The sequence below is a fragment of the Rheinheimera texasensis genome, assembly GCF_964031785.1.
Taxonomy (GTDB): domain Bacteria; phylum Pseudomonadota; class Gammaproteobacteria; order Enterobacterales; family Alteromonadaceae; genus Pararheinheimera; species Pararheinheimera texasensis_A.
The window spans coordinates 57672-169292 of the sequence record NZ_CAXIRE010000008.1 but is presented as its reverse complement, the minus strand read 5'-3'; the positions used below and the strand labels follow the sequence as shown (position 1 = coordinate 169292).

Sequence of the window (111621 nt, the reverse complement as noted above, 5' to 3'; positions counted from 1 at the left end):
TGCGTGAGCGCATTTCCTGTGCGGCTTTGTTGGTGAACGTCACGGCGAGCAGCGAATAGGGCGCGACCCGTTCGACCTGCATCAGCCAGGCCATCCGGTGCACCAGCACCCGGGTTTTGCCCGAACCGGCACCGGCCAGCACCAGCATATGCTGAGGTTGCGCCGCAACCGCTTCACGTTGTTTATCGTTTAAACCATCCAGTAACAGCGAAACGTCCATCAACTCAAACCTATGGATAAATTTACAGGCATTATATACCCAAGCACACACGAGATGCGAGTTTCCGGCCCGCCGGGCATAGACCGCATAGCCCGTTTAACCCCGCTGCAATAACAATAATTGTGCTAAATCACTGAGTTCCAAATGTGGCAGCACCAGCGGGGGGTTCGCCGTCTGCGGCTGTGGGCTATTGGCCGGATTCAGCCAGGCCGCCTGACAACCGGCATTCAGCGCACCCAGTACATCGGAACGGACATGATCGCCGATATGCAGGATTTGTCCGGGTTCAAGTTCAAGTCGCTTAGCCGCGTGCTGAAACAAATCGGGATAAGGCTTCATCCGCCCATCCGGGCCCGCGCGTAAAGCAAACTGAAAATAAGATGCGATACCCATGCGCTGAATATCAGCATTGCCGTTGGTAATGGCGACCAATGGAAAACGACTGGCGAGTGTTGCCAATAACTGTTTAACCTCAGCGCTGACACTGATCTTGGTGCGCTCCTGTAAAAATGCGCCAAGCGCCAATTCTGCCACTTCACCAGCTTCACAGGTAGAAAGCCCCTGAGCGACCAAGCCTTGTTCCACGGCCAGTAAACGCCAGCGGCTGACATCGTGGCGGATCTCCGCATCCTGCGCCGCTAACAGCTTGCGTTGTTGCCACCAGTACTGGGGATCATTATGTGCTAAATCCGGTTTCAGCTGAGTTAAACGCTGCTGCATTGCCAGTTCGGCCGCGGTTATCACCTGGCTGTTGGCGTATAAAGTGTCATCGAGGTCAAACGACAATGCGTGAATCGGCGAGAGGTTTTTATACAGACGCATGGAAAAATCCGTCAGTTCGGGTTAAAGCTTATTATGCATGGCTCTGTTGGCCTTGTCTGGCTCAGTAAGGGTGTTGTGCTGAAACACTTGTCTGCGCCACAAGACAACGCCGCTATGCATCGCTTATGCTGGCTGGCATTTTCAGCCGCTATTTGTTTTACCGGCCTTTTCCCGGTCCGGTTTGGGAGTCAAAGTGAACCTGATTTGTCGTGGTAGTCTTGTTGGGTTCGGGCTGCTCGCACTGCTGGGCAGTGTGAATGCCGCCGCCGCACCGCTGCTGGAATTGCCGTGCCAACGCACTGTGATTAGCCGCTCCGCTACCAACATGCCGCCTTATTCTTTCCTGGATGAAAAACAACAGCTCACCGGCTACCGCGTTGAATTTATGCAGCAATTGTTTGGCCGATTAGGCTGCAAACTGGAGATCCTGACTGATTCACCGTGGAAGCGGTCTTTGATGCTGCTGGAAAGCGGTGAGATTGATGTGCTGATGAATGCATCAAAATCGGCCGATCGGGAAGCTTACGCCTGGTTTTCTAAACCTTATGAAGATGAAAAAGTCGCGGTATTTGTCGCGGCGGCGCAGCGCGACCAGCTAAAACTCAAACAGCTGGCTGACATATCGGAACGGGGCTATAGCGTCGGGCTGATCCGCGGCAATTTTTATGGCTCGCAAGTGAGCGCTTTGCTGGAGCAGCCATCTTTTCGCAAATTCGTCGTAGAAGCCATAGATAAACCTGCGCTTTATCAATTTGCGCTACGGGGACGGGTGCAGCTCTATTTGGATTATTTCCCCAATGGTTTGCTGGCGCTGCGCGATGAGAAGCTGGAACAGCAAATAGTGCGATACCCAATCCCTCCCATCACTATTGGCCAGGTGCATTTTATGCTGAGTAAAAAAAGTGTCAGCGCGGAATTTGTCCGGCAGCTGGATCTGGCGCTGGCTGACATGCTGCGCGACGGTTCAGTGCGTAAATTGCAGTATAAATATGGTGTGATGCCGGAATAACTCAGCGTGGCGATTTCTTGGCGCGCGGATGCGCCGCATCGTAGACCTTGGCCAGATGCTGAAAATCCAGGTGGGTATAGACTTGGGTCGTGCTCAGGTTGGCGTGGCCCAGCAGTTCTTGCACCGCACGTAAATCACCGCTCGATTCCAGTAGATGGCTGGCAAAAGAATGGCGCAGCATATGCGGGTGCACATGTTGCGACAACCCCTGACGTCGCGCCCATAGCTCGACGCGCTGCCGGACATGCCGGGCGGAAATGCGGCGTTTTTGTTTGCTCAGAAACAGCGCATCCGGCTCATCACCGACAAAAGCCGGTCGACGTTGCAGCCAGCGTTGCAGTGCTTTCTGTGCCAGCGAGCCAATCGGCAGCACGCGGGTTTTATTGCCTTTACCGCGTACGCGGATTTGTTGTTCACTCCAGTGGATATCGGCGAGATTGGCACTGACCAGTTCGTCGAGGCGCAGGCCGGAGGAATAAAATAGCTCCAAAATGGCTGCGTCACGCACCGCCAGATCATCGTCTGGTTCGTCAATATCGAGCAGCCGCGCCATTTCATCGACATCGAGATTTTTCGGCAACGGTTTGGCGGTTTTCGGCACTTTCAGATACAAAGTCGGGTTGTCAGCTCTGTGGCCTTGTTGCTGCAGATAACGATAAAAACTGCGCAGCGCCGCCAGCCGTAACGCCAGGCTTTTTGGCTTCAGGCTTTGCCGGCAGCTCAGAATATGTTGTTGTAATTGCCGCTCGGTTAGTTGTAACCAGTCCGGATTGGATTGGCTCAGCCATACCGCCTGTAACTGTTGCTGATAAGTGGTCAGGGTTTGCACACTGTAGGCGCGTTCAAATTGCAGATAAGCCAGAAACTTCAGTAGCAGCGGGTCTGGCGCCAAAGCAGCGGCTTGCTGCTCCGGCTCAGCACCGGTTAGCGGCTCAGACTGCCGGGCGCTAGCGGCCTTGCTGGCCATAACGTGGCAACACTAAGGCCAGCACTTTGGCGATGTGATCGATAAACAGCGTGTCCATGCTGGGCTGGAAGTGATCATCGAGCTGCGAACCAAACGCCAGTAAGGCAAGCGGCTGGTCGGCGTGGCTGATAAGCAAGAGCGCCACCGAATGAATACTGGGCGGGAACAAAGTCGCCATTTCATCGCGGTTCAGCCGGCCAAAATAATAGTGCCGGCCTTGTAAGCGGTGTTCCAGCACCAGTTGCAGTGCAGTGAAATGATCGCCCATAGCCTCGTGATTAAACTCAATCAGATTGCAGGCATGCACCTGCGGCATTTTGTTAGCGAAAGCGCTGAGTGCGAGGCGAATGTCGGTTTTTTGCCGCGCCGCCAATAAATCGAGGTGTAACTGGTTCAGTGCAAAGAAAATATGTTCGTTCTGCCGGGCTATGGTCATCAGCCGGGTGATGTCTTCTTCCAGACCGCGTACCCGTTCGCGTTGTAGTTCCATCTGGCGTTCGACCAAAGACACAGCGCCGCGCTGGGCATGCGGCAACCGCAGCCGCGACAGTAATTCCGGGTGATGCTGGAAAAACGCCGGATGTTCCAGCAGGTACTGATATACCAGCTGGTCGTGTAAATAAGCCTGATTCAGTTCTTTTACGTCTGTGACGTCCGTCATAACACCATTTGTCCGTCAAACACATGTTCAGCCGGTCCGGTCATTTTGACCGGCTGGCCTGGGCCGTTCCAACGAATTTGCAGGCTTCCGCCCGGTAAGTCAACCCGGACCTGCGTCTGCAAAGTTTTTTGCATCTGCCCGACCACTGCGGCGGCACAGGCGCCAGTGCCACAGGCCAGCGTTTCACCAGCGCCGCGTTCCCACACCCGTAGTTTGATATGACCAGGATTGATGACCTGCATAAAACCGATATTGGCACGTTCCGGGAAACGTTCGTGATTTTCAAAAATCGGCCCCCACAACTTCACCGGCGCGTTTTGAATGTCGTCGACGGTGATCACCGCATGTGGATTGCCCATCGACACCACGCCACACAAAGCGGTGGCGCTATCGGTGCCATCGTCGCCATGCAGAATGTAATTGAGTTCCTGTTTTTGTGCTTTAAACGGTACTTTGGCCGGTTCAAATTGCGGAATACCCATATTGACGGTGACCTGGCCGTCCTGCTCAACATACAACACAATTTTGCCGGACTTGGTGCTGACGGCAATTTTGTATTTATTGGTCAGGCCTTTGTTGCGGACAAATTTGGCAAAACAACGGGCACCGTTGCCACATTGTTCCACTTCAGAGCCGTCTGCGTTAAAAATGCGGTAATGGAAATCCAGATCCGGGTCATAGGGCGGTTCCACCATCAGCAGCTGGTCAAAACCAATACCGAAGTTACGGTCGGCCAGCTGTTTGATTTGTTCTTTGGTCAGGAACACATTCTGGCTGACGGCATCCACCACCATAAAATCGTTGCCCAGACCATGCATTTTTGAGAACTGTAATAACATGCCGTTAGGTACCGCCTTGTATCAGGTTGGTAGCAGCTGCTCGCCGCGCCATAAATCTGCCCACTGTTCGCGTTGGCGCACCAGATGGACCTGATCGCCGTCGACCAGGATTTCAGCGGCCCGTGGCCTGCTGTTGTAGTTTGAACTCATGGTAAAACCATAAGCGCCGGCCGAGCGCACCACCAGATAATCACCCGGAGCTATCGCCAGCGCGCGGTCTTTACCAAGGAAATCGCCGGTTTCACAAACCGGACCTACGACGTCATAAGTCTGGGCTTTTAGTTCCGGTTTCAACTGTACCGGAATAATGTTCATCCAGGCACTGTACAACGCCGGCCGGATCAGGTCATTCATTGCCGCATCGACAATGGCAAAATTCTTTTCCTGGCCCGGTTTTAAAAATTCAACTTTGGTGAGTAGCACGCCGGCGTTGGCCATAATGGCGCGGCCCGGCTCAAATACCAGCGTCAAATCCGGATAGGCTTCAAGGCGTTTTAATACCTCGGCGGCGTATTCGCTTGGGTGTGGTGGGGTTTCGTCGAGATAGGTCACGCCCAAGCCACCACCGATATCCAGATGCGACAGTTTTATGCCCGCGGCGGCGAGTGTATCCACCAGCGCCAACAGTTTATCCAGCGCATCCAAAAACGGCTGGGTTTCAGTCAGCTGTGAACCGATATGGCAATCCACACCGCAGACTTTCAGGCGGCTGAGGCTGGCGGCATATTGATACATCTGCGGTGCGCGTAAGATGTCGATGCCGAATTTGTTGGCTTTAAGGCCGGTCGAAATATAAGGATGGGTTTTGGCGTCAATGTCCGGATTGACCCGAATGGAGATTGGCGCGACTTTGCCAAGCCGGGCTGCCACACTTTGAATGCGGTCGAGTTCAGGTTCGGATTCGACGTTAAAGCATTTGATGCCGGTGTTGAGCGCAAACTCAATTTCGGCTTCGGTTTTACCAACGCCGGAAAACACTACTTTGGCCGGGTCGCCGCCGGCCTGTAACACGCGGCGCAGCTCGCCTTCTGACACGATGTCAAAACCACTGCCAAGCCGCGCCAGAATATTTAACAGTGCAATATTACTGTTGGCTTTGACGGCATAACATACCAGATGAGCGCGGTTGCCGGCTGCATCCGCAAAGGCGCGGTAATGCCGTTCAATAGTGGCGCGGGAATACACATAAGTGGGCGTGCCAAAGCGCGCAGCGATGTCGGCTAACGGGACTTGTTCGGCCAGCAGTTGCTGGTTCTGATACTGAAAATAATCCACCTGAAATTACCCTTGCTGATCGGATTGAACGGGTTGAGACGTAGCAGGCTTGGCCGGCGCAGGTTCTGCTGCGGGCGGTGGATCTTTGGGTAAAGTGAGCGGGCCTTTCTGACCACAACCGGCCAGCAGCAACAGCGATAAACCCAGAATTCCAACCGATAAAGACGCAGCGTGCATGATTTTTATTTCTTTGAAGCTTGAGCGCTCTATAATCGCATCCTTAACAGCAAAAGCAAACAGGTGAAGCGGATGAATGACGTAGAATATGATGAGTTGACCGATGCCGTCCTGCTGGCAGTGGAAGAAGCCTTCGAGCAGCTGGACCTGGATATCGATACGGAAAATCATGGTGGCTTAGTCAACGTGATTTTCCCGGATCGCAGTAAAATTGTGATTAATAAACAAGCACCTTTGCATCAGTTGTGGGTGGCGACCAAGTTTAATGGTCACCATTTTGAATGGCGCGACGGGCAGTGGATTGATAACAGAACCGGTATCGAGTTCTGGCAATTATTAGCAGAAGCGGGCAGCAAGCAGGCTGGTGCCGCCATCAGTTTCGGATAATCAGCGGATGAACAATCTCTCTTACGTCGATGTCGCAGCGCCGGGCCCGGTCAAAGCTGCAGTGATTTGGTTACATGGTCTGGGCGATTCCGGCCATGGTTTTGCACCTATTGTGCCTGAGCTGCGTCTGCCGGCTGGTCACGGCATCCGCTTTTTGTTTCCGCATGCACCAGAGCGGCCAGTCACAATCAACAACGGTTTTGTTATGCGCGCCTGGTATGACTTAAAAACCATGGACTTACAAAATCGCGCCGACGAAGAAGGCGTGCGTCAGTCGGCGGCCCAAGTGCAGACGCTGATTGAAAAAGTCATCGCCTCCGGCGTGCCGGCGGAAAAAATTCTGCTGGCGGGGTTTTCGCAGGGCGGTGTGATTGCGCTGCATTTATTGCCGCGTCTGCCATATAAAATCGCCGGCGTGATGGCGCTCTCCACTTATATGGGCATGCCGGATAAGCTCAAAGCGGAAATGACTGGTCACAATAAATCCACGCCTGTGCTGGTAGCACATGGCACTATGGATGATGTGGTGCCTTTGAGCGCTGGTAAGGCGGCTTTTGACGCATTAAAATATGCTGGTTTTCAGGTCAGTTGGCTGGATTACCGCATGGCACACAGTGTTTGTGCCCAGGAAGTGGCGGATTTAAGCCGCTTTATCCAGCAGCGGTTGCTGCAACCTGCTGAGTCTTTGTAACTAAACAGCCCTTACAGGAAGAACGAGTGTCCGAAGCTGCATCCAGACTGACAGTTAAAGTGAAATTACATCCGGCAGCTTTGCCTCCGGAGACTGATACGCCTGTTGTGCAGCCGGCACCCTGGTCAAAAACCCGTATCACGCTGGCATCTTTGATGTTAGTCGGGGCTGGTGTGGCTGGTTATCAATTCCTGCTGCGGCCGGTGGCACCGGTAAAACCAGCTGTGGCCGCTGAACCTGAGCAGGTCGCGCAGCAAAACACTGCTGCGGTCTCAGCCACGTTGCCAACGACAGCGCAGTCAACGGTGCAACCAGCAGCACAAGCTAAAATAACAGCAACTGAACAGCCGGCGGAACCTGTCGCTCAGCCGGCAATGCTTCAGGCAGAAGTGTCCGAGCCCGCAATACCCGGACCAGAAGTGGCCAGCCAATCCATTCTGGCGGCAGAGCCGCCAGCCTCAGCGCCTGTGAAAGAAACCCTTGCGGAGCCTGCTGAAAGCACTGCTGCGCCAGAAAAGATGGTATTGCCGCAAGGCTTTAGCCGCATTGTGCTGACCGATCAGATGAATAACCTGCAACCGGGCAAAGCGGTCGGCCAGCAAATTGCTTTTTCACAGATTAAACGGCTGTATCTGTTTACCGAATTAAAAGACTACGCCGGCCAAATCCTGCGCCATCGCTGGTATTTCCGCGATACCCTGCACACCGAAGCAGTGCTGACCATCGAAGATTCACCGTGGCGGACCTACAGCGAAAACTGGCTGCTGGACGATCAACGCGGCCCCTGGCGGGTGGAGATTGTTGATCAGACGCAAAAAGTGATCTTTCAGTACAGTTTCACTTATCAATAACGGCTATAATAGCGCCACTTTTTTTGCCGTGCGGCCAGTGCACACCGGCCGGCGGTATCAGCTCTGATATTCACAGGTTTTCTGATGACTCAACGCGTACGTATCGCTACACGCAAAAGTGCTCTGGCGCTGTGGCAAGCTGAATATGTCAAAGCCCGGCTGGAGTTTTTCCACCCAGGCTTAGTAGTAGAACTGGTGCCGATGTCGACCCAGGGCGACAAAATTCTCGATACCCCACTGGCCAAAATCGGCGGCAAGGGCTTGTTTGTCAAAGAACTCGAAACCGCGATGCTGGAAGACCGCGCCGATATCGCCGTACACAGCATGAAAGATGTGCCGGTGGAGTTCCCTGAAGGCCTGATGTTATCGACGATTTGCGAGCGCGAAGACCCGCGTGATGCTTTTGTTTCTAATCAATATTCCAGCCTCAATCAGCTGCCGCATGGCGCTGTGGTCGGCACCTCCAGTTTGCGCCGGCAGTGCCAAATCAAGGCGTTACGGCCAGATCTGCAAATCCGTGATTTACGCGGTAATGTGAATACCCGGCTGGCGAAACTCGATGCAGGCGAATATGACGCCATCATTCTGGCCGCGGCTGGCCTTATCCGCTTAGGTTTTCAGGCGCGGATCGCCACTTATCTGCCGGTCAGCGAAAGCCTGCCCGCCAATGGCCAGGGCGCTGTTGGTATTGAATGTCGCAGTAATGACGCGGCGGTGCGTGCTTTGTTAGCGCCGCTGGAACATACCGCGACCCGCCAGGCTGTGCTGGCGGAACGGGCGATGAACCGTGCGTTACAGGGCGGTTGTCAGGTGCCGATTGGCGCTTTTGCTGAGATTGACGGTGATCAGTTACACCTGCGGGGCCTGGTCGGCCAGCTTGACGGCCAGCAGATTTTACAGGCTGAAGTCCGTGGCGCTGCCATCGATGGTGAAGCTTTAGGTCAGCAGTTGGCACAGAAGTTACTGGCGCAAGGTGCCGGCGCCATTCTGGCTGCTGTGTACGGCGAATCGCACTGATTATGCTGCAGCTGCCACCGGATCCATTCAGCGTATTAATCACCCGGCCCGCCGGGCGGGCGGACAGCCTGCTGGATGGGCTGGAGCAGCTGAGCATACCTCATGCCTACCAGCCGCTGATCACCACCCAACAGGTGGCGGTGAAACCACGTGAGCAGCAACTGTTGCTCGATGCTGAACTGGTAATTTTTGTCAGTATCGCTGCGGTCACTTGCCTCGAAACCCAATGCGACCTGACCAGACTGCAGGCGCCGCTGTTTGCAGTGGGCCGCACCACAGCGGCAGCGCTGCAACGTGCCACGACAAAGCCGGTGACAGCGCCTGATGATCAGCGCAGCGAAGGCCTGCTCGCCTTGCCGCAATTGCAGGATGTGGCCGGTAAACATATCGTGATTGTGCGGGGTAATGCCGGCCGGGAGCTGATTAAACAAGGCTTGCTGGCGCGCGGCGCCAAAGTCAGTTATGTGCAGAGTTATAAAAGAGTGCCGTTACCACTGGATGGTCAGCGCTTGTCTGACCAGTGGCGCCAGCAGCAAATACAATGTATCGTAGTGACCAGTAACGAAATTTTATCTCTGCTGTTTCAATCGCTGCCGGACTGCGCCCACGACTGGTTACGCCAGCGTTGTTGGGTTTTGATCAGTCCGCGGATGCAGGAAACTGCGATCAGTTTTGGCATCGCGCCCGCGCAGATTATGTTGGCCGACAGTGCGCACGATCAGGCGTTACTGGATGCCATTTGTCAGTTAAGAAGGAAATTCCATGAGCGAACAGAGTCCGGTGCTGGCCACTGACAGCACGCCTGCGGCAACAAAACCCGTAGCAGCGGGCGGGGGCAAACTGGCCCTGACGCTGGGTAGTCTGGCCTTGTTAATTGCGCTTGGCGCTGCTGCGGCGGCTGGTTGGGCGATTTACAGCCTGCAACCGCAGCTGAATTCAATGTCGGAACAACAACAAAGTCTGACCAATCAGCAGCAAAGCCAAATCAGCTTTTTCCAGAGCAAACTGGACGAGATGCAGCAGAATATGCAGCAGCAGCTGACGGTGGTGTCAGCCGACGTCAACGGCAAAGTCGAACAGCAAGCGCTGGCGGCCCAGACCGAACTGCAAAAGCTGCAGCAGCAACTGGACCGCCAGTCCGGCAATATCAAAGGCTGGCAGTTACTGGAAATCGATTATTTCCTGCGCCTCGCCGAACAAAAATTATTCCTTGAGCAAAATATCTCCGGCGTGCAGCAAGTGCTGGAACTGGCGGAACAACGCTTAAAACAGGCCAATGACCCGAGCCTGACGCCGGTGCGCGAAGCCATTGACCAGGACAAACGCATGCTGGGCGAGCTGAATGCGCCGGACCTGAACCAGCTGCATCTGACCCTATCCAGTCTGCGCCAGCAAAGCCTGGTGTTGCCGCTACGTCAGTCTGAGCGACCGATGGATAATGGCACTGAAGAAGAAATCACCGAAGACAGCGCCGACTGGCAAGCCAATCTGGCACTGTACTGGCGTAATTTCTGGCGCGGCTTAGTGCAGGTGCGGGCCAGCTTGCCGGAAGATGGCGTCAGCCTGACCGCCGAGCAACAAATTTCGGTGCGTAATACGCTGACACAACAGCTGTTGTTGGCGGAACTGGCGGCGATGCAACATAACCAGGCGGTGTACGCCGCAGCGATTCAGCAAAGTGCCGACAGTCTGCAGCGTTATTTCGCCGCGACCGAACCTGCAGTGCAGCAAATGGCTGATGAACTGGTGGTGTTGTCGGCGTTGCAGGTCAGCCTGCCGTTACTGGCGCCGCTGAAAAGCCCTGCGGTGTTTGATGCTTACCGCCAGGGTACGCTTGAAGCGGAGTCGGCATTATGATCCGCCTGCTATTCGCCATGCTGGTGCTGGCGCTGGCGATGTTATTTGGGCCAGTGCTGGCCAATCACCCGGGTTATGTCATGCTGGTGCTCGGCGGCGTCACCGTCGAAGCCACAGTAGTTGGTATGCTGCTGAGCCTGGCAGTCGTCGCATTCGCGCTGTGGCTGGTGTGGTGGCTGGTCAAGCGGCTGTTCCATTTGCCGACCTTGTCGTTTAGTTTTCTGCGCTCACGTAAAGAACGGCGCGCCCGTCAGGCGCTGCAGCAAGGCATGATGGCTTATGCGCGGCACGATTGGGTTGCGGCGCATCAGGCCTTTCAGATCGCCCGGGCCGAGCCTGAGTGGGAACACATCAAGCAGGTGATGGCGGCCTACAGTGCGCAACACGCTGGTCAGCCGATGCTGGCCAATCAGGCGGCCGCCGCGCTGGACCCGGATGAATCTGCCAGCTGGTATGTGGTGGCGGATTTGCTGTTGCTGCAGAACAACGCGCCGGCGGCTGTGGCTTATCTGACGCCCAAAGCGGCGGAGATTGGCAAAGACGGTAAACTGGGCCGGCTCTGGTTACAGGCGCTGCAAAACGCGGCGCAGTGGCAGACGTTGCTGGAGCAAGTGCCGATCGCAATCAAACAACAATGGTTCAGCAAAGCCGACTGGCAGCAGTATCGTTTCACTGTGTATCCAGTAGCGGTGCAGGGTTTGTCGGAAAAAGGCCTGTTTGATGAGCAGGCGGCGTATTGGCAGGCGTTGCCCGCGCGTGAGCGCAAGTCGCTGGCGGTGTTATTAGGCAAAGCTGGTGCTTTGGCTGTGCAAGGCCAGCCGGAGCAGGCAGAAAAATTACTGCTGGATAATTTATCGCTGCAGGACCTGCCTTTAGCCTGGCCGGCCATCCGCCGCATTCCGCTTGGGCGTTCAGTGCTGGCGCTGCGTAAACAAACCCAGCATTGGTTACGTGACCACGCCAACCACGGCCATTTGTATGCACTGCTGGCTTATTGCGCTCAGCAGGAAGGCGAAAAAGAGCAGGCGCAGGCGGCCTGGCACAAAGCCCAGCAATATCTGCCGCTGTTAAAATCTGAGCCGTTACCGGGTTAACCCATGACGGCTGCCTTGTGTTATGGCTTGCCCGCCGTGTGGCAAGCCGATGCACAAATCCTCATTCTCGGCAGTTTGCCGGGCGTCGCTTCACTAAGGGCGGCGCAATATTACGCCCATCCACGTAACCAGTTCTGGCCGCTGCTGCAGCAGCTGTTTGGCATCGATGTCAGCTTGCCCTACGCTGAGCGGCTCGCCGCGCTTAAGCAGCACCGGCTGGCGCTGTGGGACTTAATAGGCGCGGCAGAACGCCGTGGCAGCCTCGACAGCGCTATTACGCCGGCCAGTGTTCAGCTCAATGATTTCCCGGCATTATTACAACAGTTGCCTGCGCTTAGGGCGGTCTGGCTCAATGGCGGTACTGCGGCCAAATCCTGGCAAAAGCTGATAAAAGCCGGGCTCACCCTGCCAGCCACAGTCCAGGTGTTTGCCTTGCCTTCCAGCAGTCCGGCGCATGCCGCGTTGAGTTTTGCCGACAAGCTGCAATATTGGCAGCAAGCGTGTCAACAAACGCTCGCAACAAATACAGGGGAGTCATGATGAGTCAAATCAGCTGGGATGATTTTATGCAGGTGGAATTACGCGCCGGCACTATTGTGGCGGCAGAGCCGTTCCCGCAAGCACGCAAGCCGGCATGGAAGCTTACCGTCGATTTTGGCGCCGAAATTGGCACGCGTCGTTCCAGCGCGCAGCTAACGACGTTGTATCAGCCGGAACAATTAATTGGCAAGCAAGTACTGGCGGTATTGAATTTTCCGCCCAAGCAAATTGGGCCTTTTGTTTCGGAATGTCTGGTGACGGGCTTGTATCGTGAAGACGGGGCTGTGGTGCTGGCGGTACCAGACCAGCCGGTGCCCAATGGCGCCCGGCTGGCCTGATTTTGTTATAACGCGGCTTTGAGTTCTTTAGCGGTCTCGTAGCCTTTAGCAATAGCCTGGTCCAGCATTTGTTCACCGGCTTTTTGCTGACCGTCGATGATGAGTTTGGCGCCATTCCAGGCTAAGACCACCGGGTCCTGCTGTTGTAACAGATATTGTTCCCAGCGCGGATCCCGAGACGCCATGATCCGTTGCGCTTCCAGCTGGCCACCGCGCGCTGCCTGTTCCCACCAGTAGGTGTCACTGAAGGTTTCCGGAATGCGGTGCAGTTCGACTAACTCGTCGCGCCCAATACCGTCGGCGTATAAGCGGTATTCACCAGCCGGAATGTCGCGTTTGGTTAATTGCTGTTGGATTAGCAGGCTTTCCAATTGGGCTTTCTTAGGTTCAGGCCAGGCTGAGACCTTGGTGACTTTGCCATCGGTATCCAGCACCACATCAGCACCGCCGATAAACCCCTCAGGCAATTGCAGGCTGACACTGATACGTTTAGCGCGATCAAAATACCAGTCCGGCAGAGGCCCCAGGCTTGGTGCTAAAGTTTTGTCTACAATAATCGCGCTGCTGGCGCTGATGCGGGCTAAGGTCAGCACTGAGCCCAAAGCGGCCTGATGTGTCGGCGAGCCCAAAGCGGCGTATTCCCATAACTTATGCTGATTCATATAACGATGCAGACTTTTCGGCTGTACCGGGCCTAACGAGAATTCCAGTAATATATGACCGATAAATTTGCCTTTGCCGGGCTGGTATAACCAACCTTTCATCGCCTTTTTTGCCGCCCGCTCAAACATGCCTTTGGGGTATGAATCCAGCGTATCAATCGCTTCAACGTTACCGGCCTCATTGACCAGAAAGCGCATCGCCACGTAACCAAAAGCGCCTTGTTGCGCAGCTTCTTTTGGATACTCGGGTTCGCGGCGTTTTACCGGCATCCGCCATTCAGTGTTGTCTTTCGCGACCGGCTGTTCAATCAGTTTCACCGGCACTTTGACCTGAGCTTTCAGTGTCGTCAGCTGTTGTTGTGCCTGCGCTTGTTGTGTCACATCGAGCTTCGCTACAACTTGCTGATACAACTCCTTAGCCTTGGGATGACCCAATTCTGCCGCCAAGGCAAAGTAGCTGGCGGCGCGGACTAAATCCTGCGGCTGGCCTTCGCCGTTATAGGCCATGGCGGCGAGATTAAATGCTGCTTGTTCACTGCCTAGTGGCAACAGTGCATTAAATTCGGTACTGGCTTTGGCAAAGTCTTTTTGATCATAGGCTTGCAGTGCAGTTAACAGGTCGGCTTGAGTGGTAAAAACGCTGAAAAGCAGCGCCAGCAGGGGCAGTTTAGACATCAGAAGTTCCTTTTCGGGGTAAAACCCTATTTTAAGTCAGATGATGTTACATATCTACTGCAAATAATTAATGTTTTGCTTGCGAAATTTTCGTTTTCAGCAGGGCAACAGCACGACCGTGACACCATCCATAGCAGTGTCGCCGGTCGGCTGTGCGACGCCGGACCCTCAATATCAACTGGCGGTTGTGGCAGGCTGCGATGCACTGGAGCTGCGTTGCTGGCGGGTGACAGACGCGCCGCCGGCCAGCCAGTTTAACAGCAGCACCCGGCGGATGATTTCATAGCCGACACCACAACCAAGCACAGTCAGACTGATTAACAAGACTGCTTCAACACCATCATGCAGCTGCAATGGCTGTAGCGCGACGGCAAATACGACGGTCAGCGTCTGATGCAACACATACCAGGGCAGAATAGCTGCTGAGGCATAACGACGCATGCTGCCATCGGGGTCAAATGCCGGCTGTTGCAAATAGTGTGCGGCAAAGGCCAGCGCAGCGCCAAGCCAGGCCCAGTGATTCAGCACTGATACCAGGCTATAAAGCAGCTGCAACGCAATTGCCGTGTCGTCAAGGCCATCAAACACATCGTGATTGTCCAGCACCACCAGCACGTACCCGAGCAATGCGGTCACTAAAAAACCATAGCGCCAGCGTGGTAACACCGCCCACCAGTGTTTTTGCAACACCAGCAGATAACCGGCGACAAACACCAGGCCATATTTGGCGTGATTATACCAATCGTCGACCAGTGCGTGCGTCGTCGGAAAAGCCTCGCGTAAGCTCAGCACCGCCCACAGATGCAATGCCACCAACACTGCACCAAACAGCCACAGTGGCAGCCTTGTGGTCACAGTTGCCAGGCGTTGCAGCAGGCCATGCAGGGGTAACAACAGCAGTGAATAACAGAATAAATACGGCAGAAACCACAGATGATTCCAGGTCAACAAACCAATAGGGCTATGGTGTTCGCGCAATAAATCCGTATTGGGGTTGATATATTGCCACCAAAACTGCAGGTAGCCGGGTTCTATCAGCTGCTGGCTCAGCGCCTCGAAATACACTTGCGGCACTACCACGACAAACATGCCAAACAGCAGTGGTATTAACAACCGGCTGCAACGCAGGCGCAACAGCGTCAGGCCACTGAATTTCGGCCGCGCTATCGCCAGCGCCATGCCGCCAAGTAAAAACAACAAGGACATGCGCCATGGGTTGGTCAGTTTCATCAGATCCTGTAGCCAGTCATAGGTCTGGCTGTTTTTCACATGCCAGCCCCAGTCGGCGACGTAGTACATGCCGCAGTGATACAAAATAAGCAGCGCAAAAGCGCCGATGCGTAGCCAGTCCAGATCGGCTCGACGAGATTGATTGGGTTGTGTCATGCTGAAATCCAATGGGTTGGGTCAATGGTCGGCGTTATTGCAGCTGAAGCGGCGCGTGGCCGCCATCAGGCAATAGTCTGGTGGTGGAATTCAGGGATAACAGGTGGATGACTGTGACGAAAACAGTTGAAGTGGCGGCTATCGTGAAGCGCCGTGACCGGCAGTGGTGGATTAGCACTATCAGCCAGCGGCCGTTTTTGTACGCCTGGTGTGGTTATGCGTTGTTTTTACTGCTGAATAACAGCATCAATGCCAACACTGTCTGGCTGGAACATAACCGCGACCCGCTGAATTCGCTGGATTGGTGGGAACCCTGGTTGTGGGAAATGAGCAGCGCAATCAGCACTTTGGTGCTGGCTCCGCTATTATTTCTAAGTTTTGACCGCCAGCCGCTGCGCTTTCGCCAGCCCCTGCAGCAATGTCTCTGGCATCTTCTGGTCTCCACCTTGTTCTGTTTTGGTCATGTCGCGTTGATGGTCGCACAGCGCGAGCTGGTCTATGGCTGGTTGGGACAGCCTTATGATTTTGGCCCGCTGGCGCGTGAGCTTTGGTATGAATACCGCAAGGATGTTTGGGGTTATCTGAATCTGCTGGTGACTTATCAACTTTGCACCATGGTATGGCGGCGAGTGCGTGGTGAAGCGTCAATGCTGGCCGTCGCTGAAACTGAGCCCGCGGAGTCAGTGCCAACGGTGCCCGCTGAAACCCCGTTGGAATTACCCACCAGCAAACCTTTGCAGCATCTGCTGGTGAAAAAACTCGATAAAGAATTTTTATTGGCTGTCAGCAGCATCGAATATCTGGAAGCCTGCGGCAATTACGTTAACCTGCATAGCCGCGGCCGGATTTATCCGCTGCGTAGCACGCTCAGCCAGTTAATAGAGCAGCTGGGTCAGCAGGGTTTTAGCCGGGTGCATCGCAGCTTTGCCGTAAATCACGTTTTTGTCGCGGAACTGAGTTATGAACCCAGTGGCGATGGCGACATTCGCTTAAGCAGCGGTGTGACAATACCATTATCACGCCGCTATAAAGATGAATTCCGCGCCGGATTATTGCCCGTACGCTGAGAAGAAACTGCCGGTATCCTGGCTGAAGTGGCTTAGTCGGTTAAATGTTTACTCAGCCGCGTCAGCAATTCACCTTCAATTGCCATGGCTCTGCCAGTGCGCTGATCGAGACAAACAAAAGTGATGTCGGCGTCTGCCACCACAGTGTCAGTGCCGGCAACGCTGACCACCTGATGGATCACTGCACTTTTGCCGCCGATTTTCGAAAACTGCGTGGCGATTTGTAAGGTTTGGCCGTTGGTGGCGGCATTGCGGTAATTAATATTGATATTCACGATGACCCAGGCCAGATGCCGGCTGGTGAAATACTCCACATCGCCGCAATCTTCCAGATAAGCCCAGCGCGCTTCCTCCAAAAACTCCAGATAACGCGCATTGTTGACGTGCTGATAAATATCTAAATGATAACCGCGGACTTTAATTTGGGTCAGATGTGGCATGACTTGCTCTCTGGTTGGACCTGTTTCAGCGCATTGTGCAGAAAATGCCGGACAACGGCAATTAATTTGACGACCGGCTGACGTCTTTACGCCGTCGCAACGCCCACCAGCCGGCTCCTGCCAGCAACAACACTGTACCGCCACCCAAGGCCAGATCACGCTGGCGCGGCAGGCTGGTTTGGAAGTTTGTCCGCAGCCGTTTTTCCGCGCTGACTGCGTCCGGCTCCGGACAACGAATGCCAAAATCCGCGCCCCAGGGCACATAAGCGCCGTGCTGCAGATACCGCCGGTAATACTGCTGTGCGATTTCCGGGTCACGGTTAATCAGCCAGGTTGTGGCGGCACATAAACTGGCGGCATAGGCCTGGCTGTTCTGCGGCCAGAGTTCCGCACTTTGTGCGGCGAGATCCGCTGCGACATAGCGATAATGAAACCTTTTATCCGGCACCGGTGCTGTCTGCGTCAGGCGTTGTTGCTCTGCCGTCGGCATTGGCCACAGCGGCGGCGTGTCGGATTGATAAAACTCAAACTGGCCGTAAAACACCTGATAATCCGGTGCCAATTCATAACCCAGCAGTTCGAGGCCATGCTGGCGGGTTAAGCGAGCCAGCTGAAACAGTGCGTCGGCGCGTCCGAGCTGGCCGAAATCCAGTTGCAGATAAAGACCGAGGCGTTCCAGCTGGTGTTGCAGTGCGTTGGCGCTGCTTTTTTGTTGCAGTTGCTGATATTGCTGCGCCAGCTGTTGCAGTTTTGGCTCGACAAAATAGCGTAGCGCTGCATCGGTCTGGCCTTCACGCAATAAACGGCGTGCCAATAATTGTCGCAATAAGGTGTTGGGCTCAGTGTCACCGAACCAGGACCACTGGCTGTCGGCTTTGGCTTGTCCGGTCGGCACTTCAGCATCAACAAACTGCTGCAGTTCGGCCGTGGTCAGTACCCGTTCGGCGATATAAGCAGTGTCCTGCCAGAATTCAGCGCCGGCCTGATACAACAGCCGCATCGCCTGCAAATATTCGCCGCGCTGCAGCGCCAACACGCCAGCTTCGGCTTCAACCCGGCATTGGGTCTGCAGCTGTTTGCGGCTGATTTGGCGGCTGAATGCTTCATCATATTGATATTCTGGCGCTTTCGCCGGTGCTGGCAAGGCGGTTGGAAAGGCTTTACTGGCTTTGGCGTAGGCCGCGGCTGCTGCAGTTAAATCGTTACTGCGCAGCGCCAGTTTGGCACTAAGCCACCATTTCAACGGGCTGTCGGCGGCTTGTTTCAGCAAAATTGCCGCGTTGTCGTATTGGCCTTGCTGATAACTGACCGCGGCCAGTTCCAGCGCGTTGGCCAGCTGAATCTCCGGAGTTTGTTGCAGCAGCTGCAACAAGCGGGTCAGCTGCTGTGGTGCGCTGTATTGCAGCCCGGATAACTGAGTCAGCAGATAAATGCTCAGCAAGCGGCTGACGGCGGGCTGTTGCAATAGAGGTTGCAGCTCTGCATCCGGTTTTGTCAGCAGCTGGCGGCTGAGTTGCAGCAAAGACGCATAACCGGAGGCATCATAGTGTGCCTGAGTGGCATACAAACCGATGGCCTGCTGCCAACGCTGCTGCGCCAGCAATAACCGGGCTTCTTCGCCCAAACTGGCGACGGCCAGTTGCAGCGGGTCGGCGAGGCCGGCGGCCACTTCAGCGCGTAGCTTCTGCCAGAGCTGAATGGCCTGCTCTGGCGCAGTTTCAGCTTGCAGCCTGGCCAGGCTATACAGCGCCCAGCTGCGGCGTTGTTGTTGCGCGGTGGCGGGTAACGCCAACACTTGTTGAAACAGGGTTGCGGCCGCTTTGGGGTCTTTCGAGAAGACCACAGCACCAGCAGTGTAAAAACGCAGTTCGTCGCTTAAGTCTTTACCGGCCTGCAGTGCTGCAGCGGCATCGGTTTGCTGGCGCATGGTGGCGATCAACTTCGCCTGTTCGGCCGGCAATAGCTGCTGTTCCGCTTGCTCTGTGCTGCTTACCAGCCGATCGGTCTGATAGTCATATTGGCTGTGGAAGGTTTTTGCTGGTTGAGGCCAGGCTGCCGGCATGCTGGCGAGCTGCGTCACCAGCAAGGCGAATTCTGGTTCCGGCAGGTTTTGCAGGTGCGTGCCTCGTTCCGACAACAGTTGCAGCGGGAAATCCGGGCCGCAGCTCAGTGCGGGTACACTGGCCAACGTCAGGGCGATACTGGCGGTCAAAATGGTTAGCCGGGTGAAGTGAAGCTGGGACATAAAATTCCTTTTAATCAGCCCGCTGGCTGATGGGCTCTAATTGCTGGCAACGCAGCCAGGCGATAGTCAGGCGCTGCGCCGGCGCCAGTTCGGGCGCAACAGCGGCACGTGCGGGCTGACGAAGTAAATACCAGTCGGCGCCTTGTTGCTGCCACTGATAACCGTGCTGCGCGTCGCCACCTAAACATTGTAAACCGCGAAAGCTGAGTGTGTCCGGCAGTGGCGCACTGAGATTGCCGCTGTTGCGTAGCACAATATCAAAGCGGCCCTGAACCGGGACTAACTCAGTAAGCAGGTTTGCGGCCAGCGCCTCACCACGCACCAGTGCTTGTAAAGTGATGAAAGGCCAGCTGCGCTGGTCGTCCGCTAACGGCAAACGAAACCAGACAATTCCTTTGAGCTGCGGTAAGGACTGAGTTCGCAGCCAGCTTAAAAAATCTGCCACCGCCTCAGGCCGGCTCAGTAAAGCCTGACGCTCTCCGGCTATGGGTAGCATAGTTTCGCTTTCGACGCGGCCGCCGTCAGAAGTAGCGATCAGCGCCGAATGATAGGCCGGCAGCGCCAGAAACAGCGGGCAGGGCGTTGTTGTTGCCGCACTTTGCGTCCAGAGTTTTGCTTTGTTGCTGTCAAATAAACCTTGTGCTGGTGATAGCACCGAATGTAGTTGTAAGGTCAGCTGGTCTGCGACCTGACACAGCGCCGGATAATCTTTTGACCTGAGCCAGTCCGGCAAAGCGGTGATCTGTAACGACAAGGATGCGGGCAATTGCTGACGTAGTGTTTGCAGCCATTGGCGGTAGGGCGCTAACGCGGCGCGGGCGGCATCATAATCAACTTCGATGGCCGCAAGGTTAGCTCCGGCTTGCTGCGCGGCTTCGATTTGTGGTCGCAATTTTTGCCAGACCATCGCGGCGTCTGGCAGTTGCGATAACTGGCCATCCAGCCGCAGCACCAGCGTGATGGGGCGTTGATCCCGCGCCAATAAAGTCCAGTCCGGCGCTGCGAAAGTCCAGTTTGGTCCATTGTTACTGAAGTGAAATTGCAGGCTGAGTACCCGCAACTGCGAGAAATCTGGTTGGCTCTGCTGCAGCGCTTCGGCATGTGCTGGCCGCCAGACGCGCTGCCAGATATAGACATGCTGGGCAAAAACTTGTGTCGGTTGGACGATAGCGGGCGGTGTACAACCCGCTATCAGGCACGCCAGCAGCCATAGTGCACAACGTCGCAAGGCGAGTCGCTTCACAATGGCTGGTTAAATCCAGGCAAAAGCGTCAGCGTACATATGGCCGCGCTCAGCACCGGCGGCGAGGAAGGCGTCCCGCACCGCTTTGACCATCGGGAAAGGCCCGGCAATATAAATGTCGTAACCGGCCAGCGACGGAATATCTGCCAACAGCGCTTCATGCACCAGGCCGGTGCGGCCAGTCCAGTCCTGTTCAGGCTCCTGCAATACGGTGACGAGCTCAAGGCCAGGGCGCATTTCCTGTAACTCAGCCAGCTCTTGCTGATAATACAGCGCCGATTCGTTGCGCAGGCCCCAATACAACTTAACTGCGCGGCCATCGGGCTGTTGGGCTAGGGCTTTGGCAATACTGCAAACGTAGGAGAAACCGGTGCCGCCAGCCAGCAACAGCACAGGGCGATTGCTGTCCGGGCGCAAATAGGCTTCACCAAGCCCCACCTGGATGAGCACGGCCGCATTGTCCTGCAAATGCGTTAATGCCTGACTGGCATACGCGTCTGTGACATTGCCACCAATTTGCAGTTCGATAAATTCATCACCGGGTGCACTGGCAATCGAAAACGGTCTTTTGTCACTGTCGGATAAAAAAATCTGTAAGTATTGGCCCGGCAGATAATGCACCGGTTCCTGCGGTTTTAGCCGCACGCGGCGCACGCCAGCGGTTAAGGCTTCGATACTGACCACATCAGCCAGCACTTTATTGCTGGCGTGGAGGGAAAACTGTTCTGACATCGCGGTTTCGTCTCTATAGGCTCAGGGCCGGATAAATGGATGGTGCAGCACCAAATCACTGCCGGCAAAAGCCTGACAGCCGTATACAAATTTTTGTTCAACATCAGTGGGGCTCAGCGGTGAAGGCTCGTCATAACGCACTTCACCACTTTTTAACCGGCAGACGCAGGAGGTGCAAACGCCCTGGCGGCAGCGATGCGGAAAATCGATACCGGCGCTTAACGCGGCGTCCAGCAGCGTTTCCGCCGGACTGGCGGCAAAAGTGACGCCGGATGGCTCAATCCGTACCAGAAATCGTTTATCTGTCATCGGAGTGTCTGCCATCAGTATAAGCCCCGTGGTTGCACCGGTAGTGGAATGCCAAGCGAATCCCAGATTTCATCGACTTTTTGCTTCACATCTTCGCGCATCACAATAGGTTCACCCCATTCACGCGTGGTTTCACCCGGCCATTTATTGGTGGCGTCCATACCCATTTTAGAGCCAAGGCCCGACACCGGCGAGGCAAAATCCAGATAATCAATCGGCGTGTTTTCAATCAGCAAAGTATCACGCGCCGGGTCCATCCGTGTGGTGATGGCCCAAATCACATCCTGCCAGTCGCGGGCATTGATGTCATCATCACAGACGATGACAAACTTGGTGTACATAAACTGACGCAAAAACGACCAGACGCCCATCATCACGCGTTTAGCGTGGCCCGGGTACTGTTTTTTCATCGTGACGACCGCGAGGCGGTACGAACAACCTTCCGGCGGCAGATAAAAATCAACAATTTCCGGGAATTGTTTTTGTAACAGCGGGATAAAGACTTCGTTCAGCGCCACGCCGAGAATTGCCGGTTCATCCGGTGGCCGGCCGGTGTAAGTGCTGTGATAAATCGGTTGTTCACGGTGGGTGATGTGGGTAACGGTAAACACCGGGAACGAATCGATTTCGTTGTAATAACCGGTGTGGTCGCCATAAGGGCCTTCCGGCGCCATTTCACCGGGTTCCAGATAACCTTCCAGCACAAACTCGGCGCTGGCCGGCACCTGCAAATCGTTGCTGATGCATTTGACCACTTCGGTGTTGTCGCCACGCAGCAGACCGGCAAAAGCATATTCAGACAAGGAATCCGGCACCGGCGTCACGGCACCTAAGATAGTGGCCGGGTCTGCACCCAAGGCCACAGACACCGGAAAACGCTGGCCCGGATGGGCTTTTTGCCACTCGAGAAAATCCAGCGCGCCGCCGCGGTGCGACAACCAGCGCATAATGACTTTGTTTTTGCCCAGCACCTGCTGGCGGTAAATACCGAGGTTCTGCCGCTCTTTGTGTGGACCGCGGGTGACAGTTAAACCCCAGGTGATCAGGGGCGCGGCGTCGCCGGGCCAGCAGGTCATCACCGGTAATTTGGTTAAATCGACGTCATCGCCGCTTGTCACCACTTGCTGACAAGGCGCTTTACGCACTTCTTTTGGTGACATATTCAGCACCTGCTTAAAAATCGGCAGTTTGCTGAATGCATCTTTTAAGCCTTTTGGTGGCTCAGGTTCTTTTAAAAACGCCAGTAATTTGCCAACTTCGCGCAGTGCCGACACTTCGGTCTGGCCCATGCCCAGCGCGACGCGTTCCGGCGTGCCAAACAGATTCGCCAGCACCGGGATGTCGTAACCTTTGGGATTTTCGAATAACAGCGCAGGGCCACCGGCACGCAGCGTGCGGTCAGCGATTTCGGTCATTTCCAGCACCGGATCGATTTCGGCGCTGATGCGATGCAACAGGCCGCGTTGTTCCAGTTGCGCGATGAAGTCTCGTAAGTCTTTGTATTTCATTCAGGACCTGCTGAAAAGGTGCCGGTAATGGACCGGCATTATACAGTGAAGCCGGCGCCCGCCAAGGGAGTCTCGGCAGGCGACCTGGTGATTAGCGCTTTTTATTACGGGCGCTGAGCTGTTTCAGCGCAGCCTGAACCGAAAAGTTGTAGTGCTGCTGCGCCGGATTGTGCTGCAGGCTGAAACGGCGAAAATCAATATGGCGCCATTGGCCCGCGCGTAACAACGGCTGATACTGCGCCAGATTCTGCCTGGTCAGGATATCCAGCTGCAACAAAGGCACATCGGCGAAGGGCGTGGGCAATTTGCCGTGCACGTGGTCATAAATCAGCACCAGCGCAAAAGCGGCCATCGTAAAGTGGCCGCCTGCCGAAGCGGTTAACTGGCCCTGTGCTATGGCTTTTTGCGCTTCCGGGATCCAGTCAAATCCGCCGACGCAATATTGTCCGGCCGCCGCAGGCCCGAGTGTGTCCAACACCCCCAGCGCCATCCAGTCTGACGCCGCCCAAATCAACCGGCTGTCCGGATAACGCCGCAGCAGCTGGCGGCTTTGTTCGGCGGCGAGCTGCCGCTCCCATTTGCCGTTGACCAGCTGATGTACAGTGCCGCCGCGCTGGCGCATCGCCTGATAGACGCCTTCGGCGCGCCGGTCGGTTTCATAATTGATCATGCCGTTAATACCGATCAGTTGGTCGGCATCCGGGCAGGCTTGTTGCAACGCCACGGTCAGTTGCTGGCTGGCTTGCACATTGTCGAAATACAGCTCCGCCAGCCAGTTCGGGTAGCGTTCGCCGGGCCGGCCTACCTTGGGTACTTCTTCCGGCTGCCACATGTGTTCCAGCGTGATAATTTTGACCGGATATTTCGCCAGCAGCTCCATCAGCTGCACACCGGCACCGGTATAGGGCTGCACTATGGCATAGTCTGGTCTGTGCTTTTGCAGGTACTCGGTCAGTTTTTGCTGCTGCAGTAACCGGTTGGCATCGCCGTTGATAATGGTCAGGTCCAGTTCCAGCTGTTCGGCCGCGACGCGGGCTGCCGCTTCAACCTGCATAAAAAACGGATCAGAAATCAATGATGGATTGACGAACAAAACCGAAGGCCGGGCTGTGGCAAAAAATGGCAGCAGGCAACAGCAGAGCAACCAGCGCATACAGAGGTTCTCATTCAGATCAGCAAGATATATTCAGTGTATGCTGAGCGCGACAGGCCCGGCAAATTTGTCGGTACAGCAGCGCTAAGGCAATTGTGCTGGTCAACAGCCCTGGCCTTCCTTTAATATGAGCCATCCAGATGTCTGAAGGTGATGAGATGAAAGTTGCAACGCGGATTGTGCATGCCGGTCGTGCGCGCAAATGGGCCGGTTACAGTGTCAACGTGCCGGTGGTGCGGGCCTCGACTGTGGTGTTCGACAGCATGGCCGAGATGAAACATGCGGTCAGACATCGCGGCGAGCAGGTGCCTTATTATGGCCGGCGCGGCACTCAAACCCATTTTGCCTTCAGCGACGCGGTCTGTGCTTTAGAAGGCGGCGCCGGCTGTGCTTTGTACCCAAGCGGTGCTGCGGCGATCAGCGGTGCGTTATTGGCTTTCCTTAAAACCGGCGACCATCTGCTGATGGTTGATGCGGCTTACGAGCCAACCCGCGGCTTGTGCGACAAAGTATTAAAACCGCTGGGCATTGAAACGACCTATTATGACCCTTTGATTGGCGCCGGCATCGCCGCGTTGATCCGGCCTAATACGCGGGTGATTTACCTGGAGTCGCCATGTTCACTGACGATGGAAGTGCAGGATGTGCCGGCGATTTGCGCTGTAGCCAAAGCGCATAACATTGTCACTATCCTCGATAACACCTGGGCCTCGCCGATTTTATGCCAGCCTTTTGCGATGGGCGTCGACATCTCGATCCAGGCCGCGACTAAATACATTTGCGGCCATTCCGATGTGATGCTCGGCACCGCCAGCGCCAATGCCAAACACTGGCCGCAGCTGCGCGAACACAGCTATCTATTAGGTTATTGTGCGTCTGCCGATGATGTGTATCTGGCCGCGCGGGGCTTGCGTACATTAGGCGTGCGGCTGGCGCAACATCAGCGTAATACGCTGCAGGTGGTCGAGTGGCTGGCAAAGCGGCCGGAAGTCGAGGCTATCCTGCATCCGGCGTTGCCGCAGCATCCCGGCCATGCGCTGTTTAAGCGGGATTTCTCCGGCAGTAACGGCCTGTTTTCTTTTGTGCTGAAACAAGGTGATTTGGCGGCGGTCACGGCTTTTGTGGAAGGCATGCAGCATTTTAAAATGGGTTTTTCCTGGGGCGGTTATGAAAGCCTGGTACTGGCTAATCTCGACGTGCAGGCCCTGCGCAGCGCAACGCATTGGCCCTATCATGGACCGCTGATCCGGTTGCATATAGGTCTGGAAGACCCGGCGGATTTGATTGCCGATCTGACAGCCGCCTTCGACCGGATGTTGGCTGCCCGATAAGCTTCGCTGTGGGCTTGACCGCCGGCAGATAAATTGGGCTATAGTCAGTTTTTCTGGATTCAATGGAAACTGCCGATGCGTTTGTGGTGGCCGCTGTTTTGCTGTTGGTTCGGGCCCGGTGCGCTTGCTGCCGAATGTCCGGCCACGCTGCGGATGGCCTATAACGCTAGCTGGTTGCCTTATGTGGAAGTCACGGACGAGACCGTCAAAGGCCGGGATATCGAGCTGATCCGTCAGCTGCTGTCTCAGGTCAGTAGTCGCCTGCAGTTGCAGTTTGTGCCGGAAAAACGTGCGATGCAGATGCTGCAGCAAGGTCAGGTCGACATGCTGTTTGCCGCCTCTTACACCCCGCAACGCGCTGAATTTGCCTGGTTCAGCGATGCCTACCGCAAAGAACACAATGTCGTGCTGATCCACCAGCAAACGCTGTTGTTATATCCGGAACTACGCCAGCGCGAAGCCTTTCTGGCGCTGGCGCAGCGTAAGCTGATTGGTGCTTATAACCCGGCCGGGTTTTATGGTGACAGCTTCGAGCAGATCAAACAGCAACCGGCAGTGAAACAACGCAGCCTGGCGGTGTACGAACCTGAGCGCCGGCTGGATTTGGTCGCCGGCCGCCGCGCCGATTTCACTATTGCTGACAGCGAAGCGATTAAACTGGATTTAGCCGCGCGCCCCGACGCTGCGCAGTTTGCCGTATTGCCGTTTTTCCTCAACGAAGCGGATATTCACCTGATGCTGAGCAAAGCCACAGTGTCGCAGCGTTGCGTGCTGGCACTGAATCAACAGCTTACTGCTCGTGGAAAAATGACTCCAGCGATTGCCCCGTCAACTTTGGGATCCGACTGAACACATACCAAATCGCGCCCATCATAATCAGTGTCGATGGAATGGCGATCACCGGATAACTCAAGGCCGTCATATTGGCCAGTTCTTCGTTATAGGCCGGCGTGCCGGGTGGGCTGACCAATAACCATTTTGCCAGCAGGTAATTCAGCACTGACGACAGAAAAAACGAGCCGGCAATAATGCGGGTGGCCTGGTCCAGTGTCTGCTCAAATTGCTGCTCAGTGCCATTGCTGCTGAGCTTGTCTTTCAGCAAAGTCAGGTTCAGCAACTGCATATTTTCCAGAATGGTTTTCACCAGCGGAAAGCGGGTGCGGCCACTGATTAAAATCAGCAAACCAATCAATCCCGGCACTGCAGCTTCTTTGATCGCAATATATTTCGGGTCCAGCTGTAACAGACTCATGCCACCGGTCAACAACACACTGATAATGCCGACAATCGAGAAAAAATTCAGTTTGCCGGATTGTTTCAGCTCCCACAGACCAAAGCCAATCGGGAAGGCCAGAGCCGCGACCAGACCCCAGACCGGCCCCAGATAATCGTCGGTACTGAGTTTGCTCAGGATCAGCACCGGGATGACAATATTAAACGCCAGATTGGCGAACAAATTGCCTGCAGTTTGCGGTTGTGGGGCGGTTTGGGAGTTTTGTGACATCGCAATCAAATCCGGAACTACTAAGATGGCCTGTTTTACCACAAAGCCGGCAAAACGCCCAGCGGCTGTATATAAAGCTGAGCGCAGTTGACCGAATCTTTACCAGACCTTTACCCGAGCCTGCTCGGTGAATTCTTTCACGGGGTCTACCATTAATCAGAACTTACTGATAGACCGGAGTATCCCCAATGTTGGTTGTCAGAACCTTGCCCAAGCGGCTGGTAATTTGTGCGCTCTCGCTGCAGCTGCTGTCTCTGCCGGTTGCCGCAGTCGGAGCTGAAAAGTTAAGTGCCGCCGAAGCGGCCCGGTTGCTACAGCAGGCCAGTTTTGGCCCGACTCTCAGTGATATTCAGGTCGCCGGGCAATTCACGGCAGAGCAATGGATCGACTGGCAGCTGAGTTTGCCTGCCACCACCCATGCCGACAAAATTGAGACTTTGCCTGAGCAAAAAACACCAGTGCCGCTCAGCCGGCTCGAAACCTGGTGGCGCATCGCGCTGACGGCGCCGGATCAGCTGCGCCAACGGGTGGCATTCGCGCTGTCAGAAATTCTGGTGGTATCGGATCAGGGCAATGGCCTCAACAACAGAGTGATTGCGCTGGCCAATTATTATGATTTATTGCTGGCGCACAGCTTTGGTAATTATCGCGATTTACTGCAACAGGTCACTTTATCGCCAGTGATGGGCGTTTATCTGAGTCATTTGGGCAATCAAAAAGCCGATGTGGCAAACAACATCCGGCCTGATGAAAATTACGCGCGGGAGCTGATGCAGTTGTTTACCATCGGCCTGTATCAGCTTAATCCCGATGGCAGCAAAAAGCTCGATGCGGCGGATAATCCCATTCCAACTTACGACCAGCAGGCAATAGAAGGTTTTGCCCGGGTCTTTACCGGCTGGACCAGCGCCGGCACGACGAATTTTCTTAAACCCAAAGCCGATTACCTGAGGCCCATGATCCCCTTTGCTGCTTATCATGAACCGGGGGAAAAACACCTGCTCAATGGCGTGGTACTGCCAGCCGGTCAGACGCCGCAGCAAGATTTGCAACAAGTGCTGGATTTGTTGTTTGCCGAGCCGACTCTGCCGCCTTTTATCAGCCAGCAGCTGATCCAAAAGCTGGTCAGCAGCAATCCATCGCCAGCTTATGTTGGCCGGGTGACACAAGTATTTATCGACAATGGTCAGGGCGTGCGTGGTGATTTAGCGGCCGTGGTCAAAGCGATTTTACTGGACGAAGAAGCGCGCAGCGGTTTTGCCGGCGTCGCCCGACCTTTTGGCAAAATCCGCGAGCCGCTGCTGAAAACGGCACACAGCTGGCGCGTCACCCAATCCGCTTCGCCGTCTGGCCATATTTATCTGCGCACGTTGGCCGACAGCCACAATCAGGCACCGCTGCAAAGCCCGTCGGTGTTTAATTTCTACCGGCCCGATTTCAGCCCGTCTGCCAGCTTGCAACAAGCCGGATTGGTGGTGCCTGAACTGCAGATGCTCACGGCTTCTAATGCGCTGAATATGCAAAATCATCTGTACAGTCAAACGGTTGGCAGTATCGAAGGCTTGGTGTTGAATCCGACCCAATATCAGATGCTGGCGCGGTTTCAGCCGTTTGCCGATGTGTTACAGCAACAAGGTCTGAACGGGCTGTTAGATCAATACGGTCTGCTGGCTTTTGGCGGCACCATGCCGGCGGAACTGCGGCTGATCTTAACCGACCTGGTGAGCGGACTTGGCAACATCACACCGGCGCAGAAAGCGGCTTACCTGTGGTATTTCATTTTGATTTCACCGCAGTATGCGGTGCAGCAGTAAGGAGGGTGCCATGCGTCATCTGGAACGTCGTGACTGGTTAAAGCTGGCACTCAAAGGCAGTTTAGGCCTTGCAACTCTCAGTACTATGCAATTGGGGCTGTTACCTCGGGCACTGGCCGCCGGCCGAGCGGTGCCACAAGGTTATAAAGCGCTGGTCTGTGTGTTTTTATATGGCGGCAACGATTCATTGAATATGTTGTTGCCGTTGTCAGGCCAGAGTTTATTGGATTATCAGGCGGCGCGGCAAAGCCTGGCAGTGGCAGACCCAATAGCGCTGACACCGCGCACAGCCATCGCTGATGGCCTGGGGTTGCATCCGGCGCTGGCCGCGCTGGATCCGTTGTTTCACAGCGGCGCTTTGGCACTGGTGGGCGGTGTAGGGTCTTTGATCCGGCCGACAACGCTGAGCGAAGTCCAGGCCGGCAAAGCGCTGCTGCCGAAAAATCTGTTTTCGCATAACGACCAGCAGGCGACCTGGATGCGCGGACAGGACCCGCACAGTCCAGACAGCGGCTGGGGCGCACGTTTGTTGGAGCTGATGTACGATGTGCCGGATTTCAGCAGCTGTATCAGTTTGGCCGGGACTAACCTCTGGCAACGTGGGGCCGCACTCAGTCCATTTGGCATGTCGGCCGCCGGCGTGCCGGAACTGACCGCGTTAAAAGGCAGCAGCAAAAGGGCAAGCATGCTGCGGGATATCCAAAGCCGGCTATTCAGTTCACAGCAGCATCCGCTGGCCGATCAATTTGCCTTGTCGCACAGTCAGGCGCAAAGCCGCAGCGCTATTGTTGCCACGGCGCTGACCCAGGCGCCGGCCTTGCAAACTGAGTTCAACAACGCCAATCCGCTGGCATTACAGCTGCAGATGGTGGCGAAAATGATCAGTGTGCAGTCTTTGCTCGGGGTTGGTCGCCAGGTGTTTTTTGTCGGTATTGGGGGTTTTGATACGCATGATGCGCAAAACGCGGTGCAACCGGCTTTGCTTGGCACAGTCGCTGAGGCGCTCAGCAGTTTTTATCAGGCGACTGTCGAGCTTGGTCTGTCGGAGCAGGTGACCAGCTTCACCATGTCGGATTTTGGCCGCACGCTGAGTTCAAACGGTGACGGTACCGATCATGGCTGGGCCGGCAATCAGTTGGTGTTGGGTGGGGCAGTCAACGGTGGTGATTTGTATGGGCAGTTATTGCCGCAACGGCTTGGCAGTCCGGTCGATATGGGCGCAGGCCGGCTGATCCCAGCGCTGTCGAACAGTCAGTTGTTTGGCAGTCTGGCAGGATGGTTTGGTGCAGACCGGAGCACGTTGCAACTGTTATTGCCGGAGCTGAGCCATTTCGATGCCGGCGCATTGTCATTGTTCAAAATCTGACATGGAAATAATTTGTAAAGAATTAGCCGTTGCGCAAATCAGATGGCTCAGGGAGACTCGATGCAACATTGAATAAAAGGAGTTCCCGATGAAAATGCTGATGACATTAACCGCAGTGCTGCTCAGTAGCCAGGTCTTTGCCTCTGCACCGGAAGAAGTGGTGATCAAGGATTTCGAATACACTAATAAATACGAACTGGCGTTACGCCAAACCAAACACTCGGATAAAGGCAAAGCCTTTCCGGTGTTACTGGAGTATGCCAAATACGGTGAAAAGTTAGCCCAATATATGGTGGGTACTTTTTATCTGTCGGGCATCGGCACTGACGCCAACCCAACCGAAGGCCTGATTTGGATTGGCACCGCACTGGAACAGCGCACGGCTGAATGGCAACGGACTTATGACAGCATCACGGCAAAATTGCCGGATGATCAAAAAACCATACTGAATGATTTAGTTAAAAAACGCATCGAGCTTTATGGCGTTCAGGCGCAAAAAATGTCCTGCCGGAATGAAGCTGCCGTGATGGGTTCGAACAAACGCTACCATGTTTGCACCAAAATCCGTGACGGTGCGCAGCGCGTTACAGTAGTGAAATACCCAAATAGTTAATTTGATGATTTAAATCTTGAAAAGGCGCCATGTGCGCCTTTTTTGTGCCTGCACATCAGCCTTTTCAGCCAATGCCTCATGCGCTTTCAGAGCTTCATCTCTGAGCTTATTTAATTCCTTTGTAGCGAATCATTTTTAGCCAACATCTTGCATTTATACTGTACGGTGCATAGTATAAAGCTATGTGACACACAGTATGTGTCGCATAGTATCAGCACCACGGATTGCAGGAACTGAAGATGAATGATGACAAGCTCGACAAGCTCCGGCTGGAACTGCGCCGGGGTGTGTTAGTGCTGGCGGTGCTGGCATCCAGCCGGACGCCGCAATACGGTTATTCATTGCGTAAGCAACTGAATGATAACGGCATTGACATTGATGAAGGCACTTTATACCCGCTGGTGCGCCGGCTGGCAGAGCAGGGGCTACTGGACAGCCAGTGGCAAATAGCCGAAGGCCGCGAGCGGCGTTATTACCAGCTCTCGGCTACGGGGGCTGAAGTGTTGGCACAACTGAGCGCGGAGTGGCAGCAATTAAATGGCAGTCTGGCGACTTTACTGGAGCAACAATGATGGAATTACTGGAACGTTATCTGGCTGCAGTCGCAGCCGAGCTACCGGCGGACAAGCAGCACGACATTATCCGCGAACTCAGAGCAAACCTGCTTGACCAGATTGAAGCACAGCAGCAAGGTGCCGCGCTGGATGAGGCTGAGCTCAGCCAACTGCTGTTGCAGCAGGGCCATCCGATTGACGTGGCGCAACGTTTTGCCCCCAGTGCGCCGCTGATCGCCAGCGAAGATATGCCGCTATACAAATCAGTGCTGTGGCATGGTGCCGCACTGATGGCGGTGATCGCATTACTAAAAAGTCTGGGTGGGCTGGTGCTGGCGGACTCGATCAATCCGGTACAACTGGTCCTGCAGTTAGGCTTCAGTTTTATCGACAATTTTGCCACGCTGTTATTGGTGGTGACTGCGGTGTTTTATGGTGCAGGCCAGGCCGGCTGGACCAAAGAGTGGCGGCAACGCCAGTGGCATCCTGCCCGGTTGCCGCGTTACCCGCTGGCACGGATGAAGTTGTCGGACAGTATCACCGACTTAACCAGTGCCTTGTTTTTGTTGCTGTTATTGTGGACACCGCTGTGGTTGTCGGTTGAAGCACAGCAACATTTGCCCGTGCGGCTGGCCGATGGCATGGAGCACTGGCGTTATCTGCTGACCTGTTTCGCCGCCTTGTCTGCAGGGTTCGCCTGTTACCGGCTGACACAGCTCAGCTGGCAGCGCTGGAGTAAATGGTGCTACATCCTTGATCATCTGGTATTTGCCGCGATTTTTGCTGCGATGGGACTGCAGGAAAATGTATTCACTGAGCCAGAACAAGTCACGGATGGCGCCAGATTCTTCTGGACTCATGCGGCCGGCAGCATCTCATACATTTTATTGGCGACCGCTGCAGTCTTACTACTGTTGGCTGCCAATGAATACCGGCAACTACGCCGCTTGTGAAATAGTGACCTAGGGGCTGTGGCAATTGCCACAGCCTAAGTAAATGATTTTGTGATGATTGTTTTTTCAACAAGAACTCTGGCATTAAAGCGAAGCATTCTCAATTGCATGTGTATGATTTAATTGATGTTTTTTGAAATCTAAAACTCGACCCCCGCCGTAAATCCGACTACAATCCTCAACAATTTCCCTGTTTCACTACCAGTATTGGTAAAAAAGGAGCCCGGCGATGCAAGGTGATGCCGCTGTACTGAGTATCCTCAATGAGGTGCTGACGTCCGAACTGACGTCGATTAACCAATATTTCCTCCACGCCCGCATCTACAAAAACTGGGGCCTGCACGAACTGAATAATGTCTGTTATAAAAAATCTATCCGCGACATGAAACAAGCCGACGAGCTGATTGAACGCATTCTGTTCCTCGAAGGTTTGCCCAATCTGCAGGCGCTTGGCCGTTTGCGTATTGGCGAAGACACCGCGGAAATGCTGCAATGTGACCTTGAATTTGAGCTGGAACAGCTGCAGCTGCTGAAAAATGCTATTGCGCTGTGCGAGCAAAAACAGGATTACGTCAGCCGCGAAATGCTGCAGGAAATACTGGAGCACGAAGAAGAACATATCGATTGGATCAATGCGCAGCAGTATCAGATTAGCGCTATGGGCATGGAAAATTATCTGCAAAGCAAAGTGAGCGGGGAGTAAGCAGCATGCAAGGCAAACAAGCAATTATCGATGCACTGAACGTGCTGCTGGCCAATGAACTGAGTGCGATGGACCAGTATTTTATTCACTCCCGCATGTATCTGGACTGGGGGCTGCACAAGTTATACGAGCGCATCGACCACGAAGTCACCGACGAAAAAGCCCATGCCTCAGCCATTATCGAGCGAATTTTGTTCCTCGAAGGCACACCGGACATGAGTAAACGCGATGCGCTGCAGATTGGTTCTGATGTGCCTTCAATGTTGCAGAATGACCTGAACGTTGAATACAGCGTCGGGAAATTACTTAAGCAAACCATGGCGTTATGTGAACAGCAGCAGGATTATGTCACGCGCGCTATGCTGCAAAAATTACTGGATGACACCGAAAACGACCACGCCCACTGGCTGGAACAGCAACTGCGGCAGATTAAACTGTTTGGCTTACCGAATTATCTTCAATCACAACTTTAAGCATTAAAAGCGATTTAACCGCTGGCTTTGCCAGACAATAACAGGCAGGCAACTATTCACAGGCCGGGGATTCCCGGCCTTTTTTTACTCACAAAAAGCGCTGCAGCGACAGGAAGACCGCAGTTCAAAAGATTTCCCTGATCAAACCAGCCTGTCCGGTGCATGCCATTGCACAGATTGTTGAAATTATCACCGCTTGCGCCTCGCCGGATACAGCGTTACACGCAAGCGCTTGAACTGCGCCGGCATTTTTGCCACACTGCTGCCGCTTTCCGAAAAAGCGGGCGTCGTATAATGGTAATACCCCAGCTTCCCAAGCTGGTGCCGTGGGTTCGATTCCCATCGCCCGCTCCACGCTTCACAAGCCTTGTTCTGTTTTCTGTTCCGTCGTTATAGTGCCTGTTTTTAATGCTGCCTTTTCTGATTTACGGAGCTCCTGCTGATGACTGAATCCTGTTTCATTCCGACTTTTACTGCGGAGCAAATCAACGCCGCTGCGGAACAATTGATGCACAGACGCTTGCAGGGCCAGCCTGGCGGGCTGTTAGCAGAACAACACCGGCCGTTGCTGCTGGCAGATGCGCTGGCGGTGCAGTTACAGGTTGCTCAGCAATACAGCAAAGTGATTGGCTGGAAATGTGGTGTGCCGTCGGTCGATGCCAATGGTCAGTTGAAAATTGTGCTGGGGCCTTTGTATCAGAATGAACTGCAACAAGGCGCAAACTGTATGCTGTGGCCTTCAGCACAAGGGCTGGCGCGGGTTGAGCCTGAATATGCCTATCCGCTGCTTGACGATGTGGTGCCGGGCGACCACAGCTTAAGCGACGATGCAGTCTTCGCCTTGTTCGGCGCGCCGCATCTGGCGCTGGAGCTGATCCAAAGCCGTTATCAAGCCGATGCCGGCGCACTGTATCCGGATCAGCTGGCGGATGGGTTATTTAATCAGGGGCTTTGGCTTGGGCCTGTTTTACATGGGCCTGAGCAGGCCAGTTTCACATTGACCCTGAATCAGGCCGGCCAGGAGCCGGTCACACACGCCGCCCGGCATCCAAATGACAATCCACGGGCACCTTTACCCTGGCTGGTGAATTTTCTGCGTGCTCAAGGTGTGTCGCTAACCGCCGGTCAGGTCATCATCACCGGCTCCTTCGCCGGGGTACTGGAATTGCCGTTTGGCAGCGACATTCGCTGGCAATTTGGCGAAGAGCCGGCGTTTCAACTGAGTTTTTGCCCGCGTTAACGCGTTGTCGCTGAACTAATTCATCAGACTCAGTCTTACTTTTCTCGCCGTTTCGGAGTGTATCGATGGATTTTTTACCGGCCACAACCCTGACATTCAGCCCTTTACTGGCATTTGCGTTGTTATTGCTGGTTGGTGCCCTGGGTGGTTATCTGGCGCACCTGACACGCTGGATCCCCAGTATCACCGGCTTTATGGCGGTGGGTTTTCTGATAGGGCCCAGTGGCCTCGGATTATTGGACAAACACACGCTGGCTGATGCGCGTATTCTGGTTGATATCGCGCTGGCGCTGATTTTATACCGGCTTGGCACTTCACTGGATTTACGTTTTATCCGTCAGCACAAGGCGCTGGTACTGACCTCACTGGCCGAAGCCAGCGTGACTTTTATCGCCTGCTTTTTTGTGTTGCATTGGCTGGAGTTCAGTCCGGTGTTGTCAGCCCTTATCAGCGCCATTCTGATTTCCTCATCGCCGGCGGTGCTGCTGCACGTCGCGCATGAAACCGGCGCCAAAGGCCCGGTTACTGAAACTGCGAAAACCCTGGTGGCAATGAATAATTGCTGGTCTTTTCTGGTATTTGCTGCAGTCATTCCTGCGTTATTGCTGGACCAGCAAGCCGGACTAAGTCAGGTGATTTTGCAGCCGTTGTATTTATTGCTGGGCTCGGCCTGTCTGGGCGTACTGATTGGCGTGCTGCTGCATTTTTTATGTGTACGGACCCAAACCGCCGCCCAATACAAAATGGCCCTGGTGATTGGCAGCCTGATGCTGACCTTAGCACTGGCGCAGCAGCTGCAGCTGTCGGCGCTGTTTGCACCTTTGTTGGTTGGTATCACAGTGCGCAGTCTGGAGCGTGGCCCCTTAGTATCGGAGCTGAATTTTGGTGCTGCCTTTGAGCTGTTTTTTATTGTGTTATTTGTGTTCGCCGGCGCTAAATTGCAGCTCAGTGCGTTGTGGCAGTTTGGTTTGGTGATTGTGTCACTGGTCACTGTGCGCACAGCAGTGAAAACTCTGATGCTATGGTTGGCCGGCACTGTGCAGCGGCAAAGCGCACGCGCCAGTGCAGCGACCGGTATGTTGCTGGTACCAATGGCTGGGTTGGCTATTGGTCTGGCGCAAACCAGCAGTGGCCTCAGTAGCGAGCATGCCGCCGTTATTAGCGCTGTGGTACTGGGGGCTGTGACCTTGTTTGAAACTATTGGCCCGCCGCTCGCTGCATTTGCTTTCCGGTTTGCCGGCGAAGCAGGCCAGGCGCACGAAGAACAACCGATAGCGCCGGCGAGTCTCAGTCAACCGGACAGTTGGTCAGCACCTGGCCCGGTCGTGCAAATGCATTGGCGGGGTAATGTATCAGGCTCAGCTGATACTCAAGCTGCTGATGTTGCTGCTATTATCACAGATACCGATCTGATTGCCGGAGCTAGTATCAATGCAGTTTCCCCCGCAAGTAAAACAACAAAGCTGTCGCGACTGTTTAAGTGGCGCCGATCTGGGGTTTGAACTTCGGATGGCGTTTCAGCCGATTATCGAATGGTCCAGTCAGTCGATCGTCGGTTATGAAGCTTTAGTTCGTGGTGCACAAGGCGAAGGTGCTGCCACTGTGCTGGCTAAAGTGACTGAGCAGAATAAATATTATTTTGATCAGGCCTGCCGGGTCAAAGCCATTGAAACCGCGACCAGGCTTGGCCTCAACAAACTGCTCAGCATCAATTTTATGCCCAATGCGGTGTATAACCCGGAAACCTGCATCCGTGCGACGATTGAGGCCGCTGATTTATATGGCTTTGATATCCGCAACATCATGTTTGAAGTGACCGAAGGCGAACAAATCCTCAGTCACAGCCATCTGCTGAACATCTTTCAAAGTTATGCCGCGCGCGGTTTTATCACCGCCATCGACGACTTTGGCGCCGGTTTTGCCCACGAAGACTGGTTACATTCGCTCAAACCCCGCGTGCTGAAACTGGATATGGCGCTGATCCGGGATATTGATCAATCCACTGAAAAACAACAAAGATTGCAGCAGATCCTCACACAATGTGTGCTGCTTGGTAGCAAAGTGCTGGCCGAAGGGGTTGAAACTACGGCAGAGTTGACTTATCTGGCGGCGCAGGGCATCGACTGGTTTCAGGGCTATTTCTTCGCCAGACCCCAGCTGGAGCAGCTGCAAAGCGAGGCTGAACTGAGCTGCTGGCAACGATAAACCTGCCAGCGCTGTTAGTTGTTTTTTATCGAACATCTTTCCATAAAGCCATCTAAACACCTAAAAGTCTGTTTTGTTGCTGATTTTGTAATCTGTCAGTGTTGAGTACCAACAAAAATCGGGTTAGGGTGAGATGAAACTGCAGAAAAAAACGCCAAAGCGCGCTCTAAGCGGCTGCGGGCAACAAGGCAGGCAATGCAACGAGGAGAGTGGGAAGATGTCGCAATATGCTGCCTTAAGAGCAAACGTCGGTTTGCTTGGCACACAATTAGGGGATACGGTCCGTAATCAACTGGGGCCTGCGGTGTTAGAGCGGATTGAGCAGATCCGTTCGCTGGCCAAACAGGCACGTTCCGGCACTGAACAACAAGACCAGCAGTTAAAACAAATTCTCGCTGGCCTGACCGACGACGAGATCCTGCCGGTCGCCCGTGCTTTTGCGCAGTTCCTCAATCTGGCTAACCTGGCCGAGCAACATCACACCATCAGTAAAGCCGGCGCTGCGTCGATTGAGAAACCACAGCCACTGCAGGAACTGCTGACTTTATTAAGAACGCAGCAGGTGGATGTCGAAAAAACCCGCCAGGCAGTCGCTGATTTATCCATTGAGCTGGTGCTGACGGCGCATCCAACCGAAGTCACCCGCCGGACGCTGATTTATAAACTGACACAGATCGCTGATTGTCTGGCGCAGCGGGAGCAGGATTTATCCGCCCATCAGCTGGCTCGGCTTGATGCACGTTTAAACGATTTGATCACTCAGGCCTGGCATACCAATGAAATTCGCGAACAGCGCCCGACGCCGGTCGATGAAGCCAAATCCGGTTTTGCTGTCATTGAAACCTCGTTGTGGCAGGCTATTCCGGAATTTATCCGCGAGCTGGACGAAGCTTTAGCCCCGGTGCTGGGCCATGGTCTGGCACTGGATGCCGCGCCAATCCGTTTCTCTTCCTGGATGGGCGGCGACCGTGATGGTAATCCTTTTGTTACCGCCAAAGTTACCCGCCAGGTGCTGCTGCTCAGTCGCTGGAAAGCCGCTGATTTATTTGCGCAGGATTTGGATGTACTTGGCAACGAGCTGTCGATGAACCTGGCCAATGCGGCATTGCAGGCCGCAGTACCAGGTTCGACCGAGCCGTACCGCGACTTATTAAAAGTGTTGCGCGGCAAACTACTGTATACCCGCGACTGGCTGACGGAAGCGCTGAAACACGATCGGCTGCAGCGGCCGGACGATTTGCTGTGGCATAACCAGCAACTGTTAGAGCCGCTGCTGCTGTGTTATCACTCGCTGTGCGACTGCAAAATGGATGTGATTGCCAACGGCTTGCTGCTGGACACTATCCGCCGCGCTTATGCTTTTGGTCTGACGCTGTTAAAACTCGATGTGCGGCAGGAATCCGGCCGGCACACCCAAGTATTCAGCGAATTCACCCAATATTTGGGCATCGGCGACTACGCGCATTGGGAAGAACCCGCGCGTCAGGCATTTTTACTGAATGAGCTGGCCAGCAAACGGCCGTTATTCCCGCGCAACTGGCAGCCAAGTGCTGAAGTGCGTGAAGTGCTGGATACCTGTGACATCATCGCACGCCACGGTGCTGAAGCCTTATCGACTTATGTGATTTCGATGGCCGGCAAACCTTCAGATGTGCTGGCGGTGCAGCTGTTGTTAAAAGAGGCGGGCATCAGCTTCCCGATGCGCGTCGCGCCGTTATTTGAAACTCTGGCCGACTTAACCAACGCGCCGGAATGTATCAGCAAGTTGCTGGCAATCGACTGGTACCGCGGTTATATCCAGGGCAAACAGGAAGTGATGATCGGTTATTCCGATTCTGCCAAAGACGCTGGCGCTATCGCCGCGGCCTGGGCGCAATACAGCGCGCAGGAAGCCTTAGTGGCGATTTGTGCCCAGGCCAAAGTGCAGCTGACGCTGTTCCATGGGCGTGGTGGCACTATCGGCCGTGGTGGTGGTCCGGCGCACGCTGCGATTTTGTCACAGCCACCGGGCAGTCTGGCCGGCGGCATGCGCGTGACCGAACAAGGTGAGATGATCCGCTTTAAGTTCGGTTTGTCCAAACTGGCACAGCGTTCATTGGCGCTGTATGCCTCAGCTGTGCTGGAAGGGGTGTTATTACCACCGCCGGTGCCAAAAGCTGAATGGCGCGCGTTGATGGCGCAACTGGCTACCACGTCCTGCGACGCTTATCGTGCTGTGGTGCGGCATCATCCGGAATTTGTGCCTTATTTCCGCGCGGCCACGCCGGAGCTGGAACTGGGCCAGTTGCCGCTTGGTAGCCGGCCGCCGAAACGGAATCCAAATGGTGGTGTGGAGAGTCTGCGCGCCATTCCGTGGATTTTCGCCTGGTCACAAAACCGGCTGATGTTACCGGCCTGGCTCGGCGCTGGTTCTGCGCTGGCGGAAGCAGTAGCACAGGGTAAAACCGCATTGCTGCATGAAATGCGCGCGCAGTGGCCGTTTTTCGCCACCCGCTTGTCGATGCTGGAAATGGTTTACCTCAAAGCCGACGCGCAAATCGCGGCTTACTACGATGAAAAACTGGTGCCGGCGCATTTGCTTGGTCTCGGCGAGCAGTTACGCAACCAGCTGTCAGCCGATACGGCGTTGTTGCTGCAGCTGATAGACCGACCGGATTTAATGGCCAATGAAGCCTGGATCCGTGAGTCCATTATGCTCAGAAACACTTATGTCGACCCGCTGCATATTCTGCAGGTGGAATTGTTAAAACGGGTACGCCATGCGCCGGAAACCGTCAACGACAACATCAAACGTGCCTTGATGGTGACCATCGCCGGTATCGCCGCCGGGATGCGCAACTCGGGTTAAACCGGGTGAGAGGCAAAAGCCCGTTTCCGCTGGTCGGAGCGGGCTTTTTGTTTTTGTGTGTGGTGATCGGGCTTGGGTTGTACGCGTAAACTGGTCAGCACTGCAGGTTGCATGTCAGGGCAATAAAACACGGGGAACTTCGCATGGCGACGCTGACGATTTTTTATGACGGTTTTTGTCCGCTTTGTGTGCGCGAAATGGCGCAGCTGCGCCGGTTGGATCCAGAAGCCAAAGCGCTGACATTGGTCGATATTCAGCAGGATGATATGCCGGGGCTGTATCCGCACATTGACGTGGCTGAAGCCGGGCGAATTTTGTTGTCGCTGACTGCCGATGGCCGGATTTTGCGCGGGCTGGATTCAACGCACGCCGCCTGGTCTGCAGTAGGCAAAGGCCACAGAACAGCGTTTTTACGCTGGCCCGTGATACGCTGGTTTGCCGATAAAGTTTACTTATGGTTTGCCGCCAACCGCTATCAAGTGTCGTATTGGCTGACCGGGCAGGCGCGCTGCGACAGCGGCAGCTGCAGCCGCCGCTAAAGCGCCATTGCCAGTTATTCAGCGGCAGCAGCCTGGTCTTTCGGTTGTTGCATGCGCTCTCTGAACTCCTGTAAACCTTTCTGGATCAGGCTGTAAGTCTCGTCGATATCGTCCGCCACTTTGCCTTCCAGTTTTTTCAGTCCGGTCAGAATGTCGCGGGCGTCGGCAAAACCCTGGTCAATGCCTTTGCCAATTTCCTGCATAAACTGCTCGAGGCCGTCTTCATCATTCAGTTCCGGGTTTTGCTCGCGAAATGCCTGATAAAAATTGGTGGCGAAACCGACGATGCGATCGGCCGTTGCCTGGGGCGACGTGTCTTCGTTGTTGTAGGTTTTATTCAGACCGGTTTCTGCGGTGGCCCCGGTGCTATTGTCTGCGTTGGTGTCTTCGTTTTGCGGTGCCTGGGCGGCGAGGCGTTTTTCCACCGCATCGCTGATGGCGCGATACAGCAGGTTCATCGCTTTATTGTCGGACTGCAGACTCAGCGACAGCTGATTATCCAGAATGGTTTGATTCAGCTGGCGCCGGTTCTCGGCGGATAATTCGCTGGCGCTGGGTTTTGTGGTTTGGTTGTTGATGGCGGTACTGCTGGCTTCGTTCGGGGTGTTGGCCTGATAACGGCTGGCGGCGCTGTTGACGGTTGGTTGGATACTCATGGCGGTAGTTCCCTGCGTGGCTTGGACAGACTATAGCCTGCTTATCGGCAAGAAATTGCCGGAACTTGAGCAAAAAATTGCCGGCGCTGTGAATTGTCGCCGCGGGGCCGGTATGCGCCGGCCCGTTGCGACAACAAACGGCTCAGAAACCGGTTTCAAACTGGGCTGTGGCCGACACTGATTCATAAGTGCCGTTGGTATACAGCACGATAGCGCTGACCACATGCTCCTGATATGGCGAGATTTTGAAGTTACAGGTTGTTGAAGTTGCCGAACAGTTCTGACCGCCTTGCCAGATCACCTGCGCCACTGGTGCGGCCAGATTCTGAATGCGGAAATAGGCGGTAACCGGGTTGTAGTTCATGCTGTAATTCATGCCAAAGCAATAACCACCCCAGCCGCTATTTTGTGTGGTACCGACGCGGCATTCCATGTCGGCTGCCTGTGCTGAACCTGTTGCCATAGCGCCGAGTAACAGGGCGGCAGTCAGTAATGATTTTTTCATGATATTGTCCCTTGGATTGTTGTGACACAGAGATAATTTTAAAAGCGCCGGAGCTTCCGGTCAGTCCAACGCTAACCTGCCATCTGGCGATAAAACATGTCTGTGTTGCAAAAATCACAACAATATCTGAACTTTGTCAAGGCTCTGTCAAAGCGGCTCAGAATGGGCAAGGCGGATATTGACGGATGCCTGCCGAAGCCGCCTGACGCAAAATGCGCTGCGTAGTGATTGGCACTGCCAGTGCTGACAGATCGGGCAAAGCCTCCGCCGGCTGACCACTAATCACCTGATATAGAATGTATGCCGTCAGCAAAGCGCCGGCCGGCGCGGCGTGATTACCATCATCGCTGTGCAGCGGTAAATCCGGCCATTGCTGCAGTACCTGATCCCAGACCGGACCGACCGGCGCGACGCAGGCGGCCTGATCGGCGGCAATTTGCTGATGCAACTGGAAAATCCGCATGCCTTCTTCGCTGTTACCGGCGCGCGGATGCTCCGGAAATAACACCGGTGTGACGCCACGGGCTTTCGCCAGCGCGATCCAGCTTTTGGCTCCGGCCGTTGAATAGTTGTACAGCCCGGTCGTTGAATATTTCTGTGCCTGCAAAATGAGATGAGTCCAGCTGCCGGATTCCAGCAAAGGCCGGCTGACCTGGTCGTCTAAGCGTTCATCCAGATAAGCAGCACCACCAGCGCGCAGCGTACCAACCGTTTTGCCGGTGCCCTGTTGCAACAACAGTTGCAAAGTGCCGGGCAGGTTATGGCTGCCACTATGGCTATTACCAAACAGCAGAATTTGCTGCGGGTCCAGCTTGCGGTTGTCCGGTACCTGCAGATTGGCGCCCAACACCGGGTCTTGTACCGGCGGGTTATTGGCGAGCGGTGGTGTGCTCACGGCAGGTGTTGTGTTGGTTTGCTGGCCGCCACAAGCCAGTAAAAACACTGAAATCAGCCAGATAAACCGCCAGTGGTACAAGCGCATCACGTCAGTCCTGCAAAAGTGTGTGATGACAGAGCCTAAAGGCTGGCACTAGCCCTGTGTGACCAACGGTGACCAGCGGGTGTGATTTGGGGTGGTGCTGCTTGTTGTATGTTTCAGCAGCCATCGCTGATTAATTTTGTTTTCTAATTTGTTATATATTTTTAACTGCTTTCTTTACAAATATTTGTGGTTGCTGCCAAGATCGGCGTCTTACGGTGCTGTGGCCGAATTAACTATATGAATGATAGGGATATTGATGCGTGTAATATTAGTTCTGCAAAGCTTGATGATCGCCGGGTTGATTTTCTACACCCTGAGTTTGCAACAACAACTGGAAAGGCTGCAGGCGGCCACCACACTGCCGCAGACCACTCAGGCTGAACCTCAGCCGGTGCAGGCGACTAAAGTCACGCAGACTGCTGTGGCTCAGGTTCTCCCGGTCACCAGCGGCGATGACAGAGCTAAGGCTGCGCAGCCAAATCTGCCGGCAGCAAAGACGCTGACCGAGACTGAACAACCGGAGGCAGTGGCGGCTGAGCCTGGAGCGACGGCACAAGTCTCCACAGATGCGGCAACGGATTTTGGCGATCAGCAGATAGATTTTAGCTGGGCACCGGAATTCAGCAGTCAGCTCAGCGGGATGTTTCAGCAGTCGGAGTTATTGCAAAACTTGAAGGTCAAAGACATTGAGTGCCGGCATTCGTTGTGCCGCGTGCAGATTTACCACGAAGATCAGGATGCATTGCGCCTTGGTGTCTCTATCGGCAGCGCCCTGGAAGCGTCGGGCTTCACCGACCATGCCTATCAATTTGCCACGCAGAGTGAAAATGGTGTTTTCACTGTTTATGTTGGTCGCGACAAAAACAGTATCCAGTTGAAATAGAAACAAAAAAGGAGCTGCAAGCAGCTCCTTTTTCACATCAATCTCAGCAAATTATCAGAAGAAGTTCTTCTTAAATTCAACACCAATGATGCGTGGTTCGTTGACAAAACCAGTGTTGTTGTTGAAATCAATCGCACCTTTGACGTTGTCTTCATCGGTGATATTGCGGCCAAACAACGCCACTTCATAGTTACCGTCGTAATTCATGTAACCGATTCGCAGACCGGCTTCCTGATTGTCATCGACAGTAAACTCTTTGGCTTCGTACAGGAACAGATTGGTTTTGCCCTGGAACGCGATATCACCGTAGACATAGATTTCACCGGTTGGCACCGGGAAGTCATAACGGCCATTCAGCGTCAGGATGGTTTTTGGTGCTTGCGGGAACGGGTTGCCGTCGACATAAGCCCGGCCTTGTGCATTTAAGCGGTCAGTCGGAGTACAGGCGCCTGAACCACAAGTGGCAACCAGCAGGTTGGCATCTTTCAGCTCAGTGTCGTTGTAACTGAAACCACCACCTAAGGTCAGGCTGGACGTCACGCGCCAGTCGGCGTCGATTTCAAAGCCATAACCTGTGCCTTTGTCAGCGTTTAACAGCGCGTTGCCTTGTGAGGCACCGCCGATGGCTGACAGCTGAATGTCGTTGATGTTGTAGTAGAACACAGCACCGTTTAAGCGCAGCGTGTTACCGAGCAGATCTGCTTTGGCACCAAATTCAACAGAATCAATAGTTTCTGAGTCAGCGACAGAAGGGTTGCCTTCAAACGCCAGGTCGCGGCCCTGAATTGACTGGGCGCGGAAACCATGTGCCAGACGACCGAATACGGAATAGTTGTCAGTGACGCGGTAGTTGGTGGCCAGTTCCCAGCTGATTTCATCGTCGTCGACATCAACCGGCGCGTAGTTCTGGATTTGCGCGGCGCCGATGACTAAAGCGAAACCGTCGACGTTCTGCTCACCAACAGTGAAGCCTTTTTCGTCGTAGGTGTAACGCACGCCGGCGGTCACGTCCCAGCGGTCACTCAGGTTATAAGTGCTTTGGCCAAACAGCGCCCAGCTGGTGTTTTCATGGTACACAGTGGTTGCGCCGTAGAAACCGTCGACGCTGGTCACGCCAAACGAAGAGTCGAAGTAATAAGCGCCGACTTGCCAGTCAACATCACCGGACGTGTCGCTGGCCAGACGGAATTCCTGGGTGAACTGTTCTAAATCTTTTAACTGGTCTTCGGTCACAGCCTGGAACGGGATAAAACCCGGGCCGGCTTCTGTACCGCCATCAATATCGCCTTTGCCGTTACCGTCAGCGTTTTCCTGCGCGGTGATCGACGTGAAGGTTTTGCCGCCACTCAGGTCCACATCCAGCTTTAACGAGGCGCCGAAGTTGTCGTATTTCTGGAAGTTATTGCCGCCGTCGTTGTAAGCAACGCTGTCGCGGTCGTAATTGTTATTCAGCTCGTTGCTGCCTTTATCAAAGACGTTGGCGCGGAACACTGATGAAGTGCCGTCCAGTTTACGGCCATGTACGTTTAACAGCGCAGCGATATCGCCGCTTTCATACAGGAACTGCACGCGACCGGCTTTTTCGTCGAAGCCACCCATCACGTCTTGTTCTTTTTTGAAGCTGTTGTCGATATAGTCGTCACGGTTTTGTGACAACACAGACACCCGGGCTGACAGGTTGTCGCTGAGGCCACCACCGGCGGCGCCTTCAAAATTCAGCGTGCCGAGGTTACCGACGGATAATTTGGTATAGGCATCAAAATCCTGCCGTGGTTTGGCGGTATTAAATTTGATGATACCGGCCGTGGTGTTGCGGCCGAACAGGGTGCCTTGCGGGCCGCGGATCACTTCCACAGCTTCCATATCAAATAACGGGAAGCTTTTCAGGATGACGTTTTCCATCACCACGTCGTCCATGATGATCGATACCGGCTGAGAGGCGGCCAGATCGAAGTCGGTGTTACCCAGACCACGAATATAAAAACGCGGTGCAGCACGGCCGTTTGATGATTCTGCATACAAGCCCGGTACTTTGACCGCTAACGCCTGAATGTCGTCACCACCGGCAAAAATCGCATCAAATTTTTCGCCGCCTAAAGTGGCGACAGAGATAGGCACTTCCTGCGTGCTCTGGACGCGTTTTTGCGCTGTGACTGTAATACGCTCAAGTTGCTGATCGTCCTGTTTGGCTTTGTCACTTTCCTGCGCCATCGCAACAGGAGAAAGACCAACAGCAGCGACGAATAATGCCGCATGGATCTGCATGGCTAACACAGAATGTTTGCTTTTCATCAATGGATTACCCTTAGGTGTTTGTCTGTTATAGAGAAAGCGTCTTTGCGCTTATGCCGCCGGAGCAGATATTGCCGCCTGCTTAGGTGTAGCAGGCTGAAACCAATCTGTCAGCTGAGTTCAGGTTTGGAGTGACCACGCACCTGAATAAACGGCAGCGCAGTATATCAGCATCTGCTTGATATCGCTGAAATTCCCGAAATTCAGTGGATTTCGCCAGCAAATTGTTGGCAGATTGTGGCCGGCAGGTAAATGGGGGACACGGCGGACATTTTTTCAACTGCGTCCCCCGGCAGATCAGGCTGGTAATGCATCCAGCCGGATACTGCTGTGATACACCGCCGTTTTGCCCTGATGCGACGAGTAATAGCTGATATGCAGCAGGTCTTGGTTCAGTACTAAACCCGGGTAGCTGGTGTCGCCGCCTGAGGGCAGCACCAGGCACTCGCGCAGGGTGGCGTTATCGATATCGAGCCAGCATAGACTGGTGCGAACTTTGTAGTCATAGAGCCGCACCGCCGCCAGGATCCGGCCGTCCGGCAGCTGAATACAATCAGGGCCGCCGATGCGTTTGTTCAGCTCGCGCCATTGCCAGTCAAAATAAGGTGGATTGGCGATGCCGAGTAAACCGACATGCGGATCGCGCCGCAGCAGGCACAAGGCGCGGCCATCTGGCAAAAACAACAGGCCGGATTCGTTTGGATAACCGGCATCATTCAGCGTACTGACCCAGGGCGCAAAATGGACACCATCGTCACTTTTATACAGCCGGACAAAGCGTTGCTCCATACAGCTATAGCCGACAGCCCAGGCGGTATCCAGTTGCCAGGTCAGCCGCCATAACCAGATACTGCTTTCACCGCAGGGGATGGCGTCACCCCAGTGCTCACCGTCGTCCGATAACCAGACGTAAGACTGATGTGTACCCTGGCTATGGTCATGCAAGGCGCCGGCCCCAAGCAGTTGCAGCCGGCCGTCCGGCATCTGAATCAGCTTGCCGTCACGAAGATCAGCAACATTGCTGCGGATACAGGCGACGGAATGCCAGACTTTGCCGCCATTGCTGCTTTTCAGGATCCGCAGCGCACCGTCTGGTGAAACATGGGCATAGGCTTCACGGAATACACAAAACAACGCGCCGCGAAACCAGACTAAATCGGTAAAGGCATTGTGGTCGCCACGACGCCAGATGCAGCGCGCTTTGGCAGTTTTTAGCTGGAAAAATCTGGGTTTACGCGGGTAAAACCGCTGTTTACCGCGGCGGATTATTTCGGTTGCCATAATTCGAATCTGTTTCCTTCGGGATCTGTCGCCCAGCCAAAACGGCCATAATCTTCGTCCTGAATTTTGTCGTCCACCACAGCACCACCGGCCCGTAATTGCGCCAGCATCGCGTCCAAATCTGTGACCCTATAGTTCACCATACATTGTTGCTGGCGGCTGCCGAAGTAGTCGGTGTCCTGAGAAAAAGTGGACCAGACCGTCATATCTTCGGCTTTGGCAACCAGACAACCATAAGTCTGCCCCGCGTCGATACTGACGCCGAGGTACTGTTGATACCAGGCGGCGAGTTTTTGTGGGTCACGGGCACGTAAAAAAATGCCGCCAATACCGCTGATTTTTTCCATGCTGGGCTCCTGATTGGTGTGGAAACTAGCTTTGTTGTTGCTGCAACCAGCCTAGCACAGTGCTGACACTGCTGAGCTCTGTGTGTTGCAACAGCAATTTGCGGCCGAGTTCTATGGCCACAGTCTCACATTGCAACTTCAGCCGTTTGTCTTTAATTGTGCTGAAATCGGCCACTTTTTGCTGACCGATGACCCGGCGCAGCATTTCAGTGGCGGCGTACCCCAGCGCGTCTTTGACGACTTGCCGGACAAAACGCTGCTGATACCGCTCACTTTGCAGCGCAATGTCTTTAGTGTCGCGCGCAGCCAGTGCCAGAAACTTCTGACAAAACAGCGTCTCGGTCTGTTCGATTTGCCGGCGCAGATAATCGGCTTGTTGCTGGCGGTGCGCAGGATCGGTGATCAGGCCCGGCAGTGCCGTGTAATGCAGCAATAAACTGCCCAGGAAATTGCCCAAATCAAAACCAATAGGGCCGTAAAACGCATATTCACCGTCTATGACCTTGGTTTGTTCATCACCGACAAAAATACTGCCGATTTGCAAGTCGCCGTGCAGCAACGCTTGCGGGCAGGACTCAAACTTCGCTTTGAGTTCAGCGACTTCAGCTTTCACCGCGTCGTCAAACCACAGCTGTTGCACCAGCGGGCGCAGCGCCATATCAAACTGGTTGCGGTCATGGTTGCAATAAGGGTCGGTAAAAAACAGTTCTTCGCTCATCAGGCACAGTTGTGGATTCATAAACTGCGCGGTGCGCGCCTTTTTAAACGGGCCGTCCAGCGCAAAATCTGAAGTGTAAAAACTGCAATGCGCCAGATAAGTACTGATGTGTTCCGCCAGCAGCGGATATTGTTTGGCACCAATCAAGCCTGTGCGCAGCAGTTGTAGCTGACTCAGGTCTTCCAGTAACAAAGCGGAAAAGCCGGCATCAAAATGCAGCACTTCGACCACATGCTCCGGCACCAGCGCGCCATGAATTTTCAGCAGTTCAGCTTCAATCCGCGCCCGGTCTTGGGTCGGTACCCAGCTTTCCCCAGCACCACCAACATAAGGCAGTACCTGCTTCACAATTAAACTGCTGCCGAACTGGTTTTTCACCCGAAACACGCGGTTTTGGGTGTTCACACCCACGGCGACACTTTGCAACTGGCTGTGCTCACCAAATAACGCACTGTGATCATTGGCAAAAATCGCGGCTTGTTCAGGGGTAAAAGGGCTAAAAGCCGGCATAGGGGCTCCTGAGAAAATGCTGAAGCTGTCTGGTTCTGGCGCAGACTTTAACACGGGGACCGCAGTTGAAAAACAACGCCCGGTGATCTCTACCGGGCGTTGCGGAATTCCTGACCCTGCCGGTTACTTTAGTCTTTGCACATATAAGACGGTGCCAGACAATCGCGGTGGCGTGGCATCGATTCGCGCGCCATGGCTTTTTCGGCAGCTATTTGCGCCGGGCTGCGGCAGACGGTGTTGCCAAACCGCGAATTGATCCGGCGTTCGGTACGGCAGATATAACCTTGTTTTTCCAGAGTACCATCGGGTGGCGCGACTTTTTTTGCTTCAATTTCATTGGCTTTGACCACATTGGTCTTGGCGATGCGGGAAAAACTGTCCGGCGCAGTACTGCCACAAGCGGTTAATAACAAAGTGCAGGTCGCTATACACAGCATTTTATACATCTGAATTGTCCTTATTCTGAGTACATGGCCGTTTGACGTTAGCATTAAGTTAGATTTTGTACAAATAACGTCCAGCTTCGTAAATAAAAGCCGGTATAGCTGGTTGCTCCGCTCTGTACCGGTGCTGAGTCGACGATAGTCGCTTGGCACGGGGCTGTCCGATCAGCGACAATCGCCGCTTTGCCGCCGGCTTTGGAGATGATGATGTACGCCGCTAATTTTGACCTCGCTTTATACGCCCGTCGGATTGGTCTTGACCACACCCCAGTGGCGACAGCCTTTGACGCAGCTGCACTGCAGAGCATGATGCAGGCGCAATTGCGTAGTATCACTTTTGAAAATCTCGATGTGCAGGCCGGTAAAATTGTGTCTTTAGTCCCGGAAGAGATCGTCAGCAAAATCGTCGGCCCTACAGGTGAAGCTAAACGCGGTGGTTATTGTTACGAATTAAACGGCTTGTTTGCCATGGCGCTGACCGCGCTGCAAATCCCGTATTTTTTTGTCGCTTGCCGGCCGATGTTTTATCCGATGCGCCGGCCCAAGACCCATATGGCGCTGGTGGTGACTATCGGTACTGAGCATTTTTTGTGTGATTTAGGTTTTGGCAGTTACGGCATGCGCGCGCCGCTGGCTTTGTCGCAGGTGAATCTGCCGCAGCAACAGGATTTTGATCAGTTCCGTTTGACGATGCCAACGCCGGGCGATTATGTGCTGCAGGCACAAATTGACGGTAATTGGGTCAGTCAGTTTGGTTTTGATTTACATCCGGCCGAGTGGATTGATTTTATGCCGGCGAATTATCTGAACTCGACGCATCCGGATACGGTGTTTGTACAAAAACTGCTGTTAATCCGCCAACATGCGCAAGGGCGCACCATGTTGGTCGGGCGGGAACTGAAGCAGAGCATCGCCGGTGTGACACAAAGCCGTGAGATTAGTGAGGCTGAGTTACCTGAACTATTGCTCAATCACTTTGGTTTAGTCAGCTGACAGCACAACATCAGCGCATAAAAAAACCGCAGAGAACTGCGGTTTTTTTATGCTGCATATCGGTTTAGTTGCAAATAGAACCAGCAGCGCATTCGCGGTGGCGTGGTAATGCTTCTTTTGCCGCTTGTTTTTCTGCTTCAATCTGCTCGGCGGTCCGGCATACTTTTTTGCCAAAACGCGTACCCAGTGGGCGCTCGGTGCGGCAGATGTAGCCATCTTTTTCCGCCGTACCATCCGGCGCTGCGCCGCGTTTTTTCTCGATATCGTTGGCTTTCACCACGTTGGTTTTGCTGACATCTGAGTTCATTGCATTGTTGGTGCTGCCGCAACCGGCGAGCAGGGCGCTAAGACTCAGCGCAATAATGATTTTATACATGGTCTTTCTCCGTTGGTGCGCTGAAAAACAGGCGCTGATCTAAGCGAACTTGTGTTCCACACCATAACAGCTGGTTAATTCGCAATCAATCCTTGATGACTTAGTTACAATTAGTAACAAATTGAGGCTGCGCCGCCGCGATTGACTGATGCTGCTACGCGATAAAGCTGCTGCCGCTGCAGCGGCAATTGTTTTATGCTGGGCTGATAGAGTGGAAATTACGCCAACCAAAGCAGGAACATGATGAAATTCAGCAAAATAGCAATGCTCTGCAGCCTGATGGCGCTGCATGCCCACACCGCTCAAGCCGCGGATCTGAAAGCCGAAGCGCAGCGCATCGCCCAGCAATATTTGCTGATCGACACCCATATCGATGTCCCATACCGTTTACAGGAGCATTGGGAAGACGTCACACAAGCCACTGCCAAAGGTGAGTTCGATTATCCGCGGGCGAAAAAAGGCGGCCTGAATGCGCCATTTATGTCGGTATATATTCCGGCCTCTTATGAAAAAACCGGTGGCGGCGAGCTGTTGGCCAACCAGCTGATTGATTCGATGGAAGCCTTAGTCGGTCGGGCTCCGGATAAATTTGCGATGGCCTATCGCAGTGACGACCTCGCCGCGCAGTTTAAACAAGGCAAAATTTCGCTGGCGCTAGGTATGGAAAACGGCACGCCAATCAACGGTAAACTGGAAAATCTGCGGCATTTTTACCAGCGCGGCATTCGTTACGTTACGCTGGCGCATTCTGAATCCAACCATATTGCCGATTCCAGCTACGACCTGCGCCGGCCGCATAAAGGCTTAAGCCCATTTGGCGAGCAGGTGGTCGCCGAGATGAATAAACTCGGCATGATGATCGATATTTCCCACGTCTCCGACGCTGCTTTTTACAAAGTGCTGAGCCTGACCAAAGCACCGGTGATTGCGTCTCACTCGTCGCTGCGCGCTTTTGTGCCGGGTTTTGAGCGCAATATGGACGACAAAATGATTCAGGCCTTAGCGAAAAATGGCGGTGTCATTCAGATTAACTTTGGCTCGTCTTTTGTCATCAGCCAGGCCAATCAATGGGGCCTGCAGCTCAAAGCCGCCGCCAAAGCAGCCGGTAAATCGTCAGACGACGAGGTGTTTCGCGCTGAGTATCTGGCGAAACATCCGTATCCTTTTGCTAATGTCGATACTGTGCTGAAACACATCGACCACGTGGTGAAGCTGGTGGGGATTGACCATGTCGGCATCGGTTCGGATTTTGACGGTGTCGGTGATTCGTTGCCGGACGGTTTAAAAGATGTGTCGATGTACCCGAACCTGATCGAAGGTCTGCTGAAGCGCGGCTACAGTGAAGCGGATATTGTCAAAATCATGTCCGGTAATTTACTGCGGGTCTGGCGCCAGGTTGAAGCTGTGGCGGCAGCCAGTCAATAAGGATTCAAGATGCTGAGCGGTATGCACCATGTGGCGCTGATTTGCAGTGATTATGCGCGCTCCAAAGCCTTTTACAGCGAGACTTTGGGCCTGCGCATTCTGGCAGAACATTATCGCGAAGCGCGTGACAGCTGGAAGCTGGATTTACAGCTGCCGGATGGTACGCAGCTTGAGCTGTTCAGCTTTCCCGGCGCACCGGAGCGGCCGAGCAAACCTGAAGCGCAGGGCTTGCGGCATTTGAGTTTTGTCGTCGACGATGTGGCTGCGACTGTGGTCTGGCTCAATAGCCGCGGCGTGGCGACAGAGCCGGTACGGACTGACCCTTACACCGGCGCGGCTTTTACTTTTTTTCAGGACCCGGATGGCTTGCCGCTGGAGATTTACCAGCGGCAGTGAAGGCGGTTATTGCGGTGTCAGGATGGCGCTGGTGTCTGTAGCAGGTGCGGCTGGTAACGGGCTGCTCCGGCCAGCCAGCTGCGCCGTTGCTTCATCCGCAGTACCGAGCGGAATCGCTGCCGCCGCTTTGTACTGATACGCCTGATAGTCATAGCCAAGCAGTTCCGCCACAGTGCTGGCGACCTGGCTTTGGCTCCACGGCTGTTGCGTTTGCACTAAACCGCGCGCCGGGATTTGCGGGCCTAACGCCGCGAGCCAAATCTCATCAGAGCCGCTGACGCCATTACCAAAGTTCTTTAATTTCTTCATATATCCGGCAATAGCCCGGCCGCTGGCATGGTGCTGCCAGCTATTGGCGCTGTCGCCGCGGCCATGGTCGGTGCTGATTAGCAAAGTCGTCTGGCCGGCGTAAAACGGGTCACTCTGCAGCTGTTGCCATAATTCTTTGATAAAACCGTCGGTGCGGCGAATGGCTTTTAAATACTGGTCGTACTGGCCGTCGTGAGCAAAATCATCGGTTTCACCATAAGCGATATACAGCAACCGCGGTTTTTTCTGCGTTAGATACTCCAGCGCAAATTGCTGGGTGAATACATCGAGCCGCACCGCGGCCCAGGGGCTGGGCGTCTGACGTTGCAGCTGATTCAGCAGCTTCAGCTGTGGTGTCAGCGGGCCGGCCATTTGTTCGTTCATGGGCGCAAAACCGGCGTTGACCGGTAATTTGCTGCGCTTGGTATTGAGGATGTACGGCAACACGTCCCAGGAGCCAAAAGCCGCGACTTGCTGCGCCATGCCGGGTTGTTGGTTCAGCCATTCCAGCACTGTGACATTGGGGTTGGCGATTTTGCCGTTGCTGTTGATGGCCGGGTCCGGGTAGCCGCTTAACAGCTCGTTGTAACCAGGATAAGAGAAATGCCACGGATTGCTGACCTGCATCGCTGAGCCACGCCGGCGGTCGCCGACTAACATGCCCTGCGAGGCAATGGTCTGATGGACAAAAGGCATCAGCAGCTGCGGTTTTGTGGGTAATTCTGCGAGCTGGTCGGCATGGCGGATAAACTGGCTATTGCGCAAGATTTCGGGGTCCGCGCCGTGAAACACTTCCTGCCAGCGCAGGCCGTCGATACTGACAAGCACGACTTTCGGGCTTTGAACGACAGGTTCAGGCGCGGGGGCGGCTTGCACCGTCAACAGTGCAGCGCAGGCAAACAGGCATAAGCAAGAGGCAGACAGCTTCAGCAACATCTTTGACTCCGGTAAGTGTGGGCTTCCCGGAACTGCAGACTACAGCGGATTTATGACAACGCCGCGCCGCACAGATGGCAGCATGGTGAATCTTTGGTCACAAAACGATGACAAGATCAGTTCATTTTAAGGTTGCTGGCATCTGTAGTGCAGTAAGGCTAAGCTGGTTTTTCTGCATGTTCCTCTACTGAAATCTGACCAAAAGGATTGTTGTGATGAGCCATACCGTCACTTTACACCGTGTATTCCGCGCGCCGGCCGAACGGCTGTACCGGGCTTTTTTAACTGCTGACGCCTTAGCTAAATGGCTACCGCCGCATGGTTTCATCTGCACTGTGCATCAGTTGGATGCGCGTGTGGGCGGTCGGTTTAAGATGAGTTTTACCAACTTCAGCAACAGCCAGGGCCATAGTTTTGGTGGTGAATATCTTGAGCTGAATCCAAACCAGCATATCCGTTACACCGATGTGTTTGATGACCCGAATTTACCGGGGCAGATGATCACCAGTGTCAGCTTCACCCCGGTGCTGTGTGGCACTGAGCTCAAAGTGGAACAACAAGGTATTCCGGTCGCTATCCCGCCGGAGATGTGTTATCTCGGCTGGCAGGAATCACTGCAATTATTGGCGCTATTGGTGGAAGCTGAGGTGCCGGCAGAGTGATACTACGGCTCGGAATTAACAGTAAAAACGCCGCTTAAAGCGGCGTTCTTTTTGGAATTATTAAGCAGTGAGGCGACGGCGCAGGGCGAGGCCGGCAAAACCAAATAGCAGGAAAGAGGCTGTTGCAGGTAATGTCACTGTTTCGGTTTGTGCTTGGAAACCCCCTTCACCGAAAAGATGTCGCGTATATAGCTGCGCTTTCGTGTAATTGCACGAAGGATGGTTACTTTCATGCAAACAGTAACCATCACTTACAGATAAGTTTTCTCTCAAATAGTAGCCTGTATAACGTGCTGATTTAAGGATATCAAGAGCTTCATTGTAACTGGGGTTAGAGAGGTTCTGCAGCCAAATTGGTACATTTTCATGTGTATATACGTTTAAATTTAGTTGTAAATCATATGTTTTAGTTTTAACCGATTCGAAGTTTCCGTTATATACAGATGAACGTTCAAGTTCGAAGTAGCCATAAATTTTCATGATAAAACTGTAGTCACCGTTGCTGTATCTAGTCATATCAAATGAGGTCGAAAAGAACGTCTGATTAATCGATGATGTGCTGCATTCTGTTGCAGTCAACGTTGTGTAAGAACACAAATCAGCAATCCGATTACGTGGCTCATCGAAACTATTGGATGAAAAAAATGTTGATTCGCGTTGCGTAACCATATTTTCGGTATATACACCACTATCACCTAGTAATTTTTCGATATTGAACGTTGCGGTGAGGGCAACTGGAGCCATTCGGGGGGTAAGAACTTCATATAACCATGGCCCATTATCGCCATTTTCAGTTTTATATGAATAGAAATAACTACTCTGATTTGGAGTCCAGTTAAAATTAATAACACCTGCTATTGAATTAAAACTGCAAAAAGCCGCAGCTGCGATTATTAAATCTCTGAATAACTTCATTATTTTCTCTGAATTTACAAATTTTTACTTTTAAGCAAAAGCAAGGCCAATTATTTAGTTGTTGATTTCATTGGAATAAATCACATTGCCAAAATTGAGTGTCAATTATCCAGACACTCAATTGATTGTTTTTGCACGATAAATCAACAACTTGGTCCCTACAGTATTTTTCAGGTAAAGCGAACGACAACTGGCAGCACCTGCATTATGTTGGAATGGCCTTCATCGCTATCTGACGTGACTTCATCCACTGCAATTGCGACAAAGTGATGAGATATAACGAGATGTTGCAGTGCGCTGCTGAATCAGTGTGATAATCTGCTGGTTTTTGCGTCCAGAGATTTCCAGATGTCCAGCGACTTTAGCTTCCAGCAGACTTTTGAGGCCTTCAGCAGCGCTTTGGCGAGCGTGGTGTTTTATTCGTTTAACGTTGATGGTGTCGCCATTCCGGTTACGGTGTTGTGGCTGATCACCGGCGCAATTGTGTTCACTTTGTATCTGCGGTTTATCAATATCCGCGGTTTTGCTCATGCCATTCGGGTGGTGCGCGGCAAGTATGCCGATCCGGCGGATAAAGGCGAGATCACGCAGTTTCAGGCGTTGTCAGCGGCGTTATCCGGCACTGTCGGCACCGGTAATATTGCCGGCGTGGCGGTTGCCATCACGCTAGGCGGCCCCGGTGCGACTTTCTGGATGATAGTGGCCGGCTTTTTGGGTATGACCACTAAGTTTGTCGAATGTACGCTGGCGGTGAAATACCGGCAGATATTGCCGGACGGCACTGTCGCCGGGGGCCCGATGTATTACATCAAAGCGGCGCTGGAAAAATATGGTCTGCCACGTCTTGGTAAAATACTGGCTGGTTTTTTTGCGCTGGCCTGTGTGTTTGGCTCGGCCGGTTTTGTTCATGTGAATCAGGGCTTTTCACAGGTCAAAACCGTGACTGGTTTTGATAACGCCTGGTTATTTGGGTTTATCTACGCGCTGCTGGTGGGCCTGGTCATCATCGGGGGCATCAAAGGCATAGCCCGCGTCACCGAGAAGCTGGTACCGGCAATGTGTGCCATTTACCTGGCTGGTGCACTGACGGTGATTGGCCTCAATTACACGGAAATTCCGGCCGCGCTCTGGACTATCCTCAAAGGCGCTTTTGCGCCGGAAGCCGCCTACGGTGGCATGATTGGTGTGATTATTCAGGGCTTTCGCCGTGCCGCTTATTCCAACGAAGCCGGCATCGGTTCTTCACCTATTGCCCACGCGGCGGCACGCACCAATGACCCGGTGTCCGAGGGTTTTGTCGGGCTGCTCGAACCCTTTATCGACACTGTGGTGATTTGTACCATTTCGGCGCTGCTTATCGTCATAACCGGCGCCTATCTGCAGACCGGCCTGGATGGTGTACAAATCTCTTCTTACGCCTTTGCCACCGCATTCGAGTGGTTCCCGATCGTACTGATGGTAGCGCTGTTGTTATTCGGTTACTCCACTGTGGTGAGCTGGGCTTATTACGGTCAAAAAGGCTGGGGCTTTTTGTTTGGAGAAACCAAACACAGTATCCGCATTTACAAAGTGCTGATTTGTTCAGTGGTGGCGATTGGGGCAGTGCCAAACGTATTGGCGGTATTCGATTTTATCGACTCGATGATTTTCCTGATGGCGGTGCCGAATATTCTGGCGCTGTATCTGTTATTGCCGGAAGTGCGGCAGGATTTGCAGGTTTATTTGAAGAAAATCGCCGCCGCTAAAACGGCCACAGTGAACAAAGAGGCGCCGGCCGCATGATTTTCGACTGCAACACCTTAACGGCCGCCGAGCTGTATCCGCTGCTCGCAGGCACCATAGTGCCGCGGCCTATCGCCTGGGTCAGCACTGTGAATGAGCTTGGCCAGAGCAATCTGGCACCGTTCAGCTTTTTTCAGCTGGTCTGTGATGCGCCGCCGACGCTGATGTTGTCGGTGAATCGCAAAGCCGGTGGCGGACAAAAAGATACGGCGCGTAATATCGCCGCGACCGGCCAGCTGGTGGTGCATTTGGTCAGCCCCGCCGATTTAGCGCTGATGAATGCCACGGCCGGTGATTATGCTTCGGATGTCAGTGAAATCGAGGCGCTGCAAATCGCTACTGTGCCGGCGTTAAAAGTTAAGCCGCCGCGGCTGGCGCACAGCCTGGTCAGTTTTGAATGTGAGTGTGTAAGTTTAAGCGCGTATCCGGCGGACGTTCCGGCCTGTGATTTGATTCTGGCTAAAGTGCTGTGTTTGCATATCGACGACAGTCTGCTTAACAGCGAAGGCCGCATCCGGCATGACCAGATTGACTGGCTGGCGCGTTTAGGCGGCCAGTGGTATTGCCATACTCAGCATTCAGACAATCTGACATTAGCGCGGCCGAATCAGGCCGCGCCAAGGCGTTAACTGGTTTTAACGCCGCTGTGCCAGCAGCTGGTCGACGGTGACCAGCTGATAACCTTTGGCACGCAGCCCTTCCACCATGCCAGCTAACGCCGCGACTGTATTGGGTCTGTCGTGCAACAGCACGATAGAGCCGGGCCGGACTTTTTTCAGGACCGTCTCAATCATCTTCTCCGGCGCGGTGTTGCGGTAATCCCTTGGGTTGACGTCCCACAGCACATGGATTTTTTGCTGCAGCGCCAATACCAGCGGCAAGGCCAGGCGTTTTTTGCCCATAGGGGCGCGGAAATGGATTGGACCTTTATAGCCGGTTTGGCGGATTAACTGATCAGTATCACGGACTTCCTGCCAGAACCGCCACAGGTTGCCGTCATCCATCGCTTTGTGGGCGTAACTGTGGTTCGCCAACTGATGGCCGCTGCGCCAGAGTTCAGTGGTGAATTGCGGATGTTGTTTGATTTGCCGGCCGACCAGAAAAAACGTCGCTTTGGTGTTCAACCGGTTCAGTTCTGTCAGCAAGCGGCGCGACACATTGCCACGTGGGCCGTCGTCAAAGGTCAGGGCGACCATAGGTTGTTGGGTCGGCACCCTGTCGACCGACTCGCCAATCCACTGAAAGGCATTGCTGCCGGAGCGTTGATGCAGCCAATACCAGGTGTTGGCAAACAGACCACTCAGCAGCACCGCAATAAAAAAACCGGGATGTGTTAAAACTCTCCGCAGCCACATATCAACCTCCGCACTCTAATCTGTGTGCATCCTGCAGCTGTGTTGCCTGGCTGAGTTAATTGATCAGGTAGGCATAGGCCGTGGTGAAAGCCACTTCCTGAAAACCTTTTAAGCCTGTTTCTTTAAAATCAATCGGGATTGGATTGGCGGCCAGTTTCAGTTTCATCGCCGCGTTGGTGGCAATCACGGTATCTACGGTTGGGATCAGCTGTAACGCCGCTTCGATTTTAAAACCCACGGCAGAGCCGGCGAATTTGCCTTTTTGCGCGCGTTCGCGGATGACGAATTTTTCGATTTTGTAGTCTTCGGCCAGTTTGGCCATGGCGAACTGGAACTTGCGCATATTGTCGAGTTCCTGGTCTTTTACCAGCTGCACGCGCACGGTACGGCAATCCGGCAGGGACATCAGGCCGTCTTTAAATTCCATCAAACATAAAATGGCATCGTTGCCAGTGATATCTACGCCACAAATCCGCATGTTGAACCCGCCTGTCTGAACTAAATAGCCGGTCATTATGCCATGTGCGCTCAGGCGGCCCAACTATTTCAGTCTGGAGGGTTCACGTCAGGCTGGTTCAGTCTGGCAGATTCGCTTTTAACACGTCGGGTAAAAAACGGCGCAGCCGGCCGGGGGATATCCGGCAAGGCTGCGCCGCACGCAGGGTTCTCTGTCCATTTGCAGCAATTTAATGCTGACGCTGTCGCAGCCTGAGCTTACGTCTTTCCTGCTCCGGGTCCCACTGACTGACTGCGATGTGGCGGCACAGTTGCACTAAACTCAGCAGCTCCTGATACAGCCCACGCAAACACAAGGCGATATTGCTGGTCTGACTGAGTAAAATGGATTCGCTGGCTTTCATCATCATGCGCTCCTTTATCTCTGCAAGTTAGCCTGCAAGCCCCGCCAGGTTTATTCGGCGCTGGGGCTGCTGTTCAGTTGTTTCACCAGCAGCGACAGATTGTGCTTGGTGATCTCATCCGCATTCAGCTCAACCGCCATCTGGAAGTCAGCTAAGGCACCAACTTTGTCCTGCTGCTTCAGCTTCTGTACACCTCTGTTGTTGTAGGCGTAGGCTTTTAAGGTGCGGCTGGCTTTGCCATGAGTGCCGGCAGCGTAGCGCGAATGCATGACTGCCTGATGACAGGCGGCCTGCGCCTGCAAAGTTGCCGTGGTAGTCAGTTGCACACAGCGGTTCATCGCGTCATCAAACTTCATTTCCTGTGGTGTCGGAAGGTCGGCCTGATGCTGTGCGTCGTCCTTCAGCTGGACCATTTTGTAGCTGCTTGCCTGGCCGGCAAACGCCGCCGTCAAAAAGCCCAGGACCAAAGCAGAGCGGATTAAAGTTGCAGTTTTTGTGTTCATCAGATGTTCCTCCATCACACAGCAGTCCGTACTGCTGTTGAGATGAATGGTAGATCTGTACCTGGCTTGCTGACAAACGAGAAAATTGCAGCCGACAGCTGATACAAATTCAGCTGTCGGCGCGGGGTGGAATAGTTCTATAGCTGGAATCGCGCCAGCACCCAGTCAATCAACAGCTGAATTTCTGGACGGTGTTCGGCGCTTTCGTGTTGGATCAGATAATAATGGTCGCGGGTGCGCAGCTCTTCTTCGTACAGTTTGACCAGGCTGCCGCTGTCAAACCAGGCTGTGCTGATCGGTAATGGGATGAGGGCAACGCCAAGGCCTTGCTGCGCGGCACGGGCGACGCTGAACATACTGTCGAGCTGGATGATTTGTTTCGGCCGGAAGTCATCAAAACCGGCCTGATCAGCCCACTGATGCCAGCACCAGGGCCGCGCCTGATGCACAATCAGCGGCACTTGTTCCAGCGGTGATTGTTCTTCGTTTTGCAGTTTTTCAAACCATTCCGGGTTACAGGCCGGCACGTAGCTGATGGGGAACAGCTGATAGCTGGTTTTGTCAGTCGGTTTGCTGCTGGCCAGCACTATTTGCAAATCGGTGTGGCGGCCCTGATCGCTGCGGCTTTTCACTGTTTCGAGCTGTAAGTTGATGTCCGGGTGTAATTCAGACCAGCCGACTAACCGCGGCACAAAAAACTCACTGGCAAAAAACTCCGGCAGCGTGATACTGACTTTCTGTTCGCGTTGCTGCTGACAAAATTCCTGCACTGTACTTTCAATGCCTTGCAGCAAAGGTTTAATCGACTGATAAAACTGCTGGCCCTGCCGGCTTAACACCACTGCGCGGGTCTGGCGCTCAAACAAAGAAAAACCCAGCTGTTCTTCCAGTTGTTTGATTTGATGGCTGACGGCAGAAGGCGTCAGATACAACTGACGCGCGGTATCTTTAAAACTCAGGCACTCGGCTGCGACACAAAAACAGCGCAGGCCGCGTAAAGGGGTATGCACCGCCATAACAAAACTCCGCAAGGAAAACGCTTTCAATGCAAGGGCTGTGCAAAGGTGCAAGTTTAATTAAATCATGCGCTTACGTTGTGTTGTCAGCTGCAAATGCCTGAGCTTGGCGCAGCGGTGCACTGTTTTGGTGCGCTGTGCAGCTCAAAAAATCGAATGCCGGGTTAAATCGGTCAACCGCGCCAGCGCATAAGTGCCAAGCGCTGAGTTATGGCTGGCATCCAAGCCAGGCGACCAGACTGCCACTGCCGCTTCACCCGGGATCACTGCAACAATACCTCCGCCGACGCCACTTTTGGCCGGCAGGCCAACGCGATAAGCAAACTCGCCGGCAGCGTCATAAGTGCCGCAGGTCAGCATCACCGCACTGATGCGTTTGGCGCTGCTGTGGTCAAGAATTTGTTGGTTGTTCCACGGCACAGTGCCGTGATTAGCGAGGAAGGCCGCGGCCTTGGCTAGTTCTTCACAGTTCAGCGTGATGGAACATTGCCGGCAGTAACTGCGCACGACGGCCGACACCGTATTGTGCAGATTGCCGAAATCTTTAATCAGATGGGCGATGGCGTAGTTGCGGTGAGCGGTTTGCAATTCTGACTGCGCCACTTTTAAATCAAAATCCGGTGCTGTGCTGTCACAGAGCTGGCGGATAAACTGCAGCACGGCAATTTCAGAATCAACAAAACGGCTGGCCAGAATGTCGGTGATGACTAAAGCGCCGGCATTGATAAAAGGGTTCCGTGGTTTGCCACGTTCATATTCGAGCTGCACCAGCGAGTTAAATGCCGTGCCGGATGGCTCTTTGCCGATGCGCTGCCAGATGGCATCGCCTTCCCGGGTGTAGGCCAGCGCCAGCGCAAACAATTTGGTCACCGACTGCGCGGAAAAGCGCGTCTGTGCCTGACCCGTAGTAAACAATTGGCCATCCAGCGTATAAACCGCCATGCCAAATTGCGCCAGCGGCACTGTCGCCAGCTGCGGAATATAACTGGCGACTTTGCCTTCACCGAGGCGCGGGGCGACTTCGGACCAGATTTGGTCGAGAATGGCCTGATAATCGACGGCCGGTGCTGTGCCAGTCATCGCTGCTCCTGACTATTAAAAACGGCAACAGCGTGTACTATAAGCATTTTTCATCGGGCCGGAATCACCATGCTGGAACAAATCTTCAAATTAACCGCCCACGGCACCACAGTGCGCCGTGAAGTAGTAGCGGGGCTGACCACCTTTTTCACCATGGCCTATATCATTTTCGTCAATCCGGCGATGTTGGCCGAAGCCGGCATGGACAAAGGTGCGGTCTTTGTCGCCACTTGTCTGGCGGCCGCTGTGGGGTCGATGTTGATGGGCGTGATTGCTAACTATCCGATAGCGCTGGCGCCGGGCATGGGGCTCAATGCTTTTTTCACTTATGGTGTCGTGCTTGGCATGGGCCACAGCTGGCAGACGGCTTTAGGTGCCGTGTTTATCGCCGGCGTGCTGTTTTTGTTGCTGAGCCTGTTTAAAGTACGGGAGTGGATTATCAATGTGATCCCACGCACGCTGAAACTGGGGATTGCCACTGGTATCGGCGCTTTTCTGGCGATGATCGCGCTGAAAAACGCCGGCATTATTGTCGCCCATCCGGCGACATTGGTGACGCTGGGGGATTTAACCAGCGCCACGCCATTGTTATCTATTCTGGGCTTTTTCCTCATTGCCGCCGGCCATGCCCGTGGCTGGCATGGCGCTGTGCTGGGCGTGGTACTGCTGATGACAGCGGTGGCGCTCGGCCGTGGTGATGTGGCTTATCAGGGCCTGGTGGCGATGCCGCCGTCCTTAGCGCCGACTTTCCTGCAAATGGATATCGCCGCGGCTTTGGATGTGGCGCTCTTGAGTGTCATTTTCGCCTTTTTGTTTGTCGATATTTTTGATAATTCCGGCACTTTGCTGGCAGTAACGCAAAAAGCCGGTCTGGCCGACAAAGACGGTAATGTCGAACGTCTTGGCGGCGCTTTAGCGGCGGACAGTCTGGCTGCCGTGGCCGGTGCTGCGCTCGGTACATCCACCACTACCAGCTATGTTGAAAGTGCCGCCGGTGTCGCGGCCGGTGGCCGGACAGGTCTCACCGCTGTTGTCGTTGGGCTGTTATTTGCGCTTTGTGTGTTTATTGCGCCGCTGGCGGCGATGGTGCCGGTCTATGCGACGACGGGCGCGATTTTTTATGTCGCGGTGCTGATGTTATTTAATCTGCAGGAAATCGACTGGCACGATATCACTGAAGCAGCGCCTGTCACTGTGGTGTTGTTGTTAACACCGCTGACATTTTCGATTGCGCATGGTATTGCGCTGGCATTTATCACTTATGCGCTGACCAAAGCACTGTGCGGCAAACATCGCGAAGTCAGCTGGAGTATTTGGCTACTGACGGCGTTGTTTGTACTGAAGATTGTGTTTTTAAGTTAGCACTCAGCCGGAGCGGCGCTTCAGACCCCGCCGGCTATTTTCAGTCGTTCCAGTTCACAGGCGATCAGAAATTCCCAGCTTTCCAGTTGGCGTTTGGCTTGTTCCAGCGTGTCGCCCCAGACATACAAACCGTGGCCACGCACCAATACCGCAGATTGCAGTTCGCCGGCGCGCTGGCGCAGTTGTGCGGCCAGCTCTGGCACTTCGGGCGTGTTATCCAGGATCACCAACTGCACCGCCTGTTCGGCACCGGGGCCGCCCGCCAGGCCTTTTTGCATCTCATAACCGCTGACCGGATAGCCGTCAGCGCGGATCACGCGGGAAAACACCGTGCTGCTGAGCGAATGCGAATGCAACACCGCTTTACACAGTGGAAACAGCTGGTACAGCGCAACATGCAGTGCGGCGTCTGCGGCCGAGCCGCTGCTGCAGCGTAAATCGCCATCGGCCCAGCTGACTGTACGCAGGTCCTGTGGGCTGAATTCGCCATTGTCTTTGTGGCCTGTGACGAAACAGCTGTGTTCCGCCGCCCGGATCGACAAATGGCCGCTGGTGGCTGGTAACCAGTTTTTTTGTGCGATCCAGCGGCCAATAGTGCACAGCTGGATAGCATAAGGGTTTAAATGGTGGCTGGTTGCTATGTTCATCTTTATGTTTAGACGTCTATACGTGAAACTGTCTGGAATGATAGCATCCGCTGAAAAACCGGCCAAGTCGTTTTTCGCCTGTCGGGCCAGCTGCTGGACGGATAGGCGAGTTCACGCTGAAGTGCTAGCATGGCCAATTCGTAACGCAGCGCAGTGAAGGCAAGCTAATGGAACTGAAAAGTAAATTACCGGCGGTCGGGACGACCATTTTTACCCGGATGTCGCAACTGGCGCAGCAACATGGTGCGCTGAATCTGTCGCAGGGTTTTCCGGATTTTCCGGTCGAACCCCGTTTACTCGCCGCACTGCAGCAGCAGGTGCTGGCCGGACACAATCAATATGCGCCGATGCCGGGTGTGCCGGCGCTCAGACAACAAATCAGCGGCCTGATCCAGCGTACTTATGGCGTGCAGGTCTGTGCTGAGACCGAAATCACTATCACCAGCGGCGCAACTGAGGCCTTGTTTGTTGCCATTCAGGCAGTGGTGCGTAGCGGCGATGAAGTGATTGTGTTTGACCCGGCCTATGACAGTTATCAGCCGGCGGTTGAACTGGCTGGCGGTAAAACTGTGCATATTCAGCTTTGTGCGCCGGATTACCGCGTCGATTGGGCTGCGGTGGAGCGCCGCATCAGCGACCGCACCCGGCTGATTATCGTCAACAGCCCGCATAATCCGACCGGCATGGTGTTCACTGAGCTGGATTGGCAGGCGCTGGCGGATTTAGTGCAGCGCCACGGCCTGTTTTGCATCAGCGACGAAGTCTACGAACACATGGTGTTTGATGGCCGGGTGGCGCAAAGTGCCCGCCAATATCCGGCGCTGGCCGAGCGTAGTTTTATCGTGTCGTCTTTTGGCAAAACTTTTCATGTCACCGGCTGGAAACTGGGTTATTGCACAGCGCCGAAATTACTCAGCGTGGAGTTTCGCAAAATCCACCAGTATGTAACTTTCTCTAGTTTTACCCCGGCGCAATATGCCATCGCGGAATTGCTCGACACTGCGCCAGAGCTGGTGACTGGTCTCGCCGCTTTTTATCAGCACAAACGCGACAGCTTCCGCCAGTTACTCAGCGGTTCGGCGTTGCAGCTGCTGCCTTGTCAGGGCACTTATTTTCAGCTGGTGGACTACAGCGCGGTCAGCAGCCTCGCCGATCTGGAATTTTGTGACTGGCTGACCCGCGACGTCGGTGTGGCCGCCATTCCGCTGTCAGTGTTTTCGCGGCAGGAACAAGACAGCCGGATCATCCGTTTTTGCTTCGCCAAACAGCCCGACACATTAGCGCAGGCCGCCGCCAGGTTGCAGACGCTGCGTCAATCCGGCCAATAAGGAGCTTTCGATGTCCACAGCCGAAGCTTTAGACGTTGCTATCATCCAGACCGAACTGGTCTGGCAGGACGCTGCTGCGAACCGTGAATTACTACAACCTTTGTTATGGCAAGCGTCCGGCGCTGATTTGATTATTCTGCCGGAGACCTTTAACAGTGGTTTTTCCATGCAAAGTCAGCAAATCGCCGAAACCATGCAGGGCGCAACCGTGCAATGGTTGCAGCAGCAGGCGCACCAGCTCGGCGCAGTGATTTGTGGCTCTATGGCGGTGGCGACCGATGCCGGGATTTACAACCGTTTGTTGTGGGTACAGCCGGAAGGCAAAATCGCTTATTACGACAAACGGCATTTATTCCGCATGGCCGGCGAAGATTTGCATTACCAGCCGGGACAACGCCGGGTCATTGTTGAGTACAAAGGCTTTCGGTTGTTATTGCAGGTCTGCTACGACCTGCGCTTTCCGGTGTTTTCGCGGAATCAAAATGATTACGACGCCATCATTTATGTGGCGAACTGGCCGGCGGCGCGCAGCCGGATCTGGAGCACTTTGCTGCAGGCGCGAGCAATCGAGAACCAGGCTTATGTGCTGGGTTGTAACAGAGTCGGGCAGGATGGTAATGGCCATGGTTACAGCGGCGATTCGGTGATACTGAACTATCTGGGTGAACCCTTAGCGGATCTGCCGCCCGGTGAGGCCGGCGTGCTGCGTTGCCGGCTGGAGTTATCGGCGCTACAGCAATTTCGCCAGCAATTTCCGGCGGCGCTGGATGCGGACAGTTTTGTCCTTGGCGCGGTATAAAGATCAGCAGCAGAACATCCCGGGCGGCGGTGTGTAAACATCCAGCTTAACTGCCGGTCGAGTCATTACGAAAGTTGACGAACTGGGGCTGTTTTCTTGGTAAGCGCTGCCGGTTAAGCGCTTACATGGTTATAATAGCCGCTTAGCCATCTGATTTGTTTGTCCGGAGTTCAGCTTATGTCCCGTTTTCACCCCACCGCGATGATTTTTGGCGGCTTCTTTCTGCTCGGGATCCTGATCATCCTGTGGGGCATTCTGCTGCCTGATTTGAGTCGTGAACTGCAGCTCGGCCCGGCGCAAAGTGGCTGGTTTTTTCTGACCATGGCTTTGGGCACTATCAGCGGTGCTTTTATCGGCGGCAAATATGTGCAGAAGTTTGAATTCCTGCGGTTATTTGCCGTGCTGGCGCTGCTTGAAACTGTGATTTTGTTTGGTATCTCGATGCTGCAGCAACGCTGGCAGCTGTTTGCCGGTATCTACTTATTTGGCCTGATTGCCTCTGTGATGTTCACCATTGGCCATACGCTGATCGCCCGGCTACATGCAAATAAACGCGCCAAAATGATGGGGCTGATGGACTTTATGTTTAGCCTCGGCACGCTGGCCGCGCCTTTTATGGTCGTGCTGCTGTACTGGTGGCAGGACGACTGGCGCTGGCCGGTGCGGTTGATGGCGCTGAGTTTAGTTGGGTTGGCGGGTTATGCGTTCTGGTTATCCCGGCAACAGCTGGAGTTGGCTGGCTATTCCGACACAGTGCGACGCAGTTTGTCTTACCGGGCTGTGCTGAAAAAACCAGTGTTCTGGGCGCTGGCCTTTGCCATGTTTGGTTATGGCGCCGTGGAGTGGGGCAACGGCAACTGGTTTGTCAGTTACGCCAGTGCGGCTCTACCTTTTGACACCGAGCAGGCCCGGCTTATCTTTGCGTTTTTCACCGGCGGGATGGTAATAAGCCGCCTCGGTTTTGCCTGGTTTATCCCGCTGCTTGGCAGCAAAAAGCTGCTGCGGCTGCTGGTGCTGTTGATGTTCAGCGGCGCTTTACTGGTCAAAACGATGGACAGTGCAACAGGGCTGGCGCTGGGTAATCTGTTGCTTGGCCTGGGGCTTGGCGGTGTCTATCCCTTGTTGTTATCTGCGGCGATGGATTTGGATGCTGACAACGGCCCGGTGCTGTCGGGTTTGTCGAATATTGCCGGCTCACTCGGTTGTCAGCTGGCGGGTTTGGGGACCGGATTGTGGGCACAACAAGCCGGTATTGGCCAGGCCTTCTGGATGTTGCCGCTGCTGGCCGTCTGGTTATTTGCTTCGGTCTGGTGGTTCAGCCGGCTGGCGGCCAGAGCTGCCGGCTGAACGCATAGTGTCAGATCGCGTCGTCTGGTGTGGATTGGCTTTGCCAGACCTGCTGCCAGTTCAGCCTGCGGGTACTGAGCATCAGCACTGCTAAAGTGGCGAATAACAACAGCGTGCCGCTGAGCAGGGCGAAAGTTTCTGCCTGCAAAATCAGATACAACAGGCCCTGTAGCAGCAGATAGACCGCAGAGACCGCCATACTGCGCTGCATGCTTTGCAGCACTGCAGCTAAGTAGCTGTATAACAATAACGCACACGCCAGACTCGCCAGCCAATAGGCTGCCAGAAAACCGATCAGTTCTGACAACGACAGCAGCAGTAAATAAAACATCACCAGCGTCAGCCCGACCAGTAAATAATGCATCGGATGGAGCTGGATGCCGCTATGGCTCAGCAATTCCGCCAGATAAAACCAGGCGAAACTCAGCACTATCACCAAAATGGCGTACTTGATGGCCCGTTCGGTTTGCTGGTAGGGGTCGACTGCTTCAATCAGACTGACACTGAATGCCTGTTCAGTCAGTGCTTTACAGCTTGGCTGGCCAAAGCAACGGCTCAGTTCCAGGCTGGCCGGATTTGATAATTCACTGCTTTGCCAGCTGGCGCTAAACCCTGATGGACTGATCTCACGTTGTTGTGGCAGGTATCGGCCCTGAAACGCCGGATCCGGCCAGTTACTGCGCAATTGCCAGCGACTGCTGCGTGCGACCGGCAACACACTGAGGCTGCTGCTGCCTTGCAGTTCCACTGACAGCTCCAGGTTCATTGCTTGTTCCAGTTGGCTGAGTTGCAAAGGCAGGTGAATACCTTCCGACATAAAACTGAGTTTACTGCCGGAGCCAAATGGCTGTAGCTCCCCATTGAGCTTTAGTTGTGGTAAACGGGTAAAACCGCGACTGTCATTGACAGCGAAACTGATCCAGGCCGCTTTGATCCGCGGGGGACCCACCTGGCCTGCAGCGGTATTAGCCAGCAGTTCGGCTGAAACTGCAGCAAAGCGGGCTTTAATCTGGTGCTGGCTCTGATAAACCCGTGCCCGGTACAAACCGCGGCTACGTTGTTCGGTCTGCACCTCACTGCTCAGTTGTAATTCGTCGGCCTGCTGCAGCAGATATTGGCTGTGGAGACTGGTTTTGTCTGTGGATTGAACCTGCGTGGTTTCCAGTTCCACCACCAGCAGTGGCCCGCTCAGCAACTGGGGACCGCTGCTGCTGTCGGCAATTTGCTGCTGAACCTGCTGATTGAGTTCGGCACGTTCCAGTACCAGATTGTGGATCACACCGACCGGCAGCCAGAGCAGCGCTATCAGCGCGGCGACCAGGATTATTTTATGTTTCAGCATGGGGATTCCTCCGGGGTTTTGCTTCATTGCAGCGCTATTGTCGTGCCTGAGGCGTGCCGCCGGGTGGAGCCGGGCTGGAGCTTATGTGGAGTTTTGGTGGAGTTTTGTCACAACGACGGCAACCAGATGCTGACCTGAACCCCGTCAGGCAAGTTATCAAACTGCAAATCTCCCTGATGCAGCGCCAGCACCTGACGGACAAAACACAACCCGAGGCCCGTGCTTTTGCGACCGGCATTGGCGCTGCCGGCCGGCCTTGGCAGTGAGAAAAATTTTTCACCAAGCCGCGCCAGCGCGTAATCCGGGATCTGCGGCCCCTGATTGGCCAGTTGCAGGCATAACTTCTGCTGCTGTGATTGCAGCGTCAGCCGCAACCAACCGCTACCGGGCATAAAGTCCAGCGCATTATCCAGCAAATGTTGCAATGCCTGACGCAACAGCGTGGCATCGCCGGCCAGTTGTTGCGGTGTCAGTTCAAGTTGTAGCTGCACCTGCATAGTCGCGAGTCTGGCACTGTTGCTGTCCAGCAACTGACGGACCAGCAAGTCCAGTGCGACCGGCACCGGCTGTGGCAGGTGCGGCAGCTGCTCCAGGGCGGAAACGGCCAGCAGTTGCTCACTCAGCCGGTTCAGCCGGTCTGATTCGTTGCGGATATGGCCGAGAAATTTCTGCCGGTCAGCTTCAGGTAACGGATTAGCCAGAATTTCAGTCGCCGCCCGGATCGCCGTCAGCGGGCTTTTCAGCTCATGGGTTAAAGTTTGCAGCGCTTCATCGCGCAGTGCTTTGCCTTCCAGCTTGGCGCGGAATGTATCCAGGGCAGTAGCAAGATCGCCAAACTCAAAAAACAGCCGGAATTTGGGTGGGGCCAGCCGCAGTCCGGCATGCAGGCCCCGGATATAGTGCCGTAGCCGGTTCAGGCCACTTTGCAGACGCCAGGTCAGTAAGCCGCCAAACAGCAGCCCCAACAGCATCAACGCCATGCCCCGTTCGAGTAAATAGCGCTCGCTGCGATCGATAAAGGGCTGCAGGCTTTGATTGCTTTTGGCGAGCGTCAAAACACCAATGATTTGGCCGTCCGATGCGCGTACTGGTGCTGCCACATGCATCACAGTCGGTGCGCCCGGCTGGTCGCTGGCCGGACTGGAGCGGGCGCCATACTGACCGCGCAGTGTGCGATACACATCGTTCCAGCGCGAATAATCGGCGCCAACAGCCAGGTCTTTGCTGTCAAACTGCACTATGCCCAGCTGATCGGTCAGGTAGATGCGGTAGTCCGGTGTGGTCCGCTGCAAACCCCACAGCTCCGGCCGGGCACTGCGCTGGCCATATTGGCGCAACATCTGTTCAACTTGCGGCTCGGTGAGCCGGCCTTGGCTGAGATGAGGCGCGACCAAATCTGCCAGATGCTGGCTGGCGTCAATCAGGCTTTCTTCGCTGGCCTGGCGAAAACCCGGTTTAATTTGTTCGGCCAGTACGCTCAGCACCAGATAACCGGTCAGGCCAACAAAAGCAAAATACAACAGGAATAACCGTAGCGCGAACGGCAGCCGCAGATGGCGCCGCACCGGGTGCGAAGGTTTTAGCATGGATCGGTTTCCACCTGACCGGCCGGCACACAGAGGTAACCAAAACCGCGCTGCGTCAGCAGATACTGCCGGTCGCTGCAACGGCGCAGTTTGGCGCGCAGACTTTTAATATGGGTATCGATATTGCGCTCGTATTGGCTGCTTTGAGCAATTTCGCCAGCGGCCAGCAGTTGTTCACGGCTTCTTACCTGAGCCGGATACTGCAGAAAATGACTTAACAGTTTATATTCCAGCGCCGTCAGTTCCAACATCTGCGCACAGCAGCTGATCCGGCATGCCTGTGGCTGCCAGACAAAATCACCGATGCTCAGCTGTGGCTGGCTTTGCTGTGTCGCCGCCGTGGCCGGACGCTGCCAGCGTTTGAGATTGGCTTTGACTCTGGCCACCAGTTCGCGTGGGCTGAATGGTTTGATGACATAGTCGTCGGCACCGATCTCCAGCCCGACCACCCGGTCGGTTTCGTCATGGCGGGCGGTCAGAAAAATGACCGGTACTTCACTGCTGCGCCGGATCTCTTTGCAGAATTCAAAACCGTTGCCATCGGGCAGGCCGACGTCCAGCAGTAATAGGTCTGCCTGAGTCCAGAGTTGCCGGGCTTCAGCGAGTAAAGTACACCAGTGCACAGTCCAGCCTTCCGCTTGCAGGCTGTAGATCACCGCATCTGCGATACCCGGTTCATCTTCCAGTAACAAAATCCGTGTCATTGCCTGCTCTGCTGCCGTTGGTCGGATAACATTGTGATAGGAAGTTGGCGCCGGAACAAGAGCGGCATTGGCGCGGGCAGCAAGCTGGACTGACGTTGACATTGTTGTTGATAATTTCGCCAGTTGAACCCGTGCGCTGCTGCAACACTTGATTCTTTTTGTTTTTCGGCGCATAACATGCTGCCCGAACTATCCTGTGAGATTAAGGATGAATACATCTATCGATTGGGCAGCACTGCAATTACAGGCCAAAGCCGCATCTGAACAGGCTTACGCGCCTTATAGTCATTTCCCGGTTGGCGTTGCCATTCTGGCCAGTTCAGGTCGGATTTACACTGGTTGTAACGTTGAAAACGCTTCTTATGGCGGCACCACCTGTGCCGAACGCAATGCGATTGCCGCTGCAGTGGTCGCCGGTGAGCGCCAGTTTGACGCTTTGGTCGTTTATACCCCGCAAGACAAACTGACACCGCCTTGTGGCATCTGCCGTCAGGTCATTGCCGAATTCTTCACGCCGGACAGCCCGGTCGCCAGCTGCAACCACTTAGGTGCACTGCAAAGCTGGACACTCGCCGAATTACTGCCGGATGCCTTTACGCCGACTTATCTGGCGGCCAGCACCAAGGTTAAATCCTAAGGACTCTTTATGTATTTACCGCAGGAAATCATCAAGTTAAAACGCAATGGCGGTAAGTTGCCAGAAGCGGCCATTCAGCAGTTTGTCACAGGCCTGACTGACAACAGTTTCAGCGAAGGCCAGACGGCGGCGCTTGCGATGGCAATTTATTTAAACGGCATGGCAACCGAAGAGACGGTCGCGCTGACCCGCGCCATGCGCGATTCCGGTGCTGTGCTGAACTGGCAGGGCAAACTGAATGGCCCGGTGGTGGATAAACATTCGACTGGTGGTGTCGGCGACAAAGTCAGCCTGATGCTGGCGCCGATGATCGCCGCCTGTGGCGCTTACGTGCCAATGATTGCCGGCCGTGGTCTGGGCCATACCGGCGGTACAGTGGATAAACTGGAAACTATTCCGGGCTACAGCTGCACCCAGCCGTTAGCCGTGATCCAGCGCGAAGTAGCCCGTTTGGGCTGTGTCATCGTTGGCCAAAGCGCCGAGTTAGCGCCAGCAGACCGCCGGTTGTATTTGATTCGGGATGTCACCGCGACCGTGGAGTCTATTCCGCTGATCACCGCCTCGATTTTGTCGAAAAAGCTGGCGGCGGGTTTAGATGTCCTGACAATGGACGTGAAAATCGGCTCCGGCGCCATTATGAAAAATATCGACGATGCTTCTGCGCTGGCACAAAGTATTGTGAATACTGCCAAAGGCGCCGGTGTACCGACGCAAGCCTTGCTGACCGACATGAACGAATGTCTCGGCAGCAGTGCAGGCAATGTGCTGGAAGTACTGGAGACGCTGGATTATCTGACCGGCAAATACCGCGAGCCACGGTTGCATCAGGTCACGCTGGAACTTGGTGCCAGCATGCTGCAACTGGCCGGTTTGTTTGCTGACAAAGCCAGCGCCATGGCGGCACTGGAGCACAGCTTAACTTCTGGCAAAGCGGCGGAAATTTTCGCTCAGATGGTTGCGGCTATGGGCGGTCCGGCTGACCTGCTGGAAAAACCAGAGCTGTATCTTGGCAAGGCGCCTGTGGTGCAGGATATTGTCGCGTCACAAGCCGGTTATCTGGCGGCCAGCGATACCACGGCGGTGGGTATGGCGGTGGTGCGTTTAGGCGGTGGCCGCGCCCATCCGGCCCAAGTGATTGACCCTGTGGTTGGTTTTAGTGATGTGCAGGCGCTGGGCTCGAAAGTCGCCGCCGGTGACGTGCTGGCGCGGGTGCATGCGGCTTCGGTTGAAGCGGCGGCAAAAGCCTCTGCTGAATATCTGGCTGCGCTGAGTTTTAGCGACAGCGCCGTCAATCTGCAACCGATTGTGCATAAAGTGATTGATTAAATGTGATATTCGCTTACAAAGAGCCTGCAGTTGCAGGCTTTTTTGTTTGGGCTCCTGTCTTGTGAAAACGTTATGCTGCCGGCACAGTAACGGGGATGAACGCTTACCGAGGAATACCTGATGTCAGGCAGTGCTTTACTCATTATAGATATGCAACAGGGGTTATTTGCTGACCGCTTGCCGGATGACTACGCGGCAGTATTGCAACGTTTGCAAGGGTTGCACGAGGCCGCGCATCAGGCAAAAAGACCGGTGATTTTTGTCTGTCACGAAGCGCCAGATTCGATGTTGGCCTATCAAAGCGCGGGTTGGCAGCTGGTCGAAGGCTTGCAGTGCGCGGCAGATGATTTACTGGTGCGCAAAACCACGCCGGATTCCTTTTTACGCACCGATTTACATCAATTGCTACAGCAGCGGCAGATCAACAAGTTAGTGATTGCCGGTTATGCCAGTGAGTTTTGTGTGGATACCACGGTCCGCAGCGCGGCCGCCCATGGTTATGCCATTGATTTAGTCGCGGACAGCCATACCACGCATGACAAGCCACATCTGGCGGCAGCCCAAATCCGTGCCCATCATAATGCCACATTGGCGGCTGTGCGTAGTTTTGGCGTGCCAATCCGGCCTGTCTCTGCGGCTGAGGTGGTATTTGCCGGCTGAAGCACAATTCCGCTGGCCTGGCGCTGACTGCCGGTTGTTTGTTGGCGTAGGGGTAAATCCGGCGCAACAGCAGCAAATAGCTGCTGTGCTGGCAACATTGCCGGCCGCGCTGAAACCGGTGCCGCAGCAAAATCTGCATCTGACTTTAAGGTTCTTAGGTCAAAGCAGTGAAACTCCGGCCCGGCAGTTATGGACGCAGCTGGCGGCGGCAGCACTGCCGGCATTCACTGTCAGATTGGACGAGCTGTTATGTTGGCCCGGAGCTAAAGTGTTATGTCTGGCCGGATCTGTCACAGACCCGGCGTTACAGCAGCTCGATAAGGTGATAAACCAAGCCGCAGCACTGGCCGGTTATCCGCCGCCCCACCATCAGTTGTATCCGCATATCACGCTGGCGCGCCATGCCGGACAGCTGCCGGAACCGCCATTAACAGTGCCGGTGTTATCAGTAGAGCCAACGCAACTGCATTTGTATCAATCCGTTTCCACGCCAGCCGGTGTGCGTTACCCGATACTGGCGTCTTTGCCATTGCTGCCTGCTTAAAGCGTATAACTCAGATGCTGATGGAAGCGGATCACACAGTCGTCGGTATCACCCTGCAGCGCCAGATTGCGGCATAGTTGCTTCAGCGCTGCTTCGACCTGATTCATAAAACGACCATAACCCCATTCAGAACTGTCATCCTGACCCGCCGCAAACACCAGATGCACGGTGTCAGGCAGAATATCCGGTTGCCAGTGGCTTTGCAGCTGCAGCAGTGGGCTGGTCAAATCAAAATTCAGCATCCGCAGTTCACGACCTGCGCGGGCTTTGTCCAAATGACTGTTGCGTACCAGCGGTAATGTACCGTCGGCCACTAAAGCAATTTGATTCAGCTGATGCGAGCTGGCAGCTTCGGTCAGTAACTGCTCCAGCCGGACAAATAACCCGGACCAAGGCGGCATTTGTTCCGGGTCCACACCCAATACTTCTTTGATTTTGCGGCTGAATGGCAGGCTGACGATGGCGTAGTTCATCGTCTGATGCGCTGTTGGGATCACCACATCGCGGGCGGCATAACGCTGTTCTAAGTCGCGTAATTTATAACCATAACTGTCATTGCAGCCTTTTTGCCGGGCAAATAGGTCATAAGACAAATGCTGGTGATCACGCAGCTTCATATGCTGATCCGGCAGTGGCAGACGTTGGCGGAACTGTTGTACCACTGCCGCGACTTGTTGGTGAAAAGTGGCCGCTTGTGGGCGGATTTCGCTGCCGGTCGCCAAAAATAACAGGCTGATTTTGCGGGCGCGGTGATAAGGGTCGACAAAACTGTGCTGCGCTTCATGATAACGCGGATTATAAAAAAACAGGATTTGATCCTGTGTCTGAAAACTAAATGCTTCGGTGTGATACCGCACCACCGGTAATTTGTCATTGGCAATGAAACTGACGTGACGCAGCCCGGCTTGCTGGCACAAGGTAAAAAACAGCTGACCCAAAGCTTTGTAACAATGTGCCTGATCTTCATATTGCGCCAGCAAGGCTTCGCTGACTTGCAATTCGGCCAGCAGATATTGGTTATCTTTGGCGGTTTGCGGAATATAAACTTTGTGCAAAGAAGTGTGCATAACAGCTCCGTGTTGAGGCTCAGGATTCGGTGCACAGTGTAGGGAGCTTTTCGGAACAGAATCTTGTCTTAGCGCAAGCTTTGCTGAAAGTCTGGCAAAAAAACAGGGACCATTTTGGTCCCTGCGTTATTGGTGCGGCAGCTTAGTGCAGCCTAGTGCAATTTCAGCCGTGGCCGGATAATTTTATTAATGCGGCCAATCACCGAAATCGCCATAGTGCGCAGCCAGCCATGTAAGGCGACCTGATGCATCCGGTACAGCGAAATATAAGCCATCCGGGCAATCCGGCCTTCAATCATCATAGCGCCGCCAACCAGATTACCCATAAGGCTGCCGACAGTGCCAAAGCGACTCAGTGAAATCAGCGAGCCGTGGTCTTTGTACTGATAGTCGGTCTGTGGTTTACCATTGAGGGCAGCCAGCAGATTTTTTGCAACATGCGACGCCATCTGGTGCGCGGATTGCGCCCGTGGCGGCACCCATTTGTTATCTGGTAATGGACAACCGGCGGCATCACCAATCACATAAATCTGGCTGTCGCGGGTGGTTTGTAACGTCGGCAATACCAACAGCTGATTCAGCCGGTTATTTTCAAGGCCTGCCAGGTCTTTCAGGAAATCAGGTGCTTTAATACCGGCCGCCCAGACCATCAGTTCGGCCGGCAGGAATTCATCACCAAGTTGCAGACCGTGTTCAGTAGCCGCGGTAACTTTAGTGGCGACGCGGACATCCACGCCGAGTTTGACCAGCTCCTGATGTGCGGCGGCGGCAATACGTTCCGGCAGCGCCGGTAAAATGCGGGGGCCGGCTTCAACCACTGTGATCTTGAGCCGGTCGCGTTTCATCTCGTTAAAGCCATATTGATTCAGTTCACGCGCCGCATGGTGTAGCTCAGCCGACAGCTCCACGCCGGTAGCACCTGCACCAACAATCGCGATATTCAGATTTTCTTTTGGATGCTGCGGTGAATTCAGCTTGATATAGGCTTCGAGCAAACGGCGCTGGAAACGATGCGCCTGTGCCGGGCTGTCGAGGAAAATACAGTGGTCGGCAACGCCTGGGGTATTAAAGTGATTGGAAATACTACCAATCGCCAGCACCAGATAGTCGTAGCCGATGCGGCGCTCTGCCAGCACTTCTTCGCCTTGCTCGTCGATTAAGGGAGCGAGGATCACTTCACGTTGTTCACGATCCAGCCCGGTCATAGTGCCAAGCTGGAACTCAAAAGCATGTGCACTGGCGTGGGCACGATAGGTGATTTGGTCGATATCGACGTCCAGTGTGCCGGTGGCCACTTCATGCAGCAACGGCTTCCAGATGTGTGTTGGATTGCGGTCCACCAGCGTGATTAAGGCCCGGCCTGATTTGCCGAGTTTATTGCCCAGACTGGTTGCCAGTTCAAGCCCACCAGCGCCACCGCCAATAATAAGAATACGGGGATTTGCCATGTTTCCTAACCTTTGTTTGTCATCGAGATACAAGAGCAGACTCTTGTACGCCAACAGGTCCGGGCCCAACTCCCGGGACTGCCAGCGGCGCAGACACCACCAGGTCTCCACGGCTTGACCAAAGCACAGCTGATCTGCCGAAGCAGCCCAACATCAACTGCAGTCAGGTCCTTTATCGTAATAAAAAACCGGCACACAGGCCGGTTTCGGGGTTAACTGTTTTTCGCCCGTTTCATCGAGTCGAAGAATTCGTCATTGGTTTTGGTCATCGACAGTTTATCGATGAGGAATTCCATGCAGTCAGTCTCATCCATCGGATTGAGGATCTTGCGCAGGATCCACATTTTTTGCAGCTCTTCGGATGATGCCAGCAATTCTTCGCGGCGGGTACCGGAGCGGTTGAAATCGATGGCCGGGAATACACGGCGTTCAGCGATTTTGCGCGACAGGTGCAGTTCCATGTTACCTGTGCCTTTAAATTCTTCGTAAATGACTTCGTCCATTTTCGAACCGGTATCGACCAGCGCTGTGGCGATAATGGTCAGACTGCCACCTTCTTCGACGTTACGCGCGGCACCAAAGAAACGTTTTGGTTTGTGCAGAGCGTTGGCGTCGACACCGCCGGTCAGGACTTTGCCTGAACTTGGGATCACGGTGTTGTAAGCGCGGGCCAGACGGGTAATAGAGTCGAGTAAAATGATCACGTCTTTTTTGTGTTCAACTAAACGTTTGGCCTTTTCGATCACCATTTCAGCAACCTGGACATGGCGGCTGGCTGGTTCGTCGAATGTAGACGCGACTACTTCACCTTTGACCATCCGTTGCATCTCGGTGACTTCTTCCGGACGCTCGTCAATCAGCAATACCATCAGCACGCATTCCGGGTAATTGGAAGCAATCGACTGGGCGATGTTCTGTAACAGAATGGTTTTACCGGCTTTTGGCGGCGCGACAATCAGACCACGCTGACCACGGCCAATCGGTGATGCCAGGTCCAGTACCCGGGCAGTGATATCTTCTTTACTGCCGTTACCACGTTCCATCCGCAGGCGCGAATTGGCGTGTAATGGGGTTAAGTTTTCGAACAGAATTTTGTTGCGTGCCTGCTCCGGGCGGCCGAAGTTCACTTCATTGACTTTCAGCAGGGCGAAATAACGTTCACCTTCTTTCGGTGGCCGGATCAGGCCAGAGATGCTGTCGCCGGTACGCAGGTTAAAACGGCGGATTTGGCTTGGTGATACATAGATATCGTCGGGGCCGGCCAGATAAGAACTGTCGGCAGAACGCAGGAAACCAAAGCCATCAGACAGAATTTCCACTACACCGTCGCCGTAGATTTCTTCACCGTTTTTGGCGTGAGATTTCAGGATGGCGAAAATGATGTCCTGCTTGCGCAGACGGGCCATGTTTTCGAGGCCCATGGACTCCGCCAGATCAACCAGCTCGTTAATCGGCTTCAGTTTCAGTTCGGTTAAATGCATATTGATGGATTCTTGTGTATCAAAACGGAAAGAAAGCTTTTCGCTGAGCAAATGGGTAAGAGTTTGGATTGGTCAACGAACAAGCGGGTTTTAGAAAAGTTGCTGGATCACACCTTAGCAGGATAAGTTTTGGCCGTCTAGGTCAAACAAAAAAAAGGCGTATAAAAAATACGCCTTTTCGCTGGAGTTCGGTTAGATATTGCTATCCAGGAACTCTTTTAACTGGGTTTTCGACAGGGCGCCGACCTTAGTCGCCGCAACCTGGCCGTTTTTGAACAGCAGCAATGTTGGGATGCCGCGGATCTGGAATTTTGGTGGTGTGTTCGGGTTATGGTCGATGTTGACCTTCGCCACTGTGACTTTGCCTGCATATTCTTCAGCAACGTCGTGCAGGATCGGTGCAATCATTTTGCAAGGACCACACCACTCAGCCCAGAAATCAACCAGCACCGGGCCTGCTGCCTGTAACACGTCCGCTTCAAAGCTGTCGTCGGTCACTTGTAAAATTTTATCGCTCATTACTCTCTCCGCTGGGGCAGGGCCACTGAAACTGTGCGGCTGTACTGCCATTAAACCGAACCCGACCGCATTGCCGGTAAGGCCTGAAATTGCTGTTAAAAAACTCGCTTCAATTTTATCCGGACTGTTCCTTATTGCAAGCGCAACGGTTATGCTTAGCCGCTATGAATAAAACACATCTCACGACACATAAGTTTGCCGACTTCGCACTGGCGCCTCAAATTCTCGAGGCTCTGACTGCACAAGGCTACCAATATTGTACGCCCATTCAGGCGCAGACTTTGCCATTAGCACTGGCGGGCAAAGACATCGCCGGACAGGCCCAGACCGGCACCGGGAAAACCCTGGCCTTTCTGACTGCCACCTTTCACTATTTACTGAATCATGAACCAAAAGGTTCAGGTCAGCCGCGCGCTATTATTATGGCGCCGACCCGTGAACTGGCCGTGCAAATCCATAATGACGCTGAAGCGCTGGCAAAAAGTGCCGGTTTTAAGCTTGCTCTGATTTATGGGGGCGAGGGTTACGATTCTCAACGTCAGCTGCTGGAAAAAGGCGCAGATATTCTGATCGGCACCACAGGCCGGCTGATTGATTACCTGAAACAGGGGCTGTACGACCTGTCGCAAATCCAGGTGGTGGTGCTCGATGAAGCCGACCGCATGTTTGACCTGGGTTTTATCAAAGACATCCGTTTTATGTTCCGCCGCATGCCACCGGCCACTGAGCGCCTGAGCCTGCTGTTTTCTGCCACTTTATCTTACAAGGTGCAGGAACTGGCGTTTGAACAGATGAACCAGCCGGAACACATTCATATTGCGCCTGAGCAAATGACCGGCAGCCGTATCACTGAAGAGCTGTTTTATCCGTCCAGCGAACACAAAATTCCATTGTTGTTATCGCTGATGGAAGAAGAGTGGCCGGATAAAGCCATTGTGTTTGCCAATACCAAACACTGGTGCGAAGACATTTTTGCCTGGCTGGAAGCGGATGGCCATCGCGTGGGTATGTTAACCGGCGATGTGATCCAGAAAAAACGCTTAAAAATTCTCGACGATTTCACCAGCGGTAAGCTGGATATTCTGGTGGCGACCGACGTCGCGGCCCGTGGTCTGCACATCCCGAAAGTCAGTCATGTGTTTAACTTTGACCTGCCGGACGACTGTGAAGATTACGTACACCGGATTGGCCGCACCGGCCGTGCCGGCGAAAGCGGCAAAGCCATCAGTTTTGCTTGCGAGCGTTATGCGTTGAATCTGACCGCAATCGAAGATTACATCAAGCATTCCATTCCGGTCACACAATATGATGCCAGCGCCTTGCTGACGGATTTAGTGGTGCCAAAACCACGCGTGCGTCGCCGGATGGGACAACCAAGACCAGGTCAAAGCCGCACCGGTGGCCGTGGAACTCCGAATGGACCAAGACCAGCTCGCACCCGACCTCGTTGAGACCGGCTTTGTTCTGCCGGCAAGCACACAGCATCAGGATATCTATGCTGTGATTGATCTCGGCTCCAACAGCTTTCACATGTTGATGGTGAAAGTTGTTGGCGGCAGTGTACAAGTGATTGGCCGGGTTAAACGCAAAGTGCGTCTGGCCAGTGGCCTGAATGACAGCCTGGTGCTGAGTAAAAAAGCCATGACCCGTGGCTGGGAATGCCTGGCCTTGTTTGCTGAACGGCTGCAGGACATCCCGTCACAAAACATCCGTATTGTTGGTACTGCCACTTTACGCCTCGCCCATAACGTCAAAGTCTTTTTGACCGAAGCAGAAAAAATTCTCGGCCATCGTATTGAAGTCATTTCCGGCGAAGAAGAAGCCCGGCTGATTTATTTGGGCGTCGCACATACCTCCAGTTCTGACAGTAACCGCCTGGTGATTGATATCGGCGGTGCTTCGACCGAAATGGTTATCGGCCATGGTTTTGCACCTTTGCATCTGGCCAGCCTGCATATGGGCTGCGTCACGTATCTCGACCGCTATTTCAGTGACGGTTTACTCAGCGAAGACAATTTTAATGCGGCTATTGCCGCGGCTGAGGCAGAAACCGCCAGTATCGCGCAGCAATTTCTCAGCACCGGCTGGCAGCTGTCGGTGGGCGCATCCGGCACAGTGCAGGCGATGCAGGAAATTCTCGTCGGCCAGGGCATGGATGAAGTGATCACGCTGGCGCGACTGGAAACCATTATGCAGCAGAGTATTGCCTGCGGCCAAATCGACAAACTCGACATTATTGGTCTGGCGCAGGAGCGCAAACAAGTGTTTGCCTCGGGCCTGGCCATTTTAATCGGCTTATTCCGGCAGTTACATATCCCTGGCATGACCCTGTCTGGCGGTGCGCTGCGCGAAGGTATTTTGTACGGCATGCTGCCGCAGCTGCAGCATACCGACGTGCGTAACCGTACTATTGCCAGTCTGATGGTGCGTTATTACATCGACCAGCAACATGCCAACCGCGTCGCTGAAATGGCGCTGCAACTAGCGCATCAGCTGCAGGACCAGTGGAATCTGGCCAAGTTTGAAGGCCTTAGTATGCTGCGGGCCGGCGCTTTATTGCATGAGCTTGGCTTGCTGATCGAATACAAAAATCACCACCATCATGGCGCTTATATTATCAGCCATACCGAATTGCCGGGCTTTACCCGGGCGCAGCAACAGTTGCTGATGGCGCTGGTGTTTAACCATCGCGCTGACATTCAGCGCGATATTATCGCCCGCCAGACCATGACGTCGGTGTTGTTAGCGGTGCGATTAACCCGCTTGTTGCGTCTGGCGGTGATTCTATCGATGCGGCGTAAACATGAAGCGCTGCCAGAAGTGCAAATCAGTGCGCAGGCGGAAGTATTAATAGTGGCGCTGCCTAAAGGCTGGCTCGAGCAACATCCGTTAATGCGGGCAGAGCTGGAACAGGAAGTGGCCTATCAACAGGCCGCCGGCTGGCAGCTGCAAGTGCGCTAACGCTTTGTATCAAATAGCAAAAAGGCCGCAATTGCGGCCTTTGTCTTTTCTGGCGACTATCAGACCGACTGTTCTTTCAGCCAAATCGCTACTTTTTTGGCGAAATAAGTCAGGATGCCATCGGCGCCGGCGCGTTTAAATGCCAATAAGGATTCCATCACCACCGGTTTTTCTGCCAGCCAGCCGTTCTGGATAGCGGCAACATGCATGGCATATTCGCCGCTGACCTGATAGGCAAAAGTCGGCACGCCAAATTCGTCTTTGACACGGCGCAGGATATCTAAATATGGCATACCAGGTTTTACCATCACCATGTCGGCGCCTTCTTCCAGGTCCATCGCCACTTCACGTAGGGCTTCATTGCTGTTAGCCGGGTCCATCTGGTAGTTCTTTTTGTTGCCGCCTTTTAAATTGCCGGCAGAGCCGACCGCGTCGCGAAACGGGCCATAGTAGCTGGACGCATATTTGGCGGAATAGGCCATGATCCGTGTGTTGACATAACCTTCGGCTTCCAGCGCTTCACGAATGGCACCAATACGGCCGTCCATCATATCTGAAGGTGCGACGATATCGGCGCCGGCTTCGGCGTGCGACAGCGCCTGTTTCACCAGTGCATCTGTGGTGATGTCATTCACCACATAACCTCTGTCGTCGATGATGCCGTCCTGGCCATGCGTAGTGAACGGGTCCAGTGCGACGTCAGTGATCACACCGAGTTCTGGTACGTGCTGTTTCAGCAAGCGCACGGCGCGCTGGGCCAGCCCATCCGGGTTCCAGGCTTCTTCGGCTTCTAAGGATTTTTTGTCAGCAGCCGTCACTGGGAAAATCGCGATGGCGGGAATGCCTAAATCTGCGAGCAGACGTGCTTCTTCGAGCAGCAGGTCCAGCGTCAGCCGTTCAATACCCGGCATTGAGGCGATAGTTTCGCGTTTATTGTCACCGTCGATGATAAACATTGGGTAGATCAGGTCGTTGACAGTCAGCTGGTGTTCGGCCATCAGCCTGCGGCTGAAATCGTCGGCACGCATCCGGCGCATGCGGCCGGCAGGGAAATAACTAGAGTTCGGATTCATCCGTAGTTCCTTCGGTTGGCTCAGGGACAGCATCACCGGCTTCAGGTTCCGGTGCGGGTGCCAATTGTACCTGATTACGCCCTTGCTGTTTGGCCTGATATAAGGCCCGGTCGGCAGCCTGAATATAATCTGTGCTGACCATCCCGGGTTCTGCGACCACCGCATAACAGCCGGCGCTGATCTGCACGCCAAGCTCGCCGATTTCGGTCTCAAACGGTGTATCTGCAATCGCCTGACGGATTTGCTCAGCCAGCGCGACTACACCTTCGGCATCAGTATTCGGCAGAATTAAGGCAAACTCTTCACCACCATAACGGCAGATATGATCGCTGGAGCGCTTCAGCAATGCTTGAATCCGCTGCGCGACGCCGCGGATCACTGCATCTCCGGCCAGATGGCCGTGCTGGTCGTTAATCTGCTTAAAGTGGTCAATATCCAGCATCACTAACGCCAGCGGCCGCTGTTCACGCCGGCTGCGTTTCATTTCGGCCTGAATTTTTTTATCAAAATAGGCGCGGTTGCGCACGCCACTTAAAGCATCGAGTGTATTTTGTTCTTCCAGCGCGCGGTTTTTTTCTGCCAGTTCAGTCAGGGCAACCTGTAATTCCAGCGTGCGGGATTGGATACTGTCTTCTAGACGCTCGGCGGTTTCCCGTTGCCAAATCAGCTGTTTGCGATAAACCACTAAGGCACAAAGGGCAGCGCCAATGCTGAAGCTCAAGCTGATAACCAGGACGAACAGCCAGGGAAACTGTAAAACGGGTGCGAAAAAATTGAGGACGGGCTGGAAATCAGGCATCGGCAGTGATCCGGAACAACTTCAGGCTATTAGCCCGGCTGGCACTAGCGACAACTGCCATATCCAGTTGCAGTAAAGCGGCAACTTTTGCGCCGATCGCTGGCAAAAATGCAGGCTCGTTGCGGCGGTTTTTCGGCTTGTCCGTTAAGTTACGTGGTAACAAATAAGGTGCATCCGTTTCCAGGACCAGACGGTCCAGCGGTACAAATTTCAACGCTTGTTGTAAGTCAGTGCCGCGCCGCTCGTCACAGAGCCAGCCGGTAATACCGATGTATAAGCCCAAATCCAGATATGCCCGCAGTTGTGCGACATCACCGGTAAAACAATGGGCGATACCATGATTTATCTGATGTGCCTGCAATAAATCGATTTGGTCGGCAAAAGCGTCCCGTTCATGCAAGTAAACCGCTTTTGCATGTTGTTTGGCAAGGGAAAGTTGTGCAGAAAACACGCGTAACTGTTGCTGTTTGGCCGAGAACATCCGGTTATAGTCCAGACCACATTCGCCGACAGCGACCACTTCCGGCTGTTGTAACAACAGTTCGAGTTGTTGCAGCCAGTCTGTACTGACATTATCGGCCTGGTGAGGATGTACCCCGGCTGTGAAAAAACAGCCGGGATGTTCAGTGCAGAATTGCAGATTGAGTTGGGTCTCCGCGAGGTCACTGCTGATCAGCAATAATTCGCTGACGCCCGCTGCCTGGGCCTGACTGACGATGTGAGACCGGTCCTGATCGAATTGGGCGCTGAATAAATTCACGCCCGCATCAAACCAGCGGCTGGGGTCAGTCGACACGACGGACCCGGATTTTGCGGTTACTGCGGCCGTTATCCAGCAGGAAAGAGCCAAAAGTCGCGCGGGCGACAGTGCAGACATCACCGGCTTTGATATCCAACCTGCTGTCATCGATCTGTAGCCAAATTTGACCATTTTGCATGGTCACTTCGAGCCGGCCTTTTGACGTGGTGCGGACTGTTTTGACTGTTAGTTTCAGGTCTTCAACCTGTTGCTCCGGCGTGCGCTTTTCCAGACCAAAATTCTGGACAGGATCTGCCACGACCTGCACTGTTGGCGTTGCAGGCGTTGCAGGCGTTGCAGGCGTTGCAGGCGTTGCAGTGAGTTGCTGGGTGCTACGAGCCAGCTGGTCGTAACATTGCAGCCGGGCATGGTCTGCTGTTAGTTGTAAGCAGCTTTGTAACGCCGCAGGCAAGTCAGCCGCTTGTAGCGGAGTGTTCAGAAGCAAAAACAGGGGCAGTGCGTTCAGAATTCGCATATCTCTCCTAAAGTCTCCAGGCCTGAGTGATGTCACTCTCAACTGAGGGCTTGATTTCAGCGGATCCGTTTAACCCGGATCGATTTAGTCCCTTGTTGGCATTTCATCGTGTACGAACCAAAAACGCCGCTGCTGATCACACAACTGTCACCCTGACTGACTTTCAGAAACCCATTATCGAGCTGCTGCCAACGCTGGCCATTCTGCATGGTCAGTACGAGTTTTTGCCGCGAATCCGTGCTGACGCTTTGCACCTGCACGTTCAGGTCGGCAATTCTGGACTCTATAGTCTCACCGCTGGTACCGAACAAGGCTTCATCACGGGCAGTTTTCACCGGTTCAGTCACATTCGCTGTTGAGGCCGCTGCGACTGTAGCGGTTGACGGCACTGTCGCAGTGACATTTTTGGCACTGTGGGCATCAACATACTGGTCATAACACTTCAGGCGGGCGGTGGCGTCCGCAATATCACGACACTGCTGCAGGCTTTCTGCGGCAGTAACTGACCCAATCAGGCCACAAAATAACAAGGCACTGAGCCTGCGCATATCAGCTCTTTTCATCAATGTTCTCTTCCGTGACTGCTTCGTCGGCGTCATCAGCCGGCCGTTCGTAGAAGCGACCCAGCCAGATGCCGATTTCGTACAAAATACACATTGGGACGGCCAACAGCGTTTGCGACAACACATCCGGCGGCGTTAAAAACATCGCGACGACAAAAGCGATGACGATGAAATATGGCCGTTTTTCAATCAGCGTCGCTCTGTCCATCACTCCGGACCAAATCAACAACAACATGGCAACCGGAATTTCGAAACTCAGGCCAAAGGCAAAAAACATCTGCAGGACAAAATCGAGATAGGTACTGATATCTGGCGCGTTCACCACGCCTTCAGGTGTGACACTGGTAAAGAAGCCAAACACCAGCGGAAACACAAAGAAATAAGCGAAGGAAATTCCCAGATAAAACAACAGCGTCGACGAGATAATCAGCGGTGCTATCAGATGTTTTTCTTTGTTGTACAGGGCCGGCGCGACGAAGCTCCAGATTTGGTACAACACATAAGGAATAGCCAACACAAAAGCGACGATAAACGTCAGTTTAAAGGGCACAAAAAAAGTCGATGCCACGCCAGTGGCGATCATCGTTGTGCCCTTCGGCAGCGATGCTAACAGCGGCATGGCCAGCAGGTGATAAATGTCGTTGGCAAAATATGCCAGGCTCAAAAATAACAAGACCACGGCTGCGATAGATTTTAATAGCCGGTTTCGCAGTTCAATCAGATGCCCCATCAGGCTGTTGGGGTCATGTCGGTGTTTTTTGCTCATGCGCTTGTGCTGTTGGTTGACCACTGGAAGGGGAGACGGCAGCCGGCGCCGACTGTGCTGTAACTGCAGGGGGAGTGCTTGCTACCGGTGTGGCAGCTGGCAGTTGTGCCGCGATGTCGGTCGCAGCTTGTGCGGGCTTGCTATACGGACTATTTACATCCGCGGCAGCCTGGCGCAGTTCGGCCAGCGCATTGATTTCGTCTGCAGACAAACCGAGCAGGCCTTTTTCTTCAGCCTGCCGTAGTTTTTCGTGCAGTTCATGCACCCGCAGCTCATCAGACAATTCAGATTTCATCTGATGGCCGAATTCACGGATAGAACGAATGGTACCCGTTACAGTGCGGATAGCGCCGGGTAGCTTCTCAGGCCCTAACACCAGCAGAGCAACGACGCCAACAACAACCAGTTCCCAGAAACTCATCAGTGTTTATCTTGTACCTGATTCACCGGGGCCGCGTTTTGGGCTGGTGCGGCCGGCGCTGCAGGTTGTGTTGCCGCTGGCTGTGCTGTCACCGCAGCGTCGCGTTTTACTTCGGCCGGAAAACTTGCATCCTGCTCTGTGGATTCATCCGACTCTTTGATTGAATTACGGAAACCACGAATTGCAGAACCGAGATCGTTACCGATGTTGCGCAAACGTTTGGTGCCAAACAACAACACAATAATCACCAGAATGATCAGTAACTGCCAAATACTTACGCCACCAAGACCCATGATATATGCTTCCTCAGACTAAAAACTGTTCCAGTATACGCTTGTTATCTGCCCGAACTCCATGCCCGGCGCCGATCCCTGCGCGGATTCTATAAAAAAATTATGACAATATTGCTTTAACGGCACCAGCGGCACCCAGCATAAAAGCGCCAAGTGCCAGCGTTTGTTGGCCCAGTGCCAATAAAACAGTGGCACTGATGATGAGTGCTGCAGCGGCAATCATCAGTTTCAGGCTTCGGCCCTGTTGTTGCTGGGTCTGCTGTAGCAGTTGTAATTGTGCCAGTAACATTTGCTGCGACCGCGGTTGTTGCTGCAGATAGCTATGCAACAAAGTGGGCATTTCCGGCAGCTTTTCGGCCCAGAATGGCAGGTTTTCTTTGATTTGTCGCAGCATAGCCCAAGGGCCCATTTGCTGCTTCACCCAGTTTTCCAGGAACGGCTTGGCGGTTTTCCACAGATCGAGCTGTGGATACAACTGCCGGCCTAAGCCTTCGATATATAACAATGTTTTTTGCAGCAGTACCAGCTGGGGCTGGACCTGCATATTAAAGCGGCGCGCCGTATTAAACAGGTTCATCAGCACCTGACCAAAGGAAATCTCGGCCAGTGGTTTTTGGAAAATCGGCTCACAGACGGTGCGGATTGCGCTTTCAAACTCTTCGATGGAGGTGTCAGCCGGTACCCAGCCGGAATCGACGTGTAATTCGGCCACTTTTCGGTAATCGCGGTTAAAAAAGGCGACAAAGTTCTCGGCGAGGTAACGTTTATCTTCGCGGTTCAGCGTGCCGACGATGCCGCAATCGATACCGATGTATTGCGGGTTATGCGGTTTATCCGGCGCCACAAAGATGTTGCCGGGGTGCATATCGGCATGGAAAAAGCTGTCACGAAACACCTGGGTGAAAAACACTTCAACACCGCGTTTGGCTAGCAATTCCATGTCAGTGCCATTGGCAATCAGGCGCTCAGTGTCCGACACCGGAATGCCGTAAATGCGCTCCATCACCATGACATTTTTCCGGCTGTGGTCGCTGTAAACAAACGGAATATACAGGGATTCGGAGCCTTCGAAGTTGCGGCGCAGCTGAATGGCGTTGGCGGCTTCGCGTTGCAAATCCAGCTCGTCGAGAATTGTTTTGCGGTACTCCGCGACGACTTCGCGCGGCCGCAGCCGTTTGCCGTCTGGCAAAAACCTGGCTGCGGCGATGGCAAGGTCTGCCATCAGTTCCAGATCGGCCTGAATTTGTTGTTCGATATCCGGCCGGATCACTTTAATGACGACTTCCGGCGCTGAACCATCGGCCAGACGCAAGCGTGCGGTATGGACCTGAGCGATGGAAGCCGACGCCAGCGGTGTCACGGCAAAGTCGCTGAATAATTCGTTGATGTCATTAAGACCAAGCGCCTGCTCAATCAGCCGCTGTGCCTGATTGCCGTCAAAGGGCGCTACTTTATCCTGTAGTTTGGCCAACTCATCGGCCAGTTCTGGCGGGAACAAATCGCGCCGGGTCGACAACATTTGGCCAAATTTGACCCAGACCGGACCCAGACTTTGTAGTGCCAGTCGCAGCCGGACGCCCGGACTTTGTTGCGGATGGCGGTTACGCAGCCAGAATAAAACGACCCGCAGTGGCTTTAGCCACCAGGGGCGCCACTGCGCCGGGATCAGCTCATCAAGGCCGTGCTGTAATAAGGTTTTAATGATTTGATAAAAACGGCTGATACTCATGCGAAGGCCTGTGACTGCGAAAGCAGGCCAGCAAGCTGGCGTTGTAAAAGTTCGGTACGGGCAGCGACTGCGCTGACGTCCTGGCTGAATTGCTGCACTTCGGCAGCGACCGGCGTCAGCCGCAATTCGTCCTGCGCCAGCTCGCGCAGGCTGTGCTCACTTTGCTGCAGATATTGGCGGATACTGCGTTGCAGCAGCTGGATGCCACCGGCAACTTTGTGCGCTGCCGCATCACCCAAATAAACCGACAAGCGTTCCTGCCAGTCCGGATTCAGCTGCTGAAAAAACTGCGAAAACTGTTGCAGTGTTTGCAGGTCGCCATCGATTTGTAGTTTATCCTCACGGATTAAGCGGGTCAGCTGGCTGGGGTCAGTGAGTTGCTGCAAGGCCGATAAATCGGCGCAAATGCTGCAATCGACCGGTTCGTCATGGCTGTTCAGCCAGATGCCGTTTTGCTGCGCCGTAAACACCAGCCGCAGCGAAATACCCCGTAACCGCACCGCAAACTGTTTGCCCTGCAGCCGGTTGAGGCGCGACGGCGCATCCGGGTCCATGCCAATCAACGGGTTCAGCACTTGTTCCGCGACAGTGCACAATAAGCCGGGCAGCAACAGTTTCAGCATCATCAGCTCGTCAGAATTTATAACCGCGGTGTAAGGCGACAATGCCCCCGGTCAGGTTGTGATAGCTGGTTTCAGCGAAACCGGCTTGCTGCATCATCTGTTTCAGTGTGTCCTGGTCCGGGTGCATACGGATAGATTCTGCCAGGTATTGATAAGATTCGCGGTCGTTGGCAACCAGCTGACCCATCGCCGGCAACAGTTTAAAGGAATACAGGTCATAGACTTTGCTGAGCCAGGCTTCGGTCGGTTTGGAGAACTCCAGCACCAATAAGCGACCACCGGGTTTCAGCACGCGGAACATTGAACGCAATGCCGCGTCTTTGTCGGTCACGTTGCGCAGGCCAAAAGCGATAGTAATGATGTCAAAACTATTGTCAGCAAAAGGTAAGGCTTCGGCGTTCGCCTGCACATAGCTGATGTTGTTAACCAGACCCAGGTCACGCAGCTTGTCTTTGCCGACGTTCAGCATCGATTCGTTGATATCGGCCAAGATCACCTGACCGGTCGGGCCGACCCGGCGGGAAAATAACGCGGTCAGATCGCCGGTGCCGCCGGCTAAGTCCAGCACTTTCTGACCGGGCCGCACACCGCTGCAATCAATAGTGAAGCGTTTCCACAGGCGGTGGATGCCAAGCGACATCAGGTCATTCATCACATCATATTTGGCCGCAACACTGTGAAATACATTGGCAACCATCGAGACCTTGTCGTCACGGGCAACAGTTTTAAAACCAAAATGGGTGCTGTCTTGGGTGCCGGAATGCTGTTGTTCAGACATGAAATAACCTTAGCCGGAAAGAATGTGGCGCTAGTGTAAAAGATCCCGCTGCAGACTCCAACCGAAAGCGGTGGATCAATTGTCGCGGATCAAATCGAATGTCGCAGATACGAGGATGTTGCCGTTGACGATCAGGTGCAGCTGATGGGCGCCGCCATAATGCCGGCGGGTCGTCAGGTCGCTGAAACGATAGGTTTTCTGCAACTCAAGCGTACCTGGGCCGGCTTCCCGCTGCAGCCATTGAAATACTTTGTGTCTTTTGCTGCCGTTTTTTGATGCAAAATCAATGGCATATTCAACGCGCAGCGGCGCCGGACCATCGTGCAGCTGCAGCTGTGCGGCAAATTGCAGCACCTCGCCATAATTCAGCTGCTGCTGCGCCAGTGTCAGCGAAGCGTTCAGCGCTCGGGTATTGCAGCCAAATAACTGCAGTGCCTGTGGATGGCGCTGTTTTAACAGTCCACGCAAAGCATGTTTCAGGATCCAGTCAGTGTGGCGATGCTGGCCATGCCATTGCTGCGCCAGCTGCAGCACCAGGTCCGGGTGGTCTTTGCTGATATCGTTCAGATTGTTGGCGACGCTGCGCCGGACATAATCTTCCGGGTCTTGCTTCAGGCGCTGTAACAGCGGAAACAACGGGCTTGGGTCGGCAATAAATTGCGGCAGCTTCTGCCCCCAGGGCAGGCGGGGCCTACAGCCTTCGGAAGCGAGCCGGCGCAGATGCACATTGTCCGAACCGGCCCATTGCTGCAGCTGTTGCAGGCTCTGCTCCGGGTAGCGCTGCAGGAAAGGCCGGATGGCAAATTCCGCAGTCGAGTAACAGGTGAAATGCGCCAGCGCCTGCATCGAGGTGGCAAAATCATCAAGGCCAAACTGCTCGACGATGTCCGGAAAAATAAAACCCGGCAAGCCACCGATCTCGCTGCTGACCGGTTTGAGTAGCTCGCAGCAGTCGGCAAAAGGTAAATTCAGCTGCTGATATAAAGTGGTGGCGATGCGACGGACCCGCTGTTTCAGGCTCAGCTCAGCGTAGGCCGAGTCCCAAAGTGTGTTGATAAAAAAATCGGTGGCGAAACGCGGGTGCTGCTGACTGACGGCGGCCGCCAGTCGTTGCAACAAGGCAAGGTCAAACAAATCTTTCAGCAGCGGCGCACTCATGCGACGGGTTTACAGCATTGCTTCGGTGGCAACCTGATTGCGGCCACGCTTTTTCGCGACACTCAGCACCTGATTGGAGCGGGCTAAGAACTGGTGCCAGTTTTCCTGAGCCTGATATAAGGCGACACCAAGAGAAATCGTCACTTTCGGCAGCGCTTTTTTGCTGCGCGATGATACAAAACGTAGCTTTTCTACGCCGCGGCGCACTTGTTCAGCAATTTCACTGGCGGTGCGCAGGTCGACATCCGGCAACAAAATCAGGAATTCTTCACCACCGGCACGGACCGGCAGACCGCTCTCCTGCACATAAGCACTGATTTTTTTCGCCACTTTTGACAAGATGACGTCACCGATGTTGTAGCCGTAGTCCTGATTAAATTGCTTGAAATGGTCGAGATCAACAGCGATGGCTGCAATACGACGGTGCGGGTTTTCGGCCAGCCATTGGTCGATATGTTCCTGCATGGCCAGCCGGTTGTAGAGGCCGGTTAAGGCATCGACATGACGCTCGCGTTTTAATTGTTCCAGCTCGGCGCGCAACTGATAGCTTTGGTCGTTGGATTTCATTAGCTGGTCACGCAACTTCTGCTGACTGGCTTTGAGTTCGTAAGTCGCGGATAAGATACGACTGACGGTTTCCCGCGCTTGTACCGGCGTATCGGTTTTCAGCGCAACCAGGCTGTGGTCCAGCACATCGATATAATCATGGATGGCTTCACCGGCTTGTTCAGACTGCTGATTCAGCGCGTTGACCATCTTATAGACCGCGGCAATCATGGCTTCGTTTTGCCGGCCAGTCGGCACTATGTAATTGCTATACAGTTCCGTCATGACAAAATCGTCAAACGGAATGCGGGCGGTCAGTTTATCTTCGATGGTCTGGCAAAGTTCAGCGATCACACCGCTGATATATTCGTAGGCAACAGTGAAGTTTACCGGGTGAGCGGCCAAACGATGCCGCTGCAGGAAGGCAATGGCTAGCGCCGCCTTCTCACTGGCTTGCTCGATTGAGTCCTGATACATCATGCCAAGTAAAACTCCAATGGATACTGCATAGACTTAGCGTAACTTAAGGCCGATATGTTACGGAAAAGCCATGTCAACGCAAGCGCGTGCGAGAAATTACAGCGCTGTCACACCTAAAATAACGGGACAACCCGGAGCCGCCAAGCCTTTTTTGCGGCAATAATGGATTTTTTTCAGATTATTCAGATGTTTGTCTGAACATGCTGCTATCGGTTACTGAGCTGGCGCATAAAATCCGCTCAATAAGCAAAAATCTAAGCCGGTTAGCAACTGAACGACGTGCAGATTTGTATACAATCAACGCTGTGATATAGCCATTTGGATTGCCGGAAATGAAACAAAAATTTTTGGTTTCGCTGTGTTGTGCTGCTTTGATGGCCTGCGCACAGCAACCAGCCTCTACGCCCGCTGATTTTGATCGCTTCGCTAACGACTGGTGGCAGCGTGTTGAAAAGGTCCAGACCAATACCAAGTCTGGTTTACCTGATATGTCGGCGACTGCGCTGGAAAAAGCGCAGCAGCAACGTTTAGCTTTACTGGCGGAGTTGAATAAAACCAATGTCAGTGGTTTATCTGAACAGCAAAAAATAAACTTCGCGATTTTACAGTACCGCTTGCAAAACGACATTGACGAGTACCGGTTTGGCGCGCAGTACATGCCGTTGACGGCTGAATCCGGTTTTCACAGCGACGTGTTGTTTATGCTGAATATGTCGTCAGTAAAAACGGAAAAAGACCTGCAGAGTTATCTGGAGAAACTGGCCGCGTTGCCCCTGTATATGCAGCAGCAGATAGAATGGATGCGTCAGGGCCTTGCCAAAGGTTATACCCAGCCCAAAGCGGTGTTAGCCGGCTACGAAGACAGCATCAAATCTTTTATCAGTACAGATCCGCAGAAAAGCCCGTTCTACCGGCCGCTGCTGAAACAGCCTGCCGGCATCGAGCCCGCGCGTTGGCAGGCTTTGCAGCAACAGGCCAGTGCGTTAATCAGTCAGCAAATCACGCCGGTGTATCAGCAATATCTGGATTTCTTTACGACCCAATATGTGCCTGGCGCGCGGGACAATATTGCGGCAATTGCATTACCCGACGGTGCCGCCTTTTACCAGAATCGTCTCGAGCACTACACCACGTTAAAAATGACGCCACAGCAAGTGCATCAGATTGGTCTGCAGGAAGTTGCCCGCATCCGCGCTGAAATGCAGCAGGTTATTCAGCAAACCGGCTTTAAAGGTAGTTTTGCCGAGTTTGTCCAGTTCCTGCGCACTGATCCGCAATTTTATGTGACTAAACCAGAGCAATTGCTGAAAGAAGCGGCTTATTTGTCGAAGAAAATCGACGCACAATTGCCGAAATTGTTTAAAACACTGCCACGTACGCCTTATGGCGTCGAACCTGTGCCGGCGGAAATAGCTCCTAAATACACCACAGGTCGTTATGCCGGTGGCCGCGCGGCGGGCGAACCAGGTTTTTACTGGGTGAATACTTATGCACTGGACCGTCGTCCTTTATATGAGTTGGAAGCCCTGACGCTGCATGAAGCGGTACCAGGCCACCATTTGCAAGTAGCGTTGGCCAATGAGCAGGACAGTTTGCCGGTGTACCGCCGCAGTTTTTATACCTCGGCTTTTGGTGAAGGCTGGGGACTGTATTCTGAGTATCTCGGTCTTGAGGTGGGCTTTTATACTGATCCCTATAGCAATTTTGGCCGCCTGACTTATGAAATGTGGCGCGCCTGTCGTCTGGTGGTCGACACCGGCATGCATACAATGGGCTGGAGCCGTCAGCAAGCGATTGATTTCCTTGCACAAAACACTGCGTTGTCGATGCATAACGTGACCACAGAAGTGGACCGCTATATCAGTTGGCCGGCGCAGGCGCTGTCTTACAAACTGGGCGAACTGACCATCAAACGCTTACGGCAAAAAGCGGAAAAAACGCTCGGTGAGAAATTCAACGTGCGTGAATTTCATGATGCGGTATTGTCCAACGGCAGTGTGCCGTTATCGGTACTGGAACAACAAATCGACCTGTACATCGCCCGGGTCCAACGCGGTTAAATTGAACAAACTGTTGCTCAGCGCTGGCTGAGCAACAGCCTTTTATGTTAAATTTCAATAAATTATTGTAATCAATATCTGGGATGTCGCGGTGATCTGGTGGGTTTTGGCAATTGCATGCCTGATAGTGCTGACGATTGTGATGGTGGTCAAAACTGACAGTCTGGCGTCAGAGCACAAAAGGTTGCTGGTGCAATTTAAAATGCTGGATCAGGAATCCGTCCAGTTTCAGCAAATTACCTACGAGCTTGCCGAAGAATTCAGTCAGTTTTTGCTGTTGCAGCTTGGTGCGGCCCGCAGATTCAGCCGGATGCCGGAAGACGAGTTGTATCAGTTTGAAGTTGCGATGCAGCTGATCCCAACCTTGTGTAAAGAGATCTCTGGCCGTCGTCTGAGCTTTAAAGCGGCATTACAGCGGGCACTGAAACTTCATGCGGATATTGAATTGGCAGCTTTTGAGGCATCTGTTGCACGCCACGGTCGTTTGATTCCCGGGTGGCAAAAACAGAGTTTTGGTGGCTACTTGCAGATGTGTCAGCAAATGTATCTGCTGACAAAAGAACATTCACACAAAGAACAACGGCCAGGTCAGGCTGAGATAGCTGGCTGAATGCTTAGTTGCGTAATGCAATAGAAGGTGCAGTATCAATCTGGCCATCCTGGTCAACTGCAGCCAGACGTTCGCCGGATTTTAACACCGCCATACTGAAACTTGGGCTACGACGGACAAATGCCAGCTCATAACCAAAACGTTGTAGTTCAGAGACAGAAAATTTCTGCGCGATGTTTAACCGGTCCCAGAAATAGTCCAGATTCTTCTCTTCAGCACGTCTGTCTTCAGCCACTGCAACCATTGCTAACAACTCCGTTTCAATTTAATCACTAATGTCGGTGAAAGACTCAACTTTCACTGTAAGCCTTTGCTGCAAAAAGTACAAGGTCAAATTCTGCATTTGTTGTCGGAATAATCGACAATCTGTTGCCTTTTTTCAATAACAACATCTCAGCCAGCCCTGAGATCTGACGGAGTTCGGCCATCGTCAGCACTGTATTGAACCGTTGGACGAAACCAACCTGCACCGCCACCCAAGGCGCTTTCTGTGGTGTTGATTTTGCGTCGAAATATGGACTCTGTGGCTGAAACTGACTGGGATCAGCAAAAGCTGCAGTCAAAATAACGCCAACGCCGGCAATACCGACCTGATCACAGCTGGAGTGATGAATGAGGACCTGATCGCCAATTTTAACCTGATCGCGCAGAAAATTCCGGGCCTGGTAGTTCCGCACACCCTCCCAGATCAAGCCTGTTGCGCCTGCAGCCTGAATGTCCAAGATGCTGCACTCTGCCGGTTCCGTTTTAAAAACCCAGTACATCCTGTCACTGATCTCTGATTTTGTAGTTAATGTAGGTAAATTAGCAGTTGTGCTGTTGCGCCGCAAGAGCTGAACGCGTAAGTTAGATGTTGCATTATTGATAATGGGAGAATGCAATGTATCAACTGAAATGGATGTTATTACTGGGTTGCCTGAGTCTGACCGCTTGTACTTCAACGTCACAGTCCGCTCAAACCCAGGAAGTCAAAGCGACAAATGCCACGCCAACCACAGTGACTGTTGTCAAAGCTTATACCAAGGACACCGACAAAAGTGCCTTGTTGTGTCGCAAGGAAAAAGTGCTGGGCAGCAACCGCAGTGTAAAAGTCTGCAAAACTGTCGGGCAACAGGAAGAGGAACGAAAGCAGGCTGAAAGAATGGTCAACGACGGTACATTGCAACAAAGCCTGGGCGGTGGGGGCGGCCGGCGCTGATCCAGCCTTTAGAACTTGGTTCTTATCGCTGCTTGTTGCAGAATACGCTTCCACTAGGATTCTCGGGGAACAGCGATGAGCCAGGTATTGTCAGATCTATTGTCATTATTGAAATTAGAAACCATCGAATACGGGCTGTATCGGGGCCAGAGCCAGGACCTGGGTTTTAAAGCAGTGTTCGGCGGCCAGGTGATGGGGCAGGCGCTGTCTGCAGCCAAAGAGACTATTCCTGAAGACCGCAAAGTGCATTCCTTTCACTCCTATTTTCTGCGCCCAGGCGATGCGGCTCGCCCGATAGTGTACGAAGTGGAGAATATCCGCGACGGCAAGAGTTTTAGCACGCGCCGGGTCAGTGCTATCCAATATGGCAAACCGATTTTCTACATGACTGCATCTTTCCAGGCCGATGAGCCTGGTTTTGCTCACCAGGACTTGATGCCACAAGTGCCGCAGCCGGAAGATTTGGTGTCAGATTTGGAGTTTTATCGCGAACATGCCGGGCTGATCCCGGAATCTATTCGCAGTAAATTTATTTGCGAAAAGCCCATCGAGATGCGTTCTGTGGCTTTTCATAATCCATTTAAACCCCAGGTCAGTCAGGCCAAACGTTATGTCTGGTTTAAGGCGAATGGCGCTATGCCGGATGACCTGCGGGTACACAAATATTTGCTGGCTTATGCCTCCGATTTTAACTTTTTACCGACTGCACTTCAGCCGCATGGTAAGTCGTTTATGGCGCCAAATATGCAAGTTGCAACGATAGACCATGCTATGTGGTTTCATGAAGATTTTCGCTTTGACGACTGGCTGCTCTATGCGGTAGATAGCCCAAGCGCGTCCGGCGCCAGAGGCCTGGTGCGCGGTCAGTTCTTTAACCGCGCCGGCACTTTGGTGGCTTCGACCATGCAGGAAGGCGTGATCCGCAGTTACGAAAAAGCCAGGGGCGAGTGAGCGCCCTGGCTGTTAAGCTGCTGGCAGCTGGCCAATCTGACGGATGCTGGCGCTGACGGTTGCCGGCAATAGCTGGTAAATGGCTGCTTCGAGCTGCGCAAATGTGCTGGCCGGCTGCAGTTTATGCTCCGGGTCCACGTGCAAATAGTCTTGGTCTTTTAACGCGTTAATGAGTGTGACAAATAACTTTTTGTCATGAAACTCCGGCGCGTCCAGTCCGTGTAAGGTCGACAACCGCAGCGCCAGCTGATGCGCCTGCTGTTCCAGTACATCTCGTTCCATCGGCTCTGAGCCGGAGATGAGTTGCAACACCATCGCATACCGTTGCAGCATGCCATCAGCCAGACTTGCCAGTAGTTCCAGCTTTGCACAGTGTTGCAGATTAAGGTGATACTCCGCACCGGCTGGTTCGACAAAGATGAGTTCTTCCTGCTGCAAAAACAACAAGATCCCTTCGACATAACTCTGTAAATGCTGTGGTGACAGGAATAACTCCTGCTCCAGCAACGGCTGGAGTTGCTGACACAACTGTTGTAATTGTGCTGCGGTGGACTGCTGTCGTAACAGCGCGGTCGCCAAAATGGCCGGGATCATAAACAAGTGGCTGATATTGCTGCGGTAATAACTCACCAGCACTTGGTCATGCGGGGCAAACCGGACCAGAGCGCCGAAGTTATCCTGTTCAATCTGCACTTTTTGCAGACGCTGTGCATGGCGTAACCAGTCGGTTATCTCACCCTCAGCAAAACTGATATTGGGATGATAAGGCACCTGTTGCAGCAAACGGCGATACAGCGACATTTGTGTTAGCAGCTGTTGCTCCGGCATCACTTGTTGCGGCGCCGACAGCAGGCAGGTTGCCAGCAGGTTCACACTATTCACTGCCGCACTTTGGTTAATTCGCAGCATCACCTGATGGGCTAGTTGGGCGACCAACGGATTCAGCCACTCCGGTTTCGCCGGTTCGAGCGGGTCTATGGCACTTTTCCAGTCAGGTACCTGCTGTTGCAAATATTGGTTGACCGACAGTGGCTCACCAAAATTCACGAAGCCAAAACCGTAATTGCGCAGCTTAGTGGCAGCTTTCAGAATACCAAAAGCAGACTCTTTGGTCTTATGCAGGCCTTTTAATTCACGCAGATAAGTACCGACTTCCATCACGTGTTCATAGCCGAGATAAACCGGCACAATTGTGACCGGACGGTCTATGCCGCGCAGCATCGCCTGAATGGTCATCGCCAGCATGCCGGTTTTAGGTTGCAACAAGCGGCCGGTGCGGCTGCGGCCGCCTTCACTGTAATATTTGACGGCGTAGCCTTTGCGAAACAGCTGGGTCAGATATTCGCGAAACACCGTAGAATACAACTTATTGCCGCTGAAACTGCGCCGGATAAAAAATGCACCGCCACGGCGGAACAGTTTACCTATGGGCCAGAAGTTCAGGTTAATGCCGGCGGCAATATGTGGCGACGCCAGACCTTGCTGGTAAATCACATAACTCAGCAACAAATAATCCATATGGCTGCGGTGGCAGGGCAGGTAAACAATTTCATGGCCACGTTGGGCTAAATCCCGGACCTGCTCATTGTTGCGTACCTGAATGCCGGTATAGAGCTTACTGAATAACCAACGTAAAAAACGGTCACCAACCCGGACGGTGGACTCGCGTTGGTCGGCTGCGATTTCTTCCAGCAACAGCAACGCTTCCTGGCGTGCTGCTGCGGGCGGGATTTGCTTTTGTGCGGCTTCATCTTCGATGGCCTGGCGCACTGAAGCAGAGCCTAACAGCGCGTTGAATAAGGCGCCGCGGTCCGGTTGTCTCGGGCCTGTCGCCGCGAGCTGCTGGCGATAGAACTGAAAACGGGCCAGTCGCAGCAATTTGTGCGCGGTGTCCGGGCTGGTGCCATATTTTGTGGTCATATCCTGCAGCGACAAGGGGTTGGAAAACTGCACTAAAGTGTGCCGGCCAGAAATCAGCACGATAAACAGTTTTTGCAGCCAGTTCGGCGCAGCCTGCTCACCGATAATGGCTTTGACGCTGGCTTCTTTGCCAGGCGCGCGTCCCCAGTTGATTGAGACAGGCATTAGTTGGGCATTTTGGGTCGGGTCCAGATGCGCCTGTAACATCTGCTGGCCGATTTGTAGCGCAGTGCTGGGATGTTGGTGACCACTCAGGGTTTTCGGGTTTTCCAGATACAGGGTTCTGGGTAAACGCACATTGCCTAGCTGCACTTCGTCATCCGGTGCCGGCAAACCTAATTGCCGGCAAACCCGCATCAAGGTCGCGAGATCGGTGGCTGAAGACACTTTGGTGATATAAAACAGGGGCTGGTCGCTGGTACCAGTCTGGGTGTTCGTGGTGACAATTTTGCATTGCACCAGCGGTTTAAGCGGCCAATATAATAATCTGGCCAGAAATTTTAATCGGGCAAACATATGGAACCTGCAACACAGACAGCCCGCTACTTTAGCATGGAATGAAAACCAGCGCCAAATTCAGGTCTTACCAGTAAATTGTGCGGAATTAGGCTTGGCACAGCAGAACTCACTGTATATACTCCCAGTATCCACTGTATAGGCATTCAGCATCATGCGACCACTCACACCAAGACAAGCCGAAATTCTGCAACTTCTGAAAGACTATCAGGCCCAGACCGGTATGCCGCCAACCCGGGCTGAAATTGCGATGCAACTTGGATTTAAATCTGCAAATGCTGCCGAAGAGCATCTGAAAGCATTGGCAAAAAAAGGTTTCATTGAGATGTTGCCCGGAACTTCGAGAGGGATCCGGCTGGTGGATGATGCGACAGACGATGCAGCGAACGAACCGGAAATTCAGGGGTTACCTTTGATTGGCCGGGTTGCCGCCGGTCAGCCGATTCTGGCAACTCAGCATATCGAACAATACCACCAGATAGACGCTAACCTGTTTCACCCGTCGGCAGATTTTCTGTTAAAAGTGTCGGGAATGAGCATGAAAGACATCGGTATTCTGGATGGCGATTTACTGGTCGTGCACAAAACGACTGAGGCCCGTCAGGGAGAAGTGATTGTCGCCAGAGTTGATGAAGATGTCACAGTGAAGCGATTCCGCAAAGATGGCCAGTTTGTTTACTTACACCCCGAAAACAACGACTTTAATGTGATAAAAGTTGATTTAACCCAGCAGTTTTTTGCGATAGAAGGTTTGGCTGTCGGGGTTGTGCGAACTCAGACCTGGTAACACGTTATTTAAATCATTGAATCTAAAAGAGGCGCCTTCGTTTTTATGATGAAGGCGTTTTTTTTCATTCCCACCTTGGCTTTTTGGCTATTTTGTCTAATTCTTAAGCAGAACCTGCTAAAACAAATGGTCAAATAAAAGATCATGGCTGGTTTCTTATAGGAAAAAATAACAACGATAAGTTGCAGAATCGGGATGCATAGTTGTGGGCGCGTCGGATTCTGGCAACAGTTTTAGCAAAACTGACAGAGGAGACGTGCTGTGGCGAACACGATGTACCATCGTTGCTCGCTGCTTGCCTTGTTGTGTGTCGATTCGGCTATCGCCGCAGAAATGCCCCTGAATATGACTCGGGGAGTAACGGAAATCAGTCAGAAGGTCTATGACCTGCATATGACGATTTTCTACATTTGCTGCGCAATTGGCCTGGTGGTTTTTGGTGCCATGTTTTGGTCCATTCTTCATCATCGCAAAGCAAAAGGTGTGCAGCCTGCGCAATTTCATGAAAGCACCAAAGTAGAACTGCTTTGGACTGCAATTCCCGTTGTCATCCTGATTTTGATGGCTATCCCGGCTACCCGCACCCTGATTGCGATGGAAGATACCAGTAAATCAGAAGTCACTGTTCTGATCACCGGCTCACAGTGGAAATGGCATTACAAGTACCTTGAATATCCGGTTGAGTACTACTCGCTGCTTGCCACGCCAGCCAAACAAATTCAAAACAAACTGCGCAAAAACGAAAACTATCTGCTGGAAGTTGACCGGCCTCTGGTTATTCCTACCGGCAAGAAAGTCCGGTTCCTGATGACCTCGGATGACGTGATCCACTCCTGGTGGGTGCCGGCATTTGCGGTGAAAAAAGATGCAAATCCAGGTTTTATCAATGAGGCATGGACTCAGGTAGAGCAACCAGGCACCTACCGCGGCCAATGTGCTGAACTTTGTGGCAAAGATCATGGGTTTATGCCGATTGTAGTAGTTGCGAAAACACCAGAGGATTTTAACAGTTGGATCCAGGCGGAAGGGGAACGGTTGGCCAAGCTGAAAGCAGCCGAGCAGGAGTTGTTATCAATGCAGATGACGATGCCTGATGCGATGGCTTTGGGCGAAAAGGTGTATCAGGGTTATTGCGCCGCATGTCATCAACCGACAGGTACCGGTTTACCCGGCGTTTTCCCGGCGCTGAAAGGCAGCAAAATTGCGACTGAAGCGGCACAAAAAGGCACTCACATTGACATTGTGTTGCACGGTAAAACCGGCACTGCCATGCAGGCTTTTGCTAAACAGCTGAGCCTGCAGGAAATTGCTGCGGTTATCACCTATGAGCGCAACGCCTGGGACAACAACACCGGTGATCTGGTCCAGGCTGCTGATATTCAGGCAGCCAAAAACGGACAGAAGGAGTAAGGCATGAGCACAATTTCAACAGATACAGATCAGCATGCCGATCCGCACACAGCAGATCATGGCCATCATCATCCGCCGGCTGGCTTTAAACGTTGGTTTTATACAACAAATCATAAAGATATCGGCACCCTTTACTTACTGTTTGCGCTGACGATGTTTTTCATCGGCGGATTGATGGCAATGGTGATCCGTGCCGAACTGTTTCAGCCGGGTTTGCAGCTGGTAGAACCGGCATTTTTTAATCAGATGACCACAGTTCATGGTCTCATTATGGTGTTTGGCGCAGTGATGCCGGCTTTTACTGGCCTGGCTAACTGGTTGATCCCGATGATGATTGGCGCGCCAGACATGGCGTTGCCGCGAATGAATAACTGGAGTTTCTGGATCCTGCCGTTCGCCTTTGCCATTTTGCTGATGTCTTTGTTTATGGAAGGCGGCGGTCCAGGTTTTGGCTGGACCTTTTATGCGCCGCTATCGACCAAATACAGTGGTGACAGCACGGCTCTGTTTGTGTTCTCGGTCCATATCATGGGGATATCCTCCATTATGGGGGCGATCAACGTCATTGTGACTATCTTCAACCTGCGTGCTCCCGGCATGACATGGATGAAAATGCCACTGTTTGTCTGGACCTGGCTGATCACCGCTTTCCTGCTGATAGCGGTAATGCCGGTACTGGCCGGGACTGTGACTATGGTGCTGACTGACAAATATTTTGGTACCAGTTTCTTTGATGCCGCCGGTGGGGGGGATCCTGTCTTGTTCCAGCATATCTTCTGGTTCTTCGGTCACCCTGAAGTCTACATCATGATTCTGCCGGCCTTTGGTATCGTGTCCAGCATAGTGCCGACTTTTTCCCGTAAGCCATTGTTTGGCTATGCCTCCATGGTGTACGCCACATCCAGTATTGCGCTGTTGTCTTTTCTGGTTTGGGCACACCATATGTTTACTACAGGGATGCCAGTCTTTGCAGAGCTGTTTTTTATGTACTGCACTATGTTGATTGCTGTGCCCACCGGGGTGAAAGTCTTTAACTGGGTTGCCACTATGTGGCGCGGCGCTTTGACCTTTGAAGTGCCGATGATGTTCGCGATTGCGTTTATCGTGTTATTTACCATCGGTGGTTTTTCCGGGTTGATGCTGGCGATCACACCGGCGGACTTCCAATATCATGACACTTACTTTGTGGTGGCACATTTCCACTATGTGCTGGTGACCGGGGCCATTTTCTCGATTATCGCAGCGGCGTATTACTGGCTGCCAAAATGGACTGGGCATATGTATGACGAGACATTGGGGCAGTGGCATTTCTGGTGCTCACTGATCTCGGTCAATCTGTTGTTTTTCCCAATGCATTTTGTCGGACTGGCGGGGATGCCGCGGCGGATCCCGGATTACGCTCTGCAGTTTGCCGACTTTAATGCACTAATCAGTATCGGTGGTTTTGCTTTTGGCCTGTCACAGCTGCTGTTTTTGTGGGTGATAGTCAAATGTATTAACGGCGGTAAGCCGGCGACCAATCAGGTATGGGAAGGTGCAGAAGGTCTGGAGTGGCAGCTGACATCGCCGCCGCCATACCACAGTTTTACCACCCCCCCGGATGTGAAATAGGACAGCATCATGCAGGCACCTGACCATCTGCCGTTATTGCGTAAACTGCTAATCATCACTGTATTGATGTTTGGGTTTGGTTTTGCGCTGGTGCCATTGTATGACGTGTTTTGTGACCTGACCGGGCTCAATGGTAAAACCAGCACTATGGCTGCTACTGCTGATCGGGCTGTTACTGATCAGCAGCGCACTATCACTATTGAGTTTTTAGCCAAGCCTGACCCGAAGATGCCGTGGCGGTTTGAACCTGAAGTCCGGCAGATCCAGGTGCACCCGGGTGAAATTAAAGTGGTGCACTATGCCGCCGAGAATCCAACTTCAGCGCTGATGGTCGCACAGGCTGTGCCCTCCGTGTCACCTGGTCAGGCCGCTTTATACTTCAACAAAATGGAGTGCTTCTGCTTCCAGCGCCAAACACTCAAAGCAGGCGAGAAGCTGATGATGCCACTGCAATTTTATGTAGATCCGGCGTTGCCGGCACAATTTTCAACCATCACGCTGTCTTACACGATGTATGACGTAACCCAGCATAGTCCGGCCGCGACAGGTGCGGCTGTTTATCAGACGGGGAAGTAACATGGCCAAGACATATCAACATTACTATGTACCTGAACAAAGCCCATGGCCGATAGTCGGCGCAGTGGCATTGTTTTTACTGGCATTTGGTGCCGGGCATTTTGTCAATGAAGTCACCCGAAACAAAGAAGGTCACGGCGAATATATGCTGCTGGCCGGTGTGGCCTTGCTGCTGTTTATGCTGGTCGGCTGGTTTCGCAATGTGATTGATGAATCGATGGGTGGGTTATACAGCGAGCAAATGGACAGGTCATTCCGGCAGGGTATGAGCTGGTTTATTTTCTCTGAAGTGATGTTCTTTTTTGCCTTTTTTGGTGCGCTGTTTTATGCCCGGATGATCGCGATGCCGTGGCTGGATGGCGAGAGCAATAACGCGATGACAGCCGAGATCTTGTGGCCTGATTTTAGTGCCCACTGGCCGATGACCAAAACGCCGGGTGGGATCGAAACCAATGCGATGCCCTGGCAGGGATTACCGCTTTATAACACGTTAATTTTACTGACCTCGTCTGTCACCCTGCAGTTTGCGCATGTGGCTCTGGAGCAGGGCAAACGCCTGCAATTACGCTTGATGTTGTTACTGACCATTTTATTGGGTGCCAGCTTTTTGGCTCTGCAAGCTTATGAATATATGCACGCCTATCAGGAACTGAATTTACGTCTGGATTCAGGCATTTATGGCAACACTTTCTTTTTGTTGACGGGCTTCCATGGTTTACATGTGACATTAGGCGCCATCTTCCTGACCGTGATTTGGCTGCGGATCATGTTGAAAAATCACTTTACTGCGCACAATCATTTTGCCTTTCAGGCGGCAGCCTGGTACTGGCATTTTGTCGATGTTGTCTGGTTGTGTTTGTTCGTGTTTGTCTACGTGTTATAGCAACGTTGGAAACAGACCCGGCGCGGTTGCCGGGTCTGTTGCAAAGACTTAATAAGGCCGGTGGTGTGGTTCAATCCAGCCCATGGCTAAAGCCAGGATAATCAGCGCCATTACAACGACGGAGAACATCACCCGCCGGCCCAGATGCTTCGACATAGACGCCTGATTCGGATCATTTTTTAACATCAGATATAAAGCGCGAAACAGCTGAAAGACAACAAAAACTAATAAAGCGACCAACACAATTTTAATCAGCATGACAGGTGTCCTTATGACGCAACCCACAGATTTGTCAGCATCTTCTGCCGCTAAGTCATGGCAGTATTTTGCTGTGCTGATAACTGTGGCGGCATTTTTGCTGTTAAGCAAGTTAGCCTGGTGGCAATGGCAGCGGGCCGAGGAAAAAACCCAGCAGTTGCAGCAAATCGCCCGCTGGCAACAACAAGACGGATTGCCCGTTGCCCAGCTGCAGGTAACAAACCTGTCGGCGCTGGATGGCGCACCACTACAGGGGCAGGTGCGTTGGCTATCACCCTACATCTGGCTGCTCGACAATCAAATTGTCAATGGCCGGGTGGGATACGATGTTGTTGTGCCGGTGCAGGCCCAGGACAGCCTGTTGTTGCTGAATTTGGGTTGGACCGCTGGGCGCGCGGAGCGGGCTGATTTGCCCGAGGTGGTGATCCCGGAAGTATTTGAGCTGCATGGGGTGCTGCGTACCGAGCCACGGCCTTTTTTACTGGGGCAGAATATTGAAAGCGCCGCCGGCTATCCGCAACGGATCCAGGCGGTGTTACCACAACAGCTGGCCGAAGCTAGTGGACTTCAGTTGTTGGACGCAGTGTTTTATCAGCAACAAAGCGATTTTGTTCCACACTATCAGCCCGTGATCCTGCCACCGGAAAAACATCGTGCTTATGCGCTGCAGTGGGCGTTGCTGGCTGTGGCTGTGGTGTTTGTTGCCTTAGCAGTCAGATATCAGCGGAGTCATCATGAGTAAACAACGTTTCCTGAGCTTGTTTCTGTTGGTTGCGGCAGTGCCGGTGTTGCTGGCGTTTGTCATGCTGAAAAGCGGCTGGTACCAGGCTGGCGTCAACAATAAGGGCATTTGGTTTGAGCACGAAGTGCGATTGTTGCCGGCCATTCAACAGCAGCAGGCGCACTGGCGTTTGGTTTATTTGCAGCCGCAGCACTGTGACAATGCTTGTCTGGCAGTCGAGCATTTGATGCAGCAAATTGACCTCGCGCTGGGCCGCAAACAGGACCAACTGGATTTGGTGGTGCTGACAGAAGACTCCGCTATGCAAGCATCCCACAAACCCCAGATTAGTTTTATCCAGCGCTCTTTTGCCGGTCTGGCAGCGGGCAGCCTGATGATTGTCGACCAGCAAGGTCTGGCGCTGCTGCATTATCCACTACCGGATGCGCCGGAGCAGTTACCTTTGCTTGGCAAGGATGTGATGGCAGATTTGCAGAAACTGCTGAAATTTGACCGGGGGCCAACATGATGTGGACAAAAAGACTTGTCAGCTTTGCGATTGCTTTGACCATGGTCGTCATTGTGCTGGGCGCTTATACCCGGCTGACCGACGCCGGCCTCGGTTGTCCGGATTGGCCGGGCTGCTACGGCTTTTTACAAGTACCACAGGACCATCATGCTGAGATTGCTGCCAGTCGTTTTCCTGAGCGGCCTTTAGAGCCGCACAAAGCGCGCAACGAGATGGTGCATCGTTATTTTGCCGGCACGCTGGGGCTGGTGATCGCCGGCATTTTTCTGCTCAGCTGGTGGCAACAACGCAAAGTGCGGTTATTACCGACTGCATTATTGTTGCTGGTGGTGTTTCAGGCTGCGCTGGGGATGTGGACTGTGACGCTGAATTTATTTCCGTTGGTGGTGATGGGACATTTACTCGGTGGTTTTACCTTGCTGACGCTGTTGTGGTTGTATCGCCGGCAGCTGAAACCTGACGACCATGCTACGGCCGCGGTACCACTGCGTCTGAGGCGGGCCGGTACGTTAGCCTGTGCGATGTTAGTAGGGCAAATCGCTTTGGGCGGCTGGACCTCGGCGAACTATGCCGCTTTGGCCTGTGTGGAGTTACCGTTTTGCCACAGCGGCTGGACCAGTCAGCTACGAGCGGCCGAAGCTTTTGACCTGCATTTGGGGCACGACAATTACGAGTTTGGCGTGATGAGTAAAGAAGCGCGCCAGACCATTCATGTCAGCCATCGGCTTGGAGCCATTTTGACGGTTCTGGTGGTTGGTTTTTTTGCCTGGCAACTGTGGCGTTTCAGTCGCAATTTGCCAGCTTCCGAGGCGCAATTGCACAAACGACAAGCGCAGTTGGTCTTGTTGCTATTGTTATTACAGTTCTGCCTCGGTGTACTGAATATCTGGTGGTTGTTACCGCTACCCAATGCTGTGGCACATAACTTCGTCGCGGCGAACTTGCTGGCGGCGACTGTGTTGGCGCGTTATGGTTTAAGACAGCAGCGTCAGGTATCAGTCACAGGCACTGCGTCCCAATACCTCTCTTCAGACAGGAGTCCGGCATGAATCTCAGCAGAATTGCAATGGTGCAGGAATTTCGCCAAACCTGGCGTGACTTCTACCAGCTGACGAAGCCCAAAGTCGTGGCTTTGTTATTGTTAACCGCCTGGGTCGGGATGTGGCTGGCACCAGCTGCAGCATCACAACCGGGGCTGATGTTCATTGGCTTGACCGGTATCGGTTTGTTGTCTGCAGCTGCTGCGGCTCTTAATCATGTACTGGACCAAAACATCGATGCGAAAATGGCCAGAACGCAACGTCGCCCGGTGGCGACGGGAAGGGTCAGCCCACAGCAGGCTGTGACTTTTGCTTTCAGCCTGGCCATCGCCGGTTTTGTTTTATTGCATGGGTTTGTTAATCCGTTAACCGCCTGGCTAACCTTAGCCAGTTTGTTTGGCTACGCCGGCATCTATACCATGTTCCTGAAACGGGCCACACCGCAGAATATCGTCATCGGTGGTTTAGCCGGGGCTATGCCGCCGTTGTTAGGCTGGACCAGTATCACCGGTACTTTGTCAGCAGAACCCTGGCTGCTGGTGATGATTATCTTTGCCTGGACGCCGCCGCACTTTTGGGCGTTGGCAATTCACCGCCGCGACGATTACGCCAAAGTGAATATGCCGATGTTACCGGTCACCCATGGTATTGAATTCACCAAAACCGCGATCCTGCTGTACACGCTGTTGCTGACGCTGGTCTGCTTAATGCCTTATCTGGTGGGGATGTCCGGGCTGATATATCTCGTCGGCAGCCTTGGCCTCAACCTTGGTTTTATCCTGCACGCCTGGCGGCTGAAGTTTGGGATTGATCCAAAACAAGCGATGCAGACGTTCCGCTTTTCCATTTACCATCTGATGTTGTTATTCTTAGTGCTGATCTTGGACCAGCAATGGTTCTGGCGCTGGCATTAAGGAAGAATGATGCAAAAAGTCTGGGCGGTTTTGTTATTGGTTGCGGCGTTAGCTGCTGGCGTTTTGGTGTACCGGCAGTTACAAGCGCCGGCTGAGTTCTCCAACGTGTTGATTTATCCGGCACCACGCGAGATGAAGTCTTTTCAGCTCACCAACCATACTGGCCAGCCGGTCAGCCGTGAACAGTTAAATGGCCACTGGACATTAGCTTTTGTTGGTTACACCTTTTGCCCGGATATTTGCCCGATGACGATGGCGATGTTGTCCGGCAGTTATGCTGGATTGAGTGAAGCCCTGCCCGCCGGCCAAAAGCTGCAACTGTGGTTTGTCTCTGTCGACCCCAAACGCGATACCGTGGCGCAGCTTGGAAATTACGTGGGTTACTTCGAGCAACCGGCCATCGTCGGCCTCACGGCCAATCATGACCAGCTGTTTCCTTTTGTCCGTGAACTTGGCTTAATGTATGCCATCAGTACCACGACGGACGAGGATTACCGCGTTGATCACAGCGCTTCCATTGTGCTGCTGAATCCAAAAGGCCAGCTGGTAGCAATGTTTAAACCAGAAATGTCATTGGAGCAAAACGCAGTGCCAGTGGTGACTAAAGCACAGTTGCTGCGCGACTTTCCGCAAGTGCTGAAGGCCGTTACACCTTAAACAGCGGGTTAATCAACAAAGACCCAGGGCTGGGAAAACCAGTAAAAATAACCCGGTTTGCTCTGGCTTGGCGCTGTGCAGTTGTACCTGTTGTGATAAAGCTTGAGTGGCGCAGTGGCCTGTACACTGAAAGTATCTGCATCCAGCCATTTCACCGGTAACGCTTTGCCATCAAAAAAACAATGCAGGTTCTTCGGCTTAAAATCGCTGCTGTCGACGCTGAGTGTCAACAATGGCGGGTTCTGTCGGCTGACCGGATCTGCTTTGCTGTAGTCTGTTACAGGCAGCGCGAGAGTTTTCAGCTTCGGCACAAAGTGCTTCATCGCGGCGAACTGGCTGGATGAGGGATAACGCGGGATGCGGGTGAGTGCGACGCCCGGTCCGACGGCGCCCGATTGCTGCCCGATACCGATAAAACCCAGTTCACTGACCAGCTGTTCCAGTTCAGCACTAAAATCGCCATAAGGATAAGCCAGCCATTTGCGTTGTTGCCCTAGCTTTTCTTCCAGTTGTTCCTGCGCCAGCAGGATGTCAGTCTTTACCCGTTGCCGCCACTCAGCTTTGTTTTCACCTTTGTTCGGCACAGCCAGACGATGATGATACGAACTGTGGTTGGCAATGATCACGCCTTCCTGTTGCATCGTCTGAATTTGCGACCAGCTCAAGACTGGGCCTTCACGCCGGTCAATCAGCGCCGGTCCCAGAAACATGGTATAGGGGTAATTGAATTCTTTTAAAATCGGCCGGGCGTTGAAAAAAACATTGGCAAAACCATCGTCGAAGGTGATGGCGACGGCATTGTCCGGTACTGGTTTTTGCTGAGTCAGGCCATCGATAATGACATCCAGACTGACGACCTGAAAACCCAGATCTTTTAAATGCTGCATTTGCTGGCGGAACTCCGCCGGCGTCACACTGGTGCTGCGTGGCGTGTCTGTAGCAACATGATGATATTGCAGAATAATAGCGGCGTTAGATGTAGCAGAACTGCACAACACAACGGCGAGTGCAAAGGTGAGGGCGAGCAATTTATTCATTGTCAGACTCCTGCATACCGCATGGCTGCGGTCATAAAAAAGCGGCCACAAGGGGCCGCTGTCAGAGCAGTTTGCTACATCTTATCAGTAATAAGAATGCTCGCCGCGCTGGTGGTCGGTGACATCGCGTACACCTGACAATTCACCGTGGAAGCGGTTCAGCAGTTCTTTTTCGATGCCTTCTTTCAGCGTTAAGTCGACCTGTGAGCAACCGTTACAACCACCGCCAAATTGCAGCACGGCCACACCGCTGTCGGTCAGTTCAACCACCGACACCCGGCCACCGTGATTGGCTAATTGCGGATTAATCTCGGCATCGATGACATATTGCACCCGTTCTTTTAACGGTGCGTTGTCACTCACCTTGCGCACTTTGGCATTCGGCGCTTTTAACGTCAGCTGCGAACCCATTTGATCGGTGACAAAATCGATTTCTGCATCGACCAGAAACGGTTTACTGTCAGCATCGATGATGGCGTCAAAACCGTTAAAAGGCACCGTCAGGTCTGTTGATTCGACCGCATCCGGTGGGCAGTAGGACACGCCACATTCCGCGGAAGCCGTGCCGGGATTGACCACAAACACCCGGATGTTGGTGCCGCTGGCCTGCTTTTCTAACAGTTTAACAAAATGCGCTTGCGCCGATTCGGAGATGATGATCATCAGTAGTACCTGACTAAATTACTAGGTTAATGCCTATGATACGCCCGCAAACCGGCCTTGCCAAGCCTGCTTGAGTGGCAGCAGGCTTTATTGCTAAGGTGAATACTTAGTTTTCAGGAGGATAGCCGGTGCGAACTTTTACTCTGTCTCTGTTGATGGCAACTGCATTTTTTCATCCGGTGCTGCAAGCGCAGACTGCACCTGTGGTGCCGGCTCCGGCGGAGGTGCTGGGCTTTGAACCCGGGCAGTGGCATGCCCGGCACGACCAGCTCGAAGCTTATCTGCGTGCCGCCGCAGCCGCGGCGCCGGATCGCACCCGCTTTGACATTATTGGCCGAACCCACGAACAGCGGCCTTTATTGCAGCTCATTTTGAGCTCTGCCGCCAATATGCAGCGGCTGGAGCAAATTCGCGAAGCGCATCTGGCGGTCAGTCGCGGTGAAAAACAACCAGACCCAACGCTGCCGGCCATCGTCTGGCTCGGTTACAGCATTCACGGCAATGAAGCCAGCGGCGCCAATGCCTCGTTGCGGGTTGTTCATCAGCTGCTGACTTCCTCAGATCTGGCGGTCAAAAACCTGTTGGATAACAGCATCATTTTGCTGCAACCGAGCCTGAATCCGGACGGTAACGACCGTTTTGCGACTTGGGTCAATATGCATCAGGGCACGGCGGCAGTGGCAGATCCGCAGCATCGGGAACATGTTGAGCCCTGGCCAAATGGCCGGCCGAACCATTATTGGTTTGACTTAAACCGTGACTGGTTGCTGCTGCAGCATCCGGAAAGCCAGGCGCGTATTGCGCAGTTTCACCGCTGGCGGCCGCAAATAGTGGCAGATTTTCATGAGATGGGCACTAACAGCACCTTCTTTTTCCAGCCCGGTATTCCGAGCCGCAATAGCCCTTTTGCGCCCGAATCGACTATCAAACTGACCAATCAGCTGGCGCAATTCCATGCCAAAGCACTGGACGAGGTGAACCGGCTGTATTTCACCGAAGAAGCTTTTGACGATTTTTATGTTGGTAAAGGCTCGACGTATCCAGACGTGCACGGCAGTGTCGGCATTTTGTTTGAGCAGGGCAGCAGCCGTGGTCATCTGCAGGAGAGCCTGCAGTCAGAGCTCAGCTTCAGCTTTGCCATCGATAATCAGTACCGCACGTCATTTTCGACGCTCAATGGCGCCATAGCGCATAAACAGAATTTACAACAAGCGCAGTATCAGTTTGCGCAAAAATCCAAAGAGCAGGCCCGGCTGGACCCGGTGCGCGGTTATCTGCTGCGCGAGCCAGCTGACCAGAGCCGGCTTGCGGCATTATTACAGCTGTTAAAACAGCACCAGATTGCGGCCTATGCCCTGACTGAAGATTTCCAGATCAACGGTAAAACCTTTGAGGCCGGCCACAGTTATTTTGTGCCGGTAGAACAAAGCCAATACAACCTGATTAAAGCGGCCTTTAATACCGATACCAATTTCCGCGACAATAC

117 protein-coding genes, 1 tRNA gene and 1 pseudogene (2 of these 119 running past the window's edge) are annotated in these 111621 nt (G+C 53.6%); 58 read left to right on the top strand and 61 right to left on the bottom strand.

The features are described from left to right. Both uvrD and yigB read right to left on the bottom strand, forming a co-directional pair. Positions 1-220, bottom strand: partial view of a DNA helicase II gene (gene uvrD, locus ABNT34_RS01835; protein ID WP_348728279.1) — the 5' end (the start) only. It extends 1949 nt beyond the left edge of the window; the window shows 220 of its 2169 coding nt (coding positions 1-220); its start codon is at positions 218-220; its stop codon lies off the left edge, out of view. A 96-nt stretch (positions 221-316) separates the two neighbouring features. Continuing rightward, positions 317-1042, bottom strand: coding sequence for a 5-amino-6-(5-phospho-D-ribitylamino)uracil phosphatase YigB (yigB, locus tag ABNT34_RS01830; RefSeq protein WP_348728277.1), 726 nt, complete (start codon positions 1040-1042; stop codon positions 317-319). 193 nt (positions 1043-1235) lie between these two features. On the opposite strand from yigB, the gene ABNT34_RS01825 reads away from it, so the two are divergent. Continuing rightward, on the top strand, positions 1236-2051 hold the full coding sequence (locus ABNT34_RS01825; RefSeq protein WP_348728275.1) for a transporter substrate-binding domain-containing protein: 816 nt from the start codon (positions 1236-1238) through the stop codon (positions 2049-2051). 1 nt (position 2052) lies between these two features. On the opposite strand, the gene ABNT34_RS01820 is transcribed toward ABNT34_RS01825, so the two are convergent. The 5 genes from ABNT34_RS01820 to ABNT34_RS01800 are packed head-to-tail and all read right to left on the bottom strand — an operon-like array spanning position 2053 to position 5970. Beyond that, positions 2053-3018 carry a tyrosine recombinase XerC gene (locus ABNT34_RS01820; protein ID WP_348728273.1) on the bottom strand — a complete coding sequence of 322 codons (966 nt, stop codon included), beginning with the start codon at positions 3016-3018 and terminating at the stop codon, positions 2053-2055. Continuing rightward, the gene (locus ABNT34_RS01815) at positions 2999-3679 is read right to left on the bottom strand and encodes a DUF484 family protein (protein WP_348728272.1); all 681 of its coding nucleotides are present in this window, start codon (positions 3677-3679) and stop codon (positions 2999-3001) included. Before ABNT34_RS01815 ends, ABNT34_RS01820 begins: the two co-directional genes overlap by 20 nt. Next, positions 3676-4518, bottom strand: a complete 843-nt coding sequence (dapF, locus tag ABNT34_RS01810) for a diaminopimelate epimerase (RefSeq protein WP_348728270.1) — start codon at positions 4516-4518, stop codon at positions 3676-3678. The genes ABNT34_RS01815 and dapF overlap by 4 nt, the downstream gene beginning before the upstream one ends. Positions 4519-4539: 21 nt before the next feature. Continuing rightward, positions 4540-5793 carry a diaminopimelate decarboxylase gene (gene lysA / locus ABNT34_RS01805; protein WP_348728268.1) on the bottom strand — a complete coding sequence of 418 codons (1254 nt, stop codon included), beginning with the start codon at positions 5791-5793 and terminating at the stop codon, positions 4540-4542. Between the two features lie 6 nt (positions 5794-5799). Beyond that, the gene (locus tag ABNT34_RS01800; RefSeq protein WP_084164448.1) at positions 5800-5970 is read right to left on the bottom strand and encodes a lipoprotein; all 171 of its coding nucleotides are present in this window, start codon (positions 5968-5970) and stop codon (positions 5800-5802) included. Positions 5971-6042: 72 nt separating this feature from the next. Between ABNT34_RS01800 and cyaY the strand changes: the two genes are divergently transcribed. From cyaY to ABNT34_RS01755, 9 genes are all read left to right on the top strand, one after another. Next, complete coding sequence (gene cyaY, locus ABNT34_RS01795) at positions 6043-6357, top strand: iron donor protein CyaY (RefSeq protein ID WP_031570590.1); 315 nt, start codon at positions 6043-6045, stop codon at positions 6355-6357. 7 nt (positions 6358-6364) lie between these two features. After that, positions 6365-7048, top strand: a complete 684-nt coding sequence (locus ABNT34_RS01790; protein ID WP_348728266.1) for an alpha/beta fold hydrolase — start codon at positions 6365-6367, stop codon at positions 7046-7048. 26 nt (positions 7049-7074) lie between these two features. Further along, positions 7075-7899: a DUF2914 domain-containing protein gene (locus ABNT34_RS01785; RefSeq protein ID WP_348728264.1), complete on the top strand. Its 825-nt coding sequence runs from the start codon at positions 7075-7077 to the stop codon at positions 7897-7899. 84 nt (positions 7900-7983) lie between these two features. After that, positions 7984-8916, top strand: a complete 933-nt coding sequence (gene hemC, locus ABNT34_RS01780; RefSeq protein WP_348728262.1) for a hydroxymethylbilane synthase — start codon at positions 7984-7986, stop codon at positions 8914-8916. 2 nt (positions 8917-8918) lie between these two features. Then, on the top strand, positions 8919-9710 hold the full coding sequence (locus ABNT34_RS01775) for a uroporphyrinogen-III synthase (protein ID WP_348728260.1): 792 nt from the start codon (positions 8919-8921) through the stop codon (positions 9708-9710). After that, a complete protein-coding gene (locus ABNT34_RS01770; RefSeq protein ID WP_348728258.1) occupies positions 9679-10773 on the top strand; it encodes a uroporphyrinogen-III C-methyltransferase in 1095 nt (364 codons plus the stop codon). The genes ABNT34_RS01775 and ABNT34_RS01770 overlap by 32 nt, the downstream gene beginning before the upstream one ends. Continuing rightward, the gene (locus ABNT34_RS01765; protein ID WP_348728256.1) at positions 10770-11867 is read left to right on the top strand and encodes a heme biosynthesis HemY N-terminal domain-containing protein; all 1098 of its coding nucleotides are present in this window, start codon (positions 10770-10772) and stop codon (positions 11865-11867) included. Before ABNT34_RS01770 ends, ABNT34_RS01765 begins: the two co-directional genes overlap by 4 nt. A 3-nt stretch (positions 11868-11870) precedes the next feature. After that, a complete protein-coding gene (locus tag ABNT34_RS01760; RefSeq protein ID WP_348728254.1) occupies positions 11871-12407 on the top strand; it encodes a DNA-deoxyinosine glycosylase in 537 nt (178 codons plus the stop codon). Continuing rightward, on the top strand, positions 12407-12745 hold the full coding sequence (locus ABNT34_RS01755; RefSeq protein ID WP_348728252.1) for a tRNA-binding protein: 339 nt from the start codon (positions 12407-12409) through the stop codon (positions 12743-12745). The genes ABNT34_RS01760 and ABNT34_RS01755 overlap by 1 nt, the downstream gene beginning before the upstream one ends. A 5-nt stretch (positions 12746-12750) precedes the next feature. Here the strand turns inward: ABNT34_RS01755 and ABNT34_RS01750 are convergent, their stop codons facing one another. Further along, positions 12751-14082 carry a TonB family protein gene (locus ABNT34_RS01750; RefSeq protein WP_348728250.1) on the bottom strand — a complete coding sequence of 444 codons (1332 nt, stop codon included), beginning with the start codon at positions 14080-14082 and terminating at the stop codon, positions 12751-12753. 174 nt (positions 14083-14256) lie between these two features. Then, positions 14257-15468 (bottom strand): acyltransferase family protein, encoded by a 1212-nt coding sequence (locus tag ABNT34_RS01745; RefSeq protein WP_348728248.1) that lies wholly within the window; start codon positions 15466-15468, stop codon positions 14257-14259. 107 nt (positions 15469-15575) lie between these two features. Here ABNT34_RS01745 and ABNT34_RS01740 point away from each other — a divergent pair, with 107 nt between their 5' ends. Then, positions 15576-16535, top strand: a complete 960-nt coding sequence (locus ABNT34_RS01740; protein WP_348728246.1) for a LytTR family DNA-binding domain-containing protein — start codon at positions 15576-15578, stop codon at positions 16533-16535. A gap of 32 nt (positions 16536-16567) precedes the next feature. Here ABNT34_RS01740 and ABNT34_RS01735 read toward each other — a convergent pair whose 3' ends face one another. The 7 genes from ABNT34_RS01735 to ABNT34_RS01705 all read right to left on the bottom strand — a co-directional run bounded on the left by ABNT34_RS01735 (position 16568) and on the right by ABNT34_RS01705 (position 24165). Next, complete coding sequence (locus tag ABNT34_RS01735; protein WP_348728244.1) at positions 16568-16975, bottom strand: thioesterase family protein; 408 nt, start codon at positions 16973-16975, stop codon at positions 16568-16570. Between the two features lie 61 nt (positions 16976-17036). After that, entirely contained in the window at positions 17037-19220 is a 2184-nt protein-coding gene (locus ABNT34_RS01730) for a hypothetical protein (protein WP_348728242.1), read from the bottom strand. 10 nt (positions 19221-19230) lie between these two features. Continuing rightward, on the bottom strand, positions 19231-20448 hold the full coding sequence (locus ABNT34_RS01725) for a DUF3142 domain-containing protein (protein WP_348728240.1): 1218 nt from the start codon (positions 20446-20448) through the stop codon (positions 19231-19233). A gap of 24 nt (positions 20449-20472) precedes the next feature. Further along, positions 20473-21195, bottom strand: a complete 723-nt coding sequence (gene fre / locus ABNT34_RS01720) for an NAD(P)H-flavin reductase (protein ID WP_348728239.1) — start codon at positions 21193-21195, stop codon at positions 20473-20475. A gap of 21 nt (positions 21196-21216) precedes the next feature. After that, complete coding sequence (locus ABNT34_RS01715) at positions 21217-21504, bottom strand: 2Fe-2S iron-sulfur cluster-binding protein (protein ID WP_348728237.1); 288 nt, start codon at positions 21502-21504, stop codon at positions 21217-21219. A gap of 14 nt (positions 21505-21518) precedes the next feature. Further along, positions 21519-23012, bottom strand: a complete 1494-nt coding sequence (ubiD, locus tag ABNT34_RS01710; RefSeq protein ID WP_348728235.1) for a 4-hydroxy-3-polyprenylbenzoate decarboxylase — start codon at positions 23010-23012, stop codon at positions 21519-21521. A gap of 91 nt (positions 23013-23103) precedes the next feature. Beyond that, positions 23104-24165: an ABC transporter substrate-binding protein gene (locus ABNT34_RS01705; RefSeq protein WP_348728233.1), complete on the bottom strand. Its 1062-nt coding sequence runs from the start codon at positions 24163-24165 to the stop codon at positions 23104-23106. Between the two features lie 140 nt (positions 24166-24305). Between ABNT34_RS01705 and ABNT34_RS01700 the strand changes: the two genes are divergently transcribed. Both ABNT34_RS01700 and ABNT34_RS01695 read left to right on the top strand, forming a co-directional pair. After that, the gene (locus tag ABNT34_RS01700; RefSeq protein WP_348728231.1) at positions 24306-25496 is read left to right on the top strand and encodes a cystathionine beta-lyase; all 1191 of its coding nucleotides are present in this window, start codon (positions 24306-24308) and stop codon (positions 25494-25496) included. A gap of 75 nt (positions 25497-25571) precedes the next feature. After that, positions 25572-26345 carry a transporter substrate-binding domain-containing protein gene (locus ABNT34_RS01695; protein ID WP_348728229.1) on the top strand — a complete coding sequence of 258 codons (774 nt, stop codon included), beginning with the start codon at positions 25572-25574 and terminating at the stop codon, positions 26343-26345. Here ABNT34_RS01695 and ABNT34_RS01690 read toward each other — a convergent pair. After that, the gene (locus tag ABNT34_RS01690; RefSeq protein WP_348728227.1) at positions 26287-27000 is read right to left on the bottom strand and encodes a VC0807 family protein; all 714 of its coding nucleotides are present in this window, start codon (positions 26998-27000) and stop codon (positions 26287-26289) included. The genes ABNT34_RS01695 and ABNT34_RS01690 overlap by 59 nt on opposite strands. A gap of 188 nt (positions 27001-27188) precedes the next feature. Here ABNT34_RS01690 and ABNT34_RS01685 point away from each other — a divergent pair, with 188 nt between their 5' ends. The 13 genes from ABNT34_RS01685 (at position 27189) to ABNT34_RS01625 (ending at position 40308) form a co-directional block, all read left to right on the top strand. After that, on the top strand, positions 27189-28814 hold the full coding sequence (locus ABNT34_RS01685) for a DUF1800 domain-containing protein (RefSeq protein ID WP_348728225.1): 1626 nt from the start codon (positions 27189-27191) through the stop codon (positions 28812-28814). 10 nt (positions 28815-28824) lie between these two features. Beyond that, on the top strand, positions 28825-30180 hold the full coding sequence (locus ABNT34_RS01680) for a DUF1501 domain-containing protein (protein ID WP_348728223.1): 1356 nt from the start codon (positions 28825-28827) through the stop codon (positions 30178-30180). An 88-nt stretch (positions 30181-30268) separates the two neighbouring features. Next, entirely contained in the window at positions 30269-30793 is a 525-nt protein-coding gene (locus ABNT34_RS01675; RefSeq protein WP_348728221.1) for a hypothetical protein, read from the top strand. A 239-nt stretch (positions 30794-31032) separates the two neighbouring features. Further along, entirely contained in the window at positions 31033-31365 is a 333-nt protein-coding gene (locus ABNT34_RS01670) for a PadR family transcriptional regulator (protein ID WP_348728219.1), read from the top strand. Further along, complete coding sequence (locus ABNT34_RS01665; protein ID WP_348728217.1) at positions 31362-32300, top strand: hypothetical protein; 939 nt, start codon at positions 31362-31364, stop codon at positions 32298-32300. The genes ABNT34_RS01670 and ABNT34_RS01665 overlap by 4 nt, the downstream gene beginning before the upstream one ends. A gap of 229 nt (positions 32301-32529) precedes the next feature. Then, positions 32530-33003: a bacterioferritin gene (bfr, locus tag ABNT34_RS01660; protein WP_348728215.1), complete on the top strand. Its 474-nt coding sequence runs from the start codon at positions 32530-32532 to the stop codon at positions 33001-33003. A 5-nt stretch (positions 33004-33008) separates the two neighbouring features. Continuing rightward, complete coding sequence (bfr, locus tag ABNT34_RS01655) at positions 33009-33476, top strand: bacterioferritin (protein WP_031570533.1); 468 nt, start codon at positions 33009-33011, stop codon at positions 33474-33476. Positions 33477-33756: 280 nt separating this feature from the next. Continuing rightward, positions 33757-33830, top strand: a tRNA-Gly gene (locus tag ABNT34_RS01650). 88 nt (positions 33831-33918) lie between these two features. Further along, entirely contained in the window at positions 33919-34716 is a 798-nt protein-coding gene (locus ABNT34_RS01645; protein WP_348728213.1) for a hypothetical protein, read from the top strand. 65 nt (positions 34717-34781) lie between these two features. Further along, positions 34782-36218: a cation:proton antiporter gene (locus ABNT34_RS01640; RefSeq protein ID WP_348728211.1), complete on the top strand. Its 1437-nt coding sequence runs from the start codon at positions 34782-34784 to the stop codon at positions 36216-36218. Continuing rightward, positions 36148-36921 (top strand): EAL domain-containing protein, encoded by a 774-nt coding sequence (locus ABNT34_RS01635; protein WP_348728209.1) that lies wholly within the window; start codon positions 36148-36150, stop codon positions 36919-36921. Before ABNT34_RS01640 ends, ABNT34_RS01635 begins: the two co-directional genes overlap by 71 nt. Before the next feature lie 217 nt (positions 36922-37138). Continuing rightward, complete coding sequence (gene ppc, locus ABNT34_RS01630) at positions 37139-39769, top strand: phosphoenolpyruvate carboxylase (protein ID WP_348728207.1); 2631 nt, start codon at positions 37139-37141, stop codon at positions 39767-39769. Between the two features lie 143 nt (positions 39770-39912). Next, the gene (locus ABNT34_RS01625) at positions 39913-40308 is read left to right on the top strand and encodes a DUF393 domain-containing protein (RefSeq protein ID WP_348728205.1); all 396 of its coding nucleotides are present in this window, start codon (positions 39913-39915) and stop codon (positions 40306-40308) included. Between the two features lie 14 nt (positions 40309-40322). Here ABNT34_RS01625 and ABNT34_RS01620 read toward each other — a convergent pair whose 3' ends face one another. The 3 genes from ABNT34_RS01620 to ABNT34_RS01610 all read right to left on the bottom strand — a co-directional run bounded on the left by ABNT34_RS01620 (position 40323) and on the right by ABNT34_RS01610 (position 42451). Further along, positions 40323-40964 carry a DUF5610 domain-containing protein gene (locus tag ABNT34_RS01620; protein ID WP_348728203.1) on the bottom strand — a complete coding sequence of 214 codons (642 nt, stop codon included), beginning with the start codon at positions 40962-40964 and terminating at the stop codon, positions 40323-40325. 142 nt (positions 40965-41106) lie between these two features. Beyond that, positions 41107-41469, bottom strand: a complete 363-nt coding sequence (locus tag ABNT34_RS01615; protein ID WP_348728201.1) for a hypothetical protein — start codon at positions 41467-41469, stop codon at positions 41107-41109. Positions 41470-41626: 157 nt separating this feature from the next. Further along, entirely contained in the window at positions 41627-42451 is an 825-nt protein-coding gene (locus ABNT34_RS01610) for a hypothetical protein (protein ID WP_348728199.1), read from the bottom strand. A 256-nt stretch (positions 42452-42707) separates the two neighbouring features. Between ABNT34_RS01610 and ABNT34_RS01605 the strand changes: the two genes are divergently transcribed. Further along, positions 42708-43334: a hypothetical protein gene (locus ABNT34_RS01605; protein WP_348728197.1), complete on the top strand. Its 627-nt coding sequence runs from the start codon at positions 42708-42710 to the stop codon at positions 43332-43334. Between the two features lie 54 nt (positions 43335-43388). On the opposite strand, the gene ABNT34_RS01600 is transcribed toward ABNT34_RS01605, so the two are convergent. From ABNT34_RS01600 to ABNT34_RS01580, 5 genes are all read right to left on the bottom strand, one after another. Continuing rightward, positions 43389-45626: a TonB-dependent receptor gene (locus tag ABNT34_RS01600; protein ID WP_348728195.1), complete on the bottom strand. Its 2238-nt coding sequence runs from the start codon at positions 45624-45626 to the stop codon at positions 43389-43391. A 297-nt stretch (positions 45627-45923) separates the two neighbouring features. Further along, positions 45924-46907: a sialidase family protein gene (locus ABNT34_RS01595; RefSeq protein WP_348728193.1), complete on the bottom strand. Its 984-nt coding sequence runs from the start codon at positions 46905-46907 to the stop codon at positions 45924-45926. After that, entirely contained in the window at positions 46892-47254 is a 363-nt protein-coding gene (locus ABNT34_RS01590) for a VOC family protein (RefSeq protein ID WP_348728191.1), read from the bottom strand. The genes ABNT34_RS01595 and ABNT34_RS01590 overlap by 16 nt, the downstream gene beginning before the upstream one ends. 25 nt (positions 47255-47279) lie before the next feature. After that, on the bottom strand, positions 47280-48482 hold the full coding sequence (gene mtnK, locus ABNT34_RS01585) for an S-methyl-5-thioribose kinase (RefSeq protein ID WP_348728189.1): 1203 nt from the start codon (positions 48480-48482) through the stop codon (positions 47280-47282). A 128-nt stretch (positions 48483-48610) separates the two neighbouring features. Next, a complete protein-coding gene (locus ABNT34_RS01580) occupies positions 48611-48928 on the bottom strand; it encodes a hypothetical protein (RefSeq protein ID WP_348728187.1) in 318 nt (105 codons plus the stop codon). Between the two features lie 204 nt (positions 48929-49132). On the opposite strand from ABNT34_RS01580, the gene ABNT34_RS01575 reads away from it, so the two are divergent. After that, positions 49133-49918, top strand: coding sequence for an arylamine N-acetyltransferase (locus ABNT34_RS01575; protein WP_348728185.1), 786 nt, complete (start codon positions 49133-49135; stop codon positions 49916-49918). A gap of 64 nt (positions 49919-49982) precedes the next feature. Here the strand turns inward: ABNT34_RS01575 and ABNT34_RS01570 are convergent, their stop codons facing one another. Beyond that, on the bottom strand, positions 49983-50294 hold the full coding sequence (locus tag ABNT34_RS01570) for a hypothetical protein (protein WP_348728183.1): 312 nt from the start codon (positions 50292-50294) through the stop codon (positions 49983-49985). Between the two features lie 243 nt (positions 50295-50537). Here ABNT34_RS01570 and ABNT34_RS01565 point away from each other — a divergent pair, with 243 nt between their 5' ends. Beyond that, positions 50538-51719: a dipeptidase gene (locus tag ABNT34_RS01565; protein WP_348728181.1), complete on the top strand. Its 1182-nt coding sequence runs from the start codon at positions 50538-50540 to the stop codon at positions 51717-51719. Positions 51720-51728: 9 nt separating this feature from the next. Next, entirely contained in the window at positions 51729-52115 is a 387-nt protein-coding gene (locus tag ABNT34_RS01560; RefSeq protein WP_348728179.1) for a VOC family protein, read from the top strand. A 6-nt stretch (positions 52116-52121) separates the two neighbouring features. Here ABNT34_RS01560 and ABNT34_RS01555 read toward each other — a convergent pair whose 3' ends face one another. Then, positions 52122-53360: an alkaline phosphatase family protein gene (locus ABNT34_RS01555; protein ID WP_348728177.1), complete on the bottom strand. Its 1239-nt coding sequence runs from the start codon at positions 53358-53360 to the stop codon at positions 52122-52124. A gap of 215 nt (positions 53361-53575) precedes the next feature. Between ABNT34_RS01555 and ABNT34_RS01550 the strand changes: the two genes are divergently transcribed. Next, positions 53576-54022, top strand: a complete 447-nt coding sequence (locus ABNT34_RS01550; protein ID WP_348728175.1) for an SRPBCC family protein — start codon at positions 53576-53578, stop codon at positions 54020-54022. A 60-nt stretch (positions 54023-54082) separates the two neighbouring features. On the opposite strand, the gene ABNT34_RS01545 is transcribed toward ABNT34_RS01550, so the two are convergent. After that, a complete protein-coding gene (locus tag ABNT34_RS01545; RefSeq protein WP_348728173.1) occupies positions 54083-54937 on the bottom strand; it encodes a hypothetical protein in 855 nt (284 codons plus the stop codon). Between the two features lie 348 nt (positions 54938-55285). Here ABNT34_RS01545 and ABNT34_RS01540 point away from each other — a divergent pair, with 348 nt between their 5' ends. Together ABNT34_RS01540 and ABNT34_RS01535 are read left to right on the top strand one after the other, a co-directional pair. After that, positions 55286-56719: an alanine/glycine:cation symporter family protein gene (locus tag ABNT34_RS01540; RefSeq protein WP_348728171.1), complete on the top strand. Its 1434-nt coding sequence runs from the start codon at positions 55286-55288 to the stop codon at positions 56717-56719. Beyond that, positions 56716-57348 carry a flavin reductase family protein gene (locus tag ABNT34_RS01535; protein ID WP_348728169.1) on the top strand — a complete coding sequence of 211 codons (633 nt, stop codon included), beginning with the start codon at positions 56716-56718 and terminating at the stop codon, positions 57346-57348. The genes ABNT34_RS01540 and ABNT34_RS01535 overlap by 4 nt, the downstream gene beginning before the upstream one ends. A 6-nt stretch (positions 57349-57354) precedes the next feature. Here ABNT34_RS01535 and ABNT34_RS01530 read toward each other — a convergent pair whose 3' ends face one another. From ABNT34_RS01530 to ABNT34_RS01505, 6 genes are all read right to left on the bottom strand, one after another. Beyond that, on the bottom strand, positions 57355-58074 hold the full coding sequence (locus ABNT34_RS01530) for a polysaccharide deacetylase family protein (protein WP_348728167.1): 720 nt from the start codon (positions 58072-58074) through the stop codon (positions 57355-57357). Between the two features lie 55 nt (positions 58075-58129). After that, positions 58130-58552, bottom strand: a complete 423-nt coding sequence (locus tag ABNT34_RS01525; protein ID WP_348728165.1) for a DUF3010 family protein — start codon at positions 58550-58552, stop codon at positions 58130-58132. A 208-nt stretch (positions 58553-58760) separates the two neighbouring features. Then, positions 58761-58937 carry a hypothetical protein gene (locus tag ABNT34_RS01520; protein ID WP_348728163.1) on the bottom strand — a complete coding sequence of 59 codons (177 nt, stop codon included), beginning with the start codon at positions 58935-58937 and terminating at the stop codon, positions 58761-58763. Positions 58938-58984: 47 nt separating this feature from the next. Next, the gene (locus ABNT34_RS01515; protein ID WP_348728161.1) at positions 58985-59437 is read right to left on the bottom strand and encodes a tetratricopeptide repeat protein; all 453 of its coding nucleotides are present in this window, start codon (positions 59435-59437) and stop codon (positions 58985-58987) included. A 137-nt stretch (positions 59438-59574) separates the two neighbouring features. After that, on the bottom strand, positions 59575-60453 hold the full coding sequence (locus ABNT34_RS01510; protein WP_348728159.1) for a LysR substrate-binding domain-containing protein: 879 nt from the start codon (positions 60451-60453) through the stop codon (positions 59575-59577). 144 nt (positions 60454-60597) lie between these two features. After that, complete coding sequence (locus ABNT34_RS01505) at positions 60598-61533, bottom strand: glutaminase (RefSeq protein ID WP_348728157.1); 936 nt, start codon at positions 61531-61533, stop codon at positions 60598-60600. A 69-nt stretch (positions 61534-61602) separates the two neighbouring features. Between ABNT34_RS01505 and ABNT34_RS01500 the strand changes: the two genes are divergently transcribed. Next, complete coding sequence (locus ABNT34_RS01500) at positions 61603-62895, top strand: NCS2 family permease (protein ID WP_348728155.1); 1293 nt, start codon at positions 61603-61605, stop codon at positions 62893-62895. A gap of 20 nt (positions 62896-62915) precedes the next feature. On the opposite strand, the gene mtnB is transcribed toward ABNT34_RS01500, so the two are convergent. Beyond that, positions 62916-63542 (bottom strand): methylthioribulose 1-phosphate dehydratase, encoded by a 627-nt coding sequence (mtnB, locus tag ABNT34_RS01495; RefSeq protein ID WP_348728153.1) that lies wholly within the window; start codon positions 63540-63542, stop codon positions 62916-62918. A gap of 167 nt (positions 63543-63709) precedes the next feature. Here mtnB and ABNT34_RS01490 point away from each other — a divergent pair, with 167 nt between their 5' ends. The 3 genes from ABNT34_RS01490 (at position 63710) to ABNT34_RS01480 (ending at position 67016) form a co-directional block, all read left to right on the top strand. Then, on the top strand, positions 63710-64870 hold the full coding sequence (locus ABNT34_RS01490) for a methionine aminotransferase (RefSeq protein ID WP_348728151.1): 1161 nt from the start codon (positions 63710-63712) through the stop codon (positions 64868-64870). Positions 64871-64880: 10 nt separating this feature from the next. Continuing rightward, positions 64881-65669, top strand: coding sequence for an amidohydrolase (locus ABNT34_RS01485; protein ID WP_348728149.1), 789 nt, complete (start codon positions 64881-64883; stop codon positions 65667-65669). Positions 65670-65846: 177 nt separating this feature from the next. After that, positions 65847-67016, top strand: coding sequence for an MFS transporter (locus tag ABNT34_RS01480; protein WP_348728147.1), 1170 nt, complete (start codon positions 65847-65849; stop codon positions 67014-67016). A 10-nt stretch (positions 67017-67026) separates the two neighbouring features. Here ABNT34_RS01480 and creD read toward each other — a convergent pair whose 3' ends face one another. From creD to ABNT34_RS01465, 3 genes are all read right to left on the bottom strand, one after another. Then, a complete protein-coding gene (gene creD, locus ABNT34_RS01475) occupies positions 67027-68358 on the bottom strand; it encodes a cell envelope integrity protein CreD (protein WP_348728145.1) in 1332 nt (443 codons plus the stop codon). 107 nt (positions 68359-68465) lie between these two features. Then, positions 68466-69944, bottom strand: a complete 1479-nt coding sequence (creC, locus tag ABNT34_RS01470) for a two-component system sensor histidine kinase CreC (RefSeq protein WP_348728143.1) — start codon at positions 69942-69944, stop codon at positions 68466-68468. Continuing rightward, positions 69938-70648, bottom strand: coding sequence for a response regulator (locus ABNT34_RS01465; protein ID WP_348728141.1), 711 nt, complete (start codon positions 70646-70648; stop codon positions 69938-69940). The genes creC and ABNT34_RS01465 overlap by 7 nt, the downstream gene beginning before the upstream one ends. Before the next feature lie 208 nt (positions 70649-70856). On the opposite strand from ABNT34_RS01465, the gene ABNT34_RS01460 reads away from it, so the two are divergent. The 4 genes from ABNT34_RS01460 to thpR all read left to right on the top strand — a co-directional run bounded on the left by ABNT34_RS01460 (position 70857) and on the right by thpR (position 73815). After that, on the top strand, positions 70857-71285 hold the full coding sequence (locus ABNT34_RS01460) for a cytidine deaminase (protein WP_348728139.1): 429 nt from the start codon (positions 70857-70859) through the stop codon (positions 71283-71285). Between the two features lie 9 nt (positions 71286-71294). Beyond that, positions 71295-72611, top strand: coding sequence for a thymidine phosphorylase (gene deoA / locus ABNT34_RS01455; protein ID WP_348728137.1), 1317 nt, complete (start codon positions 71295-71297; stop codon positions 72609-72611). A gap of 120 nt (positions 72612-72731) precedes the next feature. Beyond that, entirely contained in the window at positions 72732-73271 is a 540-nt protein-coding gene (locus ABNT34_RS01450; RefSeq protein WP_348728135.1) for a cysteine hydrolase family protein, read from the top strand. Then, the gene (thpR, locus tag ABNT34_RS01445) at positions 73261-73815 is read left to right on the top strand and encodes an RNA 2',3'-cyclic phosphodiesterase (protein ID WP_348728133.1); all 555 of its coding nucleotides are present in this window, start codon (positions 73261-73263) and stop codon (positions 73813-73815) included. Before ABNT34_RS01450 ends, thpR begins: the two co-directional genes overlap by 11 nt. Here thpR and ABNT34_RS01440 read toward each other — a convergent pair. The 4 genes from ABNT34_RS01440 to trxA all read right to left on the bottom strand — a co-directional run bounded on the left by ABNT34_RS01440 (position 73812) and on the right by trxA (position 78330). After that, entirely contained in the window at positions 73812-74882 is a 1071-nt protein-coding gene (locus tag ABNT34_RS01440; RefSeq protein ID WP_348728131.1) for a DUF3083 family protein, read from the bottom strand. The two genes, thpR and ABNT34_RS01440, sit on opposite strands and share 4 nt — an antisense overlap. A gap of 152 nt (positions 74883-75034) precedes the next feature. Beyond that, the gene (locus ABNT34_RS01435; protein ID WP_348728129.1) at positions 75035-76330 is read right to left on the bottom strand and encodes an NAD(P)/FAD-dependent oxidoreductase; all 1296 of its coding nucleotides are present in this window, start codon (positions 76328-76330) and stop codon (positions 75035-75037) included. A gap of 212 nt (positions 76331-76542) precedes the next feature. Continuing rightward, positions 76543-77811: a transcription termination factor Rho gene (rho, locus tag ABNT34_RS01430; protein WP_348728127.1), complete on the bottom strand. Its 1269-nt coding sequence runs from the start codon at positions 77809-77811 to the stop codon at positions 76543-76545. A 192-nt stretch (positions 77812-78003) separates the two neighbouring features. Continuing rightward, on the bottom strand, positions 78004-78330 hold the full coding sequence (trxA, locus tag ABNT34_RS01425; protein WP_348728125.1) for a thioredoxin TrxA: 327 nt from the start codon (positions 78328-78330) through the stop codon (positions 78004-78006). Positions 78331-78494: 164 nt separating this feature from the next. Here trxA and rhlB point away from each other — a divergent pair, with 164 nt between their 5' ends. Then, a complete protein-coding gene (gene rhlB, locus ABNT34_RS01420; protein WP_031570400.1) occupies positions 78495-79781 on the top strand; it encodes an ATP-dependent RNA helicase RhlB in 1287 nt (428 codons plus the stop codon). Beyond that, positions 79747-81291, top strand: a complete 1545-nt coding sequence (gene gppA, locus ABNT34_RS01415; protein WP_348728122.1) for a guanosine-5'-triphosphate,3'-diphosphate diphosphatase — start codon at positions 79747-79749, stop codon at positions 81289-81291. Before rhlB ends, gppA begins: the two co-directional genes overlap by 35 nt. Before the next feature lie 59 nt (positions 81292-81350). Here the strand turns inward: gppA and hemB are convergent, their stop codons facing one another. The 13 genes and pseudogenes from hemB to ABNT34_RS01350 form a co-directional block, all read right to left on the bottom strand. Beyond that, on the bottom strand, positions 81351-82364 hold the full coding sequence (gene hemB / locus ABNT34_RS01410; protein WP_348728120.1) for a porphobilinogen synthase: 1014 nt from the start codon (positions 82362-82364) through the stop codon (positions 81351-81353). Further along, positions 82348-83085 carry a GGDEF domain-containing protein gene (locus ABNT34_RS01405; protein WP_348728118.1) on the bottom strand — a complete coding sequence of 246 codons (738 nt, stop codon included), beginning with the start codon at positions 83083-83085 and terminating at the stop codon, positions 82348-82350. Before ABNT34_RS01405 ends, hemB begins: the two co-directional genes overlap by 17 nt. A gap of 70 nt (positions 83086-83155) precedes the next feature. Next, positions 83156-83959 (bottom strand): TatD family hydrolase, encoded by an 804-nt coding sequence (locus tag ABNT34_RS01400; RefSeq protein ID WP_348728117.1) that lies wholly within the window; start codon positions 83957-83959, stop codon positions 83156-83158. Then, positions 83949-84437: a hypothetical protein gene (locus ABNT34_RS01395; protein WP_348728115.1), complete on the bottom strand. Its 489-nt coding sequence runs from the start codon at positions 84435-84437 to the stop codon at positions 83949-83951. The genes ABNT34_RS01400 and ABNT34_RS01395 overlap by 11 nt, the downstream gene beginning before the upstream one ends. 56 nt (positions 84438-84493) lie before the next feature. After that, on the bottom strand, positions 84494-85000 hold the full coding sequence (locus ABNT34_RS01390; RefSeq protein WP_348728113.1) for a hypothetical protein: 507 nt from the start codon (positions 84998-85000) through the stop codon (positions 84494-84496). After that, on the bottom strand, positions 84987-85766 hold the full coding sequence (tatC, locus tag ABNT34_RS01385; RefSeq protein WP_348728111.1) for a twin-arginine translocase subunit TatC: 780 nt from the start codon (positions 85764-85766) through the stop codon (positions 84987-84989). Before tatC ends, ABNT34_RS01390 begins: the two co-directional genes overlap by 14 nt. Next, entirely contained in the window at positions 85744-86187 is a 444-nt protein-coding gene (gene tatB / locus ABNT34_RS01380; RefSeq protein WP_348728109.1) for a Sec-independent protein translocase protein TatB, read from the bottom strand. Before tatB ends, tatC begins: the two co-directional genes overlap by 23 nt. Before the next feature lie 134 nt (positions 86188-86321). After that, positions 86322-86480, bottom strand: a pseudogene (gene tatA / locus ABNT34_RS01375) (twin-arginine translocase TatA/TatE family subunit); the annotation flags it as partial. A gap of 100 nt (positions 86481-86580) precedes the next feature. After that, positions 86581-88209, bottom strand: a complete 1629-nt coding sequence (ubiB, locus tag ABNT34_RS01370) for a ubiquinone biosynthesis regulatory protein kinase UbiB (RefSeq protein WP_348728107.1) — start codon at positions 88207-88209, stop codon at positions 86581-86583. Next, positions 88206-88832, bottom strand: a complete 627-nt coding sequence (locus tag ABNT34_RS01365; protein WP_348728105.1) for an SCP2 sterol-binding domain-containing protein — start codon at positions 88830-88832, stop codon at positions 88206-88208. Before ABNT34_RS01365 ends, ubiB begins: the two co-directional genes overlap by 4 nt. Before the next feature lie 10 nt (positions 88833-88842). Next, positions 88843-89610, bottom strand: a complete 768-nt coding sequence (gene ubiE / locus ABNT34_RS01360; protein ID WP_348728100.1) for a bifunctional demethylmenaquinone methyltransferase/2-methoxy-6-polyprenyl-1,4-benzoquinol methylase UbiE — start codon at positions 89608-89610, stop codon at positions 88843-88845. Between the two features lie 75 nt (positions 89611-89685). Further along, on the bottom strand, positions 89686-90768 hold the full coding sequence (locus ABNT34_RS01355) for a DNA alkylation repair protein (RefSeq protein ID WP_348728098.1): 1083 nt from the start codon (positions 90766-90768) through the stop codon (positions 89686-89688). A 9-nt stretch (positions 90769-90777) separates the two neighbouring features. After that, the gene (locus ABNT34_RS01350; protein WP_348728096.1) at positions 90778-91794 is read right to left on the bottom strand and encodes a GGDEF domain-containing protein; all 1017 of its coding nucleotides are present in this window, start codon (positions 91792-91794) and stop codon (positions 90778-90780) included. A gap of 332 nt (positions 91795-92126) precedes the next feature. Between ABNT34_RS01350 and ABNT34_RS01345 the strand changes: the two genes are divergently transcribed. Together ABNT34_RS01345 and ABNT34_RS01340 are read left to right on the top strand one after the other, a co-directional pair. Beyond that, positions 92127-93854 (top strand): DUF885 domain-containing protein, encoded by a 1728-nt coding sequence (locus ABNT34_RS01345; RefSeq protein WP_348728094.1) that lies wholly within the window; start codon positions 92127-92129, stop codon positions 93852-93854. A 106-nt stretch (positions 93855-93960) separates the two neighbouring features. Further along, positions 93961-94464, top strand: coding sequence for a hypothetical protein (locus ABNT34_RS01340; protein ID WP_348728092.1), 504 nt, complete (start codon positions 93961-93963; stop codon positions 94462-94464). 4 nt (positions 94465-94468) lie between these two features. Here ABNT34_RS01340 and ABNT34_RS01335 read toward each other — a convergent pair whose 3' ends face one another. Further along, entirely contained in the window at positions 94469-94708 is a 240-nt protein-coding gene (locus tag ABNT34_RS01335; RefSeq protein WP_348728090.1) for a hypothetical protein, read from the bottom strand. Between the two features lie 46 nt (positions 94709-94754). Then, positions 94755-95228: an EVE domain-containing protein gene (locus ABNT34_RS01330; RefSeq protein ID WP_348728285.1), complete on the bottom strand. Its 474-nt coding sequence runs from the start codon at positions 95226-95228 to the stop codon at positions 94755-94757. 116 nt (positions 95229-95344) lie between these two features. Here ABNT34_RS01330 and ABNT34_RS01325 point away from each other — a divergent pair, with 116 nt between their 5' ends. Both ABNT34_RS01325 and tesB read left to right on the top strand, forming a co-directional pair. Next, on the top strand, positions 95345-95662 hold the full coding sequence (locus tag ABNT34_RS01325; RefSeq protein ID WP_348728088.1) for a hypothetical protein: 318 nt from the start codon (positions 95345-95347) through the stop codon (positions 95660-95662). Positions 95663-95737: 75 nt separating this feature from the next. Then, positions 95738-96613, top strand: coding sequence for an acyl-CoA thioesterase II (gene tesB, locus ABNT34_RS01320; RefSeq protein ID WP_348728086.1), 876 nt, complete (start codon positions 95738-95740; stop codon positions 96611-96613). 12 nt (positions 96614-96625) lie between these two features. On the opposite strand, the gene plsB is transcribed toward tesB, so the two are convergent. Further along, a complete protein-coding gene (gene plsB, locus ABNT34_RS01315; protein WP_348728084.1) occupies positions 96626-99049 on the bottom strand; it encodes a glycerol-3-phosphate 1-O-acyltransferase PlsB in 2424 nt (807 codons plus the stop codon). A gap of 154 nt (positions 99050-99203) precedes the next feature. On the opposite strand from plsB, the gene lexA reads away from it, so the two are divergent. The 5 genes from lexA (at position 99204) to ABNT34_RS01290 (ending at position 104316) form a co-directional block, all read left to right on the top strand. Continuing rightward, positions 99204-99836, top strand: coding sequence for a transcriptional repressor LexA (lexA, locus tag ABNT34_RS01310; protein WP_348728082.1), 633 nt, complete (start codon positions 99204-99206; stop codon positions 99834-99836). A gap of 261 nt (positions 99837-100097) precedes the next feature. After that, a complete protein-coding gene (coxB, locus tag ABNT34_RS01305) occupies positions 100098-101246 on the top strand; it encodes a cytochrome c oxidase subunit II (RefSeq protein ID WP_348728080.1) in 1149 nt (382 codons plus the stop codon). Positions 101247-101249: 3 nt separating this feature from the next. Continuing rightward, positions 101250-102857: a cytochrome c oxidase subunit I gene (gene ctaD, locus ABNT34_RS01300; protein WP_348728078.1), complete on the top strand. Its 1608-nt coding sequence runs from the start codon at positions 101250-101252 to the stop codon at positions 102855-102857. 9 nt (positions 102858-102866) lie between these two features. Then, the gene (locus tag ABNT34_RS01295) at positions 102867-103433 is read left to right on the top strand and encodes a cytochrome c oxidase assembly protein (protein WP_348728076.1); all 567 of its coding nucleotides are present in this window, start codon (positions 102867-102869) and stop codon (positions 103431-103433) included. Between the two features lies 1 nt (position 103434). Further along, positions 103435-104316 (top strand): cytochrome c oxidase subunit 3, encoded by an 882-nt coding sequence (locus ABNT34_RS01290; RefSeq protein ID WP_348728074.1) that lies wholly within the window; start codon positions 103435-103437, stop codon positions 104314-104316. A 48-nt stretch (positions 104317-104364) separates the two neighbouring features. Here the strand turns inward: ABNT34_RS01290 and ABNT34_RS01285 are convergent, their stop codons facing one another. Then, positions 104365-104574, bottom strand: coding sequence for a DUF2909 domain-containing protein (locus tag ABNT34_RS01285; protein WP_348728072.1), 210 nt, complete (start codon positions 104572-104574; stop codon positions 104365-104367). Positions 104575-104587: 13 nt separating this feature from the next. On the opposite strand from ABNT34_RS01285, the gene ABNT34_RS01280 reads away from it, so the two are divergent. From ABNT34_RS01280 to ABNT34_RS01260, 5 genes are read left to right on the top strand one after another with little or no spacing between them, the layout of a single operon-like run. Beyond that, positions 104588-105316, top strand: a complete 729-nt coding sequence (locus ABNT34_RS01280) for an SURF1 family protein (RefSeq protein WP_348728070.1) — start codon at positions 104588-104590, stop codon at positions 105314-105316. Further along, positions 105309-105824, top strand: a complete 516-nt coding sequence (locus tag ABNT34_RS01275; protein WP_348728069.1) for a hypothetical protein — start codon at positions 105309-105311, stop codon at positions 105822-105824. Before ABNT34_RS01280 ends, ABNT34_RS01275 begins: the two co-directional genes overlap by 8 nt. Then, positions 105821-106873, top strand: a complete 1053-nt coding sequence (locus ABNT34_RS01270) for a COX15/CtaA family protein (protein ID WP_348728067.1) — start codon at positions 105821-105823, stop codon at positions 106871-106873. The genes ABNT34_RS01275 and ABNT34_RS01270 overlap by 4 nt, the downstream gene beginning before the upstream one ends. Beyond that, positions 106870-107778 carry a heme o synthase gene (gene cyoE / locus ABNT34_RS01265; RefSeq protein ID WP_348728065.1) on the top strand — a complete coding sequence of 303 codons (909 nt, stop codon included), beginning with the start codon at positions 106870-106872 and terminating at the stop codon, positions 107776-107778. Before ABNT34_RS01270 ends, cyoE begins: the two co-directional genes overlap by 4 nt. 9 nt (positions 107779-107787) lie before the next feature. Then, positions 107788-108435, top strand: coding sequence for an SCO family protein (locus tag ABNT34_RS01260; RefSeq protein ID WP_348728063.1), 648 nt, complete (start codon positions 107788-107790; stop codon positions 108433-108435). Positions 108436-108443: 8 nt separating this feature from the next. Here the strand turns inward: ABNT34_RS01260 and ABNT34_RS01255 are convergent, their stop codons facing one another. After that, positions 108444-109472, bottom strand: a complete 1029-nt coding sequence (locus ABNT34_RS01255) for a polysaccharide deacetylase family protein (protein WP_348728061.1) — start codon at positions 109470-109472, stop codon at positions 108444-108446. Positions 109473-109556: 84 nt separating this feature from the next. Next, a complete protein-coding gene (gene nfuA, locus ABNT34_RS01250) occupies positions 109557-110135 on the bottom strand; it encodes a Fe-S biogenesis protein NfuA (RefSeq protein WP_031570306.1) in 579 nt (192 codons plus the stop codon). A 128-nt stretch (positions 110136-110263) separates the two neighbouring features. On the opposite strand from nfuA, the gene ABNT34_RS01245 reads away from it, so the two are divergent. Next, positions 110264-111621: the 5' portion of a M14 metallopeptidase family protein gene (locus ABNT34_RS01245; RefSeq protein ID WP_348728058.1), read on the top strand. Its footprint extends 1186 nt past the window's final position; 1358 of the gene's 2544 nt are visible here — the first part of the coding sequence; its start codon is at positions 110264-110266; its stop codon lies beyond the right edge, outside the window.

Excerpts from the sequence above, each read along its gene's own strand:
- yigB (WP_348728277.1), bottom strand. The coding sequence starts at position 1,042 with ATGCGTCTGTATAAAAACCTCTCGCCGATTCACGCATTGTCGTTTGAC.
- ABNT34_RS01820 (WP_348728273.1), bottom strand. The coding sequence starts at position 3,018 with ATGGCCAGCAAGGCCGCTAGCGCCCGGCAGTCTGAGCCGCTAACCGGT.
- ABNT34_RS01815 (WP_348728272.1), bottom strand. The coding sequence starts at position 3,679 with ATGACGGACGTCACAGACGTAAAAGAACTGAATCAGGCTTATTTACAC.
- dapF (WP_348728270.1), bottom strand. The coding sequence starts at position 4,518 with ATGTTATTACAGTTCTCAAAAATGCATGGTCTGGGCAACGATTTTATG.
- ABNT34_RS01800 (WP_084164448.1), bottom strand. The coding sequence starts at position 5,970 with ATGCACGCTGCGTCTTTATCGGTTGGAATTCTGGGTTTATCGCTGTTG.
- cyaY (WP_031570590.1), top strand. The coding sequence starts at position 6,043 with ATGAATGACGTAGAATATGATGAGTTGACCGATGCCGTCCTGCTGGCA.
- ABNT34_RS01790 (WP_348728266.1), top strand. The coding sequence starts at position 6,365 with ATGAACAATCTCTCTTACGTCGATGTCGCAGCGCCGGGCCCGGTCAAA.
- hemC (WP_348728262.1), top strand. The coding sequence starts at position 7,984 with ATGACTCAACGCGTACGTATCGCTACACGCAAAAGTGCTCTGGCGCTG.
- ABNT34_RS01775 (WP_348728260.1), top strand. The coding sequence starts at position 8,919 with ATGCTGCAGCTGCCACCGGATCCATTCAGCGTATTAATCACCCGGCCC.
- ABNT34_RS01770 (WP_348728258.1), top strand. The coding sequence starts at position 9,679 with ATGAGCGAACAGAGTCCGGTGCTGGCCACTGACAGCACGCCTGCGGCA.
- ABNT34_RS01765 (WP_348728256.1), top strand. The coding sequence starts at position 10,770 with ATGATCCGCCTGCTATTCGCCATGCTGGTGCTGGCGCTGGCGATGTTA.
- ABNT34_RS01760 (WP_348728254.1), top strand. The coding sequence starts at position 11,871 with ATGACGGCTGCCTTGTGTTATGGCTTGCCCGCCGTGTGGCAAGCCGAT.
- ABNT34_RS01755 (WP_348728252.1), top strand. The coding sequence starts at position 12,407 with ATGAGTCAAATCAGCTGGGATGATTTTATGCAGGTGGAATTACGCGCC.
- ABNT34_RS01750 (WP_348728250.1), bottom strand. The coding sequence starts at position 14,082 with ATGTCTAAACTGCCCCTGCTGGCGCTGCTTTTCAGCGTTTTTACCACT.
- ABNT34_RS01745 (WP_348728248.1), bottom strand. The coding sequence starts at position 15,468 with ATGACACAACCCAATCAATCTCGTCGAGCCGATCTGGACTGGCTACGC.
- ABNT34_RS01740 (WP_348728246.1), top strand. The coding sequence starts at position 15,576 with ATGACTGTGACGAAAACAGTTGAAGTGGCGGCTATCGTGAAGCGCCGT.
- ABNT34_RS01735 (WP_348728244.1), bottom strand. The coding sequence starts at position 16,975 with ATGCCACATCTGACCCAAATTAAAGTCCGCGGTTATCATTTAGATATT.
- ABNT34_RS01730 (WP_348728242.1), bottom strand. The coding sequence starts at position 19,220 with ATGTCCCAGCTTCACTTCACCCGGCTAACCATTTTGACCGCCAGTATC.
- fre (WP_348728239.1), bottom strand. The coding sequence starts at position 21,195 with ATGTCAGAACAGTTTTCCCTCCACGCCAGCAATAAAGTGCTGGCTGAT.
- ABNT34_RS01715 (WP_348728237.1), bottom strand. The coding sequence starts at position 21,504 with ATGACAGATAAACGATTTCTGGTACGGATTGAGCCATCCGGCGTCACT.
- ubiD (WP_348728235.1), bottom strand. The coding sequence starts at position 23,012 with ATGAAATACAAAGACTTACGAGACTTCATCGCGCAACTGGAACAACGC.
- ABNT34_RS01705 (WP_348728233.1), bottom strand. The coding sequence starts at position 24,165 with ATGCGCTGGTTGCTCTGCTGTTGCCTGCTGCCATTTTTTGCCACAGCC.
- ABNT34_RS01700 (WP_348728231.1), top strand. The coding sequence starts at position 24,306 with ATGTCTGAAGGTGATGAGATGAAAGTTGCAACGCGGATTGTGCATGCC.
- ABNT34_RS01695 (WP_348728229.1), top strand. The coding sequence starts at position 25,572 with ATGCGTTTGTGGTGGCCGCTGTTTTGCTGTTGGTTCGGGCCCGGTGCG.
- ABNT34_RS01690 (WP_348728227.1), bottom strand. The coding sequence starts at position 27,000 with ATGTCACAAAACTCCCAAACCGCCCCACAACCGCAAACTGCAGGCAAT.
- ABNT34_RS01685 (WP_348728225.1), top strand. The coding sequence starts at position 27,189 with ATGTTGGTTGTCAGAACCTTGCCCAAGCGGCTGGTAATTTGTGCGCTC.
- ABNT34_RS01680 (WP_348728223.1), top strand. The coding sequence starts at position 28,825 with ATGCGTCATCTGGAACGTCGTGACTGGTTAAAGCTGGCACTCAAAGGC.
- ABNT34_RS01675 (WP_348728221.1), top strand. The coding sequence starts at position 30,269 with ATGAAAATGCTGATGACATTAACCGCAGTGCTGCTCAGTAGCCAGGTC.
- ABNT34_RS01670 (WP_348728219.1), top strand. The coding sequence starts at position 31,033 with ATGAATGATGACAAGCTCGACAAGCTCCGGCTGGAACTGCGCCGGGGT.
- ABNT34_RS01665 (WP_348728217.1), top strand. The coding sequence starts at position 31,362 with ATGATGGAATTACTGGAACGTTATCTGGCTGCAGTCGCAGCCGAGCTA.
- bfr (WP_348728215.1), top strand. The coding sequence starts at position 32,530 with ATGCAAGGTGATGCCGCTGTACTGAGTATCCTCAATGAGGTGCTGACG.
- bfr (WP_031570533.1), top strand. The coding sequence starts at position 33,009 with ATGCAAGGCAAACAAGCAATTATCGATGCACTGAACGTGCTGCTGGCC.
- ABNT34_RS01645 (WP_348728213.1), top strand. The coding sequence starts at position 33,919 with ATGACTGAATCCTGTTTCATTCCGACTTTTACTGCGGAGCAAATCAAC.
- ABNT34_RS01640 (WP_348728211.1), top strand. The coding sequence starts at position 34,782 with ATGGATTTTTTACCGGCCACAACCCTGACATTCAGCCCTTTACTGGCA.
- ABNT34_RS01635 (WP_348728209.1), top strand. The coding sequence starts at position 36,148 with ATGCAGTTTCCCCCGCAAGTAAAACAACAAAGCTGTCGCGACTGTTTA.
- ppc (WP_348728207.1), top strand. The coding sequence starts at position 37,139 with ATGTCGCAATATGCTGCCTTAAGAGCAAACGTCGGTTTGCTTGGCACA.
- ABNT34_RS01625 (WP_348728205.1), top strand. The coding sequence starts at position 39,913 with ATGGCGACGCTGACGATTTTTTATGACGGTTTTTGTCCGCTTTGTGTG.
- ABNT34_RS01620 (WP_348728203.1), bottom strand. The coding sequence starts at position 40,964 with ATGAGTATCCAACCAACCGTCAACAGCGCCGCCAGCCGTTATCAGGCC.
- ABNT34_RS01615 (WP_348728201.1), bottom strand. The coding sequence starts at position 41,469 with ATGAAAAAATCATTACTGACTGCCGCCCTGTTACTCGGCGCTATGGCA.
- ABNT34_RS01610 (WP_348728199.1), bottom strand. The coding sequence starts at position 42,451 with ATGCGCTTGTACCACTGGCGGTTTATCTGGCTGATTTCAGTGTTTTTA.
- ABNT34_RS01605 (WP_348728197.1), top strand. The coding sequence starts at position 42,708 with ATGCGTGTAATATTAGTTCTGCAAAGCTTGATGATCGCCGGGTTGATT.
- ABNT34_RS01600 (WP_348728195.1), bottom strand. The coding sequence starts at position 45,626 with ATGAAAAGCAAACATTCTGTGTTAGCCATGCAGATCCATGCGGCATTA.
- ABNT34_RS01595 (WP_348728193.1), bottom strand. The coding sequence starts at position 46,907 with ATGGCAACCGAAATAATCCGCCGCGGTAAACAGCGGTTTTACCCGCGT.
- ABNT34_RS01590 (WP_348728191.1), bottom strand. The coding sequence starts at position 47,254 with ATGGAAAAAATCAGCGGTATTGGCGGCATTTTTTTACGTGCCCGTGAC.
- mtnK (WP_348728189.1), bottom strand. The coding sequence starts at position 48,482 with ATGCCGGCTTTTAGCCCTTTTACCCCTGAACAAGCCGCGATTTTTGCC.
- ABNT34_RS01580 (WP_348728187.1), bottom strand. The coding sequence starts at position 48,928 with ATGTATAAAATGCTGTGTATAGCGACCTGCACTTTGTTATTAACCGCT.
- ABNT34_RS01575 (WP_348728185.1), top strand. The coding sequence starts at position 49,133 with ATGTACGCCGCTAATTTTGACCTCGCTTTATACGCCCGTCGGATTGGT.
- ABNT34_RS01570 (WP_348728183.1), bottom strand. The coding sequence starts at position 50,294 with ATGTATAAAATCATTATTGCGCTGAGTCTTAGCGCCCTGCTCGCCGGT.
- ABNT34_RS01565 (WP_348728181.1), top strand. The coding sequence starts at position 50,538 with ATGAAATTCAGCAAAATAGCAATGCTCTGCAGCCTGATGGCGCTGCAT.
- ABNT34_RS01560 (WP_348728179.1), top strand. The coding sequence starts at position 51,729 with ATGCTGAGCGGTATGCACCATGTGGCGCTGATTTGCAGTGATTATGCG.
- ABNT34_RS01555 (WP_348728177.1), bottom strand. The coding sequence starts at position 53,360 with ATGTTGCTGAAGCTGTCTGCCTCTTGCTTATGCCTGTTTGCCTGCGCT.
- ABNT34_RS01550 (WP_348728175.1), top strand. The coding sequence starts at position 53,576 with ATGAGCCATACCGTCACTTTACACCGTGTATTCCGCGCGCCGGCCGAA.
- ABNT34_RS01545 (WP_348728173.1), bottom strand. The coding sequence starts at position 54,937 with ATGAAGTTATTCAGAGATTTAATAATCGCAGCTGCGGCTTTTTGCAGT.
- ABNT34_RS01540 (WP_348728171.1), top strand. The coding sequence starts at position 55,286 with ATGTCCAGCGACTTTAGCTTCCAGCAGACTTTTGAGGCCTTCAGCAGC.
- ABNT34_RS01535 (WP_348728169.1), top strand. The coding sequence starts at position 56,716 with ATGATTTTCGACTGCAACACCTTAACGGCCGCCGAGCTGTATCCGCTG.
- ABNT34_RS01530 (WP_348728167.1), bottom strand. The coding sequence starts at position 58,074 with ATGTGGCTGCGGAGAGTTTTAACACATCCCGGTTTTTTTATTGCGGTG.
- ABNT34_RS01525 (WP_348728165.1), bottom strand. The coding sequence starts at position 58,552 with ATGCGGATTTGTGGCGTAGATATCACTGGCAACGATGCCATTTTATGT.
- ABNT34_RS01520 (WP_348728163.1), bottom strand. The coding sequence starts at position 58,937 with ATGATGAAAGCCAGCGAATCCATTTTACTCAGTCAGACCAGCAATATC.
- ABNT34_RS01515 (WP_348728161.1), bottom strand. The coding sequence starts at position 59,437 with ATGAACACAAAAACTGCAACTTTAATCCGCTCTGCTTTGGTCCTGGGC.
- ABNT34_RS01510 (WP_348728159.1), bottom strand. The coding sequence starts at position 60,453 with ATGGCGGTGCATACCCCTTTACGCGGCCTGCGCTGTTTTTGTGTCGCA.
- ABNT34_RS01505 (WP_348728157.1), bottom strand. The coding sequence starts at position 61,533 with ATGACTGGCACAGCACCGGCCGTCGATTATCAGGCCATTCTCGACCAA.
- ABNT34_RS01500 (WP_348728155.1), top strand. The coding sequence starts at position 61,603 with ATGCTGGAACAAATCTTCAAATTAACCGCCCACGGCACCACAGTGCGC.
- mtnB (WP_348728153.1), bottom strand. The coding sequence starts at position 63,542 with ATGAACATAGCAACCAGCCACCATTTAAACCCTTATGCTATCCAGCTG.
- ABNT34_RS01490 (WP_348728151.1), top strand. The coding sequence starts at position 63,710 with ATGGAACTGAAAAGTAAATTACCGGCGGTCGGGACGACCATTTTTACC.
- ABNT34_RS01485 (WP_348728149.1), top strand. The coding sequence starts at position 64,881 with ATGTCCACAGCCGAAGCTTTAGACGTTGCTATCATCCAGACCGAACTG.
- ABNT34_RS01480 (WP_348728147.1), top strand. The coding sequence starts at position 65,847 with ATGTCCCGTTTTCACCCCACCGCGATGATTTTTGGCGGCTTCTTTCTG.
- creD (WP_348728145.1), bottom strand. The coding sequence starts at position 68,358 with ATGCTGAAACATAAAATAATCCTGGTCGCCGCGCTGATAGCGCTGCTC.
- creC (WP_348728143.1), bottom strand. The coding sequence starts at position 69,944 with ATGCTAAAACCTTCGCACCCGGTGCGGCGCCATCTGCGGCTGCCGTTC.
- ABNT34_RS01465 (WP_348728141.1), bottom strand. The coding sequence starts at position 70,648 with ATGACACGGATTTTGTTACTGGAAGATGAACCGGGTATCGCAGATGCG.
- ABNT34_RS01460 (WP_348728139.1), top strand. The coding sequence starts at position 70,857 with ATGAATACATCTATCGATTGGGCAGCACTGCAATTACAGGCCAAAGCC.
- deoA (WP_348728137.1), top strand. The coding sequence starts at position 71,295 with ATGTATTTACCGCAGGAAATCATCAAGTTAAAACGCAATGGCGGTAAG.
- ABNT34_RS01450 (WP_348728135.1), top strand. The coding sequence starts at position 72,732 with ATGTCAGGCAGTGCTTTACTCATTATAGATATGCAACAGGGGTTATTT.
- ABNT34_RS01440 (WP_348728131.1), bottom strand. The coding sequence starts at position 74,882 with ATGCACACTTCTTTGCACAAAGTTTATATTCCGCAAACCGCCAAAGAT.
- ABNT34_RS01435 (WP_348728129.1), bottom strand. The coding sequence starts at position 76,330 with ATGGCAAATCCCCGTATTCTTATTATTGGCGGTGGCGCTGGTGGGCTT.
- rho (WP_348728127.1), bottom strand. The coding sequence starts at position 77,811 with ATGCATTTAACCGAACTGAAACTGAAGCCGATTAACGAGCTGGTTGAT.
- trxA (WP_348728125.1), bottom strand. The coding sequence starts at position 78,330 with ATGAGCGATAAAATTTTACAAGTGACCGACGACAGCTTTGAAGCGGAC.
- rhlB (WP_031570400.1), top strand. The coding sequence starts at position 78,495 with ATGAATAAAACACATCTCACGACACATAAGTTTGCCGACTTCGCACTG.
- gppA (WP_348728122.1), top strand. The coding sequence starts at position 79,747 with ATGGACCAAGACCAGCTCGCACCCGACCTCGTTGAGACCGGCTTTGTT.
- hemB (WP_348728120.1), bottom strand. The coding sequence starts at position 82,364 with ATGAATCCGAACTCTAGTTATTTCCCTGCCGGCCGCATGCGCCGGATG.
- ABNT34_RS01395 (WP_348728115.1), bottom strand. The coding sequence starts at position 84,437 with ATGCGAATTCTGAACGCACTGCCCCTGTTTTTGCTTCTGAACACTCCG.
- ABNT34_RS01390 (WP_348728113.1), bottom strand. The coding sequence starts at position 85,000 with ATGAAAAGAGCTGATATGCGCAGGCTCAGTGCCTTGTTATTTTGTGGC.
- tatC (WP_348728111.1), bottom strand. The coding sequence starts at position 85,766 with ATGAGCAAAAAACACCGACATGACCCCAACAGCCTGATGGGGCATCTG.
- tatB (WP_348728109.1), bottom strand. The coding sequence starts at position 86,187 with ATGAGTTTCTGGGAACTGGTTGTTGTTGGCGTCGTTGCTCTGCTGGTG.
- ubiB (WP_348728107.1), bottom strand. The coding sequence starts at position 88,209 with ATGAGTATCAGCCGTTTTTATCAAATCATTAAAACCTTATTACAGCAC.
- ABNT34_RS01365 (WP_348728105.1), bottom strand. The coding sequence starts at position 88,832 with ATGCTGAAACTGTTGCTGCCCGGCTTATTGTGCACTGTCGCGGAACAA.
- ubiE (WP_348728100.1), bottom strand. The coding sequence starts at position 89,610 with ATGTCTGAACAACAGCATTCCGGCACCCAAGACAGCACCCATTTTGGT.
- ABNT34_RS01355 (WP_348728098.1), bottom strand. The coding sequence starts at position 90,768 with ATGAGTGCGCCGCTGCTGAAAGATTTGTTTGACCTTGCCTTGTTGCAA.
- ABNT34_RS01350 (WP_348728096.1), bottom strand. The coding sequence starts at position 91,794 with ATGATGTATCAGGACTCAATCGAGCAAGCCAGTGAGAAGGCGGCGCTA.
- ABNT34_RS01345 (WP_348728094.1), top strand. The coding sequence starts at position 92,127 with ATGAAACAAAAATTTTTGGTTTCGCTGTGTTGTGCTGCTTTGATGGCC.
- ABNT34_RS01335 (WP_348728090.1), bottom strand. The coding sequence starts at position 94,708 with ATGGTTGCAGTGGCTGAAGACAGACGTGCTGAAGAGAAGAATCTGGAC.
- ABNT34_RS01330 (WP_348728285.1), bottom strand. The coding sequence starts at position 95,228 with ATGTACTGGGTTTTTAAAACGGAACCGGCAGAGTGCAGCATCTTGGAC.
- ABNT34_RS01325 (WP_348728088.1), top strand. The coding sequence starts at position 95,345 with ATGTATCAACTGAAATGGATGTTATTACTGGGTTGCCTGAGTCTGACC.
- tesB (WP_348728086.1), top strand. The coding sequence starts at position 95,738 with ATGAGCCAGGTATTGTCAGATCTATTGTCATTATTGAAATTAGAAACC.
- plsB (WP_348728084.1), bottom strand. The coding sequence starts at position 99,049 with ATGTTTGCCCGATTAAAATTTCTGGCCAGATTATTATATTGGCCGCTT.
- lexA (WP_348728082.1), top strand. The coding sequence starts at position 99,204 with ATGCGACCACTCACACCAAGACAAGCCGAAATTCTGCAACTTCTGAAA.
- ctaD (WP_348728078.1), top strand. The coding sequence starts at position 101,250 with ATGAGCACAATTTCAACAGATACAGATCAGCATGCCGATCCGCACACA.
- ABNT34_RS01295 (WP_348728076.1), top strand. The coding sequence starts at position 102,867 with ATGCAGGCACCTGACCATCTGCCGTTATTGCGTAAACTGCTAATCATC.
- ABNT34_RS01290 (WP_348728074.1), top strand. The coding sequence starts at position 103,435 with ATGGCCAAGACATATCAACATTACTATGTACCTGAACAAAGCCCATGG.
- ABNT34_RS01285 (WP_348728072.1), bottom strand. The coding sequence starts at position 104,574 with ATGCTGATTAAAATTGTGTTGGTCGCTTTATTAGTTTTTGTTGTCTTT.
- ABNT34_RS01280 (WP_348728070.1), top strand. The coding sequence starts at position 104,588 with ATGACGCAACCCACAGATTTGTCAGCATCTTCTGCCGCTAAGTCATGG.
- ABNT34_RS01275 (WP_348728069.1), top strand. The coding sequence starts at position 105,309 with ATGAGTAAACAACGTTTCCTGAGCTTGTTTCTGTTGGTTGCGGCAGTG.
- ABNT34_RS01270 (WP_348728067.1), top strand. The coding sequence starts at position 105,821 with ATGATGTGGACAAAAAGACTTGTCAGCTTTGCGATTGCTTTGACCATG.
- cyoE (WP_348728065.1), top strand. The coding sequence starts at position 106,870 with ATGAATCTCAGCAGAATTGCAATGGTGCAGGAATTTCGCCAAACCTGG.
- ABNT34_RS01260 (WP_348728063.1), top strand. The coding sequence starts at position 107,788 with ATGCAAAAAGTCTGGGCGGTTTTGTTATTGGTTGCGGCGTTAGCTGCT.
- ABNT34_RS01255 (WP_348728061.1), bottom strand. The coding sequence starts at position 109,472 with ATGAATAAATTGCTCGCCCTCACCTTTGCACTCGCCGTTGTGTTGTGC.
- nfuA (WP_031570306.1), bottom strand. The coding sequence starts at position 110,135 with ATGATCATCATCTCCGAATCGGCGCAAGCGCATTTTGTTAAACTGTTA.